Here is a 110,496-nt window from a genome sequence, read left to right as displayed (position 1 = left end):
ACGATGGTTTCGGGCGTGCCGCACCATGTCGACGGCCGCATGCTGGAGATTGCCAGCCGGGCGCGCGGCTCGGTCATCAACTCGGATCGCATGTGGCACTATACCGAGGGGCTCAGGAACTTCGACCCGATCTGGCCGGATCATGGCATCCGCATCCTGCCCGGCCCATCCTCCTTCTGGTGCGACGCCGACGGCAACCGCTTTTCCGCTCCGGCGATGCCGGGTTTCGATACGCTCGGAACCCTGCAGGCGATCCGCGACAGCGGCCACGACTATAGCTGGTTCATCCTGACGCGGGCGATCATCAAGAAGGAGTTCGCGCTTTCCGGTTCGGAGCAGAACCCGGACCTGACCGGCAAGAATATCTCGCTGCTCCTGAAGCGGCTCGGTAAGAACCCACCCGCGCCGGTCCAGGCTTTCATGGACAGGGGCGAGGATTTCATCGTCCGGGATCGGCTCGAAGACCTGGTGCCGGCGATGAACGCGTTGACGGGCGAGAACCGGCTGTCGCTCGACCATCTTCGCCAGCAGATCGAGGCGCGCGATCGCGAAATCAGCAATCCCTTCTCCAAGGATGCCCAGGTCACCGCGATCCGCGGCGCCCGCGCCTATCGCGGCGATCGGCTGCTGCGCACCGCCAAGCCGCACCGCCTGCTCGACCCGAAAGCCGGGCCGCTGATCGCCGTTCGCCTGCATATCCTGACGCGCAAGACGCTTGGCGGTTTGCAGACGGACCTCTCGGGTCAAGTGCTGGAACAGTCGGGCGAGCCGGTGCCAGGCCTTTATGCCGCCGGCGAGGTCGCCGGTTTCGGCGGTGGCGGCATGCATGGCTACAATGCACTGGAAGGCACCTTCCTCGGCGGCTGCATCTTTTCCGGCCGAATGGCGGGGCGGGCTGCTGCGGGCGTGTGAATCGGTATTAGCCCCTCACCCTAAGTCTCTTCCCACCAGCGGGGGAAGGTGGCGGCAGCCGGATGAGGGGCGCGTCTCGCGGGTTCTCTTAATCAATCCATCTGAACATTGGCGTCGCGAACGACCGGTGTCCACTTTGCCAGTTCCGCGCTCACATGGGCGGCGAGTTCCTCAGGGGTCGAGCCGACGATCTTGGCGCTGAACTCCTTCATGCGCTCGATGACGGCGGGATCCTTCATGGCCTTGTTTGCGGCCTCGTTGAGGCGAGCGACCACCGGTTGCGGCGTGTTCGCCGGGGCGAAGAGCGCGTTCCAGGTATAGGTCTCGTAGCCCGGGATACCGGATTCAGCGACTGTCGGGACATCGGGGAAGGAGGGTGCGCGCTCCGCCGTGGTCACGGCAAGCGCCCGCAGCGTTCCGGCCTTGATGTGGCCGGAGGAGGAGGGGAGATTGTCGAACATGATCGGCACCTGGTTGCCGATGACGTCGTTCAGCGCCGGGCCGGCGCCCTTGTAGGGGATGTGCTGCATGCTGACGCCGGCCATCTTCTTGAAGAGCTCGCCGGAGAGATGCAGCGGCGTGCCGTTGCCGGAGGAGGCATAGCTGTATTCGTCGGGCTTGGCCTTGAGCAGCGCCAGCAGTTCCTCGACGTTCTTGGCGGGAAGCTCGGGATTGACGACCAGCACGTTGGGCACGATGACCAGCAGCGAGATCGGCGCGAAGTCCTTTTCCGGATCGTAGGGCTTGGTCTTCAGGATCAGCGGATTGAGCGCGTGGGTGGCGACGGTTCCCATCAGGATCGTGTAGCCGTCCGGATCGGCCCGCGCGACATTGGCGGCGCCGAGATTGCCGCCGGCGCCGGCGACGTTCTGGACGATCACCTGTTCGCCGAGGTCCTCGGACATTTTCTGCGCGACGATGCGGGCGACCACGTCGGTTGAGCCGCCGGCGGCGAAGGGAACGACCATGGTTATCGGCCGGTCCGGGAAGCCCTGGGCGAGGGCCGAGGTGCCGAAGGGCAGCGCCGATAGCGCCATCAGGCCCAGCGTCAGCGTTGCGCGCCGGGTCAGTTGCGAAAATGCCATGCGAATTTCCTCCCGATCATGTCTGCGAACCGCAGAGAACGGCCTCTGGCAGGCCGGCCCCATAACAATAGGGCTCGCTTCTCAGTCGGCAACCGCCGGCTGTGAAATCGGGAGGAGCGAGCCGCCGCAGCGGCTCAGCTTTTCGTGGCGACGAACAGGGCCTCGGCGCCGTGGTCGAACTGCAGCCGCGCGAGCTTGGCATAGAGGCCACCCTGGCGGATGAGGGAGACGTGCGTTCCTTCCTCGACGATCCGGCCATGATCCATGACCAGGATGCGGTCTGCCTTCAGCACAGTCGCAAGCCGGTGGGCGATAATGATCGTCGTGCGCTCGCGCAGCAGGCCATCGAGGGCCTTCTGCACCAGCGTCTCGCTTTCGGCGTCGAGAGCCGAGGTGGCCTCGTCGAGAAGCAGGATCGGTGCGTTCTTGAGGATGGCACGGGCAATCGCGATACGCTGGCGCTGGCCGCCGGAAAGCGTGATGCCGCGTTCTCCGACAAGCGTGTCGTAGCCGTTGTCGAGCCGGCCGATGAATTCGTCCGCCTGCGCGGCGACGGCCGCAGCACGCACCGCCTCGCGGGTCGCACCGGGGACACCGAAGGCGATATTGTCATGAACCGACGAAGCGAAGATCGTGACGTCCTGCGGCACGATCGCCAGCCGGTCGCGCAGTTCCTTCGGATCGACCGTACGGACATCGAGGCCGTCGACCATCACCGCACCCTTGGCGGGGTCGTAGAAGCGTAGGAGCATGGAGAAGACCGTGCTCTTGCCGGCGCCGGAAGGGCCGACGATGGCGACGGTCTCGCCGGGCTCGATCGCGAAGCTGAGACCGTTCAGGCTCTTGTAGTCGGGCCGCGCCGGATAGGCGAAATAGACGTCGTCGAAGGCGATCGCGCCGGAGGCCGGCACGGGCATGGCGACGGGGTTTGCCGGCGCCTGGATCTCGGGGACCTCCGACAAGAGTTCGTTGAGCCGCTCGGCGGCCCCGGCGGCCTGTGAGAGTTCGCCCCAGACTTCCGAGAGCGAACCGAGGCTGCCGGCGGCAAAGACCGAGTAGAGCAGGAACTGGCTGAGCGTGCCGGCGGAAAGGTTGCCCTCAAGCACGTCATGCGCGCCGAACCAGAGCACGGCGACGACGCTGCCGAAGACCATGGTGATGGCGAAGGCGGTGAGCACCGAGCGTGCCTTGATCGCGGCGCGCGCGGCGCCATAGGCATCCTCGACGGCGCTGGCGAAGCGATCGTTGGCGAGCGCCTCGCCGTTGAAGGCCTGCACGGTGCGTGATGCGGCAATCGCCTCGCCGGCATAGGCCGACGCGGTGGCAAGCGTGTCCTGCGCCTCGCGCGAGCGGCGGCGGACGGAGCGGCCGAAGCCGACGAGCGGGAAGACGATGATCGGGATCGCGATCAGCACCAGGCTCGAAAGCTTCGGGCTGGTATAGACCATCATGCCGATGGCGCCGAGACACAGGATCAGGTTGCGCAGCGCGACCGAAGCGGTGGCGCCGACCGCGGACTTGACCTGGGTCGTGTCGGCCGTCAACCGCGAGACGATCTCGCCGGACTGGTTGACGTCGAAGAAGGAGGCGGAAAGCCGGGTGACGCGATCGAAGACATTGCGCCTAAGGTCGGCAACGATGCGCTCGCCCAGCGTGATGACGAAATAGTAGCGCGCGGCGCTGGCCAGGGCGAGCACGATCGCAAGCATCATCAACATCGAGAAATAGGTGTTGATGAAACCGGAATCGGAACTGGAAAAGCCGTTGTCGACCATCCGCCGGACGGCCAGAGGCAGCGCCAGCGTCGTGACCGCGGCCAGGATCAGAGAAATGCCTGCGCCGACGACCAGATGGCGGTAGCGGGCAAGATAAGGCAGAAGCGTGGCGAGCGGGCGGATGGATTTGCGCGCTGGCGCCTGGTTTTCTCGTTCGGACACTTGACCCCCGTTCGCCAACCACGGAGGAAAGGGTTTGCCCATGAGTCTTCCGCGCGGCACTTGTTATCCCGCAGACCTTGATGTATAGGCACGGCATCGAATTGGGAAGCCGTGGCCCTTCAGCCGGTCCGCGGCTTCATTTACGTGTTCGGTCTCGAAGTCGCAATGCCTTGCGACAATTGGACCCTGGAACTCTAGGAAGATCGTTATGAAGGCAGACATCCATCCCGACTACCACATGATCAAGGTGGTCATGACTGACGGCACCGAATACGAAACCCGCTCGACCTGGGGTTCTGAAGGCGCCACTATGAACCTGGAAATCGACCCGAAGTCGCACCCGGCCTGGACGGGCGGCAACCAGCAGCTCATGGACCGCGGCGGCCGCGTCTCCAAGTTCAAGAAGCGCTTCGAAGGCCTCGGCCTCTAATCGAACGCCTCTTCGGCATTCTCAAAGCCCGGCCATCGCGCCGGGCTTTTTGCTGGCCGCTCGAGAGGCGGCTGGGCTTGCGTGTCATTCGGGAAGCCCGGCCTTGCGAAAGCCATCGACGAAATGCGCGAGCGTCGCGTCGTCACGGAATGGCTCGGTCGCGGCCCAGTGGCGGATCGTAAAAACCGGGTTGGCCACGAGAAACAGCTCTGCTTCCGTGCGCGCCTCGTCGAGCCGGCCGAGCTGGGCGAGGCTTGCCGCCAGGAACCGGCGTGAGCTCGTGCGATAGGTCTCGTCGCTCCGCAGCGTCTCGATGGCGGCTGCGTAGTCGCCGGCCGCATATTGCGCCTGGCCGAGCGTCAGATAGTACCAGCTTGCCGGAAACGGGTTCAGCCGGAACGCCTTGCGGATATGCTTAAGGCCTTCCTCGACCCGCCCGGCGAGAACTTCGATGTCGGACAACGCCGCCCAGGTGTCCGCCTCGTTCGGATCGAGCTCGATCGCCTTGGCGAATTCCGCATCCGCTTCGGTGAAGCTGTGCTCATAGGCAAGCAGGTAGGCCAGGATCCAGCGGCTGCCGGCATCGGCTGGATCGATCGTGACCGCTTTGCGCGCCAGCTCCAGGGCAAGGCCGCGGGCGGCCTCCGTCGGTCCGCCGGCGTGCACCCATCCCATCCAGTGGTTCATGGCCAGCCAGCGATAGGCCTCTGCGTAATCAGGGTCGAGCGAAACCGCGCGCGTCAGCATCAGGTGCGCTTCCTGTGCCGCTTGCGGCGTATCGTCCATCAGTCTGCGCGCTCGCACGCAGAGATCGTAGGCGTCGATGTTACCAGGCCGCTTGCGTGGCAGCGGCGGTGGCCGCAATTGTCCGAGCAGCGCTTCCACGATCTTGCCGGTGACCTCATCCTGAACGGCGAAGATGTCTTCCAGCTCGCGATCGAAGCGTTCCGCCCAGAGATGGTCGCCACTCGATGCATCGACCAGTTGGGCATTGATGCGCACGCGTCCCGCCGTGCGCCTGGCGCTGCCTTCCAGCAGGTAGCGCACGCCAAGGTCATCCGCGATCGCGCGCACGTCCACGGCCTTGCCCTTGTAGACAAAGGACGAGTTGCGCGCGATGACGAACAGGCCGGGAACTCTGGACAAGTCGGTGATCAGGTCCTCGGTCAGCCCATCCGTGAAGGGCTCCTGCTCGGGGTCATTGCTGACGTTGACGAAGGGCAAAACGGCGATCGACGGTTTGTCCGGCAGGGACAGCGGCCGCCGCCTTGCCGCACCGAGCTTCCGCGTGCTTCCTATGAAGCGATAGCCGACGCGCGGGACCGTCGAGATCCATTCGCCACCACCGGCGGCCGGGCCAAGCAACTTCCTGAGCTGCGCGATCTGGACGGTGAGATTGCCCTCCTCGACAGCCGTTCCCGGCCACGCCGCGTCCATCAGTTCGGCCTTCCCCAGGACTTCGCCGGGGCGTCCGACGAGCGCCACAAGCAATTTTAGTCCGCGATAGCCGATGGCAACAGGATCATCGTCCCGGAGGAGCGTTCCCGCACCCGGATCAAGCACGAAGGGGCCAAAGGCAAAGCGCGTTTCCTGCATGGGGCGCATCTATAGTTCGTTTGGAAGTTCTTGAGAACTTTTTGGACGCGCTTAATTACGCCCCGGCTCGGCTCCCGCAGAATTCATCCGTCTTTCGGGCTGACGATGGAGGCTGCCATGAACCATGTTCCCATTCCTGTATCCCGGCAGCGGGCGATGCGGCTGGCCGTATCCGCTCGGGAGGAAAGCCGGTTGTGCTGGCACACCAATCTCGCAGCGCTCAGACGCATTGTCGCGACCTGGGACAGGCGGGCTCGCTTTCGCCGGGACCTCGAACAGGTTTCGAGGAACGACCCGCATCTGATCGACGATATCGGCCTGCCAAGATGGCAGGTCGAGATCGAAATCGCCAAACATCTCTGGCAAGCCTGAGGCGCGTAGCGGAATGATATCGGACCAGCAGCCTCCCTGTGTCGCAGTGGAGCGACGGCGCGACACAGCGTTTTCGCAGGAGCAATCAATTCCTTGGGCGGCGATAGCCGGCACGATCGCGACCGTGACGGTGTTCGCTGTCGCCCAGGGGCTGACCTATCCTTTGCTCAGCTTCATTCTGGAGCGGCAGGCAACGACGCCCGGGCTGATCGGCCTGTCGGCGGCGATGACGCCGCTGGGCTTCATCGTTTCCGCTCCCCTCATTCCGGCGCTGGTTCGGCGCCTGGGTGCGGCGTGGCTTGCTATCCTGTGCTCGCTGTGCGCCGCGCTCGCCCTGATCGCAATCGCCTGGACGCAGGACCTCTGGGCCTGGATGCCCCTGCGCTTCCTGCTCGGCTTCTTTGCCAATCCGCTGTCCGTGATCAGCGAAACCTGGCTGATCGCGATCACGCCTCCCTCGCGCCGGGGCCGCATCATGGGCCTCTATTCTTCGGTCGTTTCCGGCGGCTTCGCCATCGGTCCACTGTCGCTCGGCCTCGTCGGCACGGAGGGCTGGTCGCCGTTCTTGATCGGCATCGTGGCCTTCCTTCTCTGCGGCATGATCCTGCTGACAGTCGTGCCGCGCCTGCCCGATATGCCCCATGACGGCGAGGCAACCTCCGTCGGCGGCTTCCTGGCGCTGGCGCCTCTCCTCCTGTTTGCGGTTTTCACCGCTGCCGCTTTCGAGCAAACCCTGCTTTCCCTGTTCACCAGCTATGGTGCCGCGTTCGGAAATGCCGAGGGGCGGATCGCCTCCCTCCTGACCTGCTTCATCGCCGGCAATGCGCTGCTGCAGGTGTTTCTCGGTCGCATGGCCGAGCAGATCGGCTCGATGTTGGCGATGGTGTTCTGTGTCCTGGTCTCGCTGGCCGCATGCCTGTTGCTGCCATGGGCCTTCAATTCCTGGCTCATCTGGCCACTCGTCTTCGTCTGGGGCGGGGTCTCGTTTGGCATCTATACGATGTCGCTGATCCAGCTCGGCGAGCGTTTCACTGGCCAGGCCCTGATCGCCGGCAACGCGGCCTTTGCAGTTGCATGGGGTCTCGGCGGCATCGTGGGTTCGCCCACGACGGGACTGGCCATGCAGTGGCTCGGGCATCGGGGACTGCCGTTGGCCCTTGGCTTCCTGTGCTGTGTACTGGTGATGTTTCTACTGGCGAAGATGCGGCGCGCGCGTTCGTGACGCCAGCGATGCAAAACAAAAACCCGGCCAGGGCCGGGTTCGTCTTCCGCATGCTGAGGAGAGGGGCTGTCAGTTGGTGCCGAAGGCCGTCTGCAGCAGCTTGATCTGCGCCTTGACGCCGTTCTGGTTGTCCGGAACGATGGCGGCAGCTTCGTGCGGGCGATAGATTTCGCGGTCGAGCAGGGCGACGCGGTTTTGCAGGCGCAGCGAGCGTTCGATCAGGTCGCGGAAGGATTCCGGCAGTTCGGCCCAGCCCGGAGCGGATTTGTCGACGTTGAAGCTGTCGAGGCGCACCTTGCTCTTTTCCGACATCACCTGGTCGCGGCTCATCTCACCGTTGTTGACGGCGCGCTGCAGCAGCAGCCACGAAGCCATCTGCATCAGACGGGTGGTAAGCCGCATGGACTCGGCCGCGTAGAGAACCGATGCCATGCGTGGCAGAACCTTCGAGGCGGCGCGGCCGGGGCCGTCGAGATAGGTGGCCGTTTCCTCGACCAGACCCATGCCTTCCGAATAGAGTGTCTTGAATTGTGCCGAGGACGCCGCGTGTCCCGCGAAACTGACCGTATTCAATCCTCTCTCGGACATGACCTGTTTTCCCTGGTTCAAACGCATCACGACAGTCAGGTAGCGGACGGTTATGGGAATTAAATCCTTGCCCGTCTCTATGCTCGAAGAATGATCCGATAGCGCATTTCGCGCAAGGGTATTCTTAAGAAAGGGTTAATCTCCACAGTTCTTTAGCGAAAGCTATGCCAAAATAAAAAAAGAGCCGCGGAAAGCGGCTCTCAAGGTAAAACAGGGAGAAAATCAGACCCATTCGCCAGTCGGAGAAATTGTCTGAAACCGGAAAGCTCCGGATGCCCTGACAATCGCAGATAATGCTTAATGCGCCGTTAAACGCGCTTCGTTTTGCTGCGCCGCGGCCGCTGCGGTAACGGTTCAGCGGAACAGGCTTTCGGCAGCGGAGCGGCTTGCGGATTTGCGCGTCCGCTCGGCTTCGAGCCGGGCGATTTCCTCCGTCAACAGGGTGATGCGCTGGGTGAGTTCATCGACTGAAAGCAATGAAAGGTCGCTGCCGATCTCGTGCACCACCTTCTTCTGGGGTCGGTCATCGTCAAACAGGCTCATCGCTCTGATCCTCCCATCTCTGGTTGTTGTCCGGTTCGCTACGCGCTTCCTCGAACGGGGCAGCGCGCGGCGAAAGCTGCAGGCTCTCCGGGGTCGTCGGCGCGCCGGCATTGACCGGCGAGAAGGCATCGCGGTCGGAGACCGGCACGGGCGCGCGCATCCGGCTGCGAATGATGGCATAGGCTGTGATCAAAATGTGGGCACAGGCGGTAATCATGAACAGGCCGTAGGGGCCGGCCGCCGCCATGACCGGACCGCCGATCGTCGGGCCGATGATGGTACCGATGCCGTAGAGCAGCAGCAGGCCACCGGAGACCTTCACGAAGTCTTCGGCGGTCGCAAAGTCGTTGGCGTGGGAAACCGCGATCGGATAGAGTGCGTTGGCGGCAGCACCATAGATCGCGATCAGCGTCAGCACGATCCAGACCCGGCTCGGCTCGATCAGGAAGATCAGCAGTCCGGCGAAGGCGCCGACGCCCGCAAGCGCTGCCAGGACATAGCGGCGGTCGATGCGGTCCGAGAGGCGGCCGGCCGGGAGCTGCATCACCGCGCCCGCGAAGATCGCCACGCTCATCATTGCCGCAACCGTGCTGTCGGAAAGGCCGGCCTGCCGCCCGAAGACGGCGCCGAGCGTGCCAAAGGCACCGTTGGCGATGCCGACGAGAAGGATGCCGAGGAAGGACACCGGCGAGTTGCGATAAAGCGCGCGCAGGTCGAGGCGGACCTGCTTCAATGGTTGCGGCGAGGCAGCCTTGGACAGAAGCGTCGGCAGCATGGCGAGGCAATAGAGGATGCCGCAGATCATGAAGAAGATGCTGGTCGAGGTGTCGCCGAAGGGGATCATCATCTGGCCGCCGACGACGCCGAAGAGCGTGATGGCGATATAGAGCGAGAAGATGACGCCGCGGCTCTCATTGGTGGCGCGCTCGTTCAGCCAGCTTTCGATGATCATCGAGGTGCCGGCGGTGGAGAAGCCGGTAAGCGCGCGCAGGATCAGCCACCAGGTCGGATTGATCATGATGCCGGTCAGCAGCGCGACGATGGCGATCAGCGAAGCAAAGACGCTGAAGGCGCGCACATGGCCGATGCGCTTGACGACGTTCGGGGCGAAGAAGCAGCCGAGAACGAAGCCGGCGGCCCAGGACGTGCCGATCAGGCCAAGGATGGTGGTCGGATACCCTTCGGCGGTACCACGCACGGGAAGAAGCAAGCCCTGGAGGCCATTGCCCAGAAAGAGAAACAACGTGCCGAGCAGGAGGGCGGCGACCGGGAGCAGGTTCTTTCTCATTATCCATCCGAAATTCGTTCTGCCGTCAGCAAGTTAGGGCGATGCCTGGTGAATTGCCAGCCGGTTTCTCTTTGCAGCGTTTCGAGTTGCCGCAGGTTTTTCCCTTCAATCGGTGACGATTGAACGAGACCGGTCATTGCAAATCGTTCGCGGAAACACTAGCCCTTTTTGCCGTGCACAACGTATCGCTAGTCCTTGGGGGAAGGCGCTGCTCCGTGCGACGAATGGTGCCGGCGTTGCGAAACCTTCGCCGGTTGAGGCAGCCTCCCGGAACACGAGGGCAACATGCAGAAGGCGCTCGCCCTTATCCTGCTGCTGGCAATGGCCATCCAGCTTCTGTGGCCGCTCGGCATCCCGGGTTTGCGCCGCCGCCGGGACTTCTGGAAGATTGCCGTCTTCGCCATCGTCATGATGATGGTGACCGTCTTGATCCGGCCGTAGCCGGCCCATTTCGCCCCTAAGGACCCGTTTCCTTGGAAACTCCGGGGCCGCTCGCCCGATGCTATTGGGTTGTACGTATATTCGTTACAACTACAAAAGGGCGCAGGACAGATGGGGAATAACGCGCTAGATTACCTCTTTCATTCGGGAAGTGAATTTGAGGGTTTCTTGGAACGCCGTCTCGCTGCCATTCTCGCTGCCGATGTCGTGGGCTACAGCCGCCTGATCGGGGCTGACGAGACCGGCACGCTGGCCGCGATGAAACGGCACAAGAACGAACTCGTCGATCCCAAGATCAATCGTCACAAGGGCCGCATCGTCAAGCTGACCGGCGACGGTATTCTCGTCGAGTTCGCGAGCGTCGTGAATGCGGTTGCCTGTGCCGTCGATATTCAGCGCGGCATGCTCATCCGCAATGAAAGCGTTCCGCCGCTGAAACGCATCGAGCTGCGTATCGGCGTGCATCTCGGTGATATCATCGTCGAGGACGGCGATATTTTCGGCGACGGCGTCAATGTCGCCGCCCGGCTCGAAGGCCTGGCGGAACCATCCGGCATCGCTGTCTCCGCATCCGTGCGCGATCATGTCGGTTCACGCCTGGACGTCGGCTTCATCGACAGGGGCGAACACGCACTGAAGAACATTGCCGCCGGCGTGCATGTCTATTCGGTGGCGCTCGGTGCGCCGACGAAGGTTGCGGCGGCACCAAGTGAGGTCGGCCCTATCGTGCTCGATGACGGCTACGGGCTCTCGGTCGGTGTGCTTCCCTTCACCAATATGAGCCATGACCCGGAGCAGGAATATTTCTCCGACGGCATCACCGAGGACATCATCACGGATCTTTCGAAGATTTCGAAACTGCATGTCGTCGCCCGCAACACGGTATTCACCTACAAGGGGCGGTCGGTGAAGGTGAAGCAGGTCGCGCAGGAGCTCGGCGTCCGCTACATCCTCGAAGGCAGCGTGCGTAAGGCCGGCTCGCGGGTTCGGATCACCGGCCAGCTCATCGACGCCTTGACCGGCACGCATCTGTGGGCCGACCGCTACGACCGGGATCTGACCGACATCTTCGCCATCCAGGACGAGATCACCCATTCCATCGTCGACCAGCTCAGGATCAAGCTGTTGCCGGCGGAACGGCGTGCGATCGAAAGCGACCCGACCACGAGCGTGGAGGCCTATACCTACTATCTGCGCGGCCGGCAGTTCTCGCATGCCTGGACCCGGTCCTATCTGCTGCTCGCCCGGCGCATGTTCCTGAAGGCGGTGGAGCTCGATCCCGAATTTGCGCGCGCCTATGCCGGTATTGCCGATTGCGAGTCGGCGCTGCGCGACTGGCATGAGGACGAGTTCCCTCTGGACAGCATTCTTTCCACCACCGCGAGAGCCCTGGAACTCGATCCGAACCTGGCGGAGGCGCATGCCTCCCGCGGCCTGGTCCTGCATCAGGATGGCCAGGATGACGAGGCGGTCGCCGAGTTCGAACGGGCGCTGACCTTGGACCCCAGCCTGTACGAGGCGAACTTCCATTATGCCCGTTTCCTGTTCATGCAGGGTGCCTTCGAAACGGCGATCCAGTTCTTCAAGCGTGCAGCGGACATCAGGCCGGACGACTATCTGTCGCCGATCCACCTGATGAGCGCCTACCGCTCGCTCGGCCGGGACGCCGAACGCACGCAGTGGGCGAAGATCGGCATTTCGCGAGCGGAGCGGGCGCTGGAACTCAACCCGGAAAACTCCGGCCCGGCTCATCGCGGCGCACTGGCACTTGCCCATATGGGCGAGGCGGATCGGGCGCGGGAATGGGCGGCACGCGCCCTGGCGATCGACCCCGACGACGTGGTCGCGCGGTACAATACCGCCTGCGTCTACTCCATTCTCGGCGACATCGATGTGGCGCTCGATCTTCTCGAAACCCTGCTGCCGCAGAGCTCGTGTTACCAGCTGCTTTGGTTCAAGCAGGATTCCGATCTGGACGCGGTACGGCACCACGTGCGCTTCCAGGCGATGCTCGAGGCGATCGCGAAATGTGAGGCACGGTTACGCTGACCGCCGGAGGGGACCGGCGATCGCTTTCAGTTCAGTGGTGGCTTGTCTGGCGGGAACCCGTCGGGGCGCTGCTGCGGCCCCCCGTCAGCCACCAGATGGCCGAGCCGGTGACAAACATCATGGCTGTCGCAACGATCACCACCACGGTGAATGCCTGTTCGAAGGCAAGCTGGGCGCGCGTCACCAGTTCGCCCGCCAGATCCGGCGGCAGCTTTTCGGCGAGGATCAAGGCTTCGTCGAGGCTATCGCGCGCCATCGGCGAGATTGCGGCACCTTCCGGCAGCACGAGGAAGGCGGTGTAGACGATCGACATGACGGTGCCGAGAACGGCAATCCAGATCGCGCCGCCGAGTTCGAAGGAGACCTCCTCGATCGATGCCGCCATGCCCGCCCGCTCGGGCGGGGCGTTGAACATGATGGCGCTGGAGGCGGCCGTCATCGAGGCGCCGATCCCGAGGCCGAGAACGACGAGGCTGGCGATCTGGGCAAGCGTGCCGATGTCGTGAAGCAGCAAGTAAGCGGTGAGACCGGCGGCCGCGAGGAGCAGGCCGGAGCGCAGTACCACTTCCGGTCCAAGACGCGGAAGCAGCATGCCGGTCAGGGGGCCGGCAACGAAGGCGGCGAGCGGGATCGGCAAAATGAAGAAGCCGGCTTCAAGCGGCGAAAAGCCGTCAACAAGCTGCAACTGCTGGCTCAAGACGAGCTCGATGCCGACGATGGAGGCCGACGCCACCAGTGCCGCCGCCACGCCGGAGGAAAACGCGCCGTTGCGGAACAGGCTGAAATCGATCAGCGGACGCGCGCTACGGCGTTGCCGGCGGACAAACAGGACGAGTGCGATAGCACCGATCACGGCCGCAGCGAGGCCCGCTTCCAGCGACGGTTCGCGCTTGCTCGTTTCCTTGACGGCATAGGCAAGACCAACGAGGCCCACCATGATCTGAAACGAACCGAGCGCATCCCACGGATGCCTGGGATTGCCGGGGCTGTTCGGCAGCACGACGATGCCGAGCGTGAGGGCAATGGCGACGACCGGCACGTTGATCAGGAAGACCGAACCCCACCAGAAATATTCGAGCAGGAAACCGCCGAGAACCGGGCCGATCGCAGCCCCTCCGGAGGCGATCGCGGCCCAGACGCCGATTGCCAGCGCCCGTTCGCGTTCGTCAGTGAAGGTGAGGCGGATGATCGACAGCGTTGCCGGCATCATCAGCGCGGCGCCGACCGCAAGCAGAACGCGGGCGCCGATCAGGATCACGGGCGTGGGCGCATAGGCGGCGACCAGCGAAGCGACGCCGAAGACGGCCAGGCCGACGATGAACGGCTTCTTGTGACCGAGCCGGTCGCCGAGCGTGCCGAGACCGGGCAGAAGGCCGGCAACGACGAGCGCATAGGCGTTGACGATCCAGAGCTTCTCGGATGCACTCGCGCCGAGGTCATGGGTCAGACGGGGAAGGGCAGTGTAGAGCACCGTCATGTCGACGACGATCAAAAGGAGTGCGCTCGATACGATGGCCAGAATGAGCCAGCGATTTTGCGGAAGCATGGTACACCTCGGGTGGCCGCCCACAGGGAATTGGCGGCCAGGTCTTGTTAACGTCAGGGTCAATATTTAAATACGTACGTATGGATTTGAAATAGGAAGTCAAGATGGGGCGACGTCGAACAATCGATCGTGACAAGGTTCTGGATGCGGCGGAGGCGATCGTGAACGCCGTCGGCGCCGCCGGCCTGACGATCGATGCGGTCGCCAAGGCGGCCGGTATCACCAAGGGCGGCGTGCAATATTGCTTCGGCAACAAGGACGGTCTGATCGACGCGATGATGGAGCGTTGGTTCAACGAGTTCGACACCGCGGTTGCGACGGAGGGCGGCGAGGACCCCGACCCAGTGAAGGCAATGCGCGCCCATGCCTTGGTGACTGCCCGGATGAACACGGCCGACAGAGCCCGGACATCGGGCATGATGGCGGCGCTTCTGCAGCGGGAAGAGCATATGGCCAAAAACCGCGCCTGGTACCGCGCCCGTCTCGATGGCATCGACCTCACGACGGAGGAGGGGCGCCGGGCACGCCTCGCCTTCCTCGCCACCGAAGGCGTCTTCCTGCTGCGCGGTTTCGGCTTTGTCGAGATGGACGACGCTGAATGGCAGGATATGTTCGCCGATATTCTGACGCTTTTGCCCGACCCCGGCGACACCGCCTAAAGGCTGTTACAGGTCGATCAGCCCGCGCATGGCGCTGACGCAAGTGCCGGAAAGGCTGACCTGACGAACGGCGCCGCCCTGCTTGCGGACGCTCGCCCCGATGAGGCTGCGCCGGCCCATCTCGACGCCCTGTTCGATGGTGATCTCGACATCGATATCCTGATCCGGCAGCAGCGATACGAGATGTGCAGAGAGCGCTGCGGAGGCGCTGCCGGTCGCGGGATCTTCGTTGACGTTGTCGAGTGGGGCGAACATGCGAGCCCGGATCTGCCACGGCGCCTCTGCCGAGCGAACGTAAAGGAACAGGCTGAAACTGTCTTCTTCCGGCTTGTAGCGGGCATTGGCCGCCTGGAACGCCGTGACGTTCGGTCGCGCCGTCGAAAGTGTAGCAATATCAGTAACTTCCGCGACCGCGAAGGGCAGGCCGACGGAAAGGCGGATTGGCGTATGGGTGCTTGTGCCGATGGCTTCTGATGGGAGCGATGCGCAGGAAGCGATCGTTCCGACGTCGATTTCCGGGCCGGCCGTCAGGCTGCGCGGCACGACGATGCTGGCGCCAGTGACCTCGCCCCTCTCCCGCGACAGGGTTGCCTCGACAAGCCCCGCCTTTTCCTCGAAGCGCAGCATGCTACCAGGCACACGGCCGAAGATCTCCTTCTGTCGACCAAGCACGAAGGCGGTGCCGACATTCGGGTGGCCGGCAAAGGGGATCTCCATCGTCGGCGTGAAGATCCGGACCTCGGCCGTATTGGCGGGATCGCGCGGCGGCAACACGAAGGTGACTTCGGAATAGCCGAACTCGGTTGCGATCGCCTGCATCTGCCGGTCGCTCAGGCCCCGGGCATCCGGGATGACCGCGAGCTGGTTGCCCGCGAAGCGTTCGGCGGTAAAGACGTCGACCGTGATGTAAGCGATGGATTGCGGCGAAGCGGCGGAGGTCATGGCACCGGCTTTCTCTGGGGTTGGCTGCGAAGCCAAGACTTAAGCCAGCGTTCACGCCGGTCAAAGGCGCCAAGTTGTTCCGGTGACAATATTCTTGGAGCTCACAGACCGAAATAATCGTTTATATTCAAGTTACTAAGCTCACTGGCCGCTTTTCGTCCAAGCCCCAAGCGGCACAAGCCGACTGCTGTGCTATCCTTGGCGCATAGGCTGGGCACACAGATGAATATCCGACGCGGCCTCTTTCGAGCGTGGCTGATTGCGTCTGCACTTTGGGTGCTGACGCTGGTCGTCTATGTGGATTTTGAAGGCCGGCAGAGAGACGGGACAGATGGTGGCTCCGTCTTCGTCCGAGGCTGGGTCCTGATCACCGACGGTTGGAAGGCCGAGAGAGAGGCAGCCGCCATAAGGGAAAGGGCGGCCGCAGCCGGGGTCCCGAGCGTTGTCGTGCCCGACGAGATTGGGCGGCGACGTCGATCCGGCCGGGAGGTGCAAGAAGCGGCTTTGCTCTTCGGCGGAATGTTGCTGGGGCCGCCGCTTCTCCTGCTTGTGCTGGGCGCTTGGGTTATCCGTGGCTAGGGTTCGCATTGTACCGTCGGGAGACGGCCTGCGAGCCGCAGAAAGTCACAAAAAGAAAAGGGGCCGACTAGCGGCCCCTCGGGTTCTCATCTCTCCACCATGCCTTATGCGGCCTTCTTCGAGATCCTTCTTCCAGGCGCCCTTGGCTGCGAGGCTGCACATCTCGGCGCGGTGCGAGAAGGCGCGCTGGCCTGCACCAATGTTGTCGGCCTTGCCGTGCCAAGCGTCGAGCGCCTCCTGCTGCAGCGCGCGGCCATAGGAGAAGGTGAGTTTCCACGGCAGGCCGCGGGTGGCGTTCATCGCCGAGAGATGGGCTGTTGCCTCTTCGGTCGATTGGCCGCCGGAGAGGAAGGCAATGCCCGGAACGGCCGAAGGCACGGTCCGCCTCAGCACCTTGATCGTGCGTTCGGCCACTTCGGCCACCGAAGCCTTGCGCGCCTTCTTGCCGTCGATCACCATGCTGGGCTTCAGGATCATGCCCTCGAGCTTGACGCGCATCGCGGCCAGTTCTTCGAAGGTGGTGCGCAGCGTCCACTCCGTCACATGCTCTGCGCGGTCGATCGAGTGGTCGCCCGGCGCACCGTCCATCAGCACCTCCGGCTCTACGATCGGCACGATGCCAGCGTCCTGGCAAAGGGCGGCGTAGCGAGCGAGAGCATGGGCGTTGGCGCGAACGGCACCTGCGCTCGGCAATGTATCGGAGATGGAGATCACGCCGCGCCACTTAGCGAAGCGCGCACCCGCCTCGTAATATCTCGTCAGCCGTTGGGCGAGGCCATCGAGACCCTCGGTGATCGTCTCTGCCGGGAAGTTGGTCATCGGCTTGGCGCCGGCATCGACCTTGATGCCGGGAATAGAACCGGCGGCGCGGATGATGTCGACGAGCGGCGTGCCGTCGACCGCATGCTGGAACAGGGTTTCCTCATAGAGGATGACGCCGGAAATGTACTTGCGCATCGCCTCGCTGGCGCGCAGCAGCATCTCGCGATAGTCCCGCCTGGAGGTCTCGGTGGATTCGAGACCGATCGTATCGAAGCGCTTCTTGATCGTTGCCGTGGATTCGTCGGCGGCGAGCAGCCCGCGGCCGTTGGCGACCATGGCGGCAGCGATGTCTTCCAGTCTTTCGCTCATGTTGTTCTCCCTGGACAGCGCCGATCACCAGGATCGGGGCGAGCACTGAAACAGTTTCGGACCGACGGTGCATGGGGGCAACCGCCACGCTCCAAACAAGGGCGCGAGTAACAGGTGAAATTGTCCAGGAAAATGGCAAGAAAATCGACTAAAACGATTTAAAATATTTTAATCGATTGAATAGATAAGGTTTTTTCTTGATTGCCGGCGCGCGAGAATAGCCCCACGCGCCGGTTGCATGGCTTACTTCTGCTTGAGGATGTCGACGCCCGGGAGCGGCTTGCCTTCCATCCATTCCAGGAATGCGCCGCCGGCGGTCGAGACATAGCTGAAATCATCGGCGACTTCGGCATGGTTCAGCGCCGCGACGGTGTCGCCGCCGCCGGCAACCGAGACCAGCGATCCCTGGCGGGTGCGGGCAGCCGCATGCTTGGCAACCGCAACCGTCGCCTTGTCGAAGGGGGCGATTTCGAAGGCGCCGAGCGGGCCGTTCCAGACGAGCGTTTCGGCCTTGGAGATCCAGTCGTTGACGGCGGCGATCGACTTCGGACCGACGTCGAGAACCATGGCGTCGGCCGGGATCGCGTTGATGTCGACCACTTCGTTGTCGGCGCCAGCCTTGAACTCGCGGGCCACGACGCCGTCTTCCGGCAGAACGATGGCGCAGCCGGCCTTGTCGGCGGCGGCAATGATCGCCCTGGCGGTGTCGGCGAGGTCATGCTCGCACAGCGACTTGCCGACATTGACGCCCTTGGCGGCAACGAAGGTGTTGGCCATGCCGCCGCCGATGACGAGCGCGTCGACCTTGGTCACGAGGTTCTGCAGGAGGTCGATCTTGGTCGAGACCTTGGCGCCGCCGACGATTGCGACGACCGGCCGCTTCGGCTGGCCGAGGCCCTTTTCGAGCGCTTCGAGTTCGGCCTGCATCGTGCGGCCGGCATAGGCCGGCAGGTGATGGGCGAGGCCCTCGGTCGAGGCATGGGCGCGGTGCGCGGCGGAGAAGGCGTCGTTGACGTAGATGTCGCCGTTGGCGGCAAGCGCCTCGACGAAGGCCGGCTCGTTCTTTTCCTCGCCCTTGTGGAAGCGGGTGTTTTCGAGCAGCAGCACGTCGCCGTCGCTCATTTCGGCAATCGCGTTCTTCGCCTTGTCGCCGATGCAGTCGGCCGCGAAATGAACGCGCTGGTCGAGCACGTCTTCAACCGCCGGCGCGATCGTGTTCAGCGACATGTCGGCGACGGGTTCACCCTTCGGGCGGCCGAAGTGGGCGAGCAGGATGACCTTGGCGCCCTTCTCGGACAGTTCGCGGATGGTCGGCGCCACGCGTTCGATGCGGGTTGCGTCCGTTACCACGCCGTCCTTGACCGGCACGTTGAGATCGACGCGCACCAGCACGCGCTTGCCGGCGATGTCGGTCAGATCGTCGAGGGTCTTGAAAGTCATGAGATAGTCTCCGGTGATAGTCTCTGGAAAAGGGTGGGATAGTCGATGACGAGGCCATCCTCGTCCACGGGCAGGTCCGCGGCAAAGCTGCGGTCCTCGGCCTCGTAGCGATAGAGCCTGAAATCATCGAGGCAGGTGTAGTGCTGGCCGTCGACGACGGGCTCGAACGTGTCGAACGGCACGTAGAGCATCTTCAGCCTGGCGGTATCGGAACGGCGGTCGAGCCCGAGGCGGCGGATCGGAAGCGTGTTGGTGAAGGGTGTTCCGGCGAGGTCGATATCGATGCAGCCGTCGAACTCGCGCAGGGCTGCGCCTCGCGCCGTCATCCATTGGCCCGGAACGTCCGAGCGCAGATGCAGGCTACGGCCATCGGTCGTGTCGACCATGAATTTCCGAACCAGCCATGTCTCGTCGCAATCGATCCGGTAGCGCACGCCGTAGGGCGTGCCGCCGCGGTTGCCGATGAGAACGCCAACGGCGCGGATGACCGCGCCGTCAGCAGTATCGGTTGATGTCAGCGTCAGGTGTTCGAGCCCTTCCCCTTCAAGCGGACGCCAGCGGACCGTCTTTGAAGAAAGGGCGCGAAACATCTGCGTTAGATGAGCTTGGCGAAGGCGACGGCCGTGTCGGCCATGCGGTTCGAGAAGCCCCACTCGTTGTCGTACCAGGTGAGGATACGCACGAAGTTGCCTTCGATCACCTTGGTCTGGTCGATCGCGAAGATCGAGGAGTGGCTGTCATGGTTGAAGTCGCGCGAAACGAGCGGCTCTTCCGTGTAGCCGAGGACACCCTTCAGCGCGCCGTTCGCGGCAGCCTTGATGGCGTTGGTGATTTCCTCGACCGAGGTGTTGCGCTTGGCGACGAACTTGAAGTCGACGACCGAGACGTTCGGGGTCGGGACGCGGATCGACGTGCCGTCGAGCTTGCCCTTCAGTTCCGGCAGAACCAGGCCGACGGCCTTGGCGGCGCCGGTCGAGGTCGGGATCATCGACAGAGCCGCAGCACGGGCGCGGTAGAGATCCTTGTGCATCTGGTCGAGCGACGGCTGGTCGTTGGTGTAGGAGTGGATCGTGGTCATGAAGCCGTGGTCGATGCCGACGGCGTCGTTCAGAACCTTGACGACCGGAACCAGGCAGTTCGTCGTGCACGAAGCGTTGGAGATGACCAGGTGATCCTTGGTCAACTGGTCGTGGTTGACGCCGTAGACGACCGTCAGGTCAGCGCCATCGGCCGGAGCCGAAACGATGACGCGCTTGGCGCCCGCGGTGAGATGTGCTGCAGCCTTGTCGCGCGCGGTGAAGATGCCGGTGCACTCCATCGCGATGTCGACGCCGAGTTCCTTGTGCGGAAGCGTTGCCGGATCCTTGATCGCCGTGACCTTGATCGGCTTGCCGCCGCCGACGGTGATCGTGTCGCCCTCGACCTTGACCTCGGCCGGGAAGCGGCCGTGGATCGAGTCATAGCGCAGCAGGTGAGCGTTGGTTTCAACGGGGCCGAGATCGTTGATCGCAACGACTTCGATGTCGGTGCGGCCGGATTCGACGATCGCGCGGAGCACGTTGCGACCGATGCGGCCAAAACCGTTGATGGCGACTTTTACTGTCATGTCGGGTCTCTCCCTGTCTGGATGACGTGGTACGAAAAAAGCGGGGCGCGCCCTTGAGCGCGCCCCGCAACTTGATCAGGCGAGTTTCGCTTCCGCAGCGGCGACCACCGCCTCGGGCGTGATGCCGAAGTGCTTGTAAAGGTCCTTGTAGGGACCGGAGGCGCCGAAGGACGACATGCCGATGAAGGCGCCGTCGCTGCCGATGAAGTGATCCCAACCCTGTCGGATGCCGGCCTCGACGGCGATCTTGACCGGCGAGTTGCCGATGATCGCCTGCTGATAGTCTTCGCTCTGCTCGGCGAAGAGCTCGAAGCAGGGAACGGAGACGACGCGGGTGGAAATGCCCTTGGCGGTCAGCGCCTGGCAGGCCTTGACGGCGATCTCGACTTCCGAGCCGGTGGCGAAGATCGTGACCTTGGCATCGGCCGCCGAGATCAGGTCGTAGGCGCCGCGGGCGCAGAGGTTTTCTTCCTCATACTCGGTGCGCACAGCCATCAGGTTCTGGCGGGTGAGCGCGATACCGGACGGACGGTTGTGGCTTTCGAGCGCGAGCTGCCAGCATTCCGCCGTTTCCGTGGCGTCGGCCGGGCGGAACATCAGGAGGTTCGGGATGGCGCGAAGTGCTGCCATATGCTCGACGGGCTGGTGGGTCGGGCCGTCTTCGCCAAGGCCGATCGAGTCATGCGTCAGCACGTGGATGACGCGGATGCCCATCAGCGCGGCGAGGCGGATCGACGGGCGGCAATAGTCCGAGAAGATCAGGAAGCCGCCGGAATAGGGGATGACGCCGCCGTGCAGCGCCATGCCGTTCATGGCAGCGGCCATCCCGTGCTCGCGCACGCCGTAATGGATGTAGCGGCCGGAGAAATCATCAGGCGTGATCGACTTGGTCTGGCTCGTCTTGGTATTGTTCGAGCCGGTCAGGTCGGCCGAGCCGCCGATGGTTTCGGCGAGAACGCCGTTGATGACTTCCAGCGCGTCTTCGGAAGCCTTGCGGGTTGCCGGTGACGGCTTGGTTTCCGCGAGCTTCTTCTTGTAGTCGTCGATGGCGGAGGCGAGACGGCCTTCGAGCTCGCCGGAGAAGCGGCGAATGAACTGGGCCTTCTTCTCGGCCTCGCTCCTTTCGAGGCGCTCTTCCCATTCCTTGCGCGCCTTGGTCGAACGCAGGCCGGCCAGACGCCAGGCGTCAAGCACGTCGGAGGGAACGACGAAGGCTTCGGCTTCCCAGCCGAGCGCCTTGCGGGTGGCGGCGATTTCTTCGGCGCCGAGCGGCGAGCCGTGGACCTTGTGGGTGCCGGCCTTGTTCGGTGCGCCAAAGCCGATCGTCGTCTTAGCCGCGATCATCGTCGGCTTGTCCGACTTCTGGGCCTGCTCGATCGCGGCGGCGATCGCATCCGGGTCATGGCCGTCGACGGAGATGGTGTTCCAGTTGCAGGCGCGGAAGCGGGCGTGCTGGTCGGTCGAGTCGGCGATCGAGATCGGACCGTCGATCGAGATGTTGTTGTCATCCCAGAAGACGATCAGCTTGTTGAGCTTCAGGTGGCCGGCGAGCGAAATCGCTTCCTGGCTGATGCCTTCCATGAGGCAGCCGTCACCGGCGAGCACATAGGTATAGTGCTCCATCAGGTCGGAGCCGAATTCGTCGCGCAGCTTGCGCTCGGCGATCGCCATGCCGACGGCATTTGCAATGCCCTGGCCGAGCGGACCGGTGGTCGTCTCGATGCCGGCGGCGTGGCCATATTCCGGGTGGCCGGCGGTGCGGGCGCCGAGCTGGCGGAAATTCTTGATCTCGTCGATGGTGATGTCTTCGTAGCCCGTCAAATAGAGCAGCGAATAGAGCAGCATCGAGCCATGGCCGGCCGACAGCACGAAGCGGTCGCGGTTCGGCCAGGAGGGGTTCTTGGGGTCAAAGCTCAGATAGCGCGTAAAGAGGACTGTCGCTATGTCGGCTGCGCCCATGGGCAGACCGGGGTGGCCGGAATTTGCCTTCTCGACGGCATCCATGGAAAGGAAACGGATCGCATTTGCCATCCGGTCGTGTTTTTCGCGAGAGATCATGACTGTTCCGTTTGCGTTCGGTGGTCAGGGAACGGTCTCTATCCTCCAAAGACCGCGCAAGAAGCGGCTGACACATAGCAGGTGCGCCGTGCGAGTCAATAAATACGGGCCTTCCGCGGCCATTTGAAGACAGGTCGTTCGGCTCCTTGTCTCGCAATGCAACAGAGCTTTCGCACTGCCGTTGAAGAAAGCCGGCTACGTAATCCATCCACAGCTTCCGTAGTTGTTTGCGGAGCTTGGCATTGTTGAGACTTACGTAATAGGTTTAAAAAAGATCGAGCCGAAGCGGCGGACGGGATTCGGGCGATTCGGCCTCACGGGCGAGGTATTCGGAACACATGCCGGCAAAGACTGTCAAAGCGGCGATCGATGAACTGCGGAACGCAGTGCAATCCCTGGAGAATGCGATCGACGGTCGGTTTGACAGGGAACGGGATTTCGGCGAGTTCGAGAGCGAGGTGCGGCGCGTCAACACCGACCGCTCGCGGCTTGCGCAGGAGCTCGATCAGTCGCAGTTCCGGGCAAATCGGCTCGAGGAGGTCAACCGCGAGGTTTCCCGTCGCCTCGTGACGGCGATGGAAACCATTCGGGCGGTGCTCGACCGCTAGGAATAAGCGACATGGCGCAGGTGACAGTATCGATCGACGGCAAGGCCTACAGGATGGCCTGCGAGGAAGGGCAGGAAGATCATCTGATCGAGCTTGCCACCAGCTTCGATCAGTATGTCGGGCACCTCAAGAGCCAGTTCGGCGAGATCGGCGATCTGCGCCTCACCGTCATGGCGGGCATAATGGTCATGGACGAACTCAGCGAGGTCAATCGCCGGCTGAAGAGTCTCGAGGCCGAGGTCGGCAGTCTGACGCATGGTCGCGATGCCGCACTTTCCGACCAGATGAAGAGCGAGGAGGCGCTGGCCTCGGCGCTCAGCGAAGTCACCGCTCAGATTCACAGCATTGCCGCCAAGCTGAACGGCCGCGCCACGACACCGGCAAGCTAAAGGTTTTCGGTGGCAAGCCTCTGGCGCGAAGCCGCGAGACACTTTATATATCGACCGCGGTCTGCGCTTCCCGACAGGAACCACAATCCCCGGGGCCATACTCGATCTCAAGGGAGCTGTCCCTGTCCGGGCTCGTGGGCCTGGACACATGGCGCCCACCTACTTTGTAGGCACCCGGGATCGTAAACTATCCATCGGTTGTGTGGATCGCACTTTCTTCCCTTTGGGCGACCGTTCAATCTCCGGCAAAGGCCCGGCGAATGGCGTCAGCCATGGCCTCGACGATGCGGTCCTTGCCGTTTCCCGCTTTCGATATCCGCAATACGACGTTCGAGTGGTCGATCACCTCATAGCCGTCATCGGCCGTCAGTTCGCGGCACCCGGCCGGAATGCTGCTGCGGGCGAGCGGGGCAATGGCAAGCCCCGATACCACCGCTGCCATCATGCCGCCACTGGTGCGGCTGACATAGGCCACGCGGCTTTCCAGGCGGCATTTCCTGAGGTTGCGCTGCGCGAGGTCGTCGCACCAACCGCCTTCCAGATAGGTATAGGTGGCGATCGGCAGCGGTCGCCGCTCGTCGGTGCGGTGCTGCTCGGAGGTTACCCAGACGGTCGGGTCCATCATCAGGACTTCGTTCTTCGTGCGCCCGCCGGGCTCGAAGACGACAGCGAGATCGAGCTCGCCGGCTTCCAGTGCTGCAATGTTGGTCATCGAAGCGCCTTGCTGAACGGTCACCTCGACGCCGGGATGGATGGCGGCGAAGGTTCCGAGCGCTTTCGGCAGGGTGGAGTTGATATATTCCTCGGGTATGCCGATCCGGACCGCGCCGTCGAGAGCGGGCTGGCGCATGGCAGCGGCGGTGTCGTCGAGCAGTGTGACGATGCGTCTCGCATTGTCGAGCAATCGCATTCCCTGCGGCGTCAGCACGACGCCACGCGAATGGCGCTCGAACAGCGCGTCGCCGAGCATGTCCTCGAGCTTCTTGATCTGCATGCTGACGGCGGACTGCGTGCGCCCGACGATATCGGCGGCGCGTGTGACATTGCCGGCGTCGACGACCGCAAGAAAGGTCCGGAGCAAATCGCTGTCGAGCGCAAGGGACATGACTGTATCCATCAGAAGTTCTGATGGCAGCCATGCTTGCAATTCGTTTGTCAGATGTCAATGCGAGGGCGAAGATCGCTGATCCGATCACCTTGCGCAGGGTCTTCCCGATGAGCGTGCTTGCCGTCTTTGCCTTTTCCGAAACCTCCATCGCATTCCGCCGCCGAGCGGTGCAATGGTCTTGTGAACTTCTGTTTCCCGCGGCGTCCGTGGCCGTTCCGTCGGGTAGGCCGGCGCTGCTGCGCGATGCGGGGATTTGTCAGGAGGCGGCCGACATGGCGCATATGCAACCGCTGGCGAGGGATGCCGTCTACCGGTCGCACTGGCTGCTCTGAGCGATTTTGCGCGCCGCTCGGGGATTACGAGATGAGATCGAGCCTGGCGGCGCGAAACACCGCTTCGGCGAGATTGCTCGCCTGCAACTTGTGCATGGCATCGGTTAGTGCCCGGTCGATCCGATCGAGCGGAATGTCGGTCTCGCGCATCATGTCCTGGCGCGTGCGGCCGCGTGCGGCGAGCGTCAGGCAACGCAATTCCAACGGGTCGAGTTCGCTCATCTGGTCCTTCATGGACGTCGGCTTTTCCACTGCTGCCTGCAGGAGCGCGTCCATACATCGAACACGGGCATTAGATCCTGCTAATTATTTGAAATCGTGACCTTATTTGCACGCGCGCCATGTTTCGTGAAAGCGGAACCCTTGCCCATGATGAATGGAAAGCTAATGCTGTGCCGAACCGGGAAAGGGGTGACATGATTGTCGCAAACTGCTGCAAATGCGGCGATGCCGGTGGGTGAGCGATAGGCGCGATCGCGTAAACAGGCTGGTAGCCGGCCCGGGAATCGGCGACAGATGATGGACTTGTGCCATTTCGGCAGGTGATTTTCTCCGGCGACGATGGCGGGCGGCGGATTTGCAGGCGAGGATTTGATGTCACCGAGGGATTTGAAGGCAGCACTGCGCAAGGAGAAGCTGGCATTGCGCGATGCAATGTCGCCGGAGATGCGGATCGAAGCGAGCCTGACCATGGCCGATCACGCCGGCGACGTCATCGCGATCGATCCCGGCCACATCGTCGCCGGCTTCTGGCCGATCCGCTCCGAGGTCGACATCCGGCCGCTGATGGCGCGGCTGAAACAACGCGGCGCCCGGCTCTGTCTGCCCGCGATCGTGGACAAGCAGACGATCATTTTCCGCGAATTGCTCGACGGTGCCGATGTCATCGCCACGGGCTTCGGTACCACGGGGCCCGGTCCAGAGGCACCGGAAGTCGATCCGGATATCATGCTCGTACCACTTTCCGCGTTCGATACGACCGGCCATCGTATCGGCTATGGCGCCGGCTATTACGACCGCGCCATCGACCGGTTGCGCAACAAGGGTCACCTGCCGAAGCTGATCGGCATCGCCTTCGACTGCCAGGAAGTGGCGTCCATTCCGGCCGAACCGCACGATGTCGCGTTGGACGCCGTGCTCACGGAGAGTGGATTTCGGCATTTTTGAGTTCATTTCGCCGAGATCGTGAAATGACCTAACGCGTTGAAATCACAAAGGCCGGAGCGATAGGCCGCTTCCCGGTTTTCCTGCATTTCATCTAAGGCGTTTCCTGCGCGGTCGGGATCGTGTAGACGCTCTATCTCTTTGTTTTACGCAGTTCCGGACGCCACAATCGCTGAAGCGCTTGCCCCGGGGCTGCCCTGGTGGGATTTGAGCGAGCATGAGGCTTCTGTTTCTGGGAGATATGGTGGGCAAGACGGGCCGCACGGCGGTCTGGGAGCGGCTTCCGGGACTGATCGGTGACCTCAAGCTCGATTTCGTCATCGTCAACGGCGAGAACGCCGCCGGCGGTTTCGGCATCACCGAAGACATTTTTCTCGAGACGATCAATGCCGGCGCCGACGTGGTGACGACGGGAAATCACGTCTGGGACCAGAAGGAAGCGGTCGTCTTCTGCGAGCGGCACGACCAGTTCCTGCGCCCGGCCAATTATCCGGCCGGCACGCCGGGTCGCGGCTCCAACCTGTTCTTCGCCCGCAACGGCGCCCGCGTGCTGGTGGCCAATATCATGGGCCGCGTCTTCATGCATCCGGAGCTCGACGATCCCTTCAAGTCGGCCGAGGCCATCCTCGATGCCTGCCCGCTTGGGGAGCAGGCGGATGCAATCGTCTTCGACTTCCATGCGGAGGCGACCAGCGAGAAGCAATGTTTCGGCCACTTCGTCGATGGCCGCGCCAGTCTCGTGGTCGGCACGCATACGCACGTGCCGACCGCAGATCACCAGATCCTGAATGGCGGTACGGCCTATATGAGCGATGCCGGCATGTGCGGCGACTACGATTCGTCGCTCGGTATGGACAAGGAAGAGCCGCTCAACCGCTTCATCTCGAAAATGCCGAAGGGGCGCTTTGAGGCCGCTTCCGGCCCCGCGACCATCTGCGGCCTCGGCGTCGAGATCTCCGACCGCACCGGGCTTGCCGAAAAGATCGCGCCGCTGCGCCTCGGCCCGCGGCTGGCCGAGACGATCCCGGATTTCTGGTCCTAGGTCGAAGCCGGCAGCAATTCCGGCTTGTCGAACGCGCTTCTGGTTGAGGCGCGCTCTGCCACTTATCGCCTTCCGGGAATTGATTTTTTTCAAGGTGACAACCCCATCAAATGATGGCAGGTTATCGCGAAATCACGCCGGGCCGGGGCGTGATGTATTCGAGTGTTTTCCAGTAACGAATACCGTCCGCAGTCCTGGACTGCGGACCTCTGCTGCCGTCACCGGACAATCGGGAGCAGGCGCTCTCTGCCCGGCGATCTCGATCCAACAGCGTTCGCCGGCCGAGAGCGGAGACCGCTGTATCATTTAATTGCTTGTATGATTTTGCCTCTTGGATCGCTGCCGATCCGAGGATTTGTGCGGAGCGGGAGAGTAATGCGGCGGTTTTCGGCCCATGTCCCGCTCTGAAGTATTCAAATCGATCGCGGTGGTCGGTCGGGCTGCTCGTCGTGATCCAAAGTGCATTCGGAGGGCATGCATGTTGTCTCAGTGGCATTTGCCGATGATCGTCGGCGCTTCTCTTTCCCTTCTTTCCGCTGTTGGTGCCCAGGCGCAGGACGCGCAATTGCCCGTCGTGACCGTCGCCAAGCCGGTCGTGCGTGACGTGATCGACAGCGACGAATTCATCGGCCGGTTCGAGCCGGTCGACGAGGTGCAGGTTCGCGCCCGCATCGGCGGCTATCTCGATGAGGTCAACTTCACCGATGGCGCCCTGGTGAAGAAGGGTGACAAGCTCTTCGTCATCGACCAGCGCCCCTATCGCACGGCCCTCTCCCAGGCCGAGTCGACGCTCGAATCGGCACGCTCGACGCTGGAATTCGCCGAGGCGCAGTTCAAGCGGACGCAATCGCTGACGGGCACGGGCACGCTGTCGATCTCGACGCTCGACGATCACCGTCGGGAACTGCTTTCGGCGCAGGCGCTGGTACGCGGCTCGGAAGCGGCGGTCGAGCGTGCCAAGCTCGATCTCGACTACACCACGATCACCGCGCCGCTCAGCGGTCGCGTCGATCGGCGTCTGCTGTCGCCGGGTAATCTTGTCCAGGCCGACCAGACCGTGTTGACGACGATCGTCTCGCTCGATCCGATCGACTTCTATTTCGACGTCGACGAGCGGCGACTGCTCTCCTACGCACGGGTCGCACGCGAGCGCGGCAGCGCGCTGCAGGAAGGGGGCGGTGCGCTCGAGGTGCTGGTCACCATTGCCGACTCCAATGAGGCGCCGTTCAAAGGCAAGCTCGACTTTGCCGAAAACCGTGTCGACCCGCAGAGTGGTACGATGCGCGTGCGCGCCCGTCTTGAAAACCCGAAGCTGGTGCTGCAGCCCGGTCTCTTCGGCCGCGTGCAGATCGAAGGCTCGAACAGCTACAAGGCCGTGCTCATTCCGGATGAGGCGATCGGCGCCGACCAGAACGAGCGGATCGTCTACGAGGTGACGGCAGACGGATCGGTGGTGACCAAGCCCGTGCGGCTCGGGCCGAAGCTGCACGGCTATCGCGTCATTCGCAGCGGCATGACCGGTGAGGAGACCATCGTCGTCAACGGCCTGATGCGGGCGCGCCCCGGTACCAAGGTGAAGCCGGAAATGGTTCAGCTTCCCTCTGAGGCGCAAGCGACGGGGACGGAGCAATGAGGTTCGCTCACTTCTTCGTCGACCGACCGATCTTCGCATCGGTGCTGTCGATCGTTCTCCTGATCGTCGGCAGCATCGCCTATTTCCAGCTTCCGGTGGCGCAGTATCCGGAGATCGCCCCGCCGACCATCGTCGTTCGGGCCGCCTATCCCGGCGCGGACGCGGACACGGTCGCCAATACCGTGGCGACGCCGCTCGAGCAGGAGATCAACGGCGTCGAGAACATGCTCTACATGTCCTCCTATTCGACCGCCGACGGCTCGATGGCGCTGACGATCACCTTCAAGCTCGGCACCGACCTGGACCAGGCGCAGGTGCTGGTGCAGAACCGCGTGTCCATCGCCGAACCGCGCCTGCCGGAAGAGGTCCGGCGCATCGGCATCACGACGGCGAAGAGCTCGCCCGACCTGATGATGGTCGTGCACCTGCTCTCGCCGACCGAACGCTACGACCAGCTCTACGTCTCGAACTATGCGCGCACGCGCATCCGCGACCTGCTTGTCCGGCTCGACGGTGTCGGCGACGTCATTCTCTTCGGTGAGCGCGAATATGCGCTGCGTGTCTGGCTCGACCCGGAAAAGCTCTCCGCCTATGGCATGACCGCGGGTGACGTCGTACAGGCGCTGCGCGAACAGAACGTGCAAGTCTCCGGCGGCTCGATCGGTGGTCCGCCGGCGCCGGGCGACAGCGCATTCCAGTACACCGTCACCACAGACGGCCGCTTCAGCGATGCGCGGCAGTTCCGCTACGTCATCGTCAAGGCGACGGAAACCGGCCGTCTCGTGCAATTGCAGGACGTTGCCCGCATCGAGCTCGGCGCACGCGAATATGTCAACAACAGCTATCTGGACGGCAGCCCGGCGGTGGCGCTCGGCATCTTCTCGCGGCCGGGCACCAATGCGCTCGATGCCGCCGAGCAGATCCAGAAGGTGATGACCGACGTCTCGCGGGATTTTCCAGAGGGGCTCGAGTACCGGATCGTCTACAACCCCACCGAGTTCATCTCGGAATCGATCAACGAGGTCTACAAGACGATCGGCGAGGCGGCCTTGCTCGTCGCCATCGTGGTTCTCGTTTTCCTGCAGTCCTGGCGCACGGCGATCATCCCGATCGTTGCGATCCCCGTATCGCTGGTCGGCACCTTCGCGTTCCTCTTCGCCTTCGGCTTCTCGCTGAACATGCTGACGCTGTTCGGCCTGGTGCTGGCGATCGGTATCGTCGTCGACGATGCGATCGTCGTGGTCGAGAACGTCGAGCGAAATCTCGCGCGCGGCATGACCCCGCGCGAGGCGTCGCACGTGACCATGGACGAGGTGGGTGCGGCGGTCATCGCAATCTCGCTGGTTTTGACCGCCGTCTTCGTTCCGACGGCCTTCATCCCGGGCATCGCTGGCCAGTTCTATCTGCAGTTCGCCGTGACGATCTCGGTGGCGACGGTAATCTCTGCCTTCAATTCGCTGACGCTGTCGCCGGCGCTGGCGGCGATCCTGTTGAAGCCGCATGAGAACGGCCACCACGAGAGCGGCAACCCGCTGACGCGTTTCGGCCGATCGATGGCCAATGGCTTCAACAACGGCTTCGACCGCATGGCCGAAGGCTATGCCTGGATCGTGCGCAAGCTGGTGTCGACGAAGACGGCGGTAGCCGCGGCGCTCCTCGTCTTTGTGGGCCTGCTCGGGGCCACCTGGTACATGGCGCAGATCGTGCCGAGCGGCTTCGTGCCGACCATGGACCAGGGTTACGCGATCGTCGTCATTCAGCTCCCGGACGGGGCCTCGCTCGACCGCACCGACGCCGTGGTCAAGCGGGCATCGAAGATCATTCAGGACATTCCTGGGGTGAAGAGCGCAGTCGCCTTTGCCGGCTTCAACGGTGCGACCTTCACCAACGCGTCCAACTCGGGCGTGGTCTTCGCCCCCTTCGATAGTTTCGAAGAGCGGCTGAAGCACGGCCAGAGTGCCAACCAGATCATCGGCCAGCTCTATGGCAGCCTGCAAAGCATCCAGGAGGCCTTCATCATCGCCGTGCCGCCGCCGTCGGTGCGTGGCATCGGCAACTCCGGCGGCTTCAAGATGCAGATCATGGACCGGCAGGGTTCGGACATGCGCCGGGCGCTGGGGCTCGCCTATCAGATGATGGGTGCCGCCAACCAGACGGAGGGGCTGACGGGCGTCTTCACCACCTTCTCGGCCTCGAGCCCGCAATATTTCCTGGCGATCGACCGCGACAAGGCGCGCACGCTCAACGTGCCGATCCCCAATATCTTCGAGGCGCTGTCGATCAACCTCGGCACCTCCTACGTCAACGACTTCAACGCCTTCGGCCGTGTCTACCAGGTGCGGGCGCAGGCCGATCAGCAGTACCGCGTCGAGCGTGACAATATCCTCGCGCTGAAGGTTCGCTCCGCGACCGGTGCGCTCGTGCCGATGGGTACGTTGGTCGAGATCCGCGATACCGCCGGTCCAACGCTGGTGCAGCGCTACAACATGTATGTGTCGGTGCCGATCCAGGGTAACCCCGCGGTCGGCGTTTCGACGGGTACGGCCCTCGACAAGATGGAGGCGCTTGCCGCCCAGATCCTGCCGCAGGGCACGACCTTCGAGTGGACGGAACTCGCCTTCCAGGAACGCCAGACCGGCAATACCGCGGTGTTCATCTTCGCGCTGTCAGTCGTCTTCGTGTTCCTGGCGCTTTCGGCCCAATATGAAAGCTGGGTATTGCCGCTCGCGATCATCCTGATCGTGCCGCTCGGCGTGCTCGCGGCGCTGGTGGGCGTGTTCGTCCGCGGGCTCGACAACAACGTGCTGACCCAGATCGGGCTCATCGTGCTGATCGGCCTTGCGGCCAAGAACGCGATCCTGATCGTCGAGTTCGCGCGACAGGGCGAGGACGAGGGCAAGACGCCGGTCCAGGCGGCGGTGGAGGCAAGCCAATTGCGTCTCCGACCGATCCTGATGACGGCCTTCGCCTTCATCCTCGGCGTGGTGCCGCTCATGATCGCCACTGGCCCCGGCGCGGAAATGCGCCAGTCGCTCGGTACCGCGGTGTTCTCGGGCATGCTCGGCGTGACCTTCCTCGGCCTGTTCCTGACACCGGTCTTCTACGTCGCGCTGCGGTCGTTCCGGCGGCGCAATCCGGCGGTGGTGACCGAACCGGCTCCCCACCCCGCCGAATAGGGGGATACGACACTGTGATGCCCCGGCAACGATGCCGGGGCTTTGCCGTTGAGCGTTTAGAATCCTCGTTCTCTGTCGAGGGCGGTGACGTAAACGTGAGCAGGGCCTGCCGTTTGTAACTGGACGCGGCTAGGCCCTTGAACAATTCTCTCCCTGCCCGTGACGCCATCATCAGGCCGAGCGAAGGCAAAGGCATTCGCTGTTCAACGGCTGCAACTCCCACGCCCTTCAGGCCCGGGGTCAAGCAAGCAAAGTGAGAGAGGTGAAGGCTGATGCTCCGGTACCTTGTCTACACGTTCGCCGCCATATGGCTGATCCATGCATTCTGGCCGTCCGTCGCGCATGCGCAGCAACAGCCCCGACACGCCAGTCAGTGCCAGGCGATTGCCGAGGCCATACCGCAGGCGACCTTCGCCAGCTTCACGCCCGCGGCCGCCGCCAAGGGACAGGCGACTGCCGGTGAGGTGACCATCACTTATCTCGGTCATTCCACCTTCCTGATCGAGACGCCCGGCGGCATCTCGATCGCCACCGACTACAATGGCCGGTTTGCGCCCCCGACGCCGCCGACGGTCGCGACGATGAACAAGGCACATTCGAGCCACTACACGCTGACACCCGAGCCGGCGATCAGGACCGTGCTGCATGGCTGGGGCGATGACGGCGGACCCGCCCGGCACGACCTCGTGGTGGGCGACACCTATATACGCAACGTCACGACCGACATCCGAGCAGTCGGCGGGGCAATGGAGCGTGACGGTAATTCGATCTTCATTTTCGAGGTCGCGGACCTTTGCATCGGCCATCTCGGTCATCTTCATCACGAGCTTGACGACAGCCACTACCGCCAGATCGGCCGGCTCGATGTGCTCATGGCGCCGGTCGACGGCGGTCTGACCATGGGGGCCGAAAGCATGAGCCGTGTCGTCAATCGACTGCGGTCGTCTCTGATCCTGCCGATGCACCGTCGCGGCCCGCCCATCGACGCCTTCCTCGACATGTTCGGCGACGACTACGACAAGCGCTTCGCCGACAGTGCCAGCGTCAAAGTCTCATTGCGTTCCTTGCCAAGCAAACCGCTGATTTATATTCTCCAGGGCGTCTGAACGTTCAGGATCGCCCGATGAAGTTGCTTGTGGTTGGCGTATCGCTTTTCCTGTCACTGTCGACACTAGCCCAAGCGGGTGGCGCGCCGCCGCCACGCATGCCCTCTCCCGAAGGACAACAGCAGCAGAGCCAGCCGGAGCCGACCGTCGAGCCCGCGGGCGTACAGGAGATATTCGTGATGCCGTCGGGCAATATCGGCTGCGTCTATACGCCGGCCGGCGGCACGCCCGTCTATCAGCCTGCCGACGGCGGCCCCGAGCTTGCCTGCGATATCGTCGTGCCGCGCTACGTTCGCGCCACACTCGGCCGCTCGGGTGCGGCCACACTCAATCACGCCGTCGATGATCCGAGCTGCTCTTCGTCCGGCCCGGTGCTCGACTATGGGCAAAACTGGGCACGCGGACCGTTCTCCTGCGCCTCCCAACGCACCGGCCTTTCCTGTCGTCGCGATGACGGACACAGCTTCCTCTTGAGCCGCGCGCAGGTATCGGCCGACTGAAAAGCCGCGCCCCGGCTGGACGGAAAGCGGCAATAAAACTATAAGGCGCCCCATTCCTACATTATCATGCATGCAGAGGGTGCCATGGCTGGCCATTCACAGTTCAAGAACATCATGCACCGCAAGGGCCGTCAGGATGCGGTGCGCTCGAAAATGTTTTCCAAGCTCGCGCGCGAAATCACGGTTGCCGCCAAGACCGGCATGCCGGACCCGGCGATGAATCCGCGCCTGCGCCTGGCGATCCAGAACGCCAAGGCACAGTCGATGCCGAAGGACAACATCGAACGGGCCATCAAGAAGGCTTCCGGCGGCGACGCGGAAAACTACGAAGAAGTCCGCTACGAGGGCTACGGCCCGGGCGGCGTTGCCGTCATCGTCGAGGCGCTGACCGATAACCGCAACCGTACCGCTTCCAGCGTGCGCTCGACCTTCACCAAGGCCGGCGGTGCGCTTGGCGAAACCGGATCGGTTTCCTTCTCCTTCGACCGCGTCGGCGAAATTACCTACAAGCTCTCCGCCGGTGACGCCGACAAGGTCATGGAAGCGGCGATCGAGGCGGGTGCCGACGACGTCACCACCGACGAGGACGGCCACACGATCATCTGCGGTTTCGAGGCGATCGGCGAAGTCTCCAAGGCGCTCGAAGACACGCTCGGCGAAGCCGAGACCGTCAAGGCGATCTGGAAGGCGCAGAACACCGTGCCGGTCGACGAAGAAAAGGCACAGTCGCTGATGAAGCTCATCGACACCCTCGAAGACGATGATGATGTCCAGAACGTCTATTCGAACTTCGAAGTGTCGGACGAGATCCTGGCGAAGCTGTCGGCCTGATTGGACGCTCGGCAGGTTCCGGATTGTTCACCCGTGTCCGAAGGGGCACGGGTTTTTCATTGCATGGTGCCGATGACCTATGAATTTGCGATCTTCGATTTCGACGGCACGCTCGCCGACACCGCGGCGAGCTTCGTGCTTGCCTGCAACAGTGCCGCACGGCGCTACGGCTTCCGTGAGCTTTCCGTCGAGGAGTTCCAGTCGCTGAGGACGATGGGCAATCGCGAGATCATCGCCCATCTCGGCGTGCCCCTGTGGAAGTTGCCGCGGATCGCCGTCTTCATGCGCCGGGCCATGGCGGACGAGGCCGCATCGGTGCGGCTGTTTCCGGGCGTCGCCGAATTGCTCAGCCGGTTGAAGGCCGCCGGTATCGGCATTGCCATCGTCAGCTCGAATGCGGAAGACGGGATTCGCGCCGCGCTCGGAGAAGCGGCTGCGTCCGTGGACATCTTCGAGTGTGGTGCTGCTCTTTTCGGCAAGGACCAGCATTTCAAAAAGGCGGTCCGATATTCCGGACTGGACCCGACCCGGTTCCTGGCGATCGGCGACGAAGCGCGCGACATCGAAGCGGCCCGCAAGGCGGGGATCGCTGCGGGGGCCGTGGCCTGGGGCTATGCCGATCCGGTCTTCCTGCAAAAGCTCGGACCGGATCGGTTTTTCACCCGGATGGAGGAGATCGCGCCGGCTTTCGGCGTAGTCTGATCGCGCCTTCTCACGCTGCTCTCGCGAGATCGCGCTGGGCGTCGGCGAAGAGGCGAAGCGAATGCAGGCGCGCCTCCATGTCGAAGATCGGCATGGAGATGATCAGTTCGTCAGCCTTCGTCTGGTCGAGGAAGGTTGCGATCTTCCGGCGGATCGTCTCCGGTCCGCCGACGACCGCATACATCATCGAATGGTCCACGAAGATCTTTTCGTCATAGCTCCAGAGCCCGTCCATCGATTGAACCGGCGGCGGGAACCGCCCGCGCGCATTGCGCCGTAGTGCCACGAAGGATTGCTGCATCGAGGTGAAGAGATAATTCGCCTCCTCGTCCGTATCGGCGGCGACACCCATGACACCGACCATGACATGCGGCCTGTCCAGCGTCGCGGATGGTGTGAAGCGTTCGCGATAGATCTCCAGCGCCGAGAGCAGCATGTCCGGCGCGAAATGCGAGGCGAAGGCGAAGGGAAGGCCGAGCATGCCGGCAAGGTGGGCGCTGAAATGGCTCGAGCCCAACAGCCAGATCGGCACGTTGGTGTCGGCGCCCGGAACGGCGATGATCTTCTGATCCTCGGCGACGGGGCCGAGCAGGGCCTGCAGTTCCACGACATCGTTCGGGAAATTGTTGCCGCTTGCCTCCATGTTGCGCCGAAGTGCCTGGGCCGTGCGCATGTCGGTCCCCGGCGCGCGGCCGAGGCCGAGGTCGATGCGGCCCGGATAGAGCGCGGCGAGCGTGCCGAACTGTTCGGCGATCACCAGCGGCGAATGGTTCGGCAGCATGATTCCGCCGGAACCGACGCGGATCGTCTTTGTGGCTGCGGCCACGTGCGAGATCACGATGGACGTCGCGGCGCTGGCGATGCCCTTCATGCCGTGATGTTCCGCCAGCCAGAAGCGCTTGTAGCCGGCTTCCTCGGCAGCCCGCGCCAGGCGACGGGAGTTTTCGAGCGATTGGGCGACGCTGCCGCCTTCGGTGATCGGGGAGAGATCGAGGACGGAGAAAGTCGCCATGGCACGGGCCTTCGTTGAGAGAAATTGATGGAAGGCTATGTAAGCTCAAGTTTCCTCAATCCAAGGGCGATGGCGAAGAAATCCTGAAGCCTCTTCTCACCTGTGTGTATGTTTTTGTTTTGTTCACTTTTTGCTGGCAGCGTCCGGGCTGGAGTCATAGGGTGAATTTCATGCAGAATACGATTCGCATCATCGGCATCGATCCGGGCCTCCGCCGTACCGGCTGGGGGATCATCGAGACGCTCGGCAATTCGCTGCGTTTCGTTGCCTCCGGTACGGTCACCTCCGATGGCGAGATGGATCTCGCCTCACGGCTTTGCCAGTTGCATGACGGTCTTGCCGAAGTGGTGCACAGCTACCAGCCGCACGAGGCGGCGGTCGAGCAGACCTTCGTCAACAAGGATGCGACCGCAACGCTGAAGCTCGGCCAGGCGCGCGGCATTGCCATGCTGGTGCCGGCGCGCGCGGGTTTAAGGGTCGCCGAATATGCGCCGAACGCGGTCAAGAAAGCAGTGATCGGCGTCGGCCATGGCGAGAAGCAGCAGATCCATATGATGCTGAAGGTTCTGATGCCGAAGGTCGAGTTCAAGGGCAACGATGCGGCGGACGCATTGGCGATCGCCATCTGTCATGCCCATAACCGGCAATCGGTGACCAGCCGGCTCGCCGCATTGATGGCGTAGTTGCAGCAGATCTGAAGTGTTACAGCGACCTTAGCGCGTCTGATAAGCCGCGCGGCGCCGTAGAGAAGATATTTTTCCGATGGTCTGAGCGACCATCCCCCACCGCGAGAGACGCCACATGATCGGCAAATTGAAGGGCACCATCGACGAGATCGGCGAGGATCACGTCGTGCTCGACGTGCATGGCGTCGGCTATGTCGCCTATTGTTCGGCGCGCACCTTGTCCAAGCTCGGTTCAGCTGGCGAGGCGGCGATGCTCTTCATCGAGACCTATGTGCGCGAGGACCAGTTGAAGCTCTTCGGCTTCCTGACGGCGCTCGAGCGGGAATGGTTTCGCCTGCTGCAAAGCGTGCAGGGCGTTGGTTCCAAAGTTGCGCTTGCGGTGCTCTCGACCCTGACGCCGGGCGAACTCGCCAATGCCATCGCACTGCAGGACAAGACCTCGGTCTCCCGCGCGCCAGGCGTCGGTCCCAAGGTGGCGGTGCGCATCGTCACCGAGCTCAAGAACAAGGCACCGTCCTTTGCCGGCGAGATGGCATCGGCGATCGGCCTCAAGCAGGAGCTTGGCGAAGGCGTCGCCTCCGCGCCGGTGTCGGACGCGGTTTCGGCGCTGACCAATCTCGGCTATTCGCGCGACCAGGCGGCCAATGCGGTTGCCGCCGCGCTGAAGAATGGCGGCGAGGGGGGAGACAGTGCCAAGCTCATTCGCCTCGGCCTCAAGGAACTGGCGCGATGAGCGCTTGCCTTGGCGGGGCGCAGAAGGCAGAACGGAAGGGGCCGGACGCAGGTGGGTACCTGCGCCATGAAGACCGACCAATTGGAACGAATGCATGACTGATGCGGCACGTCTGATAACGCCGGAAAAGCGCGGTGAGGATCTCGACGCGACCATGCGTCCGCAGTCACTGGACGAATTTACCGGCCAGGCGGAAGCGCGCGCCAACCTGAAGATCTTCATCGAAGCGGCCAAGAACCGCGGCGAGGCGCTGGACCACGTACTGTTCGTCGGCCCGCCCGGCCTCGGCAAGACGACGCTTGCGCAGATCATGGCCAAGGAGCTCGGCGTCAATTTCCGCTCGACCTCCGGTCCGGTCATAGCCAAGGCCGGCGATCTCGCCGCACTGCTGACCAATCTCGAAGAGCGTGACGTGCTCTTCATCGACGAAATCCACCGGCTCAATCCGGCGGTCGAAGAAATCCTCTATCCGGCGATGGAAGATTTCCAGCTCGACCTCATCATCGGCGAAGGTCCGGCCGCGCGTTCGGTGAAGATCGATCTGTCGAAGTTCACGCTGGTGGCGGCGACCACACGTCTCGGCCTGCTGACGACGCCGCTGCGTGACCGTTTCGGCATCCCGGTGCGGCTCAATTTCTACACGGTCGAAGAACTGGAATCGATCGTCCGGCGCGGCGCCCGGCTGATGGGGCTCGGCATGACCGACGATGGCGCGCGCGAGATCGCCCGCCGCGCGCGCGGCACGCCGCGCATTGCCGGACGGCTGCTGCGCCGGGTGCGCGATTTCGCCGAAGTGGCGCGCGCCGAGGCCGTGACGAAGGAGATCGCCGACGAAGCGCTGACGCGGCTGCTCGTCGACAATATGGGGCTCGACCAGCTCGACCGCCGCTATCTCTTCATGATCGCGCAGAATTTCGCTGGCGGACCTGTCGGCATAGAAACCATCGCCGCCGGTCTCTCCGAACCGCGCGACGCGATCGAAGACATCATCGAGCCCTACCTGATCCAGCAAGGTTTCATACAGCGGACGCCCCGCGGCCGTATCTTGACCGCAAATGCCTGGAAACATATCGGCCTCAACCCACCGAAAGAGGTCGAGGCGACACAGTTCCGCCTGACACTCGAGGACGAATAGATGATTACCCGCCGCGGATTGTTGAAAATGATCGGCGGCGGGATTGCCAGCATGGCGGCGCTTAGCGGTTACGCTTTCGCCGTCGAGCCATTGGCCCGGCTGAATGTAACTCGCTACTCGCTGACGCCGCCCGGCTGGACACCCGGGCTGAAGCTGCGCGTCGTCGCGCTCGCCGATATCCATGCCTGCGAACCCTGGATGCCGACAAGCCGTATCGCCTCGATCTGCCGCCAGGCCAACAATCTCGGCGGCGACATAACCGTGCTTCTCGGTGATTACGCGGCCGGCATGAATTTCGTTACCCGCTATGTCGATTCCAGCGAATGGGCGAAGTCGCTTGCGACGCTTACGGCGCCGCTCGGCGTCCATGCCGTCATGGGCAATCACGACTGGTGGGAGGACAAGACCGCGCAGAGAAACGGCAGCGGTCCGACCTTCGGACACAAGGCGCTACAGGATGTCGGCATCAACGTCTACAGCAACCGGGCTGTCCGGCTGGAGAAAGAAGGGCAGGGCTTCTGGATCGCCGGTCTCGAAGACCAGCTCGCCCTGGTGCCGGGCAAGAAGTGGCAGCGGCAGCGCATGAAAGGTCTCGACGATCTCGAGGGCACGCTGGCGCAGGTGAGCGATGGCGATCCGGTCATTCTGCTGGCGCATGAGCCGGACATCTTCCCGAGCGTTCCCTCACGCGTCGCGTTGACATTGTCGGGCCATACCCATGGCGGCCAGGTGCGGCTTCTCGGCTACGCGCCGGTGGTGCCCTCGCGTTTCGGCGATCGCTACGCCTATGGCCATATGGTCGAGAACGATTGCAACCTGATCGTTTCCGGAGGCCTCGGCTGCTCGCTTGCGCCGGTTCGTTTCGGCGTTCCGCCGGAAATCGTCGTCATCGACCTCGGTTAGCCGGTCTGAGGTCCGGAGGCCTTACGCGAGCCTGATGTCCTCGAGCAGATCCCTGATCGAGGTCGCCAGCCGCTCCGGTCCGCCAGGCCGCCAGCCGAGCTTGCGCAATTTTTCTGTCGCCATGACCAGATAGCCATCCGCCGAAACGGTCTTAGGTAGTGCGTGCGGGCATCCGGTCAGCGCCTGCACCAGCGAGAGAATTTGCCTGACGTCGAGCAGCAGGTCCGAAACGTTGAAGACCTCACCCCGCACCGCGGCGCTATCCGCTTCGAGCATCAGGCGCACCGCTGCACCCACGTCATCGCCATGGATCTCGGTGCCGATCCGCGACTGGATCGGTTTTCCTTCAAGATAGCTCGCAAACAGGTCGGCCCACTTGTGCCGTCGGCCCGGACCGGCGGCACCGTACACACCGGTAACCCGCAGGCTTGCCGGGATGAAGTCCTCGGTTGCAAGCATCCGCAAGTGGTCTTCGACCGCGACCTTCAACCGGCCATAAAGCGTGTCCGGATCCGGCGGCGATGTCTCGTCGAGGCGGCCGGCGAGCCGGCTGCCGTAGACGGCGCGGCTCGACAGAAACACGCAGCGCTTGACGCCGGCCGCCCGTGCCGTCTCGAACAGGCGGACCGAGCCATCAATATTCGCGCGGCAGAAGCCTTGCGGATCGTCGCCTTCACCGCCGCGATACCTGCCCTCGACATGTTCGAATGCAGCATGGACGAAGCCGGCAACGCCATCGAATAGGGCGGCCTGGTCGAGATCCGGATCGAGAAACAACGGCACGAAGCGAACATTGGTGCTGAAAAAACCGGGGTCGGGCGGCGTGCGGCCACCGACGATCACCTCGTATCCGTTCCGCAACAAATGCTCGACGATGAAACGACCGACGAAGCCGGTGCCGCCGGAGACCAGGACCCGTGTCATCGGCGCACCGGATTGGGGAGAGACGCAATCTCCGGAATGTCGTCCCCGGTCAGGAAGGCGAACCAGAGGTCGATCAGCGGCCGCAAGGCCTCGGCACGGGGATGGTCCCTTTCCCAGGGCTTCTCATACTGGTAGTGCAGGACGCCGATCGAGCGCCAGTCCCAGAGCCCCGGCATGCTGAACCAGACATATTGCAGCATGTTCATCGTCACCGGCAGGCCGTGCCAATCCGGGAAGAAAGTCTGCAGGAAGGTCTGGTCGGTGCGCGGCCAGAAGGCCTCGGGTGCGTCGAGACAAGCGAGCATCCGTCCGAATGTCGCGAACGAAGGCTCGGCGACGAAGACGCCGGAGTTCAGCCGGTGAAAGTCGGCGAGGCTTTCGTAGACGTTCGGCGCGGCGGAGAATTCCGGATAGGAAAACAGCCGGTCGATGTTCCTGAGCACGATCGCGTCGGCGTCGATGAAGACGCAGCGGCGGTACTCGACGAGTTGCCAGAGCCTGAGCTTGCAGAAGTTGTCGAGCGGCGAGTGAAAGGCCGGTTTGCGGCCCTTGGTGAAGGGCGCCTTCTCATGCACGTTCCGGCGCTGATGGCGCTCGGTGAACGCATCGGAAAGCGGCAGGAGGTCGGTCTCGACCAGGCGGCAGCCGAACTCGGCCAGCGGCGCCAGCGCGTCGAGCGAAACGCCACCGGTATGCAGCACCACGATATCCGCCTCGGTGCCGGAGAGGCGCAGCGAGCGGGCCAAAGCGCGAGCCCCGAGCGCATAGTCGGCATTGCTGACCAGCGTCACGAAGGCATGGCCGGCAGAAGGAGGCGAGGAGGGGCGCAACCCCTCCGAAGGATCGGTGGATGTCATGAAACGGATTTCAGCCGCTTGCCCTCTGGGTCGTGGTTGATGAGCGGCGCAATGTCCTTGGTCCAGGCGGAGACGGCAGGCACGCGCGTGCGATCGACACGATAGGCGAATTTCTTCGCGACATCGACGATTTCCGACAGCAGCCCGTCCTGCAGCCGCGTCGGGTTGAGGCCGAGCGCCAGGAACTTCTCATTGTGGACGACGAGTTCGTTCTCGGCCGCTTCCTTGCGCGGGTTCGGCAGCCAGGCGATCTGCGCGCCCGTGATCGCGGCGATCATCTCGGCAAGGTCGCGTACCCGGTGGGTCTCGGTCATCTGGTTGAAGATCTCGACGCGGTTGCCGTGTGCCGGCGGGTTCTTCAGCGCCAGCTCGATGCAGCGGACCGAATCCTGGATGTGGATGAAGGCGCGCGTCTGGCCGCCGGTGCCGTGCACCGTCAGGGGATAGCCGATCGCCGCCTGAATCAGAAAGCGGTTCAAGACCGTGCCATAGTCGCCGTCATAATCGAAGCGGTTGATGAGCTGCGGGTGGCGGCGGGTCTGTTCGGTATGGGTGCCCCAGACGATACCCTGGTGCAGGTCGGTGATCCTGAGGCCGTCATTCTTGGCATAAAATTGGAAGAGCAGCTGATCCAGGCACTTGGTCATGTGATAGATCGAGCCGGGATTGGAGGGATAGAGGATCTCCTGGCTGACGGTCTCGCCGCCCATCGTCTCGATGCCGACCGGCAGGTATCCCTCGGGGATCGCCGCGCCAACGGTCGAATAACCGTAGACGCCCATGGTGCCGAGATGCACCAGATGCGCATCGAGCTCGAGCTCGACCAGCGCATTCAGCAGATTGTGCGTGGCGTTGACGTTGTTGTTGACCGTGTAGTTCTTGTGGCGGTCGCTCTTCATGGAATAGGGCGCGGCGCGCTGTTCGGCGAAATGCACGATCGCATCCGGGCGATGTTCGGCGAGCCAGTTCTTGAGCAGTTCGTAGTCGCGGGCGAGGTCAATCAGATTGAAATGGATGCGACGGCCGGTTTCGGCGTGCCAGATACGGGTGCGTTCCTGGATCGAGTCCATCGGCGTCAGCGATTGCACGCCGAGCTCCGTATCGATCCAGCGGCGGGAGAGATTGTCGAGGATGTGGACATCGTGGCCGGCATCGGACAGGTGAAGGGCCGTGGGCCAGCCGACGAAACCGTCGCCGCCGAGAATCGCAATCTTCATGCACGTTCTCCTGCTCAGGAAGGAAGTCCGTCACGTGATAGGGTAGGATTGTGACAACGTTGCAATGCTTGCAAATGGCTTTTTGTTCCTGCACAGGAAACGGGAATTTCTTTCGGAGAAAAGCATGTCCCTGATTTCGCTTGCAGGCGAACTGACCGAAAACGGCCATCGGCTGGTCCAGCGCGTCTACTACGAAGACACAGATTTTTCCGGTGTCGTCTATCACGCCCGCTACCTGCACTTCATGGAGCGCGCCCGCACCGACTTCCTGCGGCTGCTCGGCGTCGAACAGGCGACGCTCGCGATCGAAGGCGACAGCGAAGGCCTGGTCTTCGTCGTGCATCGCATGGAGATCGACTTCAAGCTGCCTGCCCGCATGGACGACATCCTGACGATTACGACGGTCACGGAGAAGGCCGGTGGCGCCAAGATGGTGCTGCAGCAGGAGATCCGCCGCGGCGAGCAATTGCTGATCGCCGCCAAGGTGATCATCGCCGTTATCAACGGCCAGGGGCGTCCGCGGCGGCTGCCGGAAGCGCTGGCCTACAAGTTCCAGCACGCGAAGGAGAGCGCCGGCTGACCGGTCCGCTTTAACAGAGGCAGCTCAATCCGCCTCGTTCACTCCGAGCTTGTCCAGGATCTTCTTGGTCAGCGATTGCTTTACGCCGGCGACATCCCGCCAGGGATCTGCGCCGCTTTCGATCCGCTCGAGAATATCGGGGATGCGGAAGCCGTTGGCGGCTTCCAGCGCGGAAAGCTCGTCCCAGCCAACCGGAGTGGCGACCGGCCCTCCGGCCCGTGCCCGGGTCGAATAGGGCGCGATCGCGGTGGCGCCACGCTCGTTCCTCAGCCAGTCGATGAAGATGCGTCCCTTGCGCTTCGCCTTCGACATGGTGGCGATGAACCTGTCGGGATCGCGGTCGGCAAAGCCCTGGGCAAAAGTCTTGGCGAACGCCTTGGCTTCAGGCCAGGTGGCGCGGGCTGTCAGCGGAACGATGACGTGCACGCCCTTTCCGCCCGTGACCATCGGCATCGACTTCAGCCCGATCTCGCCGAGCGCGTCACGCAGCGCCATGGCCGCCGCCTTGACGACCCCGAAGTCCAGCCCCTCATCGGGATCCAGGTCGAAAACCAGCCGGTCGGGCGTCTCGAGCTTGTCGAAGCGTGAACCCCAAATGTGGAACTCCAGCGTGCCCATCTGCACGGCGGCGACCAATCCCTTGGCGTCGCGCACGTACATATAGTCCTCGGTCTCGCCGGAGCTCTCCTTGACGGGAACCTCCTTGATCTCGTCGGGAAAGCCGTCGCTGGCATGCTTCTGGTAGAAGCACTGTCCCTTGCCGCCCTGCGGGCAACGCACCAGCGACAGCAAGTGTTCGGCGGCGTAGGGCAGCATCCGCTCTCCGACGACCGCATAATAGCGGGAGAGGTCGAGCTTGCTGATGCCCTGGCCTTCGAACAGGATGCGGTCCGGATGGGTGATGCGCACGCCGAGGACGGTTTCGTGCGCTGCGGTCGATCCCCCTTTTGCGGTCGTTGCCTTCGCGGATGCCGCTTGGGACTTGCCTGAGGACTTCGTTGCGGGTTTCGGCGTTTCGAGTGTCACGGACTTTGCCTCCTTGTCCTCCCGCAGCCCCTCGAAGGCGCCGTGGCGGATATGTCCTTCATCGGTAAATTCGGTGAAATCGATCTCTGCGACCATGTCCGGCCTGATCCAGATCGCGTCCCTTGCGATCTCGCGTGGGACGCTCGCAAAGGGACTGGTCGCGCGACGGCGCTTGGCGAAAGCGGCCGAGAGCGTCTCCATGCGTTCCTCGTCAAAACCGGTTCCGACGCGTCCGCGATAGATGAGTTCGCCCTTGTCGAAGGTGCCGACGAGAAGCGAGGCAAAGGCGCGTCCTTTCTTTGTCGACGGCGAATAGCCGCCAATGACGAATTCCTGGCGCTTTGTGCATTTGATCTTGAGCCAGCTTCGGGTTCGCTGGTTGCTGTAGGGTGCCTCCGCCTGTTTGGCGATGATGCCCTCTTGGCCGGCCTTGCAGATGGTCGAGAAGACTTCCGGTCCGTTGCCGCGCACATGTTCGCTATATTGAATGGTGCTGGATGGCGGCACGGATCTGAGCAGCCGCTTCAGTGTCTCCTTTCGCTCGATCAGCGGCAGGCGGCGCAGGTCGCGCCCGTCGAGGTGAAGCAGGTCGAAGGCATAGAAGCGTGTCTCGCCGCCGCCCTTCAGGGCTTTCTGCAGGGCGGAGAACGATGACCCCTCCTTGGACACGGCAACGGCCTCGCCGTCGATAAGCGCGGACGTACAGTCGAGTTCCGCCAATGCCTTGGCGATGCTTTGGAATTTCTCGGTCCAGTCGAGTCCGGTGCGCGTGTGGCAGATGGCCTTGCCGCCACCGGTGGCAACCAGCAGGCGATAGCCGTCGAACTTGACCTCGTTCAGCCAGGCGTCGCCCTCTGGTGCCTGCGAAACCAGCGTCGCCAGTTGCGGCTTCTGAAAAGCGGGCGGCTTGCCCTTGGTCGATCTCTTCGGCTGCGCGTCGACCGCGCCCGCCTTCAGATTCGCGGCTGTACTTTTGTTGGATGCCCAGACGTGCTTCCTGCGTTCGCCCTTGCCGGCGGCGATCTCGTCCATGGTCCGGCCGGTGGTGACGCTCGTCTGATGGTCCTCCAGGAGAGTTTCACCATCGTCGGAGGCGGCATCGTCCCCCTCCTTGATGAGCAGCCAGTTCTCGCGCTTCTCGCCGTGGCGTGGCCGCATGCGGACCAGTGCCCAGCCGCCATGCATGCGCTCGCCATGAAGATGAAACGTCAGCTTGCCTTCGCGCAATCCTTCCTCGGGATCGTTTTCCGGCTCCCACCAGCCGGTGTCCCACAACATGACGGTGCCGCCGCCATATTGGTTCTCGGGGATCGTTCCCTCGAAATCGCCATAGGCAAGCGGGTGGTCTTCGGTTCGAACGGCAAGACGTTTGTCCTCCGGATTGAGGCTGGGTCCGCGGGTTACGGCCCAGCTTTTCAGAACGCCGTCCCATTCCAATCGGAAATCGTAGTGAAGGCGTGTGGCATCATGCTTCTGTACCAGGAAGCGCCTTTGGCTCGAACGACTGCGAGCGATCTTGCCCTTTGGCTCGCGGGTCTCGCGGAAATTGCGGCGTTTGTTGTATTCGGCAAGGGGATCGCGGTTGGCAGCCATGCTTTACCTCACGCGGATTTGCGTCGGCGAGACGGCGCCGGTTTGGATTTCGCCGACTTCTTCGTGTCACCTGCTTCAAGGCTCTGCTTCAGCGCCGACATCAGATCGACGACATTGTCGCCGCGGCGTTCGGGACGCTCGTCCTCGTCGACCGAAACGCGGTTCGACTTCCCCTTCATCTTGCGCTTGACGAGCTCGGTGAGCGCCGCAGTGTAATTGTCCTTGAATGCGGCGGCGTCGAAGGGTGCGGTCTTGCGATCGATGAGGGCCGTTGCGACGTCCAACAGGTCTTTTTCCGCTTTCTTGCCGGAGAGCTCGGAAAACATCGGCTCCGCCTTTCTCAATTCATCGGCATATCGGAGCGTCTCAAGCAGCAGGCCGTTGCCGCAGGGCCGGACCGCAACCAGGTATTCGCGGCCGCGCAACGTCAGCTGGCCAAGCCCGATCTTCGACGCGGCTCTCAGAGCATCGCGAACCACGCGGTAGGCATCTTCGGCGAGATCGTCGGCAGGCACGACGTAGTAGGGCTTGTCGAAGTAGATCGGCGAGATGTCGCAGGCGCCGACGAACTGCACGAGTTCGAGGGTCTTTTTTGTCTCGAGCTTGATGGAGTCCACTTCCTCCGGCTCGAGCAGCACGTATTTGCCGGACTCGTACTCGTATCCCTTGACGATATCGTCGGTGTCGACCGGGCCGACGCCGTCGACGACCTTTGCGTAGTGCACCGGCTTGCCGGAGGGCTCATGGATTTGGCGGAAAGCCACCTTTGCGCTGGCGCGGGTGGCGCTGAAGAGCTCGACGGGTATCGACACCAGCGAGAGCCGAAGCTGCCCCTTCCATAGGGCGCGCGCCGCCATCACCGGCCTCCACGCAGGCGCCGAATGTTCGGCGTATCTTCGACTACGGTTGCTCGCGCCCTGTCCTGGGCCAAAGCGCGCTCGATATGGGCGATGTCCTCGCCGGTGACGACCGGGATCGGGTCGGAAATGATCGCCTGCAGGACATCGGTCGACAGCACGCCATGAGCAAGGGCGTCCTCCAATGCGGCCCGCGTCTCCCGCTCGGCTTTGAGCTCGGCATAAAGCGCAAGGATCAACCGGTCCCGCGGATCAAAATGCGGCGAGGAAGATCGTTTGTCGCGCTGTCGTGTCGTCTGCTGGCCCATGCCGAAGAAACGTGCCCGGCCAAGGTAAGTTCCGGCCGCGGGGTGATACCGCAAAGACACAGTATGGTAACGGTTGTTTAACCATAATGGTGTCTTAATCACTGCATCAGGATTTGTGCAGTGCACGTCATCCTTTGACCAAAATTGACGGCAAGAAGGCAACCTAAAGCTAATTAAGGTCGCGATGGTGCGATCTACGGCGGTGCCGGGCATTCTTGCAAACAGGACGTTTGGGCTACCCGGTCACGAGCATGAGCCGCTCTTGCCGGGTGTTTGGATTCGGGGACTGAAGACGATGGAACAGGTTGGATTGGCCGCTGCGACGCACGACGTGACCCTCTGGTCGCTGTTCATGCAGGCGGGCTTTGTCGTGAAGCTGGTCATGCTGGGGCTGATTTCCGCCTCGGTGTGGACCTGGGCGATCGTCGTCGACAAGACGCTGAACTACGGCCGCGTGCGCCGTCAGCTCGACAACTTCGAGCAGGTGTTCTGGTCCGGCCAATCGCTGGAAGAGCTCTACCGGACGCTGGCCGACAGGCAGACTGCCGGCATGGGGGCGATCTTCGTTTCCGCCATGCGCGAATGGAAGAAGAGCTTCGAGCGCGGTGCCCGGTCGCCGATCGGCCTGCAGATGCGTATCGACCGCGCCATGGACGTGACGCTCGCCCGTGAATCGGAATCGCTGGAAGCGCGCCTCGGTTCGCTCGCAACCATCGGTTCGGCCGCACCCTTCATTGGTCTCTTCGGTACGGTCGTCGGTATCATGACCTCGTTCCAGGCGATCGCCGGCTCGAAGTCGACCAACCTCGCGGTCGTGGCGCCCGGTATCGCCGAAGCGCTGCTCGCCACCGCGATCGGCCTGCTCGCCGCTATCCCGGCGGTTATCGCCTACAACAAGTTCTCGGCCGACGCCGGCAAGCTGTCGGCACGCATGGAAGGTTTTGCCGACGAGTTCTCGGCCATCCTGTCGCGGCAGATCGACGAGAAGCTGCAGAGCCCGCGCCAGGCCGCGCAATAATCGCCAGAGATACGGAGACCACGCTGATGGGTATGTCGGTTGGCGGAGCCAAGGGTTCGGGCGGCGGACGTCGCCGCCGCGGCGGCAAGAAAGCCGTGATGAGCGAGATCAACGTCACGCCTTTCGTCGACGTCATGCTCGTGCTGTTGATCATCTTCATGGTGGCAGCGCCGATGATGACAGTCGGTGTGCCGATCGACCTGCCGGAAACGCAGGCGAAGGCGCTCAATTCCGATACGCAGCCGATCACCGTTTCGGTCAATCCTTCCGGCGAGATCTACCTGCAGGAAACCCCGATCGCGATCGATGAGGTCGTGCCGAAGCTCGAGGCGATTGCCACCACCGGCTACAACGAGCGCATCTATGTGCGCGGCGACACCAATGCCGACTACGGCACGGTCATGAAGGTCATGGCCCGCATCTCCGCCGCAGGCTTCAAGAATCTCGGCCTCGTCACGCTGCAAGAACAGGAAAAGTGATCGTCCACGATGAAGGGCAGTCTCGCTACATCTGCTGTCCTCCACGCCATGGTCTTGACCTGGGCGCTGGTGTCGCTTGGCAGCCCGGCTGACTTCCAGGTCGCCGACGTCGAGGCTTTGCCTGTCGACATCGTTCCCTATTCGGAAATGACACAGGTTCAGCAGGGCGACAAGAAGGCGCCGAAGAAGGAGACCTCGTCGCCGGTTCCGACCAAGCGTCCGGAGACGAACCAGCCGGCCGAAAACGTCGGCGACAACGACACCGACCTGAAGACGCCGCCGACCCCGAACGCCAAGCCGTCGAAGAGCGAAGCCACGGCCTCGCCGGAAAAGAACGAAAAGCCCGAGCCGACGCCCGATCCGGTCGAGCAGGAGATCAAGAAGGTCGAAGAGACCAAGCCGGCTTCCGAGCCTGCGACCGAAGTTGCGGCGCTGCCGGAACCGAAGCAGGAAGTGAAGCCGGAGACGAAACCGGATCCGGCGCCGGCCGAAGAAAAGCCGGCCGAGAACCCGGAAGCCGAGGCGTTGCCCGAAAAGGTGCCGACCCCGGCCGCAAGGCCCAAGGTCGAAAAGCCGGCCCAGAGTGCCAAGACGCCTGAACGCAAGAACGAGGCAACGCCGAAGGAACAGAAGAAGGCGGCGTCCACCGAAGAAAGCAAGTTCAACGCCGACGAGATTGCCGCGCTGCTCAACCGGCAGGACCCGTCCGCCGGTGGCGCCAAGCGCTCGACGCAAGAGGCGGCTCTCGGCGGCAAGAAGACGATCGGCGTGGGCCTCAGCGCCAACGAGATCGACGGCGTGAAGGGGCAGATCCAGGGCAACTGGTCGCTGACGCCCGGCCTCACCGGCGTTCAGGAAGTCCGGGTGACGATCAAGGTCCAGCTGGATCCAGCAGGCAACATTGTCGGCACGCCGGAAGTGACGGCAACCGGCGGACCTGAAGGAACGCGTCGCGCTGTCGAAAGCAGCACGCTGCGCGCGCTCCGCCGCTCGTCGCCGCTACAGAACCTGCCACCTGAAAAATATGATGGCGAAAAAGGATGGAATACCCTCGTGCTGAACTTCGACCCCTCGGAATTCGCACTCTGAGCTGCCGGGATTGGAACCCATGCCGGATAGCCAACACACCGCACAAACCCTTCGTATTAAGCTGAAAGGCTTGTCTCAATGATCAAGGTCTCTCTTTTCCGTGCCCTGATGGTGGCCGCGGGCATGTTCGTCGCCTTCGTGGCGGCAACGCCGGCGAACGCCGTCGTCGAAATCAACATCAACAAGGGTAACGTCGAGCCCCTGCCGATCGCGATCACCGACTTCCTTCAGGGCGAGCTCGGTCAGAAGATCTCGGACGTGGTCGCCGCCGACCTGAAGCGGTCGGGCCTGTTCGCGCCGATCAACAAGAGCGCCTTCATCGAAAAGATCAGCAATCCGGATGCGACGCCGCGTTTCGAGGACTGGAAGGTCATCAACGCCCAGGCCATCGTCACCGGCCGCGTGACGCAGGAAGGCGATGGCAGGCTGAAGGCCGAGTTCCGGCTGTGGGACACGTTCGGCGGCACGCAGATGACCGGCCAGCAGTTCTTCACCCAGCCGGAAAACTGGCGCCGCGTCGCCCACATCATCGCCGACGCGATCTATGAGCGCATCACCGGCGAAAAGGGCTACTTCGACACGCGCATCGTCTACGTCGCCGAGAGCGGCCCGAAGACGGCGCGCAAGCGTCAGCTCGCCATCATGGACCAGGACGGCTTCAACGCCCGGGCACTGACCAATTCCAACGACATCGTTCTGACGCCGCGCTTCTCGCCGAACCGCCAGGAAGTCACCTACATGTCGTTCGAAAACCAGCAGCCGCGCGTCTACCTGCTGCAGCTGGAAACCGGACAGCGTGAAGTCGTCGGCAACTTCCCCGGCATGACCTTCTCGCCGCGCTTCTCGCCGGATGGCCAGCGCGTCATCATGAGCCTTCAGCAGGACGGTAACGCCAACATCTACACGATGGACCTGCGCTCGCGCACGACGACGCGCCTCACCAACACCGCCGCGATCGACACGGCACCGTCCTATTCGCCTGATGGCAGCCAGATCGCCTTTGAAAGCGATCGCGGCGGCCGCCAGCAGATCTACATCATGGGCGCCGACGGTTCCGGCCAGCGCCGCATCTCCTTCGGCGACGGCTCCTACTCGACGCCGGTCTGGTCTCCGCGTGGCGACCTCATCGCCTTCACCAAGCAGTCGGGTGGCAAGTTCTCGATCGGCGTGATGAAGACAGACGGTTCGGGCGAACGCATCCTGACCACGGGCTTCCACAACGAAGGCCCGACCTGGGCGCCGAACGGCCGCGTGCTGATGTTCTTCCGACAGAACGCCGGTGCCGGCGGTCCGCAGCTCTATTCGATCGATCTGAGCGGCTACAACGAGCAGGCGATCCCGACGCAGGGCTTCGCATCCGACCCGGCCTGGTCGCCGCTGCTCGAGTAGGCTGATCCAATATGCGGCGGGAAAATGTGGCAGCGATGCCGCTTTCTCGCCGCAAAGTGCTGGTCTAGCAGGCGCCGAGCCGAAATTATCGATTTGTTAACCATAACTGTTGAAAAGCGATTAACCGCTTCCGGTTACAGTCTGGCAACCGTGAATTCAGACACTTCCAAGGAGACCGGCGTATGAGCCGAATTGACACCCCGGCCGCAGGCCGCATGCAGACCATCGCTCGCAACCCGGTCATGATCGCTCTGGTCATGACGCTTGCTATTGCTGGCTGTGCATCGAAGAAGAACCTGCCGAACAACGCCAACGAGCTCGGCCTCGGCGGCGCTGGCGCTGCAACGCCGGGTTCGCAGCAGGACTTCACCGTCAATGTCGGCGACCGCATCTTCTTCGACACCGACTCCACCTCGATCCGTGCCGACGCGCAGCAGACGCTGGCCCGCCAGGCCCAGTGGCTCGCCAAGTATCCGAACTACGCGATCACGATCGAAGGCCATGCCGACGAACGCGGCACGCGCGAATACAACCTTGCACTCGGCGCCCGCCGTGCGGCCTCCACCCGCGACTACCTCATCAGCCAGGGTGTTCCGGCAAACCGTATGAAGACGATTTCCTACGGCAAGGAAAAGCCGGTCGCCGTCTGCGACGACATCTCCTGCTGGTCGCAGAACCGTCGTGCCGTCACCGTTCTCGGTGGCGCCGGCATGTAATTCTCACGGCCGAGCCTGGCTCGGTCGGGTAGCATGACGTATTCCAAGGAATACAAGCGTGTTCCCGAAATCACAGACTGCTAAAATATAAGGGCGGCTCTCGGCCGCCCTTTGCTTTTTTACCACACTTTGGCCGAACTCCGTTGCTTTTTCAGGGCAATTGGAAAACTGTGCGGCAATCACCCAGTTGACTCGGCGAGATGTATTGCGGGCCCCGAATCAAGGGTGGGACAACCGGTATTCGAACAGGACAAATGAAATGAAGAAATTTGTCGTGGCGGGACTGATCGGTCTGACGGCCCTTGTGGGTCTGGGCCAGACGGCGAACGCCATGCCGCTTTCAGGGCTGCTGGCCCGAACGACTGAAACGCAAGCCGGCGCGCAGCCGAAGCTGCCCGTAGTGAAGGTGCAGTCGGCCGAGACCGCACGGATTGGCCAGCTCGAGGAACAGATCCGCTCGCTCAACGGGCGTATCGAAGAAATGAGCTTCCAGCTCCTGCAGATGCAGGAGCAGATCCGGAAGTTCCAGGAGGACAACGAATTCCGCTTCCAGGATCTGGAAAGTGGCAAGGCCTCCCCGAAGAAGAGCGGCGCGTTGCAGACGCCGAAGACCAGCGATCAGGCGTCCGTCACCCCCGGGGTGACGGATAGCCAGGCGACGGCACCGGCCGGCGGGAGCAATGATATTGCTTCCTCCGGGCTCCCGTCGAGTGGTGGCCAGGGTTCCGGCGGCGCGGCGCCGACCACGCTCGGTCAGATCGTCTTCGACCAGAACGGCAATCCGGTTGCGGCCACGACCGATGCTCAACCCGGCTCGAACGCCACACCTCCGGGCGTCCAGGCCGGTGCCGGACTGCCCGCCGACGACGGTGGCCTCAACAGCAACCCGGGCAACCAGCAGACGGCTTCGCTCGACAACCCCGGCGATCTCTACCAGTCGGCTTACGGCCATGTTCTTTCCGGCGACTACAGCACGGCGGAGCAGGAATTCGGCGACTATCTGGCGGCGTTTCCGCAGGGCGACAAGGCGGCCGATGCCAGCTTCTGGCTGGGCGAGGCGCAGTATTCGCAAGGCAAGTACAGCGACGCGGCCAAGACCTTCCTGAACGCGCACCAGGCCCACGGCAAGTCGCCGAAGGCGCCGGAGATGCTGCTGAAGCTCGGGATGTCGCTCGGTGCGCTCGATAACAAGGAAACTGCCTGCGCGACGCTGCGCGAGGTCAACAAGCGCTACCCGAAGGCTTCGCCGGCGGTAAAGGCAAAGGTGACGAGCGAGCAGAGCCGCTTTGGCTGCTGAGGCCCACCCGCCAATGGCCGTTGTCGAAACGGCAAAACGATTTCTTGCTTCCTTCGATAGACCAGCGCGCATCCTCGTGGCCGTCTCCGGCGGGAGCGACTCGAAGGGACTGCTTCTCGCTCTCAAGGAAGCGATCGAGGCAACCAAGCCCACAGAATTTTCCCTGGCCGCCTGCACGGTCGATCACGCGTTGAGGCCGGAATCGGCCGAAGAGGCGCGTGGTGTGGCGGTGTTCTGCGAAAGCCTGGGTGTGCCGCATCTCGTCACCCGATGGGACGGGCCGAAGCCCAGAACCGGCATCCAGGCGGCGGCACGCGAGGCGCGCTATGCATTGCTGGCGGAGGCTGCGCAACGCTTCGAAGCATCCTCGATCGTCGCCGGTCACACGCTCGACGACCAGCGAGAGACGATCCTGATGCGCGCACGGCGGCGGGAAGGACCCGGTGCCGCGGGCATGGCGGAGGCCACGCTCTATGATCGTCGCATCTGGGTGCTTAGACCTTTCCTCACGGTCGAACGCAGCGCTATTCGCACCTTTCTCAAGGCTAGGAATGTTGGCTGGTTCGACGATCCGAGCAATACGAACCCTCGCTTCGAGCGGGTGCGCGCGCGGGCCTCGCTGGCGTCGTCGCCGACGACCGGTGGCAGCTTTTGGGATGCCAGATCCCGGGCGCGATCGTCGGCCACCGCCGCCGCCCTGCTCGAGCGGCACGTACGGGTGCATGCGGGGTTGGTCGCGGAAATCCCTCCCGCGATGGCCGACCAAGGCCGGGATATCGATTGGCAGCGGGCGCTGCTGACGCTGGCGACCGTCCTCGGCGGCCGTGCACATCTGCCGGCGGCAGGGACTGTCGAGCGGCTGGTGAATGCCCTGGAGCAGGGGGCGCCGGGCCGGCTGACCGCGGGACGCGTCGTCTTCGACCGGCGCCCGACGGGACTCTATCTCTATCGGGAGGCGCGCGGCATCGACGACCTGACCTTGCAGGCAGGGCAAACTGCTGTCTGGGATGGCCGCTTCCTGATCCGCAATGGTGGCTACGGTCCCCTGGTGGTGACGGTGGAAGGCGGTCGCGGACCACAACAGCAGAGACTTATTGTCGCAGGTCTGCCACCGGGCGTTGCCGGGCGGGCGTCACTGTCGGCGCCACGCATCGTCCACGACGACGTCAAAAGTGTCGCACCTGTCACAGTCGAGCCGCGGATCGGTCTGTACGACACCTTTTTGCCGGGTTTCGACAGGATCATGGCAAACAGGATCGCCGGATTGTTCGGACGCCAGCCTTACCTGCCGCCACCGGTTCACGGTCTATTGACAGAAATGGAATGGTAGACGGCGGTTTGCCTTGGCAATGCGTCGCCAGAACCCTATGTTAGGGAGCAAGACAGCGACCCGGCGAAATGCGTGGGTCGTGACAGGTTCCGGGGAGTTCGATGAACCCTAATTTTCGTAATCTTGCCCTTTGGGCAATCATAGCGCTTCTGCTGATCGCGTTGTTCAGCATGTTCCAGCAGCCGACGGAGCGCACCGGCTCGCGCGAGATTCCGTTCTCGCAATTCCTCAAGGACGTGGATGCGAGCCGCGTCAAGGAAGTCGTGATCACCGGCCCGAAAGTGATCGGCAGCTATTCCGAAAGCGGCGCTACCTTCCAGACCTACGCGCCATCGGTCGATACGGCGCTGACCGAGCGCCTCGAAGCCAAGGACGTGACGGTCACGGTTCGCCCGGAAACCGACGGCTCGTCCGGCTTCCTGAGCTACATCGGTACGCTCCTCCCGATGCTTCTGATCCTCGGCGTCTGGCTGTTCTTCATGCGCCAGATGCAGGGCGGTTCGCGTGGAGCCATGGGCTTCGGCAAGTCAAAGGCCAAGCTTCTGACGGAAGCGCATGGCCGCGTCACCTTTGACGACGTCGCCGGCGTCGACGAAGCCAAGCAGGACCTCGAAGAAATCGTCGAATTCCTGCGCGACCCGCAGAAGTTCCAGCGCCTTGGCGGCCGCATTCCGCGCGGCGTGCTGCTCGTCGGCCCTCCCGGTACCGGTAAAACGCTGCTTGCACGCTCCGTTGCCGGAGAAGCCAACGTGCCGTTCTTCACCATCTCCGGTTCCGACTTCGTCGAAATGTTCGTCGGCGTTGGTGCCAGCCGTGTGCGCGACATGTTCGAGCAGGCGAAGAAGAATGCGCCCTGCATCATCTTCATCGACGAAATCGACGCCGTCGGCCGCCATCGTGGCGCCGGTCTCGGCGGCGGCAACGACGAGCGCGAACAGACGCTCAACCAGTTGCTCGTTGAGATGGACGGCTTCGAAGCCAATGAGGGCATCATCCTGATCGCGGCGACCAACCGTCCCGACGTTCTCGATCCGGCACTGCTGCGTCCGGGCCGCTTCGACCGGCAGGTCGTCGTACCGAACCCGGATATCAACGGCCGCGAACGCATCCTCAAGGTGCACGTACGCAACGTGCCGCTGGCGCCGAACGTCGACCTCAAGGTGCTCGCACGCGGTACGCCCGGTTTCTCCGGCGCCGATCTCATGAACCTTGTCAACGAGGCGGCGCTGATGGCCGCCCGCCGCAACAAGCGTCTTGTCACCATGCTCGAATTCGAGGATGCCAAGGACAAGATCATGATGGGTGCGGAGCGTCGCTCCTCGGCCATGACCGAAGCCGAGAAGAAGCTGACGGCCTATCACGAAGCCGGTCATGCCATCCTGGCGCTCAATGTTCCCTCGGCCGATCCGCTGCACAAGGCGACGATCATTCCGCGCGGACGGGCGCTTGGCATGGTCATGCAGTTGCCCGAAGGCGACCGCTACTCGATGAGCTACAAGTGGATGGTCTCGCGCCTTGCCATCATGATGGGCGGACGCGTTGCCGAAGAGCTGACCTTCGGCAAGGAGAACATCACCTCGGGCGCATCGTCGGATATCGAGCAGGCAACGAAGCTTGCCCGTGCGATGGTGACGCAATGGGGCTTCTCCGACCAGCTCGGCCAGGTTTCCTACGGCGAGAACCAGCAGGAGGTCTTCCTTGGCCACTCTGTCGCGCAGCAGAAGAACGTTTCCGAAGCGACCGCTCAGAAGATCGACAACGAAATCCGTCGCCTGATCGACGAGGCCTATGAGACGGCGCGCAGGATCCTGACAGAGAAGAACCACGAATTCGTGGCGCTTGCCGAAGGCCTGCTCGAATACGAGACCTTGACGGGTGACGAGATCAAGGCGCTGATCCGCGGCGAAAAGCCGGCACGCGACCTTGGCGACGACACGCCGCCGCATCGTGGCTCGGCCGTTCCTTCGGCAGGTTCCAAGAAGGAAGGCCCGGCGAGCAACAAGGGCGAGGAATCCGAAGGTGGATTCGAGCCGCAGCCGCAATAGCTGCCACGGTCGGCAATGGATCCGAGCCGCCGCTCCTTAAGTGGAACGGCGGCTTTTCGTTGCCTCCTGGCCTCTGGCATTTGGTAACGGGATGTAATGATTTCTGATGTTAGGCTCGCTGCCGCTTGCTGCGCTTTTATGTCAAAGAAGACATGACGTGTTTGCGATGGCTGCCCTTGAACGGAATGCCGATCGCCAAGCAGACGGCATCCAAAAGCATGAATGAGGTCCGGTCAATGAAACCCAGTCGCGCAAAACGCAGACAGGCGGAGCTGGCCAAGCCGGCTCTGACCCGGCAGAACGATGGAGTTCTTATGAAGCGAAAGTATTTCGGCACCGACGGTATCCGCGGCCAGTCCAACATGTTTCCGATGACACCGGATCTGGCGATGCGGGTCGGCATTGCGGTCGGTACGATCTTTCGCAACGGTGCCCACCGTCACCGGGTGGTGATTGGCAAGGACACCCGTCTTTCGGGCTATATGCTCGAAAACGCGATGGTGGCGGGCTTTACGGCTGCGGGTCTCGACGTCTTCCTGCTCGGGCCGATCCCGACGCCGGGCGTTGCCATGCTCACCCGCTCGCTGCGCGCCGATATCGGCGTGATGATCTCCGCCTCGCACAACCCCTTCCAGGACAACGGCATCAAGCTTTTCGGTCCTGACGGCTACAAGCTTTCCGACGATATCGAAGAGAAGATCGAGGCGCTGCTCGACCAGGATCTCTCAGGGCAACTGGCAAAGTCTGAAGACATTGGCCGGGCGAAGCGCGTCGATGGCGACATCTATCGCTATCTGGAACACGCAAAGCGCACGCTGCCGCGTGACGTCACGCTTCAGGGCCTGCGCATCGCCGTCGACTGCGCAAATGGTGCGGCCTACAAGGTGGCGCCGACGGCGCTTTGGGAGCTGGGCGCGGAAGTCGTCACCATTGGGACGGAACCGAATGGTCTCAACATCAATCTCGATTGCGGCTCCACCCACCCAGTGACGCTGTCGAAAAAGGTCCACGAAGTGCGCGCCGACATCGGCATTGCGCTTGATGGCGATGCCGATCGTGTGCTGATCGTCGATGAGAACGGCACGGTGATTGACGGCGATCAGCTGATGGCTGTGATCGCCGACAGCTGGGCCGAAGACGACATGCTGCGTGGCGGCGCCGTTGCCGCGACCGTGATGTCCAATCTTGGCCTCGAGCGCTATCTGAAAGGACGCGGCATCGACCTGCGGCGCACGAAGGTTGGTGACCGTTATGTCGTCGAGCAGATGCGCCAGGATGGCCTGAACGTGGGCGGCGAACAGTCGGGCCACATCGTGCTCTCCGATTTCGGCACGACGGGTGATGGTCTCGTCGCCGCTCTGCAGATCCTTGCGGTCGTCAAGCGCCAGGGCAAGGCGGTGAGCGAGGTGTGCCACCGGTTCGAGCCGGTGCCGCAGGTGCTGAAGAATGTTCGTATTTCTGCGGGCAAGCCGCTCGAAGATGCGGCGGTACGCCAGGCGATCGCTGACGCGGAAGCGGAGCTTGCCAAGTCCGGCCGCCTGCTGATCCGGCCCTCCGGCACCGAGCCGCTGATCCGCGTGATGGCGGAAGGCGACGACCGCGGACAGGTCGAGCGTATTGTCGATGAGCTGGTCAATGTCATCGGCAGCGTCCGCAACGCTGCCTGACGCATCCAGCGACGGATTTCCCTCCAGGGCCGGTGCGATGCATCGGCCTCTTTTTTGTCCTGCTGTCGGGCACCGCCGCCGAAAGCGAAGGCATCTCACGAGGCCATTTCCCCACACTGGAATTCCTACTGCATGTTTCCTTTATTCGTAGCCGATTAAAGGACAAAAACCTGCTGCAACTGAAAGTGCTACAGCGACCTTCGCGCGTCTGATAAGACGCGCGGGGCTGCAGTGGAGAGCGTTCCTGTCTTTCAGGGGCGAGCTAGTACGTTGTCTTGCCGGTTTATTTAGCTCTACCTTAAGGGAACTCGACGGCGGACAATAATGCAGCGTAACAACCGTAAGAATAGGCTGGTTTCTTAACAATCTCGGTAAACGTTTGTAGTTAATCGGAACTTAACCTTTCCTCCTCATTATCCATAACCAACATCGGGATTTGGGCACCGGTTTCATGGTGAACCAAGCAACGGAATGTATTGGAGTGGGCCATGAAGAGAATTTTGAGTGGCGTTGTTGCAATTTTGCTCAGCGGCACGGCAGCTTTTGCTGCGGATGTCTACCAACCGCCTATGGAGCCGGTGCCGGAGCAGCCCGTCGAGGTCATCCAGACCAGCGGCTGGTACCTGCGCGGCGACGTCGGTTACGCCTGGAACCACCTGCGCGGCGCAAATTTCTACCAGGGGGGGCCGAGCGGCTCGATCGCGGATTTCGATTCGGCCGATATCGATGATTCCTGGGTGATTGGCGGCGGTGTCGGTTACCAGTTCAACAATTATTTCCGTGCCGACATCACGGCCGACTACTGGGGCAATGGCGACTTCGCCGGCTCGACCAGCGGCGGCTGCGGGACGGTTGCAGGTCCTTGCGTGTCGCGTGACATAAGCTCGGTTTCCGCCTGGAGCCTGATGGCCAACGCCTATGTCGACATCGGCACCTATGGCGCCTTCACGCCCTACGTCGGTGCCGGTATCGGTGCCACGCGCGTAAGCTGGGATGGATTGCGCAACACCAGCTGCAGTGTCAGTGATCCCACAGCCTGCGACCCGACGACCAATCATGGCGGCAAGGATAGCTGGCGCTTCACCTACGCCCTCATGGCCGGTACCGCGATCGACCTGACCTGCAACCTGAAGGCCGATATCGGCTATCGCTTCCGCCAGGTCGACGACGGCGACATGTTCGGTTACGCCAATGGTGGCGGTCCGGGCTTCGATGACGGCTTCTACATCCACGAGGCGCGCGCCGGCCTGCGCTACTCCTTCGGCAATACCTGCGAAGTTCCTTACGAGCCGCCGCCGATCGTCTACAAATAATCCGACAGTATCCGACAAGCACCAAGGCCACCTGCGGGTGGCCTTTTTCGTTGTCGCCAATCTTTGCCCGTTTCCTAACGAGCATGGTTAACCGCGGGTTAACCAGTCGCTGCAATAGTTAACGCTGAACGAAGCGGCGACGGCATGGCTCCATCCCGCACGGATAGCAGTGGTGAAAGGGCATGGGCATGGATTGGCGAAACGGGTTCTGCGGAGCCGCTTTTGGTGCCGGCCTGCTCCTTTCCGGTTCGGCGCTGGCGGCAGACGAGGATCTCCTGAATGCCCCGGAGATCACCATCGAGAAGGACGCGGCCGGTGCCAGTGCGATCTACCTGCGTGGCGATATCGGCTACGCGCCGTGGCGCGGCGAAGGCGACCCCTATTACCGCACCTTCGATGCGGGAACGCTGACCTATGACAGTGTCTCCTTCGACAATGCCCGTTTTGACAAACCGTTCTCCGGTTCGCTCGGCATCGGCTACCAGTTCACCGATACGTTCCGCGCCGACCTGACGGCCGAATATTTCGAGAGCCGGTTCAGCGGTTCGTCGTCGTCGGCAAGTCCTTGCGCGGGGCAGGGGGCTGGCACGTCCTGTGCGTTATCGACTGGGGCCGATTATTCCGGTCTCGGCCTGATGGCCAACGCCTATGTCGATTTCGGCACGCTTGCGGGCTTCACGCCCTATGTCGGCGGCGGCATCGGCGCGACACGCCTCAACTGGGACACCGCAATCGAACGTGCCACTTGTGTGGCCGGCGGCGGCGCTTGCGTTGGTGCGCCCACTTCGACCGCCTACGAGGGGCGCGACAGTTGGCGTTTCACCTATGCGCTGATGGCCGGCGTCTCCTATGATCTCAGCGAACAGCTGAAGCTCGATGTCGGTTATCGCTATTCGCATATCGCCGATGGTGAGATGTTCGGCTTCGGCGCCGAGGCCCTTGTTGGTGCCAGCGGCGACAAGGGCTTCGACGACGGGCTGTCGCGCCACGAGATCCGGGCAGGCTTGCGCTTCTCCTTCTGATCTCTCGAAACCGGTGCGGATGGCGGCGCAGGAAGGGCGTCGCCTGTTAACGATCGATCGGCTGGCCTTGCTCAGGCTTTTCAGATGTTGCCCGCGACGCCATAAATTTTCTCGATTGCGACAAAGCGCTTGACTTCCGGTCCCGGCCACAATATCGACGACGGCGGGACACCCTTCCCCAACGAAGGGCTATCTATCTGGAAGGATAGCACATGGCAAAGCCTGCACAGCCGGACATCCGTCCGAACAATACCCATTTCTCCTCTGGTCCTTGCTCGAAGCGCCCCGGTTGGACGCTCGACGCTCTCTCCGACGCTCCGCTCGGTCGTTCGCACCGAGCCAAGATCGGCAAGACGAAGCTGAAGCAGGCCATCGATCTTACCCGTGACATTCTCGAAGTGCCGGCCGACTACCGCATCGGTATCGTGCCCGCTTCCGATACCGGCGCCGTCGAAATGGCGCTCTGGTCGCTGCTGGGTCAGCGCGGCGTCGATATGGTTGCCTGGGAAAGCTTCGGCGCCGGCTGGGTGACCGATGTGGTCAAGCAGCTGAAGCTTGCCGACGTTCGCAAATTCGAAGCCGGCTACGGCGAGCTGCCCGATCTTTCCAAGGTCGATTTCGACCGCGACGTGGTCTTCACCTGGAACGGCACGACCTCCGGCGTGCGCGTGCCGAATGCCGAATTCATCCCGGCCGACCGCAAGGGCCTGACGATCTGCGACGCGACCTCTGCCGCCTTCGCGCAGAACCTCGACTTCGCCAAGCTCGACGTCGTCACCTTCTCCTGGCAGAAGGTCCTCGGCGGCGAGGGCGCTCACGGCGTCATCATCCTGTCGCCGCGCGCCGTCGAGCGCCTGCTCACCTACGTTCCGGCCTGGCCGCTGCCGAAGATCTTCCGCATGACCTCGGGCGGCAAGCTGATCGAGGGCATCTTCACCGGCGAGACGATCAACACGCCGTCGATGCTCTGCGTCGAGGACTATATCGATGCGCTGCTCTGGGCTGAGCAGGTCGGCGGGCTCAAGGGCCTGATGGCCCGCGCCGATGCCAATGCGCAGGTGATCTTCGACTTCATCGCCGCCAATGACTGGATCGCCAACCTGGCGGTCAAGGACGAGACCCGCTCCAACACCTCGGTCTGCCTGAAGATCGTCGACAAGGACGTTTTGGCGCTCGACGCCGACGGCCAGGCCGCCTTCGCCAAGGGCGTGGTCGCCCTCCTCGAAAAGGAAGGCGTTGCCTTCGACATCGGCCATTACCGCGATGCCCCGTCCGGCCTTCGCATATGGGCCGGCGCCACCATCGAGGCCGCCGACATGGCAGCGCTGATGCCGTGGCTTACCTGGGCCTTCGAGACCCAGAAGGCGACACTGGCGCAGGCTGCGGCCTGATCCGGAGCGGGGTGAGGAAAATGTACTCTGCCCGCGTCCCGCACAGATGAAAGTGATCCGCTTCGCTCCCGGGGAGGGGCGAGGCTGGCTATCCGCATTCCTATTCAGACCTGATCTCTAAGTAAGGAGGCCTTTCATGGCACCTCGCGTTCTCGTATCCGACGAACTCTCGGAAACCGCCGTCCAGATCTTCCGCGACCGCGGCGTCGAAGTCGATTTCCAGCCGAAGCTCGGCAAGGACAAGGACAAGCTCGCCGAAATCATCGGCAACTATGACGGCCTTGCGATCCGTTCGGCCACCAAGGCGACGGAAAAGCTGATCGCGGCTGCGACCAACCTCAAGGTCATCGGCCGCGCCGGCATCGGTGTCGACAACGTCGATATCCCGGCCGCCTCGCGCCGCGGTATCATCGTGATGAACACGCCTTTCGGGAACTCGATCACGACCGCCGAACATGCGATCGCGCTGCTCTTTGCCGTTGCCCGCCAGCTTCCGGCTGCCGATACCTCGACGCAGGCCGGCAAGTGGGAGAAGTCGCGCTTCATGGGTGTCGAGATCACCGGCAAGACGCTCGGCGTCATCGGCGCCGGCAATATCGGCTCGATCGTCTGCTCGCGCGCCATCGGCCTGAAGATGCATGTTCTCGCCTACGACCCGTTCCTCTCCAAGGAGCGTGCCGAGGAAATGGGCGTCACCAAGGTCGAGCTCGATGAGCTGCTCGCCCAGGCCGATTTCATCACGCTGCACGTGCCGCTGACGGACAAGACGCGCAACATCCTGAACGCCGAAGCGCTCGCCAAGACGAAGCCGGGCGTGCGCATCGTCAACTGCGCCCGTGGCGGCCTGGTCGATGAGAAGGCGCTCGCCGAGGCGATCAAGTCGGGTCATGTCGCCGGCGCCGGCTTCGACGTCTTCGAGGTCGAACCTGCGACGGAAAGCCCACTCTTCGGCCTGCCGAACGTCGTCTGCACGCCGCATCTCGGTGCTTCGACCACGGAAGCGCAGGAGAATGTCGCGCTGCAGGTGGCCGAACAGATGTCGGACTACCTGGTCAAGGGTGCCGTCTCCAACGCCATCAACATGCCGTCGATCACGGCCGAGGAAGCGCCGATCCTGAAGCCGTTCATCCGGCTTGCCGACGTTCTCGGCGCCTTCGTCGGCCAGGTCACCGAAAGCGCGATCAAGGAAATCGAGATCCTCTATGACGGCTCGACCGCCGGCATGAACACCAAGGCGCTGACGAGCGCGGTGCTCGCCGGCCTGATCCGGCCGCAGGTCGCCGACGTCAACATGGTTTCGGCGCCGGTCATGATCAAGGAAAAGGGCATCATCCTTTCCGAGGTCAAGCGCGACAAGACCGGCGTCTTCGACGGCTACATCAAGCTGACGGTGACGACGGCGAACCAGACGCGCTCGGTTGCCGGCACCGTCTTCTCGGACGGCAAGCCGCGCTTCATCCAGATCAAGGGCATCAATCTCGACGCGGATGTCGGCAACCACATGGTCTACATCACCAACACCGACGTTCCCGGCATGATCGGCTTCATCGGCATGACGCTCGGCGATGCCGGCGTCAATATCGCCAACTTCCAGCTCGGCCGTGAGAAGGAAGGCGGCGACGCGATCGCTCTGCTCTATGTCGACGCTGCCGTTTCCGAGGCCGTGCTTGACAAGCTGCGTGCCAACAAGGCAATTCGCCAGGCAAAGCCGCTGGTCTTCAACATCGATTGAAGCCGGCACAGGAAGCGGCAGCACGTTCTGCCGCTTCGCCGACCCGATCACGGGATACATCGAGGACGCACCGGTGACCGTCGGTGCGTTTTCCTGTTTCGAAGGCATGTGACGAGCAATGACCGACATGACGTTCTGCTGGCGCGAGGCAAGCCTGCCCGACCTCGCCTCCGTATCGGAGATCCAGCTCGTGGTTCACCAGGCGTTCCCCGAGGATGACGCCGTGCTTGCCGATCGCATCGCCCTGAGCCCCGCCGGTTGCTTCATGCTGGATGCGCACGGGCAGTCGCGGGGTTACGTGTTGAGCCATCCGTGGCTCAGAGGCGCGCCGCCGTCGCTGAACACCATGCTTGGCGAAATTCCTGACACAGCCGACACCTGGTACATCCACGATCTAGCCCTTCTGCCCGAGATGCGTGGCTCCGGAGCCGGAGGCGGAGTCCTTCCGATGCTGGAGGATGTCGCCAGGACAGAAGGGTTCAGGTCGATGTCGCTCGTCTCCGTCAACGGATCCCGCGGCTTTTGGGAAAGACAGGGGTTTGAGGTGCGCATGGACGAGCGGCTGGCGCTGAAGCTCTCAAGCTACGGCGAGGAAGCGCTCTATATGGAGCGGCTTCTCGCCTGATAAATGAAGATGCCTTGGTCCCAATATGCTGGCGGCGACAGAAACATCCATCTGCTGACCAAGACTTAAGCCGCTTGCCAGGTTCCAGCGATTGCATCGCGCGACTGTTGTCTGACACGCGCGAGGGCTCGTCAGTGCGGGCGACCCCTCTCGGCAATGGCGATGCCGCCAAGCACCAGGAGAAGCGCGACAAGATGGAAAAGGCGGAAGGTCTCGCCGATCAGCAACACGGAAAGAAGCGTTCCGAAAACGGGAATCGCATTGATGAAGAGGCCTGCCCGATTGGCGCCGATCATCTCGACGCCGCGTACATAGAGCACCTGTGACATCAGCGACGGGAAGATCGCGGCATAGAGAACGATGATCCAGCCGGTGGTATCCGGCACGATCGCCGTGCCGCTGCCAATTTCCCAGAAGAGCAGCGGCAGGGCGCTGACGAGTGCGCCGAACGCGGGCGCGGCAATGAAGCTCTGCCAGTGCATGATCGGCTTGTAGCGCAGTGCCACGGTGTAGCCTGCATAGACCACGCAGGCGGCGATCATCAGCGCGTCGCCGAAATTGAATTCGAGTGTTAGCAGGCTCGAAATGTCGCCATGGGCTGCCGTCACCAATACGCCGATCAGGGTAACGCTGAAGCCGATCACCTGGGCGATCGAAGCCTTCGTGCGGAACAGCATGAAATTGAACAGGAAGATCAGCATCGGAATGCCGGCCTGAAGGATGACGGCGTTGATGGCGCTCGTATATTTCAGCGCCGAGTAGAGCAGCGCGTTGAAGGTGGTGAAGCCGATCGCGCCATATGCGAGCAGTTGCAGCCAATGCTTACGGATCTTTTCCCAGTCGCGACGGATCTGTGGCGTCATCAGCACCAGGATGACGACCAGGGCAAAGACCCAGCGCAGGGTGGTCAGCATCATCGGGCTCACGTGCCCGACCGCCATCTTGCCGGCGACCGAATTGCCGCCCCAGAAGAGTGCGGTGACGCAGAGATAGAGATAGGCTCTGGAATTCACGATGCTCGGACCTGTGCGGGGATGGGCGACCTGTTGCCGGGATGGCGGGAGAGACGGAGATATAGGCGCTAAATCCCGCCCTTGTCATGCAAAAAGGGCGGAACGCCCGATATAACGGGGTCGCTTTCCGGATGACAACACAGTATAGATGCGCGGGTTTGAGAACAGCGCAGCCTCGTTTGCGCGCCTGCACAGGAAGAGAATTATGACGAATGTCGTAGTGGTCGGCTCCCAATGGGGTGACGAAGGCAAAGGCAAGATTGTGGATTGGCTCTCCGAACGCGCGGATATCGTCGTGCGCTTTCAGGGCGGTCACAATGCCGGCCATACCCTGGTGATCGACGGCGTCAGCTACAAGCTGTCGCTCCTGCCTTCCGGCGTTGTCCGCCCCGGCAAGCTTGCCGTCATCGGCAACGGCGTCGTCATCGACCCGCATGCGCTGATTGCCGAAATCGAAAAGCTCAGCAAGCAGGGCATTGCAATCACGCCGGACAATCTGCGCATCGCCGACAACGCCACGCTGATCCTGTCGCTGCACCGCGAGCTTGACGGCATCCGCGAAGATGCGGCCTCCAACAGCGGCACCAAGATCGGCACGACGCGCCGCGGCATCGGCCCGGCCTATGAAGACAAGGTCGGCCGCCGCGCGATCCGCGTGATGGACCTCGCCGACCTCGATACGCTGCCGGCAAAGGTCGACCGCCTGTTGACGCACCACAACGCGCTGCGCCGCGGTCTCGGTGAAGCGGAAATCAGCCACGCGGCGATCATGCAGGAGCTTTCCTCTGTCGCCGCCAAGGTGCTGCCGTTCATGGACACCGTCTGGGTCCTGCTCGACAAAGCCCGCCGCAAGGGCGCGCGCATCCTGTTCGAAGGCGCGCAGGGAACGCTGCTCGACATCGACCACGGCACCTATCCGTTCGTCACCTCGTCGAACACCGTTGCCGGCCAGGCCGCGGCAGGCTCGGGCATGGGTCCGGGTTCGCTCGGCTACATCCTCGGCATCACCAAGGCCTACACGACGCGTGTCGGCGAGGGCCCGTTCCCGACCGAACTCACCGATGAAATCGGCCAGTTCCTCGGCGAAAAGGGACATGAATTCGGCACGGTGACGGGGCGCAAGCGTCGCTGCGGCTGGTTCGACGCGGCACTGGTGCGCCAGTCGGTTGCCGCCAATGGCATCACCGGAATCGCGCTCACCAAGCTCGACGTGCTCGATGGTCTCGATGAGCTGAAGATCTGCGTCGGTTATACTCTGGATGGGCAGCAGATCGACCACCTGCCGGCAAGCCAGGCGCAGCAAGCTTCGGCAAAGCCAGTCTATATTACCCTCGAAGGCTGGAAGGAATCGACGGTCGGCGCACGCAGCTGGGCGGATCTTCCGGCGCAAGCGATCAAATACGTTCGTCAGGTGGAAGAACTGATCGGTGCGCCGGTCGCTCTTCTTTCGACCAGCCCCGAACGGGACGACACAATACTTGTGACGGACCCCTTTGAGGACTAGTGTCGGCGAAATGACATTGCGTCGCGATCGCAAAGACATACCTGGGCGTATGAGAAAGTACTAATGGCGGATTTTGTTGCAGTTATTCGCAGGACCGTTGACGGCCTGTCGGAAAACACACCCGAAATGCGGGACAGGGTATACGAGAAGGCGCGCGCGGCCGTGCGCCGCCAGCTCGAAAACATGAACCCGCGTCCGTCGGACGACATGATCAATCGCCAGTTGGCGAAACTCGAAAACGCGATCGCCGAAGTTGACAGCGAATATGCCGAAGCCTTGCCTTCTCTCGAAGAGACGGAGGTGCTGGAGGGTGCGTCCGAGGCCGTAGCCGTCGGGCAGCCGGTTGAGGACGTCGTTCCCGAGCCTGAAGCGCAGCCCGAGCCGGCTCAGAGCGAGCCGGCCGCGGTCGCTGAGGAAGCAGCACCGGAAACGGAAAACGCTGCCGACTATGGTGCTGCGGTTCACGGGGAACCGGCGCAGTATGCCGACCATTCCGCCGAAGCGGCGGAGGTAGCCGCGGCAGAGCCGGCTGCGGAAGAGCCGGTCGTCGAAACGGCTGATACTCCGATCGACGAGCCAAGCGCTCCCGTCGTCGAAGAGCCGCAGGCAGATGCCCCGGTTTACGAGGCCGCGGAGTATGCGGCACCGGCTGCGAGCGAAACGCACGATGTGACTGCCCCCCCGCCGCCGGTGGACGAGCAACCTCGCTCGGTCGAAGAGCCGGTGTGGGATGCTCCGGCGGTGGCCGCCGAGGAAAAGCCGGTCGCCTCGGAGTGGGATCTGCCGGAATGGGAAACCGCCGCTCCAAACGCGACGCCCGCTCCCGCGGACGAGCAGGTCGAGGAGGACGAGCAGGCCCACGGGCCCGAGCTTCTCGGCATGCATCCGGTGGAAGAACTGCAGCAGGATGTGCCGGCGGAGACGCCGAGGGCAGAAGCCGAGCCCCCCAAGGCCGATACCGCGCGTAACTGGTCGTTCGACGATAACGATCCCTTCGCGGCATTCGAGGAACGGCGCACCGAAAAGAGCGCGGAACCGGAAATTGCCGATTGGTCCTGGCCGATCGAGAAGACCGGACAGGCGGCCACGACCGATACCCCCCAGAACCAGCAAGATCGCGCCGGCACGGCCTGGGACCACATCGACGACCTGCTCGGCTTCGAAGGAGCCGCGACCGCAGCGACGGCGGGTGCAGCCGCATCGACCGCTGCGCGCGAGCCGGAACGTGGCGCCGAGGGACCGGCGCCCGCGGCATCGCGACCGGCATCGTACCGGGTTACACCGAAGCCGTCGCGCTTCAGCATCAAACGCCTTGCCATCGCCGCAATCATCTTGCTGGCGCTAGGCGGTGGCGGCTTTGCCTACTGGCAGAACCGGCAAGCGGGCAACGCCTGGCTTTCGAGGATCGTGGCGTCGGTCACTTCGGCCGTTTCAAACATCGGGGGATCGCCGGCAGAAGAGAGCGCTCCGCCGGCAGATGGCCAGGGAGAAACGACGCAGCAGCAACCGGCACAACACGACGATACGGCGGTCCCGGACAACACCTCGACGAAATTCACCCAGCGTCTGCTTAATGACGGCTCCGAAGTCGACAATGGACCCGCCACCGCAAGCGCCGAGGGCACTGGCCAGGAAGGCAAGTCCGTGGCGCAGCAGACCGAGGCGAGCAAGCCTTTGGAAACGGTCAATGCCCAGGGTGGAACGGCCGGTCAAGCGGGCACACCGCCTGCCGGACAGCAGACTGGTGGACAGCCGACGACACCGGAGATTGCCATCGCCAATGGCGAGAAGATGTTCCTCTACGAAGAGCGCCTCGGCCAGTCTTCGCCGACGGCCATTCCGGGAACCGTTGCGTGGTCGGTGAAGGAAGAATCGCCCGGCGGTGACGCCAAGCCCGAACCGGCCGTCCAGGCACAGATCACCATTCCGGACCGGGGCCTCACCGCGTTGATGACGATCAAGCGCAATGCCGACGAGTCGTTGCCGGCAAGTCATGTCATCGAATTCGTCTTCTCGCTGCCGCAGAACTTCGAGGGCGGCGCGATCGACAGCGTGCAGCGCGTTTCGATGAAGCGTACGGAGCAGGATCGGGGGGACGCGTTGATCGCTGTCCCGGCCAAGATCACCGACGACTTCCATATGATCGCGCTCAACGATTCCAAGGACGCGATCGGCAACAACACCGAACTGCTGCGCAGCCGTAGCTGGATCGACATTCCGCTGACCTACAGGAACGGGCGGCGCGCACTGTTGACGCTGGAGAAGGGACCGAGCGGAACGGATGCCTTCAACCAGGCGCTGCGCGCCTGGGCGGCCGCGCCGGCTACGGATGCGGCGACCAACAGCCAGTAGGCCTGAATCCGACAGGACAAAGAAAAACCCGGCAGGAGCGATCCGCCGGGTTTTTCATTTAGCTCACGCTGCTGCCGTGCCACCGTAAGGCACGGCGAGGGGTGTTATGCGGCGCCTTCGACGACCCGCAAGGCGTTGGCGCGCTCGAGAGCGGCCTTGCGCACGGCGTCCTGGACCTTTTCGAAGGCACGCACCTCGATCTGCCGCACGCGCTCGCGGCTGATGTCGAACTCGGCCGAAAGATCCTCGAGCGTTAGCGGCTCCTCGGTCAGGCGGCGCGCCTCGAAAATGCGGCGTTCGCGGTCGTTCAGCACCTTCATCGCATTGGCGAGCAGCGCCCTGCGGCTTTCAAGCTCGTCCTGCTCGATCAGGATTTCTTCCTGGTTGTCGTGGTCGTCGACAAGCCAATCCTGCCACTGGCCGGAATCGCCCTCACTCGCCTTGATCGGCGCGTTGAGCGACGCGTCACCGGAAAGCCGGCGGTTCATCGAAACCACTTCGTCCTCGCTCACCTTGAGCGTGGTGGCGATTTCCTTGACCTGTTCGGGCTTCAGGTCGCCTTCATCCAGGGCCTGGATCTTACCCTTGAGGCGACGCAGGTTGAAGAACAGCCGCTTCTGGTTGGCGGTCGTACCCATTTTCACAAGCGACCACGAGCGCAGGATATATTCCTGGATCGCCGCCTTGATCCACCACATCGCATAGGTTGCGAGGCGGAAGCCGCGATCGGGCTCGAACTTCTTGACGGCCTGCATCAGGCCGACATTGCCCTCGGATACGACTTCGCCGATCGGCAGGCCGTAGCCGCGATAGCCCATCGCGATCTTGGCGACGAGGCGAAGGTGACTGGTCACCAGCTTGTGCGCCGCATTGCGGTCGTCATGTTCCTGGTACCGCTTGGCGAGCATGTACTCTTCCTGCGGTTCCAGCATCGGAAATTTGCGGATTTCGTCGAGATAACGATTGAGGCCACCTTCACCAGCGGCAATGGTCGGCAAATTGTTTCGGGCCATATGAAGCACCCCCCTTTAATCGTCTCCGGCTTCCGGTCGGCAAGCCGGGCATGTGGGTCTTCGTCAAGACCCCACGAGCCTAGAAAATAAGTACGGCGAAAGCATGATTCAAGGACTCCGGTTTCACCAATCTGTGAGACCGGGTGACAGGAATGTCACGAACAGAGACTAACGCTTAGATTGGAATCCTGACAGCGGAATTCAAGAGGGCGATCACACTTCGCCGCGCAAGGCCTCGATCAGTTGCTCCATGTCGGCCGGGACAGGCGCTTCGAAATGCATGGTTTCGCCGGTAGTCGGGTGCTCGAACTGCAGCATGAAGGCGTGCAGGGCCTGGCGGTGGAATTGATTGACGACGGCTTTGGCCGCATCCGGCAGCAAATTCGCCTTGGTGCGGAAGGCGGCGCCATATTCCGGGTCACCGATCAGCGGATGGCCGATATGGGCCATGTGCACGCGGATCTGGTGCGTGCGCCCCGTTTCGAGGTGGCATTCCACGGTTGACGCCAGGCAGGTGCCATCCGGCTTTTCGAGATAGCGCTCGACGACCTCATAGTGGGTGATCGCTTCGCGGGCGTCGTCGCTGTCTTCGCGCTTGACCGCGCGTTTGGTGCGGTCACCGGCGCGCCCGAGCGGCGCGTCGATCGTACCCTTCAACTGCCGCGGACGCCCCCAGACGACGGCGCGATAGGCGCGTTCGAGCGGACCGGTGCGACCGTGGTCGGCAAACTGCTCCGAGAGATGGCGGTGCGCGGCATCGTTCTTGGCGACGACCATGACGCCGCTCGTCTCCTTGTCGAGGCGATGGACGATGCCCGGGCGCTTGACGCCACCGATCCCCGACAGGCTGCTGCCGCAATGGTGGATGAGCGCGTTGACCAGAGTGCCGGTCCAGTTGCCGGCGCCCGGATGCACGACGAGGCCGGCCGGCTTGCAAAGCACGATCAGGTCGTCGTCCTCGTAGAGCACGTCGAGCGGGATGTCTTCGCCCTTCGGCTCCGGATCTTCCGGCTCGGGCAGATCGATCTCGAAGACGTCGCCAGGATGAACCTTCTTCTTCGCTTCCGTCACCGGCTTGCCGTTGATCGACACCGCGCCCTGCTCGATCAGGCTCTTGATCCGGTTGCGGGAGAATTCACCCGAAAGTGCGTCCGTGAGGAAGGAATCAAGGCGCCCCGTGGCATCCTCGCCTGCGGTCAGGACTTTCCTATTGGCCGTCGCTTGTTTAAAGGGGTCGTTCATTCCGTTCCAAATCCGAAAAAAGGCCAGCCATGACCGCAATCGAGCCCGATGACCAGGAAGACAAGCCGCTAGATCCGGCCATGGAAAATGTCCGCCGCAAGATGGTGAAACTTCAGCTTGTCTCGGTCGGTGTCATGTTGGTCATGCTTATGGCCGTCCTTGGGACGATTGTCTACAAGCTGACACGCACGGACGCGAAGGCACCCGTTCAGGCCGCCGCTGCCGTCGTTCCGAGCGAAGCGCCGGTCAATGCGGTCGCAGCGCTTCCCGCCGGTTTCACGGTGACGAACGTGGCGCTCTCCGGCTCCCAGGTGCTCTTCTACGGCAACCTGCCGGGGGCGGAGCCGCGCGCCATCGTGTTCGACATCGGCGCCGGCCGCATCGTTGCCGACGTCACCGTCAGGACGAACTGACGACATGTCGAGTGCCCTTCCGCCCCTCCAGCGCATCGATGACCCCGCCGATCCCCGAATTGCCGGCTTCGTCTCGATCAAGGAGCGCGATCTGACCGGGCGGCAGGGTCGCTTCATCGCCGAAGGCACGGTGGTGCTGCGCATGCTGGCGGCGGCGCACGAAGCCGGGCGTGGCTTTGTCGCCGAGGCGATCCTGCTGCTCGAAAACCGGCTTTCCGGCGTCCAGGATATTCTCGCGCGGTTCCCGCCGTTGGTACCGGTCTATGTGGCGGATGCACAGGTGTTCGATGCAATCGCCGGCTTCAACATGCACCGGGGCGTGCTTGCGCTCGGCCGCCGCGACGGTGAGCCCGGCCGCGATGCATTGATCGCGTCGCTGCCCGCGTCGAGCCTCGTTCTGGCGGCGTGCGGCATCTCCAACCACGACAACATGGGCGCGCTCTTCCGCAACGCCGCGGCCTTCGGGGTCGATGCCGTGCTGATGGATGAGACGTGCTGCGACCCGATGTACCGCAAGGCGATCCGGGTCTCGGTCGGCTCGGTGCTGACGGTGCCTTTTGCGCGCGAAGGTTCGGTCGCCACCATGCTGGAGCGGCTGCAGCAGGCGGGCTTTGCGATCTGGGGGCTCTCGCCCGCCGGTGACACCGAGCTTGGTGCAATCCCGCCGGCGGCGCGCACGGCGCTTCTCATGGGAACCGAAGGGGAGGGGCTGCCGCAATCGGTGCTGGCCTCTGTCCATACGGCGCGTATCCGTCAGCGCCCGGGCCTCGATAGCCTCAATGTCTCCACCGCCGCCGGCATTGCCCTGCATCAGGTGGCACTGGTCAACGGCCGGATCTGACCGCCCGATCTCAGACTTACCAACGATAAAACCTGGTCCGATCCGTGACCGTGGTGGAGCCGAAGCCGGTGTGCCCGCGATCCGCCCGCCCGACAGGCTCTACTCGCGCGGCAGTATGTCTTTCGCCCGCTTCGCCAAACTCTCGCGCTTGGCCGCACCTTGCTCCTGCTCGTCGCCTGCCAACAGGTTGAGGATGGGCGAGGAGGGGCCTTCGTTCGTCGCCGTCAGCGCGACCATGCCGGCGGCAATTGCCGCAACCTCGTCGCGCAGGGCGTCGTCATGGGCGGCGGATTTCGAATTGGTCAGGCGTTCCGAAAGCGCGGTGGCACGGTTGCGCAGATCATCGGCGGCGGCAGAGCCCAGCATCTCGCCGGCGGGCTGATCGGACTGGGAGACGGAACCGTTGGCGGCCCGTTCGGCGGCCGGACGGCGTTCCTTTCTGAGCGGGAAGGCGATGCCGGCGGCACGCAGAGCCTTGGCCGCATCGCGCATTTCCTGGTTGGTATCCTTTACCTTGGCCTTCAGCCGTTCGATTTCCCCTGCGCGCCGTTCGAGCGCACTCTCGCGGTCGGCGCTGGTTGCCATCTCGCGCGCAAGCTTGTCTTCCAGACGGTGTAGCCGCGTTTCGTCGCGCGAGAGACGCAGTTCCATTTCCTTGGCATGGGTCGTTTCGGCCTTGAGATCGCCGCGTAGCGCCTCGCGCTCATCGCGCAGCGTGGCAATCCGGCTTTTCAGATGCTCGACCTCGGTTTCGCGCGCGGCCAGGCTGATCTTGAGATTGTCGATCTCGGCGGCATGCTGAGCGAGCTGGATGCCGAGCTTCTGGATCTCGTCGGACTTTCCGGCGTTGTCGCGCTCGACGCTGTCGAGCGTTGCCTTCATCCGTTCTAGGCGCTGTTCGAACTGTCGGATGGCGGAGCGCATGTCGGCCGCTTCGACGTTCATGTCGGCAAGCTGCGCATGCAGGTCGGCATTCTCGCCGCTGAGGCGCCGTGCCTCCTGCAAACTCTTCTCGTTGGCCAGCATCAGCGACACGCCTTTGTCGCGCTCGCGCTTCAGGGCCTGCTGCGTGCGCGCGTTTTCAGCGGCGTAGGCCGCGCGGGCGGCGTCCTTCTGTGCGCGCACCTCCTGCGGGCTGAGCGGCATGGTGGCCTTCAGTCGGTCTTCGGCAAAGCGCACGATGCGGCGGTGGATCGCCGGAGCGACCAGCAGGCCGATGATGATCGCCGTCAGAAAGCCCAGGGCAAAGAGAAGCGCGAATTGGATCACGAGCTGGCCGTTTCAAATCTGTATCGGAACCGCAGCGCCTGCCGGGCCTCGCGGTCCGGCAGGCGCTGCGTATTTCGCTTCCTTGCACTAAACATGACGTTTCGTGCGCTGCAAGTGTCTGGCGCGGGATTTTGCCCGCGTTAACCCGGCTACAGCGCCGCGCGTCTATTGAGACGCGCAAAGGTCGCTGTCGCACTTTAGATCTGCTGCATAAATTTGTCCTTAAATCGATGCCGATTTAAGGAATTATGCAGTAGGCCTCAGAAGGGGTTCCAGGTGGGGGTTTGGGTCATCTTGAGGTAGCCGACATTGATGCCGAGCCGCGCGCCGATGCCGGTGCGGATCGGAACGACGACGATCTGCTCGTCGGTCAGAACCGTCATGCCGACGCCGGCGACGACATAGGCCGAACCGGAGACGCCGCCGAAGCGCTTGTAGAGCGCTGGCACGCTCGGCAGATTGTAGACGAGCATCATGGCGCGGCTGCCCTGACCGCCCCAGTCGATACCGAGCGAGGGGCCTTGCCAGAAGACGCTGTGCTGGCCGGCGTTCTTGGTATTGAGTTCGCCTTCGCCATAGGTGAGGCCGGCGATGAATGCGCCCGAGCCTTCCTGCCCGAGAATGTAACCGTTCGGCAGGCCGTAGCGCTCAAAGGCGCGCTCGACGACTTTCGCCAAGCCGCCTGACGTTTCGCCGAAGAAGCCGTGACCGGCATCGACGATTTCCTGCATCGTATATTGGCTGTTGTTCGCAGATTGCGCATGCGCCGTCGTCTGGGCAGCAGCGACCAGGAACACCGTGGCCAGGAATACACGGCAGGCCTGCTTGGCTGCCTTCATGATCTGATGCATCGTTTCCTCCGTCAGGCGCGAAAGTTGCTCGCTTGCGGGTTTGCAGTGGCCGCCAGTCAGATCACTGCGCGGCCAGTGAAGGGTCTGGACCATTTCCATGCAATTTGAACCGATGGTCTTAACAATCGGTTTACCAAATGTGGTGTCATTATGTTCCACTGATGAACGGCCGCGCCGGGCAGTCCATGACTTGCGTCTTTTCGCATGAGGCTTTACCGGCGTCACGATGGCGCGTGGCCCGAAGGTGGGCCGGCGGAACCAACAAGGATACACGATGGCAACGAATCCGAACCTGACATTGACGGGACCCGATCTCGCCGCGCTTCTGTGCAGCCGGGTTTGCCATGACATCATTTCGCCGGTCGGCGCCATCAACAACGGCCTGGAACTCCTGGACGAGGGCGGCGCCGACGCCGACGCGATGGACCTGATCCGGACCAGCGCGCTCAACGCGTCGGTTCGCCTGAAGTTCGCCCGTCTCGCTTTCGGTGCGTCCGGTTCGGTCGGCGCCTCGATCGACACTGGCGAAGCGGAAAAGGCCGCCAAGGATTTTGCCGCCGCCGAGAAGAAGACCGAGGTCAACTGGCACGGCCCGCGCGCGATCATCGCCAAGAACAGGGTCAAGCTGCTTCTGAACCTCTTCCTCATCGCCTACGGCGCAATCCCGCGCGGCGGTTCGATCGACGTGACGCTGGAGAACCCGGAATTCGACGCCGTCTTCACCCTGGTCGCGAAAGGCCGCATGATGCGCGTGCCGCCGAAGCTGACGGAACTGCTGTCCGGCACGCCGGAAGAAGCCGTCGACGCGCATTCGATCCAGCCCTACTACACCGTGCTCCTGGGCGAGGAAGCGGGCATGACGATCGAGGTTGCATCGACCGGCGAGGAGATCATCTTCACCACGCGCGTTGCAGCCTGAGGTTTCATTTTCCGGCGACAATCGTTCACTATTCCGACGTACAAATACGGGCGATCCCGTGCTGCGGCGCGGGGTCGCCGCTCTGCGTTCCGTTTGTCGCACTTTACGCCCGTCTCTGGAAAATTTAATCTTTTCAGATGGTTGATGTAGCGAAGAAAGGCAGCGTTAAGCAAACTCCGTAACGAATTCTTTCCCAAATTTGTATAGAGTTGTTTCAAGCCTGCGAGTACGCGTATAGGTAAGTTGCGAAGGGAGTTGGACATGCGGCGCTTGATGATTGCCGACGGCTCGGATGTCGTTCGGAAGGTTGGGAAACGTATCCTGTCCGGCATGGGCTTCATGGTCTACGAAGCGTCGAACAGCCTCGAGGCGCTCGTCCGCTGCGAGGCGGAGCTCCCAAACATCCTGATCATCGATGCCGGCTTGGAAGGCGCGCTCGAACTCATTGGCAACATCCGGCGGCTTCCGAATGGCCCGTCGGTCCGGATCTATTATTGCGTCGTCGAGGCGGATCTGAAGAAGATGATGGCCGGCAAGCGGGCCGGCGCCGACGACTTCCTGCTGAAGCCTTTCGACCGCAAGATCCTGACCAGCGTCTTCGCCAGCCAGTCGATGGCGGCCTGAACCGTCCCGCTCACAACTATCTATCAGATTGAAGCCGTGGTCCGCGCCGCGGCTTTTCGTGGTTGCCGTCGGCCGTCATTCCCATATGACCGATCCGGGCTTCGATGCCGCTGACGGCGACGGCATACAAAGCATCGCGATCTCCGAGATTCGCTGCTTGCGCTTCAAGCTTGTGATTTTTCGTGTGTCGTTATCGCAAGACCGCTGGGCAGCGTGGGCCTACTCTAGAAACAACAAAACCCGCGCGCGGCGGGTTTTGTGAACTTCCGGGCCCGCATCATGCGGGTCGTGCAGGCCCTTTACGGGTATCAGGCAGTTTCGGCGTATTCAGCACCATCCGGCTCGCGCAGCACGTAGCCGCGGCCCCAGACGGTTTCGATGTAGTTGGCGCCGCCGGCGGCGTTTGCGAGCTTCTTGCGCAGCTTGCAGATGAAGACGTCGATGATCTTCAGTTCCGGCTCGTCCATGCCACCATAAAGGTGGTTCAGGAACATTTCCTTGGTCAGCGTCGTGCCCTTGCGCAGCGAAAGCAGCTCGAGCATCTGGTATTCCTTGCCGGTCAGGTGGACGCGCTGTCCGCCGACTTCGACCGTCTTGGCATCCAGGTTGACGATCAGCTCGCCCGTGGAAATGACCGACTGGGCATGACCCTTGGAGCGGCGGACGATGGCGTGAATACGGGCGACCAGCTCATCCTTGTGGAAGGGCTTGGTCATGTAGTCATCAGCGCCGAAGCCCAGGCCGCGGACCTTGTCCTCGATGCCGGCCATGCCCGAGAGAATCAGGATCGGGGTCTTCACCTTGGAAAGACGCAGCGTTCTCAAGACTTCATAGCCGGACATATCCGGCAGGTTGAGGTCGAGAAGGATGATGTCATAGTCATAAAGTTTGCCGAGATCGACGCCTTCTTCACCGAGGTCGGTGGTGTAGACGTTGAAACTCTCGGACTTGAGCATCAGCTCAATGCTCTGAGCCGTTGCGCTATCGTCTTCGATTAGTAGAACCCGCATATTCTTCCCCTTTTCCGCCGCCCAAGGTCGTCGTGGCACCCTTACGCGATACGGATCCAGTCGTTGCCTGATTTGGAGGCTGCCACCAAATGGTTAACAAATTCTGATTCCCTCTGGCAAGGTGTATCGAGATTGTTAAATATTTTTAGCAGTCTCCTGATTTCAAACGTGAATCCAGAACGGCCAATCTCATGTGAAACATGAAGAAATGCCGCTATCTGACTCTTCCGACTCGTTAATGCCAGGGCGGTCACATTTCGTGCCTCAGCATTTACGGAGCCTTAAATCATCACGCCTATGATTAACGATGCCCGTAAACGAAAGGTTACCAGCGGTAGGCTTTTGTTAATATCGCTGAAGATTTTTCGTTACCGGCCCCGTTCGGGCCGGTTTGCGGGCAAATCAGTAACCGGGGTCTCGTTATCCACGGGAGTATTGCGTATGAAAGCACGTGAGAGCCTTGTCCGCCTGAAGGAGTTTCAGGTCCGCGAGAAGCAGCGTCAGCTGAACCAGCTTCAGATGATGATGGCTGAGTTCGAGCGGATGACCAAGGATCTGGAAAATCAGATTATTTTCGAGGAAAAGAAGTCGGGTATCTCCGATCCCCAGCACTTCGCCTATCCCACCTTCGCCAAGGCCGCACGTCAGAGAGCCGACAATCTTCAGGTTTCCATTCGCGAACTGAAGGCGCAGCAGGATGCTGCCGAGCTCGCGCTCGAAGAAGTGCAGGCTGAATACGCGAAGGCGGCGGCCCTCGAAGAGCGGGACACATCGACCCGCCTGCGGGCATAAGCTGCGGCTCTTGCGCCTCGATCGGGCGCAGCCAAGCCGCAAGGCCTTGATCTAACGGACGATTTGATCCCAGGTCGGTTCCGGTCCGGGGGATTCCGTGCGCCGCTCAGGCCGGTAACCCGTTTCGGGTCAGATTCTTCCAGCCTTACTCGGATCATGCCTTTGCATGACCCGATCCGGCACGATCGTGACAAGACGAAGAGGCCCGCCCGGCGCTTTGGCATTCGGGCGGGTCTTCTCATTTTGAGATCGGGATGGGCTGCCGGCCCTTAGATCACGATGATTTTGGGTCGGTCGACCCAAAATCATCGTGATCGATTCTCATAAGTTAGAGCGAGATGCTGGCGGAAAACCGCACACACTTTTCCTCATCCCGCTCTAGCGGCGTCTCATGCCTGGATGACATCCTGCCATTCGGGGTGCCGCATGGCCTGCGCCTTCATGAAGGGGCAGAGCGGGATGATCTTCCAGCCACCCTTGCGCGCTTCGTCGATCGCGTATTTGGCCAGCGCCTGGCCGACACCTTTGCCGCGCAGCGCATCCGGAACGAGGGTGTGATCGACGATGATCAATTGCGGCGAGGTGCGCGAATAGGTCATTTCCCCGGTATGCCCCTCGACAACGGTCGAATAGCGGCCGTGCGATCCAGTTTCCTCGTGTACGATTTCCATGACAGACTTCCTTGATGAAGTTTCCTTGTGCGGAAGCTAACGCAGAAATCCGGAAATCGGAATCCGTCAAACCACTATCGCCGATACACACACTGTTCGCGAAACGGCACCAGTCCGCCTTTTGCCTACCTTAAATTGACCTCGACTTAAGGACGGAGACATGCAGAAAATCGAAGTTCTACAGCGGTCTTTGCGTATCTGATAAGACGCGCGGCGCTGTAGAGGCCGAAACGACGGCGGCGGCTCCGGGGAACCCGAAGCCGCCGCTCGACCTATGGCCCTGCAATGGGCGAACTAGTGGCGATACTGCTGGATGCGAGTGGTGCGCAGGCCGGCAAGACCATGATCGTTGATCGAGGACTGCCAGGACAGGAATTCTTCGACCGTGAGGGTATAGCGTTCGCACGCCTCCTCAAGGCTCAACAGGCCACCGCGCACGGCGGCAACGACCTCTGCCTTGCGGCGGATCACCCAGCGCCGGGTATTGGCCGGCGGCAGATCCGCAATCGTCAGAGGGCTGCCATCGGGGCCGATGACATATTTTACGCGTGGTCGCATCATTTCGGTCATGGGACTCTCTACACAAACTCAAGACCATATGACCGAAACCTTAGCCTGCCACATTTAACATTTACCTAAGCAGCAAGTAACAATTTGCTCATAATTTGAGACACTTCGGCGGGGCATCCCATCGCCGATATACCCCATTCCATTCATGGGGCCTTGCGCGCTGTCCTTGTGAATTGCTTTGAGAAGAGCCTGGATTATCCCGGAATTGTCATGGGAGCCATGCAATTACCACATTTCACTTTAACTAAAATTTTTGGTAACGAGGCGCCGAAATAAGGATGAGCGACCTATGTGCGCTCCCGCAAACATTCTTGGTGCATCGTCATAATTTTCACAACCGGACGCGTTGCTTGCGCGGTCAGGCCGGTGGCGGCGGCTGTATTTTGTTCGTCGGGTGAAGTTCATGCTTCAGGTGATCTGAGGCGTTTTTGTATTCTCTCGACCGGGCGCGGTGGCGCCTGGGGATGTGGTGATCGCAGATGAAGGAATTGAATGAACCGGCCTTGCTGCGCGAGGCGGAAGCGGCGGACATTTTTTCGGACGTCGATACGGCTGCCGTCCGCACCGAATACGAACTTCTGCATCTCATGCGACGGCTGATCGCCCGCTATGGTTTTGGCCATTTCATGATCGCGCGCATGCCGCTGGCCGAGCAGCAGCGCTTTTCCGAGCGGCTGGTGCTGAGCAACTGGCCGTCGGAGCTCGTTCGCCAGTACGACGCCTGCGAAACCTTCCAGTCGAGCGCGCTGGTCGAGCGGCTGCGCTTTACGAAGCTGCCGGTGACCGGCGGGCCGGAGCTCCTCGATATCGCCGCAAAGCCGGTGGACGAGGCCATAGTGCACCGGCTGCTCGCCCATCCGGAGATGGCCCGCCACTTCGCCGTGCTCCTGCATACGAGCAACGGCGATCCCTTCATTGCAATGCTCTCCGGGCGCCGCGAGGCACCGGTCGGCGTCGAGTGCGCCACGCTCTATCTGACGCTGGTCCAGCTTTTCGAATGCCTGGAGCGCACCTTCGACACCGGCAATTCGGCGCGCGAGAAGCTGTCGAGCCGCGAGGTGGAATGCCTGCGTTGGGCGGCCGCCGGCAAGAGCAGCGACGAGATTGCCATTATCCTGGGCATATCGACCTATACGGTCAGCAGCTACTTCAAGAGCGCGACCCGTAAGCTCGACGCCGTCAACCGCATGCAGGCGATCGCCCGCGCCATGCGGCTGAAGCTGATTTGACGCCGAAGCGACGCGTCTTAAGGACGCGCGGCATCGCCGGTCTGGCGGTCGGCCTTGCCGCCGGACGGACAAGTTTCTATATGTCGCGGAATTGAAAGTGCTGCGGCGACCTTTGCGCGTCTCTTCGGACGCGCGGCGCCGACTGCATGTTTCCTTTGATCGTAGCCGGTTAAAGGACAAAAACATGCAGTAACTCAAAGTGCTACAGCGACCTTAGCGCGTCTGATCAGACGCGCGGCGCTGTAGAAGCCGAGCGTGCCGCAAGCCGAGAGTTCCTCGGCCAAGCATCGCATGAAGCGTGAAACAGGGCAGGCGAAGGATTGCCGCCCGAAGGCCGGATTGGATCCCGTGAACAGTCTCGATTTTGACCGCAAGCCCGAAGATACGCGTGTTGTCGTCGCCATGTCCGGCGGCGTCGACAGTTCCGTGGTCGCCGGCCTGCTCAAACGTGAGGGCTACGACGTCTTGGGCATCACGCTGCAGCTCTATGATCATGGCGCTGCCGTGCATCGTGCCGGCTCCTGCTGCGCCGGCCAGGATATCGACGACGCGCGCCGCGTCTGCGAAACGCTCGGCATCCCGCACTACGTACTCGATTACGAGGCGCGCTTCCGCGAAACGGTGATCAATCCCTTCGCCGAGAGCTACATTGCCGGCGAGACGCCGATCCCTTGCGTTGCCTGCAACCAGACGGTCAAGTTTGCCGATCTGCTTGCCACCGCCAAGGAGCTCGGTGCCGACGCGCTCGCGACCGGCCACTATATCCGCTCGCGCCCGAGCCCGAACCCGCGCTACGCCGGCCAGCGGGCGCTCTATCGGCCGACGGACGCCGACCGCGACCAGAGCTATTTCCTCTTCGCGACGACGCAGGAGCAGATCGACTATCTGCGCTTCCCCTTGGGGCATCTCTCCAAGGCCGAGACGCGCAAGCTCGCCGAGGAGATGGGCCTTGTCGTCGCCCAGAAGGCCGACAGCCAGGACATCTGTTTCGTGCCGCAGGGCAAGTACAGCGACATCGTCTCGAAGCTGAAGCCGAACGCGGCGCTTTCCGGCGAGATCGTGCATCTCGACGGCCGCGTGCTCGGCACCCATGAGGGCATCCTGCACTATACGATCGGCCAGCGCCGCGGCATCGGCATTGCGACCGGCGAGCCGCTCTATGTCGTCTATCTCGACGCCCGCTCGCGCCGCGTCATCGTCGGCCCCAAGGAAGCGCTGGAGACGCGCCGCGTCTACCTGCGCGACGTCAACTGGCTGGGCGACGAGGAGCTCGCAGCGGCTGCTGCCCGCGGCTTCGACTGTTTCGCCAAGGTGCGCTCCACCCGCCAGCCGGCACCGGCTGTCCTGGCGATGGATGACGAGGGCATCTATGTCGAGCTCGCCGAAGGCGAAGCCGGCATCGCGCCCGGCCAGGCCTGTGCGCTCTATTCCGGCGTCGGCGAGGATGCGCGTGTCTATGGCGGCGGATTCATTCGCAAATCAGAGCGCGAAGCAGGCGCGGAGGCGGCCTTGAAGGCGCTGCTTTCGGCGCCGGCGGCCGCCTGAAGCCCTTGATTTCCGGCTATTGTGAAAACTTCACATTTTCCCGGAGACTTGGCTTGACACTGGCCGGAACGGCGCCTTATAAGCCGCCCGTCCAGTCAAGACGGCTTCCCCTTCGAAGCCCTGACGCGGTACCCGGCGGAGTAGCTCAGTAGGTTAGAGCAGAGGAATCATAATCCTTGTGTCGGGGGTTCGAATCCCTCCTCCGCTACCATTTATTCCTTTTCAGTCCGAAAACATCGATCAAGAAAAATCCGCTGTAGCTCGCCGCGATTTTCCGGAATTTTGACAGCCAAAACCGGAAAAACTGCAATTCCGGTTCGCGTGTCAAAAAGACCCTTTGAGGCATCTTTGAAGGCCGTTTGAGGGGCCGAGGGTTTAAGGATCGTCAGTCTGCTTATTCCAAGCCGCATCCGACGATCATCGCTGGCACTTTCTCAATTCTACCCTGCACCTCGAACGTCCGTTCCAGACCAACTCCTCGGGGCAGGTCGAGGTTCACCGTGATCCGGTCCTTGGCGTGTTGAATGGCTGTGAGCAATTTCACGTCGCTGTCGCCTGACGCCGTCAGAGAATTGTTAGCCAGAACCACTTTCACGGTAACGTCGACAGTCGGCCCGTCATCTGTCTTGATACGCAGCTTCGGTTCTAAGGCTTCGAGAGCTTTATCGTCCCAGAAACTGTAGTACTTGAGTTTGCTGATGTTCACGAAAATCAGGCCGACCTTTTTCCCCTCGCACCACAAGGAGAGGCTAGAATCGTGTCCTTTAAATCCAGCGACGTGCATCTGGCCAGCTCCTGCGCCGCTCGGCGCTACTGCGAGTAAGGCCACCAAGAGGGTGCATATCCTTCGCATCAGCACTTGTCTCCGCTGACCATCATCATCTTATCGCTCACCCATCCTCGGCCGAGATCCGTTTTTACCTCCCATCTCCCATGGGATTTGCGGACGACGATCGCGCTGGTGTGGTCTGAGACATTGCGGCATTGGGTCTGGTCTCGATCGCAAATCGCGGCACCCGCCTTGATCCAGCAGTCGGCCTGGCGCGTCGACACGCAGAGCTTTCTCACGCAGGCATCATAGGAAGCATCGGCCGTCGCCGGCATGGGGGCCAGCAGCGCTGCGGCAACAGCAGCGAAAGCAATCGACCTGCAGCCTGTTCGAATCGGAAAGTTCCCCATCTGCCACTCCTCTCGGTTGTCTTCGAGGTTGGTAGCGCGCCACATCGGTGTTGGAAACCCCAATTCTAAGGAGCGAAATAGACCCGCCGCGAGGGCGCGCGGCGGGGCATTCCTTTGACTTATCCGGTGATGATCAGTTCACGTGCCTTCGTGGCCTTTCCGGCGCTCACCGTGTAAGTCAGCTCGGCCTCGTCGAAGCTGAAACCTGCGAACGTTTCTCTGATCGCCGGCACGTCATTTATGGACAGTATGAAGCGGCCTCGAAGCCGTCTCAAACGCTCTGCAAGGGCGGCGAACTGGTCGCGGCCGAAGAGCGCTTTGCCATAGTCGTCCTCGCCGCCGAAATATGGCGGATCGAGGTAGAACAGCGTGCCTGGTCGGTCGTAGCGATCGAGGAACTCCGACCAGTCGAGGTTCTCCAGGATCACGCCGGCCAAGCGCTCGTGTGCGTCTTCAAGCATCGGTGCCAGGCGTGTCAGGTTAAAGCGAGCCGATCGGTCGAGACTGATACCGAAATGCTGGCCGTTGACCTTCCCGCCGAAGGCAAGCTTCTGCAGATAGAGGAAACGGGCCGCCCGTTCCAAGTCGGTCAGCGTTGCCGGATCGCACGCCTTCAGGCGCTCGAACTCGCGACGGCTGGTGATCTGGAATTTGAGCGTATCCATGAACTGCGGATAGTGCCGTTGCAGGATGCGGAAGAGGTTCACGACCTCGCCGTTTCGATCGTTGATGACCTCGCTCTTCGGCGCGGCCGTGCGCCGGAAAAAGACACCGCCCATGCCGACGAATGGCTCGGCATAGGTGGTGTGCTTTACGGTCGAGATTATCCCGACCAGGCGGCTCGCCAGTTGCCTCTTGCCGCCGATCCAGGCAGCCGGAGGAAGCGTAGGCGAAACCGCCCTCATTTCTTCATTAAATACCATTTCAAAAAGCTCACGACTCAGTCACAGAGAGCCCGCCCTGCAGGGTACGGGTGTGACAGTTGTCGAACGCGGCTGTCGGACGGGTTTCTAACGCCAATCAGTGGCCCGTCGCTTGGTGCGTACTGCCGTTCGCACCAGCCGCCCGTTTTTAGTTTGCGGGCGTCATTGCTGACGTATCCGGTTCAGCGGCCGGCTGCGCGTCCGGCACCAGAAACTTCTTCACGAATTCCGGCTCGTGCTCGGCGAGCTTGTTGAGCGCTGTAACGAGGCTCTGCTTCAGGTTATCGACCTGCGTGGCCATCTCCTCGACCTGTACGGAGAGGAGCTGGTTTTGCTGCTTCAGGATGTTGACGACTGCGGACATGTCTGGGTTCCTTTGAGGGTAAGTAAGATGAGAGGCTGAGGACATCAGCCGGTTGCGAATGGTCATGCCGGCGCGCCGTTCGACGGCCAGGTGTAGGCGTCGATCGCGGCCGTGTCGGTGATCGTCTGCGCGGCGATCGCGGCCAGCACTGCCGCCTCGGCCGCAAAGCACGCCTGGACGTGAGCGCCGACCGCGTTGGCCATCGTGACCACGTTGCCGGCCGAGAGTGTCACGAAGCCATCACCCGATTTGAAGGAGATGGTTTCGGTCGGGTTGTGTTGAACGTAGACGTAGGCGCCAGCGATCATCGCCTGGCTAGCGCGATCGGTGAGGATCCGCACGCCGTCGACCACTATGCCACCGACCTCCACGGCGTAGCGCTTCGAGGCCGTGTAGGCAGCAAGGTCGACGGGGATCGGTGCCGGCGACCAGCTGGCAAGCAGCGCGGTAATCTGGCTCGGAACCTCGGGCCAATCGCCTGCAGTGTCGACGAGCTGGTCTTCCTGCTTGCTCAACTGGGCGACGATCGCCGCCTGTTCCTCGGCCGGCAGGAGGGTGGTGATTTTCGCGGCCAGCGCCAGCCAGTAATCGCCCGATGCGTAGACTTGCTGCCGGCCGAGCCAGAAGGCGGCGGATGCCATCCAGCGTTCGGCGCGGCCAGCGTTGACGCCCTGCATCAATGCGTCGGTCATGGCTTCGTACATCGTGTCTATGCGGTACATGCGTGCTCCTATCGATAAAGGGTCATGATGCGGATGGTGCGGTTGTTGGAGAAGACGTTCGTGCCCGAGACGACGCGAACGTCGAAGCGGAACTGAGTGGCCGTGCGCCCGGCCGGTGGCGAGAAGTTGAACTCGTGCGCGAACTGCGTCTCGGACCTGAAGGTCAGGGGGATCGCGGCGGTGTAGGCGTTATTGAGGTCATCCCAGATCGACACCACGACGGCGATGTAGCCGGTGGTCGCGTCGTTGACGCCATAGATGTTGAACGAGCTGTGGACGATGACCGCTTGCGTGCCGGTGCCGTGGTTGGCGGTCAGGCCAGTGACAGCGGTGTTTGACGTTGCGATGCCTGCCACGCCGGTTGGAGCTGCATAGTCGACGCGCGAGATCGCGCCACCAATGATGTTGCTTCGACCAACTTGCAGCGTACCGATCGTGGCCGAGCTGATATTGACCGACCCCAGCGTGGCGGAGATGGCGGACAGGTCGCTGACGCTGATCTTGGCGGCAGTAACAGCATTGGCCGCGAGGTGGGTCGTCTGGACCGAATTCGCTGCCAGATGGTCAGCCGTGATGCCGCCGTCGACAATCAGTTCGGCCGCCTTTGCACGACGCAGGATCAGGCGATCGAACAGCAGGTTTGCGGTCGTCGTCTGGGTCGAGTGGTTGTAGAGCTGGATGCGGGCATAGCGGGCGCCAGCGGGAACCGTAATCTTGCGGGAATACCGGGTCCAGCTGTTCGGGATCGCCACGTTGGAAATGATATCCAGATAGCTAAGGTAGGACTTCGAGCCGTCATAGAAGAGAACGCGATAGTACGCCCCGGCGCTGGTTGCCGTGCCGTTGGTGCTGATCGAGGTTTCCCCGTAGAGGACCTCGCCGGCCGTGACCGCGATATCGTACTCGGGCAGCATGGTGACGTTGATGCTGCCGCTAAATGCTCCCGCATCTTTCTGCAGGTTTGCAGAGTAGGCACCCGTCTGGACGATAGCAGCGGTGGCGTAGAAGTTGCCGCTACCGGAAACGCTGCCCCAAGCCGAAACCGCGCCTTCGTTGAAGTAGCCGTTCGGAACGAGGTTCTCGAAGTCGGTCAGGACGAGCTGCTTGGCCGTGATCGAATTTGCCGCGATGTGGTTGGCGCCGATCGCATCGGCCGCGACCTTGGCGGCCGTGACCGAATTGGCCGCAAGCTTGTCCGTGGTCACCGCACCAGTCGCGATCGTGGTGGCCGTCACGGCGCCGGCATCAATCTTTCCAGCCGTGACCGCGTTGGTCGCGAGTTTGTCGGAGATGACAGCGCCGGTGACGATCTGGCCGGCATCGACCAGCGTTGTGCCTGAGGGCGACCAGGGCGAAGGTTCGTTCTGGTTCGGGCCGGCCTCGCCAAAGTAGGCGTTGCGGAACCAGACGTAGCTGTCGGTCGTGCCCGACGAGGTGCCGCGGTGGCGAACAAAGACATGGGCTTTGACCGTACCGGCCGGAGCCGTCGCGAAGAGCGTGCTGCGGGTATAGTTTGAAAGCTGGGACTGAGGGTCGCCACCTTCAAACGCGATCGCTGCGGTCGCCGCGTAAGTCACGGTACCGGCAGCATCCACCCAGCCAATGTAGAGCTGCCGCTCAGCGCGGTGGGCGAAGCCATAGACCGAGAACTCGTAACGCTTGCCTGCCTCGACCGGATAATTCTTGCCAGTGCCGGTTCCGAGGTCGAGCGGCCAGAGGTCATAGACCTCGCCGGCAACAGCGCGCAGGTGGCGGATCTGGATAGCAGCCCCGCCGGCAGCGTAGTTGTCGGTTCGCATGGAAACGGCAAACTGCGCCAGGGCGTTGCTGTAGCGCACGCCCCAGGTGGACAGCCCGGCATAGAGGTCGGAGTTTTCGATGTAGTTGGCGCCTCGGCCCACGGCGAGCTTGTCGGCCGAGATCGCTGCCGCAGCGATCTTGACAGCCGTGACAGCGCCGGCAGCGAGTTGGTCGGTTGATACCGCGCCGACTGCGATCTTGCCTGCAACAACGGAGTTTGCCGCGAGCTTGTCGGTAGTCACCGAATCGGAAGCGAGATGATTGGCGAGGATCGAGCCGTCGACGACCAGCTCGGCGGCATCCTTGCGCTGGCAGGACACAAAGCCCACCCGATAGGAGCCGGCGGTGATGTTCACGGCCGGGACGAAATCGAGCCAGGCGTAAACGGCGCCCGCCGGTGCGGTGACCTGGCCTGTCTTCCCGACATAGGCAGCGTCGGTGGCAACGAAGGTGAGCGCAGAGGTCGCCGATACCAACGTGTTCTTGTCGGCCTGCATGAAGCGAAGGCGGACATTGAGGTAGGTGTTTGGCGTGCCGACAGCGCGGCCTACGGCGTAGACCCGATAGACCTCACCCGGAACGACCGGGAAGATGTTGGCGTTTCGGGTAACGCCCGACGCCATGCCGGTCGGGAAGTCCAGATAGTAGCTGCCGGTGTAGGCATTGGCCGCGTTGTTGACGATCGCAGCACCTGGGCTCTTCACCCAACCCACGTCACCTTCGCCGAAGTTCGGGTTCTCAACGCGGTTGTTGAAGTCCGCCATGATCAGTTTGGTGACTGAGATGACGTTGGCGGCGATGTGATCGCCGACGACGGCGTTGGCGACGATCTTGGGTGTGGTGATCGCGCCATCGGCGATCTTGGTTTCGGTGACGGCGTTCGCGGCAAGCTTCGTGGCGTCGACGGCGAGCGCCGCCAGCTTTGCATTGGTGACCGAGCCGTTTCCAAGCTGGCTGGCGACGATCTGCCCGACGAGGTCTCCGGCCGCGACCTCGGCCGTCCAGGCGCCGCTCTTGTAGCGGTAAACCTTGCCATCGGTCGTGTTGTAGACCTGCCGGCCTTCGACGTTGCCCGTCGTCGGCAGCGAGGATTTCACCTCAACGGGTTTGATGTCCGAGGCGAACTTCGTCGCGGTCACGGCCTCATTGGCGAGCTTCTGAGCCGTCACGGCCGCGTCGGCGAGCTTGTCTGATACTACCGCGCCGATGGCGATCGCCGCCGCCGTCACGGCTGCGACCGCAAGCTTGGCAGAGGTGACGGCGCCGGCTGCCAGCTTCAGACTGTTGACCGCCTCGTCCATGAGCTTGTCGGCCGTGACGGCCGCATCGGCGATCTTCTGGGCAGTGATCGAACCGTCGAGAATGTCGCCGCTGGCAATCAGCACATTCGGCGTCGTGACCGAGAGCCACGCCGACCAGGTCGTCTCGCGGTTCGTGTAAGGGACATACTTGCCACGGACTTCATACTCGGTCGCGGGCAAGCACCAGGCGCCGGAAATCAACCACGAAAACGGCTCGGCATAAGCCGTGCTGTCGCTGTCGAAGACGACCACGCCGGTCGCCTTCACCCGCACCTGAACCCAAACGTTCTTCACGTCGTCGAGGTCGGCAGCGCAAGACACCTTGATGGCCGGCCGGCGATCGACGCCGCCAGCGTCCTTGACGGTCGCCGGTTCCACCGCCCAGCCCGTCATCGGCTGCGGCGGAGCGGCGATCGGGCCGATCCAGCCGGTGCTCGGCGGCAGGATCACTGCCGGCGGATCGTAGTCGTCCGGATCAACTTCCTTGAGCACGACGCGCTGGAAGCTGCCGCGCAAGCGGGTGATGCGAACGATCAGAAAGAGCTTGTTGCTGTAGTTATTGTGCAAGCTCGACCAGGCCACGCAGTCGAGCGGCTCAAGCAGGCGCGCGGACGGTGGCATGGTCAGTTCATGGACGATGAACCGCCGGCCGTCTTCCTCCATCGTCTTCTGCAGGTGCTGCACCTGCACGTAGACAGAGACACCGTTGCCGAGGGGCGCGGCCTGTGCCGCGACCAGTTCGAATAGGTCGTTGCTTGGGTCGGTCGACCATCCGGCGAGGGCGCCTTCGATCGAGCCTTTCAGGGTGTCGAAGTCTGCGACACGTTTGCCGCCTTTCGCGTCGTCGTGCCGGCGGATGACGAAGGCCACGAGGATTTGCACCAGGACGCGCTGGCGGAAGATGGCGCTTGAGTGTTCGTTCGGCTCGGCCTGCTCGCGGTAGGGGATGACAAAGGCCGTGCCGTGTTTAGGCGCGGTCCCCTTGGAAAGCGCGTCTAGCTCCTCCGCCGGCAGAACGTCGGCGAGTTCGACCGCATTCGATTTCAGCCGCGCAATGACCTCGTTGATCAAAGCCAGCCCTCCAAGTTCTCGCGGCTGAACACTGGGTCGGGGCCGTCGACGCCGATCGCAATGTCGTTGCCGGTTTCGGGCTTTACGCCGTTGTCGGCCGCGAGCTTGATCACGCCGCGCGCCACATCCTTCAGGGCGGCAATCGCGAAGTTGTAATCGCGGACAACGTAGTCCGGAGGCCGAACTGGGCGGTCCAGCCGAAGGTTGGGGTCGCAGCCAGGCTGTCAGCCAGAGGCGCCTTGTGGAACAGCGTGCAATGGTTGCCCCAAGCGCGCTGGCGCTGGACAGCCTGGCCGGGTTTCGCAGTGTTGATCCAGCCTTCGCCGACGAGGATGTCGTCCAGTTCCAGAAGATCGGCGACAGCGCGTTTGTTGGCATAGCCGTCTGCAGCACCGGACGGGGTGAGCGCACGCAGGACACTCGGGTTGGTGCGCAGTGCCGTCCAAACGCCGCGCCCCATGACCGCGTGGTTCGGACGCATAATCATGCTGTCGGCCGCCTCGGCGATCTGTTTGATCGGGGTGCTGTCGACGTGGCTCCACTGCGAGGTGCCGGCGAGCACTTCCTTGTTGTCCGCGCCATAGGTGTTGGCGTTGAACACCTTGCCGGCAACACGAACCTCTCGGTCAAGCAGGACCAGGTCGATCAACTTCTGCGCTGCGAAGGCGCGAGGATCATAGCCGGTCGGCGCGTTCGCCATATCGGCATTGGGCACGACGTCGTCGAGACCGTAGTCATTGGTCTTGTCTTCGACCTCCTCGGCGTTGAACTCGACCGTGTTCGGCTCGGACTTGCGACCGACCTTCGTGTCGGCAATCGTGATGAACTGGCTGAAGTCGAACTTCCACCACGTGAACTTCTCGGCCGGCAGAAGCGGGTTCAGGCGCGGAAGCACGAGGTCTGCGATAAGCGCAGTGTTGGAGTAGGCTGCGACGATCGCGACCAACACCGGATCGACGGGAAAAGGCGTACCACTCATAAGGGGCTCCTAAAGGGGGTTGGCGGGGCGCGTTATGCGCCCTGCATCATTCCGGGATTGATGAAGGCGCGGGCGAAATCGCCGTTGGCGCCGCCGACCAGCAGCCGGCCGGCGAGGACTGCGTTGGCGCCGGCAGCAGGCGCTGCCGCCACGGCCTTGCCTGCCGCACCAGCGGTGATAAAGCCGCCAGCCGAGATGGCACCGCCGCACATGACCTCAGCTGGACCGAAGAGCACCGCGTCGAAACGCTCTCCGTCTGCAGCGCCGCCAGGGCAATCAGCGACACCGGCAATCAGGTCTGCCGGCGATGTTGCGACGGCGAGAACGCCATCGGTCGCGGTGAACTTGAGCAGCGCCCGGTGCGCGATGGCGCCGGAAGCTACGAAACTTTTGATAAGCGAGTTCATGGCTCTTCCTTGTGAAGCGGCTTGTTGCTGCGGTTAGCGTCGGGCCTGGAGCCGCATGGCAGCGGCTGCTGGCGAGAGGGTCTCGCCCTTGGCCTTGGCCTCGCGGATCTCGGTTTCGATAGCGACCCGGACGTGAGCCGGGTCGGAGAAGTCGGGGCCGTCGCCAGTTGCGTGCTCGCCGGTCGATACCGGGACCGGGAGCTTCTGCAGCAGGTCGCGGAACGCCTCGCGCGGCGTGGTGTTGGTCGTCTGGTCGCCTTCCGAGAAGGTCAGCGTCTCGCCGTCCAGTTCGGAGAAGAGCGCCGTTGCGGTCGCCTGCAGGCCGATCGGCAGGCGACCTTCCTTGACGATCGACGAAACGAACGTCGCGTCTTCGTCCTGGCGGGTCTTGCGAGCGCTTTCCGCGAATTCGATCTCGCGCTTCTTCATGTCGTCTTCACGGGTCTGCAGCTCGGCGAGGCGGCGATCGATATCGGCCTGCGAGGCTGCGGCCTGGGCGGCAGTCGTCATGTCAGTTTCCTTCGGTGCTGTTTCGGAAAAGAACGGGCGCGCCTCTTCGCTGCGCAGCTCGGCGCGCATGTCGGCCGCGCTCTGGGTGAGCTGGTCGACCTCCCACTGCGGCACGATGCGATCGGCCGTTTCGAGGTCGGCGCTTTCGATGAAGTAGTCACGGATGCCTCGGAAGAGCTTGGCAACGCTCTCGATCGTCCAAACCGTCCGCCACTCGGCGAATTCGATCTCGGCAAAGGTGAGGTATTCGCCTTCGGCAGCGAACTCGATCGGCTTCAGACCTTTGACGGCCGGCGGCTCAGCGCCGAGAAACCCGACGTGACGCAGGTGGTACTTGCCGGGCGTCGGATTGCCGACCTGATCCGGAGCGTAAAGGGCGGCTGAAACCTTCTTGAAGCGGCCTTTGGTGACCAGTTCGGAAAAGGCGCCATCGATCTGTTCGGGCTCGGCGACCAGGCGTCCGTCACGAACGGCGAGCGACTTGACCCAGCCGTAAGCCGGGGCATCCTGTTTCGGATGTCCGACGACGATCGGCGCCTGGTGGTTGGCCGCGTCGTAGGATTGAGCGATGTCGGCAAGGTCAGCATCCGAGAACGAGAGCGTCGTGCCCTTGTTCGAAGTGTGCGTGCCTGTCTTGAAAATCTCGAACGGTTTCATGTTCCGGACCATGCCGGACCACCCACTGCACAAACAGTCGCAACGGTTTGTGGGTGTCTGCCGTTATTTCAGGTGATTTTTAGGAGGGGGGTCCGCGCCTTGCTTCGTTTTCGAGGCCATTTTGAAGGCCGTGGGCGCGTTTTCTAGGTCGGAAGCTAACACCGGAGCCCCCAAAGCGCCAGAGCGCGTTTCTGGGGCCTTCCTATCGGTTAGTCGTTTTGCTCGATCACGTCGAGGAAATGATCCTCCACGATCTCCAAAATGCGGGTCTCGGAGGTGGCGTTGAAACGAAGAAACTCACGTTTCGGTATCGTGACTTTCTGGACCTTGAAGGTCTGACCGCCCATCGAGAAAACGAGTGCTGCCGCATTCTTGGGACGGATGACGCCGCCCTCATTGTGGATCCGCGCTTGCACTTCGTTCGAGCCGATCACGACGCCGCCGTCCGCCAGCTGCCAAATGATCTGGCTGAGTGTACGGGTCTCGCCGCGAAGAATGCCTGGTCCCTTCTTCGTCTTGGCATAGAGCGGATTGAGCGCGACCCATGGCTTGCCATCGGGATCCACGGCATCGATAAACCGGCGGCGGGTCACGCCAGCCTCAAACTCACCGATGTTCTTCAGAGCGGGCGTCACGTCGCCGGCAGCGGCCACGATGCGGGCTAACGCTTCGTTGACGTCCTGGTTGTCGAGTGTAATCGCTGCGCCCGCCATTTAGCGTGCTCCTTGAAACGTCGCCCGATGCGACGTATCTTCCTGGCATGCCAAGCGTGGTGAGCGGCCGATCCGCATCCTGAAGCCACGCGGGTAAGCGTCGCGGATCGGAGCGGCGCTTTCGTTATTTCCGGGCATAGAGCAAAGCCCCTTTCCGGTAGTTCGAGACATACTTGTGCGAGGTGTCGAAGCCCGTCACCGCGATCCAGCCGTGGCGCGTCCACTCGAAGCGCAGGAAAATCGCCTTCTTGTTCGGAAGGATGAAGGTCTTGAGATAGGCGCGACGCAGGACAAGGCCGCTGGTGACCTGTGCCCAATCCACCCAGATCTCGTCCGGGTTGATGATCGTATCGGCCATCAGGCCGACGTAGCGACCGCGATCGAATTTGTCGCTTTTCAGGCCGATCAATTTGCCCGCCGCGTCGCGCTCCTGGAACATGCGCTCCGAAAGCGAGACGATGCCACCGGACGCGTCGCGGAAATACCCGCTCTCGCCTGACTTCAGACCGAACGCCTGCATGAAATGGTCGACGTAGTCTTGGGCCGGGAGGTTCGCCCCCAGCAGTTGGTTGGCACTTGCCGTGGTTGGCGCCGGCATTGCGGGCAGGTTCGCGGGTACGCTCGCGGCCGGGTCGAACGCTGGCAGCGGTTGGCGGAGCTGCTGGGGCACGAGACCATGGAGCCAATCGTCGCCGACGTTGTATTCCCAGCCGCGATCAATGCCGGGATATCGGATCTCGGTCTCACCGGTGCGCGGGTCCGTGCCTTCGTAGGTGTCGAAGACGGGCGCCTGGTCGGGACCTGATTTGCCGAGGCGGGCAAGGTCTCGCTTCGACAGCGCCTCAACATCACAGCCGCAGCCCCAGCCGTTCGGCGGATACATCACCTTCCATGCCGGGTCCGTCGCCTCCAGGACGAGGCCGTGCCAAGAGAGGTGTAGCTTGCGCGGATGCTCGGCGCCGGAATGGATGTACCGCCAATAGGGCCGATACTTGAGGACGTCGGGCTCGGTCAGCTGCGCGTAGCGGCCGGCCATGTAGCTGGTGCGCATGTTCGTTGTGTAGATGATGCGGGCGCGCCAGGCGCGGCGCTCCTCCTCGGTCGAGCCACGCGCATTGAACTTCCAGCCGGTGCGGTCGACGATCGCATCGAACTCCTTGCGGAACTCATTGAAACCGGTGCCCTCCGAGCGAGCCTTTTCGACTGCGCGGCGGAAGTCGGCAAGCATATCCTCGCGGGTGACGCCCGCGACCGAGAAGGCGCGGACATGGGCGGCGTGGCGCAAGTCATCCCATCGCTGGGTCGGCAGGTTGACCTTTCCCTGCAGGAAGTCGATCGCTTCCTGAAATGGCAGTTCACCGGCCATTCTCGGCGTTCTCCCCTTCGAGGCGAGCGAGGGTGATCGCCTGTTCCATCACCGATGCCAGATCGTCGACACCCATCTCGCCAGCAAGTCGAGCAAGACGCAGCGACAGATCTTCATAGTCGCGCGCCTCCGTGAACTCCTGCCGGATGGCGTCAATCATGGCGTCGATCGACGGGGCCGCGATGGTCGCCAGTTGGTCGGCAAGTTCTTCGATGATGGCATTGCCATCGGTCACGTCGGGATCGGCGAACTCTAAACCGGCGATCGGACTGGCCGGCGTTGGCTGATCCGTGGAGGTTTCGTCGGGCTGAGCTTTCGTGTCGACCCATTCGCCGCCATAGGTATCGTCGATGTATTGCGGGTCCTTCGGGCGATAGCCCATCTCGGTCAGCGTCTTGTCACGCTTGACCTTCGCATCGAGATCCTCGGCTTCCGAGAAGTCGCGCCAGACGTCGGGGATGCCTGCGCCGGGGAAATTAAGCTCCACGATCCAGCGCACGAGCTGGTCACGGACTGAAGTGCAGATGAGATCGGCATCGGCCTTGGCGATCGCGATCCGGACCTGGTTGTGGACCTCGCCAAGCGATCGAGCGCCGCGCTCGCCGGAGTTGGTCGAGAGTGTTTCGCCAAGTACGGCCTCGCTTATCAGTTCGTCGAGATAGCGGTTGATCGCCCCATGGTCGACGCTGCCGCCCCCGCGCTGCGCCTCCAACAAGCTGAGTTCGACGGTGGCAGGCACGGCGACGCCGGTATCGTTCGCCATCCTGCGAATGGCCCCGAGGAGCTGGCCCTCGGTCTTTTTGTCGTAGTCCCCTTCGTACTGGGCAACCGTCGTGGGGGTGGCGTGCTTTTCGTTGCTGCGCAGCCAATGAGAGAGAGCCTGGCGCTTGAACCAAGCCGGCCAGAACAGGACATTGCCGAGGCCGACGCCATAGGGATCGTCGTCATCGTCCTCAATTGAATGACGATGGACGATGAACTTGCGCGGCGGTACCGGCTCGCCGTCGAGCGAGTTGCGTCGCGTCAGCATTCTGAGTTCGCCGTCCATAGTGAACCGGAAACGGCGCTGTTTCTTCACCTTCACGGCCGTCGCGGTCCAGGTGCCGTCGACGTTCGCCCAGATGATCTCGGCGACTGCGTAGCCCTTGAGCACCGCGCCCAACAGGCCGCGCGTTAACTGGTCGAAGTTAATGGCCTTGAGCTGACGCTTGACCTCCTCGGCCGCTTTCTTGTCGAGACGGCGATCCGATGCCTCGAACACGTTCCACTCGCGCGAGACGACTTCGAGCTTGCGCTTCTGCAGGACGGCGAAGGCATGGGGGTCGCGGCGGATCTCGTCATAGAGCGCAAGGCCCTTGGCGCCGCCGCGCTTTGCCAGGACGTCGTCGGTCGGCTGCATGACGGTTTGGAACTGTGGGACGAAGGGGTCCGAATGGACTGTTGCGATTTCGGGCAGGATCGGGTCCGCCATGTTCACATCCTCATGTAGTCGGAGAGGTCCACGCGGTCCTCAATCGCACCGAAGCCGGCGCCGTAATCTTCCATCGCCGAGGCGACCGGTCGTTCTTCGCCTGCCGTGCCGGCGCCGGCCTCGCCGCTCTTCTGCTCGCTGGCGAACTTGGCGAGTGCACCGGCGATCGCCGTGTCGCCGTGGCGTGGATATCCATCGGCGCCGTCGCTCCTGGCATTGTCCGGAACCTTGGCGACGCCCTTGGTCATCTGGACCGCGCGGTAGTCGTTCATGATGTCGTCATCGAGCGGAAGCTCGAATGAACGGTCCTCAAAGCCCGCTTTAAGCTTCGGCATGTTGACCAGATACCAGTCCGTCGAGAGCTTGATTTCGCTGACCTTGGCAGTGCCGAATTCTTGCCTGCAAGCTTCGGCCAGGAATGCGCCGTTGCCGGTGGCATCGAGCGCGGCATGAAAGAACCGCGGAAGTCGGCGGATGATGTAGTAGGCGATCTGCTTTTGCGATTCGAACGGGACGTCGCGCAGCTCCAGTACGAAGGGCGTTGCCGTGGTCAGGTTTGCCCGCACCTGTAGTGGATGAAACACGGACAGGTCGCCCGTTCGGCCGAAGTCGACACCGAGGCAAGAACGCAGGTGCGGGTCGAGCTTGTCCAGGAGCGGCTTGAGGTTCTCTTTACACCAGCGCGCGACTTCGACCTTGCGCAACAGCTTGGGCCAATCGACGAAGCCGGGCGGCGACTTCCAACGGACGACCGGAATGCTTTCGTGCATGCGGAACGCCAGCGTGCTCGTGGCTGGCCGGTAGAGCTTTCGCCACTGGGCCCAGGCAATCTTGTAGCCGTCCGCTCGGTCGTAATTTGCGAGCGCGTCGACATTCGACCAGACGACGCCGCCTTCGCGGGCCATCCAGCCCTTTAGCGCCTCGATCGCTTTTGCCGCATCGTCGGGAAATCTTACGAAGCGGACGTGATCAATATCGGTCTGACGCTTGACGAAGGCGATCAGTGCCGCGTCGTCGCGGTTCTCGACAATGCCGAGATTGTAACAGGCGATCCAAAGCGCCTGCAGTTTACCGGCAAAGCGTCCGGTGAGCTTGGCGCGACCATTTGGCCGAGGTGCGCTCGGCGCCGGCTGGAAGCCCTCGTTTCGGAACACAGTGAGCACTTGTTGGCGCTCAACTTCGGTCATGTCCTTCGTGGATGTCTTGCCGGTGATGCGCTTCAGCTTTGCCTGGTAGGTATCATCGTCCAGGCCGAACTGCTTCTTTGCTACGTGGATGGCTGCGGTGGAGTTCATGGCTGCGCTCCTTCAATAATCGCCGGTACGGCTGAGTTGACCAAGGAACTCGACGCCCTGGCGGATTGCGTCGATGTGCCTTTCCGCGTCCTCTTCGGAGTAGGCCTCGATTTTGAACGAGAACATTCGATCATCGACTTTGTACGCGACACCGAAGATGCCCATGGGACGGCCCCACTGGTCTCTGAGAAGGCAATCGGCGTCAGGCCCTTCTCGCTGGTCCTTGACCTGTTGGAGATCAATGATCGTCATTTGAGGCTCCTTCCTCGTCGTAGTAGGGGAGTTGCAGAAGCGGACTTGGAAGAGCGAGCGGCCGGGCAGCCTTGGCAGCGGCCGGCTTGCGCTGCGACCTTTCTTTCGCCTTTTGCTCTGCTTCGATCTCTGCCAGTTCGCGCAAGAGGAAGCCGAGATCGCGATGATCGGCGACATCGATCTCGATCTTGACGATCGATTTCGCGCCCCTAGTTGCGGCCGAGTAGGATTTCAGGCGGCATGTGTCGGTGAAGTAGATCACGCTCATGACAGCTTCCTCCGGATAGCCTCGGCAAGTCGCGTGAGATTGATTTCGGTCATAATGTCTTCGCCGTGCTCGGTCGTGTGGACGATCCGGATGAAGGACATGCCGTCGTGCTGGTGGATTTGGTAGCCGTCGCGGCGGAACTCGTCCGCCAGCGACTGCTCAAGTTGAAAGAGGGTTGGGGCTTCCTTCATGGCCGAACTCCGGCCATGTCGGGGTCGCAAACTACTGCCGGCGAGCGGTCGTGCTCGATTGCCAGATTGGGATCGGTGTTCCTCCAGTCGGGCCAGCGACGTGTCCGGTTCTCGGCGTCCTTTCCGCGAATAGCTCCGATGATTTCGGTCGGAGACCGTCCCTGACGGACCAGGCCGTTGAGGCCGAGCAGCACGATGTCTACCCACTCCTTCGCGTCGTCGGGGTCCGCCTCGATCTCGCGCAGCTCCTTCTTGATATGGTCGATCGTTCCAGCTGTGCGCTTGCCTGGACCGAAGGTGGCGAGGTTCCATGCCGCAAAACTGGCCAACCAGTTCTCGTCCAGGACGAGTGCGGGATGTTTGCGAGGGGCGATATCGCGGCGTGCCTCGCGGTCCAGAGCGGCTGCAGCGACTTGAGAAGAGCCGGGGCACGGGACGTCCGCGACGATCGGCAGGCCGCCATCGCAGGCGAAGATGGCGCCGCAGTCGAAATATACGGTCAGCCGTTCTTCGAGTGAGGCCGAACCGTTCCGCTTGCTACCGCAGGCAGGGCACCGCATCTCGGCATTGAGCCGAGCGAGGCGGGCATGTTGGACGGCGAACGCGCTCATTGACCACCTGCCTTGGCCTTCGCCAGATCGATGGTCACCGGCTGCCACGCATCTGTGATCTTGGCTCGCTGGTAGAAGCGGACGTATTCCTTCGAGCCGGTCACGCGCATGGCGTCGCGGATTGCCTTCATCGCATCCTTCCACCGCTCGTCCTCGATATCGAGCCGCAGCAGCGTGTAAATCTCCGAACGGTTGATCTGGCCTTCTTTGTCGGTGTTGAAGGCGCGGGTGATGATGGCGCGGATCTCTGGCCGGCTGTCGGCGGACCATTCGTTCAAGACCTCGTCAAGCTTAGCTTTGGCGATCTGCAGCTCGGGGCCGAAATCGGTGAAATCCGATACCTGCACCTTCACCATCATCAGCCCGTCAAATGTCTGATAGGTCCGATTGCCCTTCGCGCCGCCGATCTTGGCATTGTATTCCTGGGCGAGGAGCGCGTCGAATTCGCCAAGATCGGTCATGGTGTGACCGAGGAAGCGTGCGACCTGGTCGCTCAGTTCCATGGCGAAGCCCATGATCTTGCGGACCACTTCGTCCTGCAGCTTGTCGGCGGCCTTGATCAGTTCGACGGGGACGAGGTTGCCCTTGGCGTCGGGCATGTAGTCGCGGCCGCTGACCTTGACGATGCCGTTCGGGGTTTCTTCGAGAATGACTGCTTGCATTGGGAAAGTTCCTGTTTTCGGGGATGGTTACGCGGCGCCGCCGCCCGGCTTGAAACCGGGCGGGGGCTGCTTCAGCGGAACGACGTTGCTGTTGGGGTCGAGGAGGATGACGGTGGCGGGGCCGTTAAGGCGGCTTTCCATGTTCCGCCATTCGGTTGCGAGATAGGCGAGCATCAACAGCAAGACACGGACGTGTTCAGGCTGCAGAAAAACACCGCTTCCCTCGTACGGCTGATAGGCTTTCCGCATGTCGTCGATGATCTCGGGAACCATCAGTTCCTCCCGCCGAAATCGAGGTGGAGGACGTTGCCGTCCTTCTCCCGCACCGGCTCGGCGAGGATCTCGCCGGCCTCGGTCTCGATTACGCTGACAGCAGCGCGGCTCTGTTCGCCCAGGCGATGGACGGCGAGTTCCTGCTCCATCAGGTAAACGAGTGAGCCGATTGTGCGCAGCCGATTGGCGACCAGGCGCATTTGGGCGACGGAGAGGTCGACGCCTGTCATGGCCTGGTGTTGCACCTCGTCGAGGAGCGATTGGATCTCGGAGCTGGCCGTTGTGTCGAGGATGCTGGTCACTGCATGTCCTCCACGTCACGGTTCTCCCAGGCAGCCTTGATGTGCTTGAGCGACAGCTCCTCTTCGGAACCAATCGCGAGCATGTGGGCGAGCTTGAGGGTCTTATCGACCTGGCCGAGGGCGCCGCCTTTCTTGCCGACGCCCGTTAGGAACTGGACGCAGTCCTCGGCGGATACGCCCCAAGCGGCGATAAATGCATGGATGTCCTCGACGTAGGGGGTCGCGCGCTTCAGCCGCTTGCCGATCCGGCGCTTGAGCTGCGCATAGCTAGGCCCGCCATTGGACTTGTTGAAGCGGGTGTAAACCTCTTCGTTGCCCACCAGAGCGATGCCGCACTGGTAGATGTCCATGAAATGGCGGAGCTGGTTGATGGCATCATCAACGAGGTTCTGCGCCTCGTCGATGATGAGCAGTGTGCCGCCGCCGGTTCGGGCGAGCCTGGCGCCGATCGCGCGGGTCAGCTTAGCCGGGTTCACCTCGCGCACGCCGAGTTCTTCGGCCAGCTCGACGAGCATGCCATGCACAGTCTTGGTGTGCGGGCTGATCGTGGCATGGAAGACGTGCGGCCTGGTCGAGGCATAGCGGCGGCAAGTCGCCGTCTTGCCCATGCCGGCGCCGATGGTGACAAACACCATGTCCGCCGTCATCTGCGCCCACTGCAGGGTTTCGAAGATCTCTCGGCTGATCCGGGTCGGGATATATTCCGGAGAGTTCGGAATGGTGGCGACCAGGCTGACGCTTTCCTCGAAAGCTTCGAGCCAGTTGGCGGCCTGACGGGTGAAGGGTTCGAGACGCCCGAGGTAGCTACCGCCGATCCATTGGGCGAAGGTGCCGTCCTTCATCCCGATGCGCCGCTGGGTCTCGGCCTTGGTGAAGCCGTTTGCCCCCGCGACCTCGCGGATGCGATCGGTTACCCGCTCCCATTCCGCAACATCCTCAGCCGAATGCTTGGCCAAAAACTCCCGCGTTGGCGTCGGCCGGTCCCAGAGGGCAGCGGCTGCGGGGCTTGTGGTCACATGTTTGTTCATCTAAAAGGTTCCTTGTTCAGATGCCCTGAGGGGCCGTTTGTTGGGCGGGACTTGCACTCCCGCCCTGTTTTTTTCGGAACCGCACTCAATACATTTCGGTTCATGCTGACGGCCGAGACGCCTTACTTTTCGGCCGTATTCCCTTTCGAGAATGGGAGGATCGAAGCCCCGCCCGACATTCGGGACATGGCCTTCGAGAAACTGTCGGAAAACTCGTCCTCGCTGATCGCCTCGATAGGCGCCGTCGCGAGGTTGCCGGTGACGATGCGGGTGACAGCCGGCCGGATAGGCTCGGGTCGCTCCTCGGCCTTGCGGCCCTTTTCCAAGATTTGGCCGAGTTCCATCGGCGAAAGCTTGCGGTGCGCCTTCGCCAAGGCATCATTTGCCTTCTTGAACTCTGCCCGGCCACGGGCATGGGTGCGGGCATCGTCCTGGCTCTCGTAGCCGGTATTGGCGATGCATTCGGCATCGCAGATGAACCGGTTTTCGAGGTCGTAGACTTTGACGGGCTTTGCGAGGTGATCCGGATCGAAGCGGATCGTCACCTGCTTGCCCATGTACTGGTTCAGCGCGCGGTCCCAGTAGCGGTTGCCCATGAAGTGGATTTCGCCGCTGCCTTTGTGGGTGCGGATCGCCTCCGATGCCAGAAGCCAAAGGAAGCGCTGCGCATCGGTTGCGCGTCGAACAATCGTCGTCGGCAGGCGCATGCTTTCGGCGAAGGTTTCGTCAAAGCTACGACCCTTCGCGGTCTCGGCGCGTCGACCCTTGCGAGCGTTATGCTCGGTCACCAGTTCCGCCACGAGGCGAGAGAGCGCGTCGAGTTCGATCGCGCGGGTGCCGTAGTCTTCGGGCTTCTCATTGGGGTTCTTGCCTGTGTAAGCACCGGCGCAGATCGGATGCTTCGAGACGTTCTCGGCGAAGTCGCCCCAGGCGCGTTCGATCGGCTTCGACTGGCCCGAATACGGCAGCACGAAATGCGTCTCGATCTGCAGCGCCGTCAACAGGCCCTGCGGATCCTCCGGGCGGACCTTGAAGCGGTAGCGAGTGCGCGTGCCACCGGAGATCTTCTTCGAAGCAAAGGCGCGTCCGTTGTCGAGGTAGATGCGATCGGGGATGCCATGCTCTTCGACCATGTCGCCGATGACCAGGCGCACGACCTCCCACGTCTCGGCTTCTGACAGGCGCCAGGCGAGGATCTTGCCGGAATAGAGATCCTGAATACCGACCAGATACAAGCGGGTCGGCTTGTCGCGGCCGGGAAGCCGAACGAAGATGTCCAGCTTGTGACCGTCCATGTTGACGGCTTCCATGGCATGCAGGTGCGAGCGCGTTCGGCGCTGGGCTGGGTAGAGCGTCTTCGCGCGCTCCGAGCCTTGGCGTGTCGCCACCTGGATCGCCTTCGGCACTTCTGCATCCATCCGGCGCCGCAGCGACCGTTCGGCAGGGATAGGCGACCAGCCGTGAGACGTGGCCGCAGTCATCATCCGCCGATAGCAGGCGGAAAACTTGGGTTCACCTGGGCGCAGGAAGTCGGATTTCAGGAAGTCCCATGCGTCCGGATGGCACTCGGCAACTTGCGAAACGACGCCGTCAGCCGATGGGCTGCTCGGCGCGAGCGCGGCCAGCCAATCTTCGGGGTCGAGGCCCTCGGTAGCCTTGCGCCACTCGTAATAGGCGGACTTTTGAATTCCGGCATCGAGCGTCGCGACCGCGATCGCGGCGGTTCGGTTCAGGCCACCATCACGCACGAGCTGCTCGACGCGATTGAGGACCTTCAAGCGCTCCTCACATACCCTTTTCTTCGCTTTCGAAAGGGAGTTGAAGCGAGACCAAAGCAGGTTCCTTCTGGCCCGGGCTTCGTCCCATCCGGCCGCGTCCGGAGCATGCCGAAGCCGAACCTGGGCGGCTGCCGGCAAAAGGGAGATGTGATACTCGAAGCCGCCGCCGCGACCCACACGAGGCCGCGCCTGCTCTGTCGAGCGCCAGCCGGATTGGGCGATCATCAACTCGATGCCCTGGCGGGTCTGCGGCAGGTCGGGCAGCCGTGCTGCCGCGATTTCGGTGGACGTCAGCCACTCCTTCATGTGCGTGTCCTCCGGATCGTGACGGGGCGGGATTTGTGCATCCGCAACTGCTGGCGGATGGTCTCCTGTTCCTGCTGTAGGCGGGCGATTTCGGCGAGGCGGGCTTCGTCGCCGACGAGAAGGGTCGCGCCTTGTTCGGAAACGGCCTCGTCCCAAAGCCACATGGCGCCGGTCGCATGCACGAAGGCGGCAAAGCGTGGGAGGGTGATGTCGTGCCCGTCCTTGCTCTCGGCCGTGTAGGCGTCGAGCATGGCTTTGCTGATCGACGGCAGCCCGAGATATTGGGCCATGCGAGCGGCGACGGTCGGGCGATCATACGGGCACTCGCGAATGGCGCGAGCCATGGCGCGTTTCATCTTCGAGCGGTAGCGGTCGATATCGATCCGCGCGACGGGCACGCGAACCGGGAAAAGCGGCTCTAGAAAGAGGTCGAATTGGGCGGGGTCGCGCTTCATTCCGCTTCCCTCGCAGCAAGCGCCTTCATCACGTCATCGACGAGGGCCTTCGGCACTCCGAGATCGAGGAGGAAAAAGCGATGCGAGTGCTCGTCCGCCTTCTTCCAGATCGTGAGCAATTCCGCCTGCAGAGCGCGCTGGCGATCTATCTCCGACAGCTCCTCTTTAGGCTTGGTTTCGCCCATGCGGTCGGCGACATGTTGCGAGAAGCCGCCGGCCTCGGCCTCTGTCTCAAACAATTGCGACAGGTTGGCGCTATTTCCCGGCCGACCGGGTTCAATCTTCCCGTGCTTTTGCTCCCAAACGTCGCGGTAGGTCTGCACGAAGACAGCCCGATCAATGACGGACAGCTCATTACGAAAGAGGTTTTCGGTGATCTCGACCAGCTGGGCCTCGGCCTTGTCGCCCTCGACGATCATCGCATCAATGTCGATGTCGTCATTGAGGACACAGGCCCGAAGGCGATGGGCTCCCGCGACGAGGGTGAATTTTCCGCCCTTCGCAGCGGGCGTCGATCGAACCGTGATCGGGTTGATCTGACCGTGCTCCACCATGCTCTGCGCGATTGCGATCGCGTGTTCTTCTTCGACAGCGCGCAGTCGTTCGGGAACGACGATCTCGGAGATTTTGATACGCTTGAACTCGGCCATTACGCTGCCGCCTTTCTCAACTGTTGCATGAAGAGGTCCTTCGCCCTGGCGGCCATACGGCTGTAGGCCTTGGCAAAAACCGGGCAGCCGAGCCGCTCGTCGATCTTGCTGATGGCGAAGGAAATGGACGTGCGCTGCCGCGCCTGCATCTTGACGATGCGTCGGCGCGGCACGTCGAACTCGATGTGAAGAATGTAGATCGCCATCTGGCGCGCGAGCGCAGCGTCGAAAAGGTCGTGCGGCGGCGAGATGATGTCGCGCACGGCGATGTGTGAGAAGTGAGACTGCACGGCTTTGAAGCAGCATGCGAGCATCAATTCCAGGCGCTGGTGTTCGTCGTAAGGGTTCACCATAGCTGCCTGCCGACGACGATTGCTGCGGCGATGAGGCCGCACAGCGCTACGCTAAACAAAAGCGCTGTTTGGGCCGCATTGCAGAAGCGGGAACGAGACGGGATGAAGGGGTTTTCCATGTCTAAGCGCCCGCCTTTTTTTGGCGTTGCCGCATGGTCGGCGGGCGCTCATAGTTCTCACGCGGCTGAGGGGATCGCCGCTGACCGGAGGGCTGGTAACGGCTCGGCCACAACAAGTGCGCCTTTGTACCGAGAGCAGCGGCGATTGCCTGTTCCCCTGCCATGTTGGGTTCGCGGAGCGTCGTTCCGGCGGTCCCGCGTGGCAGGTAATAGCTACGATCGATGTCGTAGGTTGTGAAGCCAGCAAGAAGGAGCTTGGTCTTAACAGAAGCAAGTTCCTCCAGCTTGTTGGCGGAGGGGTCGCGTGGCTTGTCCGTCCTTTGGGGGCGGTGCATAGTCAATCCTCGTTGTGAAAAGGGAGGCCCTGGCCGGTCTCCCTTTTCATGGGTGATTTGTTCCGTGTTCATGGAAAGGATTATCGCAAAATATTGCGATCATCAACTGGTCGTCGCAGAAAATTGCGATACTAAGCGTAAGTGATTGAATTCTCTTATGACGCGATCATAGAGCGTATTCTCAGCAAGAACCGCTGGGGAAACGAAGGCGCATTGGCGACGGAGTTGGGGATCGCTCCCAACACCTGGACCGCATACAAGAAGGGTGTGCGGTCATTTGGACTGCATGAGGTCGCAAAAATTTGCGATATCCTCGGCGTTAGTCCCCATTGGTTGCTATTCGGAACCGAGGGCGCTCAGACCGACCTTCGTGAACGAGTGGAAATGATTGTCACCGAGCTGCATGCCAATGCGGGGCTTTTGCTGCCGCTAAAGTCGGTGGAGCTTACAGTCGACCGCTACTATGCAGGGCTCCTCACGCAGCTCGTCGACACGGACGATCAGGAGGAGATCGATCTGCGCTTGCGTCTACTGCGCAAGCAGATTGCCAAGGATATCGCGGAGGCCCGAGCTGCCCCTGGATTAGGCAAACGCTCGGCCTGATGATCATCAAGCCAAGCTTGGATCAGCAGAAATCACAGACAAGAAATCTCGCGCCCGGTTTTGCCAGGATGTTCGAACGGTTCGGCTATGTGTTTGAACCAGTCGACGCGCCTGGAGGCGGCGCGGACGGAAGAGTGACCTGACGGACACCCGGAACACTCAAATACGCATAATTTCCTCAGCACCCTAAAATTGCAGGGCTAAGCTAGGTCGCGCCCAATTTGCGCGCAAGGGGAGAATCTGCGACTTATGAGAGCGGTTTAGCTGAAGGTCAGCCATGTTCGAACGCCCCCCATTCAAGGATTGTGATAGCTGCGGTGGACAAGCCACGACTGGCATCCTCTGGATATCGCCGTCGTCCTTCACACGGCGGTGCAGACATTGCAAAGTCAGCACGCAGTACCCGCTGCCATCTGTAGAAAAAAAGGTCCTGTACCTGGACCAATTTGCAATTAGTGAGATCTACAAAACGAAAGGTGGCATTCGGGCACCCAAGGCCCACCACGCTGCATTTTGGTCTGAGGCGACCAGGTTGCTAGATCGCGCCTTATTGCGTCAGCAAGTGATATGTCCCGCGTCTGACATTCACCGGGACGAAACGATGGTTTATCGGGACGCAAACGGTCTCGGTCTCGCTCACGAGATGTTAGGCGGAGATACGTCATTCGAAAGCACCACGGAGATCCAGCAACAGCAGTTGTTCAGTTACCTCGACGACTACTTTGAGGGCCGAGATCCAGCCCCACCGAGCCTCGATGTCGACGACATTCTGCACGGTCATCGAAACGCTTGGCTCCAAGACCTTCATATAACAGTTGAGACAGATTGGTCCTCATTCGTAGACGACACGAAGCGAGCACGAGACAAGGCTGCGAATGACCTTGTGCCACTGTATGAGCGCTGGTCGAGCGAACGACCTACATTTGATGAGGCACTGAAGAAGGAACTTGGTGCGCTCGCACCTGGGTACATAGGGGCATATTTCGACAGTATGTCGAAGGTGGCGGCGTCGTTGCAGTCTGAGGACCCTAGAGACCTAATGAACGGGGCCCTCTCGCCCGTCGTTCTGCTGATTCACGAGATAAACCGTTTGTTTGTGAAGCGAGGCGTGCCAGCCGATGCGGCTCTTAGGGAGACTGCAAAGTTCCTGAGTTGGCAGAAGCTCCAGTCGTTACCTTCGCACTGGGTCGCCTCGCACCTTTATGCAGCCATTGCCGATCGTCTCGCCCGTGGTCAAAAGCGCCTTCCTGGGCGCGGGATGATGAACGATGTCAGAGCAATTTCGGTTTACGGCCCCTATGTGGACGCCATGTTTCTGGACAACGAGTGTGTAGACCTACTCGAACAGAAGTCGGTCAGCGAAGGCGTGAAACTGAAGGCGCGAGTGTTCTGCCTCAAACGCTCGGATCAATTCCTTGAATATTTGCACGACCTTGGTGACGCGGCGAGCGAGGAAGTGATCGCGGCCGCCCGCGAACTGTACGGTGATGCCGGTTGATGTGGCGAAATCCGGCTGTATCTGCAACATGCAAACAGTCTCGTTTTGGAGACGCCAGCTTGCATGTTGGAGAGCGGTCTCGATCGGCCGGAAACCGCTGATTTTGTTGGAGTTGGCCCGCTTTGTGGCTCAACCTGCAAGTCTCTTGCATGTTCAATTTGCCACGGCTTGGCGTTTTGCGCTTAAACATAGGCCGATCTCGGCAAACGGGCGGCAGTCCTCATTCCATGTTTTCTGGGGGTTTGAGGACGGTTTGAGGAGTTCTCACACGGATTTTGAGAGCAGCTCGAAGGATCGGCGCTTGCCAGTTGATAGTGCCTCTGCAGGGCTGTTTTCGGGCGGCGCGGCTGTCAAAAACGAAGAGCTCGGTTTTTCTGGCCCGTCGCTCGCAAGGCCTTGATTTCTAGGTGGTTGCCGCCAATTCCCGGATATTCCCGGTTGATCCCACTATTTCCGGGTACCTCTGTCAGACAACATCCGCAACAGCGGATGATGCGATCTCCCTGTCTTCCCAATCTCGGACCGCGAGGCGACGGCAACGGGCCTATCGCCTTCACGCCGGCAGGTTTCGTGCGCAGGCAGTTCCGGTCTCGCTCTCCCTCAGTGCTTGGTCGCCTTCAGCGGCAAGGTCAGCGCCGGCCCGCTCTTGACCCCAAACTGCCTTCTGAACTGCCGTGACGCGCTACCGTCAAAGAGCGATTGCGGCAGTGGCGCGCCGATGGCCCATTTGTATTTTGCGGCCGGATCATTGCTCAGGTCCTGGTGTGTCACCGCGCTCAAGGGCAGAACATATTCCGGCTTGCGCAGGCCTCTCTCGGAATTGCCCAGCCACGTCAGGACGACCAGGATTTCGCCGCCGAGTTCGAGGGCATCCAGTGCCAGCTGTTTGCCGCCGACCGAAGCGCGGACCGCCTGTTCGTGGAGCTTGAACGCACTGAGCTTCAGTTCGTTTTGCGGATCCGTCATTTCCGGGACCTTTCTAAAAAGCATTGTCTGGTTCGAGCGGAGAGGCTCGGCAGGCGTTCCCTATCACAATGCAAGCGGCCACCGAAATGGAAGGATTTCTGTCAGTGTCGGCGCAACTCGGCACGCGGAAGCGGGCAAGGGCTGTCGATCAGATCAAGGTTAACGTCGCCAGCGCTGCCAAGGCCATCAAGACACTCGAGGCTCGCGTGTTGCGTAAGGCGATCGATGCCGGAAACGGCGCGTCTGCCTTCCTGCGTGATTGCGCTGAGCAGTTCGGGCCGAAGTCCTTCGCCGCGTGCGGCGGCGATTGCGTGGAGGCTGAGGAGAGGCATCATGGCTGGACTCCATCGTTTGATGGAGCATTCTCATCCTGGGGCGTTCGACGAACCACCCGATTTCCGCCGATCCCGTTGCAGCCAGCCCGATCCCGGGCGTGGCTTCAAACGAGGGGAATACGCCTCAGCGGTGGATCGACGAGGTGATCGTCGAGTAGTCGGGGAGGGTGATATCGGCGATTTCGGCTGTGCGATATTGCGACAGGGCGAAGTGCATGATGGCGATCACGGTGATCGAGAAGACCAGTACGGTGACGTTGACGCCGAAAGCGGTTTTGATCATGTCCGTTGTCCTCCGAGCCCTGCGTTTGTTGATGTGTGTCGGTAGAAACCGTGCCATGGAGACTATCGTGTGGCGGCAACTTGGCTGTTCCCCGGGGAACATGGGATATGGTTACCGAAACCTTAACCGGCGTTGCATGAAAGGCGCACTTGGCCAAACGGCTTGCGATCGGCGCGCCCTCGAGTAGGGTGTGCGCCTCGTGCCGGACCGGATTCGCGCCCGGACATCTTCGCCACTTGGCGCCTCGCGTACTGCTTCGGCTCGAGCCGGAAGCTATGCAAGCCCATCGGCGCCTCGTTTTTTAAAGTGATTGTTTCATGACCATTTCCATTCGACCGTCCCGTCCTGACGATTTTCCACGCACCTTCGAGATCTGGCGTAGCGCCGTGGTCGCCACGCATGATTTCCTGACGCAGGAAGACTTTGCCGCTATCGAAACGATGGTCCGAGACCAGTATCTGCCGGTTGCCGAGTTCTGGATTGCGGCTGATGAAAACGATGAGGCGCTCGGCTTCATGGGCATGAGCGGGGCACAGATCGACTCGCTCTTCGTCCACGCCGATGCGCGCGGCCGCGGCGTCGGCCGGCGGCTCATCGAACACGCTATGGCGCTGCATCCGGTGCTGACGGTCGACGTCAATGAGCAGAATGCATCGGGTGCCGGGTTCTATCAGCGCCTGGGTTTCGAGACGGTCGGACGCTCCCCCGTCGATGATGCGGGGCGGCCCTATCCTTTGCTGCATCTCAGCCGAGGCTGATCCAGCCGGGGCCTGATCACGCCGCCGGTTTGTCGATGGTGACCACGAACACGACGGCAGAGGCCACAGGCTCGATCGTGATAGCGGCGGATCCTTCAAGGATCGCCGTGTCTCCCGCTGCGAGATCGGCTTGTTCCTCTGCCGCGGCCAGGCGCACCGCGCCGCCGTGGCAAAGGACGAGGGTTGTTTCCGCCGTGCCATCCACGGTCCGCGGATGCTCGATCGCCAAGCGCCGAACCGTATGGGCGAGCCTGCCGCGCCGGGTCATGACGTTGAGATCGACGATCGGACCGTTCACCAGCGTCGCCGAGGTCGCGACATCGGCCGGGAAGGGGAGCGGTGCCGTCTCCGCGGTCATCACGATAGGCTCACGCCCGTCAATCGTGAGCCGCATGCCCTTGCCCTGAAGGATGGAGAGCGTGCGGTCGATCCCGGGGAAGCTCGAAGAAAGGACCGTCGCTGGCGACGGTCGCCATGCTCACGCGCCAGTCGAAATCCGAAAGCGAGGCCTTTTCCGGGAAAACGGCGATCTCCACCGTCTCGCCGCCGCCGTTCTTCCACGGCATGCGCTTGTAGGTGCTGGCGCGCAGGATCTTCATGGCATGGTCTCTTCGATGAGTGCGCGCATGCGCGCGAAGTCGCCGTTCAGCGGCCGGTCGTCGGCATAGGTCGGGATCTTCGCGCGGATGCGCCGGTAGAGGCCGTCGGTGCGTGCGGCGCGGCCGCGCGGCTGCAGGTCATAGGCTTGGGCTGCCGAGAGCAGTTCGATCGCCAGGATGGTTTCGAGATTGTCGGCGATCGACAGCGCCTTAGAGGCGGCCGGCGTCGCATGGGTGAGGATGTCCTCCTGTAGTGCCGAAGTGATGCCGCCGTCGAGGCTTGCGGGGGCGGCCAGCCGCCGGTTTTCGGCGGCAAGCGACGCTGCCGTATATTGCGCGATCATGAAGCCGGAGGAGACGCCGCTGTCGCCGGCGAGAAAGGCCGGCAGGCCGCTCACCAGCGGGTTGACGAGCCGGTCGATGCGGCGCTCGGAAATGGCTGCGACTTCTGCGACGGCGACCGCCAGGCTGTCCATGGCAAGGCCAAGGGCGGCACCCACTGCATGCGCCTGCGAATGCACTTCAGGCGCCTCGGGAGTGCCTGATACGGCCGGGTTGTCGGTGAGGCTCGCGAGCTCCCGGTCGACGACTTCGGCGACCTGGACCAGCGCATCGCGGGCCGCGCCGTGGATATGCGGCACGGCGCGCAGGCTTAGGGGATCCTGTGTTCGTGTGCCGGCGGTCTCGGCCAGCATCGGGCTATCGGCGAGATAGGCGCGGAGCGATGCCCCGACCTCTTCGAGCCCCTTGGAGCGGCGAAGCGCCAGGGGGACGGCGGCAAAGGCGTTGGCCTGGCTGCCGAGGTTTTCATAGGTCATGGCGGCGGCGGCATCCGCCCAGTCGAACAGACGAGAGGCGCGAGAAAGCGCCAGTGCCGCGAGACCGGTGGCACAGGGCGTACCGTTGACGAGGCTGAGACCTTCCTTGGCTTCGAGCCGCAGCGGCTCCAGACCAAGCCGAGACAGCGCCTCGGCGCCGCCGATCTTGGCCTTGCCGTCATCGACGGTTCCGTGGCCGATCAGCACGAGGCCGATCGCGGCCGCATGGGTCAGATAGCCGACCGAGCCGCGTGACGGGATGTCCGGAACGAGATCCGCATTGAGGAGCGCAAGCAACGCCTCGACCGTTTCGATGCGCACACCGGAATAGCCGTGGGCGAAGTTGGCGATTTGCGCCGCCATGACGGCGCGGGCCTCGGCGCGGGCAAGCGGCTCGCCGACGCCGCAGGCGTGGCTGAGGATGATGTTGCGCGACAGTGCCTGCTGGTTTTCGCGGTCGATGACGACGTCGCAGAGC

Annotated in this window: 109 protein-coding genes, 1 tRNA gene, 1 other RNA gene and 2 pseudogenes (2 of these 113 cut by a window edge); 51 read left to right on the top strand and 62 right to left on the bottom strand. The window is 62.4% G+C overall.

The annotated features are described in order from the left end of the window. Window positions 1–912, top strand: partial view of an FAD-binding dehydrogenase gene (locus AC1Z3V_RS14460; RefSeq protein WP_483499939.1) — the 3' portion only. Its footprint begins 735 nt before the window's first position; only the last 912 of its 1,647 coding nucleotides appear in the window; its start codon lies beyond the left edge, outside the window; it ends in the stop codon at window positions 910–912. A gap of 92 nt (window positions 913–1,004) precedes the next feature. Here AC1Z3V_RS14460 and AC1Z3V_RS14455 read toward each other — a convergent pair whose 3' ends face one another. Both AC1Z3V_RS14455 and AC1Z3V_RS14450 read right to left on the bottom strand, forming a co-directional pair. After that, window positions 1,005–1,997, bottom strand: a complete 993-nt coding sequence (locus AC1Z3V_RS14455; RefSeq protein ID WP_483499937.1) for a Bug family tripartite tricarboxylate transporter substrate binding protein — start codon at window positions 1,995–1,997, stop codon at window positions 1,005–1,007. Window positions 1,998–2,131: 134 nt separating this feature from the next. Continuing rightward, a complete protein-coding gene (locus tag AC1Z3V_RS14450; protein ID WP_483499935.1) occupies window positions 2,132–3,976 on the bottom strand; it encodes an ABC transporter ATP-binding protein/permease in 1,845 nt (614 codons plus the stop codon). Window positions 3,977–4,142: 166 nt separating this feature from the next. Between AC1Z3V_RS14450 and rpmE the strand changes: the two genes are divergently transcribed. Then, window positions 4,143–4,364: a 50S ribosomal protein L31 gene (gene rpmE, locus AC1Z3V_RS14445; protein ID WP_173520415.1), complete on the top strand. Its 222-nt coding sequence runs from the start codon at window positions 4,143–4,145 to the stop codon at window positions 4,362–4,364. Between the two features lie 84 nt (window positions 4,365–4,448). Here the strand turns inward: rpmE and AC1Z3V_RS14440 are convergent, their stop codons facing one another. Next, window positions 4,449–5,960, bottom strand: coding sequence for a winged helix-turn-helix domain-containing tetratricopeptide repeat protein (locus AC1Z3V_RS14440; protein WP_483504085.1), 1,512 nt, complete (start codon window positions 5,958–5,960; stop codon window positions 4,449–4,451). Window positions 5,961–6,077: 117 nt separating this feature from the next. On the opposite strand from AC1Z3V_RS14440, the gene AC1Z3V_RS14435 reads away from it, so the two are divergent. Together AC1Z3V_RS14435 and AC1Z3V_RS14430 are read left to right on the top strand one after the other, a co-directional pair. Beyond that, complete coding sequence (locus AC1Z3V_RS14435; protein WP_483499933.1) at window positions 6,078–6,332, top strand: DUF1127 domain-containing protein; 255 nt, start codon at window positions 6,078–6,080, stop codon at window positions 6,330–6,332. Between the two features lie 13 nt (window positions 6,333–6,345). Continuing rightward, the gene (locus tag AC1Z3V_RS14430) at window positions 6,346–7,554 is read left to right on the top strand and encodes an MFS transporter (RefSeq protein ID WP_483499932.1); all 1,209 of its coding nucleotides are present in this window, start codon (window positions 6,346–6,348) and stop codon (window positions 7,552–7,554) included. Window positions 7,555–7,623: 69 nt separating this feature from the next. Here the strand turns inward: AC1Z3V_RS14430 and rcdA are convergent, their stop codons facing one another. The 3 genes from rcdA to AC1Z3V_RS14415 all read right to left on the bottom strand — a co-directional run bounded on the left by rcdA (window position 7,624) and on the right by AC1Z3V_RS14415 (window position 9,973). Next, window positions 7,624–8,142 carry a protease adaptor protein RcdA gene (gene rcdA, locus AC1Z3V_RS14425; RefSeq protein WP_043610604.1) on the bottom strand — a complete coding sequence of 173 codons (519 nt, stop codon included), beginning with the start codon at window positions 8,140–8,142 and terminating at the stop codon, window positions 7,624–7,626. A gap of 354 nt (window positions 8,143–8,496) precedes the next feature. Then, window positions 8,497–8,685, bottom strand: coding sequence for a DUF1192 domain-containing protein (locus tag AC1Z3V_RS14420; protein WP_173520418.1), 189 nt, complete (start codon window positions 8,683–8,685; stop codon window positions 8,497–8,499). Continuing rightward, window positions 8,672–9,973 (bottom strand): MFS transporter, encoded by a 1,302-nt coding sequence (locus AC1Z3V_RS14415; protein ID WP_483499930.1) that lies wholly within the window; start codon window positions 9,971–9,973, stop codon window positions 8,672–8,674. The genes AC1Z3V_RS14420 and AC1Z3V_RS14415 overlap by 14 nt, the downstream gene beginning before the upstream one ends. 285 nt (window positions 9,974–10,258) lie before the next feature. Between AC1Z3V_RS14415 and AC1Z3V_RS14410 the strand changes: the two genes are divergently transcribed. Then, complete coding sequence (locus AC1Z3V_RS14410) at window positions 10,259–10,414, top strand: hypothetical protein (RefSeq protein ID WP_173520420.1); 156 nt, start codon at window positions 10,259–10,261, stop codon at window positions 10,412–10,414. A 111-nt stretch (window positions 10,415–10,525) separates the two neighbouring features. Beyond that, entirely contained in the window at window positions 10,526–12,463 is a 1,938-nt protein-coding gene (locus tag AC1Z3V_RS14405) for a TPR end-of-group domain-containing protein (RefSeq protein WP_483499928.1), read from the top strand. A gap of 31 nt (window positions 12,464–12,494) precedes the next feature. Here the strand turns inward: AC1Z3V_RS14405 and AC1Z3V_RS14400 are convergent, their stop codons facing one another. Further along, window positions 12,495–14,009, bottom strand: a complete 1,515-nt coding sequence (locus AC1Z3V_RS14400; RefSeq protein ID WP_483499926.1) for an MFS transporter — start codon at window positions 14,007–14,009, stop codon at window positions 12,495–12,497. A 104-nt stretch (window positions 14,010–14,113) separates the two neighbouring features. Between AC1Z3V_RS14400 and AC1Z3V_RS14395 the strand changes: the two genes are divergently transcribed. Next, window positions 14,114–14,668 (top strand): TetR/AcrR family transcriptional regulator, encoded by a 555-nt coding sequence (locus AC1Z3V_RS14395; RefSeq protein WP_483499924.1) that lies wholly within the window; start codon window positions 14,114–14,116, stop codon window positions 14,666–14,668. A 6-nt stretch (window positions 14,669–14,674) separates the two neighbouring features. On the opposite strand, the gene AC1Z3V_RS14390 is transcribed toward AC1Z3V_RS14395, so the two are convergent. The 6 genes and pseudogenes from AC1Z3V_RS14390 to tkt form a co-directional block, all read right to left on the bottom strand. Further along, complete coding sequence (locus AC1Z3V_RS14390) at window positions 14,675–15,610, bottom strand: PhzF family phenazine biosynthesis protein (RefSeq protein WP_483499922.1); 936 nt, start codon at window positions 15,608–15,610, stop codon at window positions 14,675–14,677. A 693-nt stretch (window positions 15,611–16,303) separates the two neighbouring features. Next, window positions 16,304–17,320, bottom strand: a pseudogene (locus AC1Z3V_RS14385) (class I fructose-bisphosphate aldolase); the annotation flags it as partial. A 243-nt stretch (window positions 17,321–17,563) separates the two neighbouring features. After that, complete coding sequence (locus tag AC1Z3V_RS14380; protein WP_483499920.1) at window positions 17,564–18,760, bottom strand: phosphoglycerate kinase; 1,197 nt, start codon at window positions 18,758–18,760, stop codon at window positions 17,564–17,566. Continuing rightward, the gene (locus AC1Z3V_RS14375; RefSeq protein WP_483499918.1) at window positions 18,757–19,350 is read right to left on the bottom strand and encodes a putative glycolipid-binding domain-containing protein; all 594 of its coding nucleotides are present in this window, start codon (window positions 19,348–19,350) and stop codon (window positions 18,757–18,759) included. Before AC1Z3V_RS14375 ends, AC1Z3V_RS14380 begins: the two co-directional genes overlap by 4 nt. A gap of 5 nt (window positions 19,351–19,355) precedes the next feature. Further along, window positions 19,356–20,366, bottom strand: a complete 1,011-nt coding sequence (gene gap, locus AC1Z3V_RS14370) for a type I glyceraldehyde-3-phosphate dehydrogenase (protein WP_173520428.1) — start codon at window positions 20,364–20,366, stop codon at window positions 19,356–19,358. A 75-nt stretch (window positions 20,367–20,441) separates the two neighbouring features. Continuing rightward, on the bottom strand, window positions 20,442–22,424 hold the full coding sequence (gene tkt / locus AC1Z3V_RS14365) for a transketolase (protein ID WP_483499916.1): 1,983 nt from the start codon (window positions 22,422–22,424) through the stop codon (window positions 20,442–20,444). Between the two features lie 338 nt (window positions 22,425–22,762). On the opposite strand from tkt, the gene AC1Z3V_RS14360 reads away from it, so the two are divergent. From AC1Z3V_RS14360 to ssrS, 3 genes are all read left to right on the top strand, one after another. Next, on the top strand, window positions 22,763–23,032 hold the full coding sequence (locus tag AC1Z3V_RS14360; RefSeq protein ID WP_065375262.1) for a DUF4164 domain-containing protein: 270 nt from the start codon (window positions 22,763–22,765) through the stop codon (window positions 23,030–23,032). An 11-nt stretch (window positions 23,033–23,043) separates the two neighbouring features. After that, on the top strand, window positions 23,044–23,421 hold the full coding sequence (locus tag AC1Z3V_RS14355; protein ID WP_483499914.1) for a cell division protein ZapA: 378 nt from the start codon (window positions 23,044–23,046) through the stop codon (window positions 23,419–23,421). A 55-nt stretch (window positions 23,422–23,476) separates the two neighbouring features. Then, window positions 23,477–23,634, top strand: a non-coding RNA gene (gene ssrS, locus AC1Z3V_RS14350) — 6S RNA. Between the two features lie 22 nt (window positions 23,635–23,656). Here ssrS and AC1Z3V_RS14345 read toward each other — a convergent pair. Further along, window positions 23,657–24,526 carry a LysR family transcriptional regulator gene (locus AC1Z3V_RS14345; protein WP_483499913.1) on the bottom strand — a complete coding sequence of 290 codons (870 nt, stop codon included), beginning with the start codon at window positions 24,524–24,526 and terminating at the stop codon, window positions 23,657–23,659. A gap of 110 nt (window positions 24,527–24,636) precedes the next feature. Here AC1Z3V_RS14345 and AC1Z3V_RS14340 point away from each other — a divergent pair, with 110 nt between their 5' ends. Continuing rightward, window positions 24,637–24,861, top strand: a complete 225-nt coding sequence (locus tag AC1Z3V_RS14340) for a hypothetical protein (RefSeq protein WP_483499911.1) — start codon at window positions 24,637–24,639, stop codon at window positions 24,859–24,861. A gap of 24 nt (window positions 24,862–24,885) precedes the next feature. On the opposite strand, the gene AC1Z3V_RS14335 is transcribed toward AC1Z3V_RS14340, so the two are convergent. Then, window positions 24,886–25,095 carry a helix-turn-helix domain-containing protein gene (locus AC1Z3V_RS14335; RefSeq protein WP_483499910.1) on the bottom strand — a complete coding sequence of 70 codons (210 nt, stop codon included), beginning with the start codon at window positions 25,093–25,095 and terminating at the stop codon, window positions 24,886–24,888. 68 nt (window positions 25,096–25,163) lie between these two features. Further along, entirely contained in the window at window positions 25,164–25,553 is a 390-nt protein-coding gene (locus AC1Z3V_RS14330) for a hypothetical protein (RefSeq protein ID WP_483504195.1), read from the bottom strand. Here AC1Z3V_RS14330 and AC1Z3V_RS14325 point away from each other — a divergent pair. The 8 genes from AC1Z3V_RS14325 to AC1Z3V_RS14290 all read left to right on the top strand — a co-directional run bounded on the left by AC1Z3V_RS14325 (window position 25,456) and on the right by AC1Z3V_RS14290 (window position 35,015). Next, complete coding sequence (locus tag AC1Z3V_RS14325; RefSeq protein WP_429813386.1) at window positions 25,456–26,028, top strand: 5-formyltetrahydrofolate cyclo-ligase; 573 nt, start codon at window positions 25,456–25,458, stop codon at window positions 26,026–26,028. The genes AC1Z3V_RS14330 and AC1Z3V_RS14325 overlap by 98 nt on opposite strands. A 214-nt stretch (window positions 26,029–26,242) precedes the next feature. Beyond that, window positions 26,243–27,067 (top strand): TIGR00282 family metallophosphoesterase, encoded by an 825-nt coding sequence (locus AC1Z3V_RS14320; protein WP_429813389.1) that lies wholly within the window; start codon window positions 26,243–26,245, stop codon window positions 27,065–27,067. A gap of 478 nt (window positions 27,068–27,545) precedes the next feature. Then, window positions 27,546–28,700, top strand: coding sequence for an efflux RND transporter periplasmic adaptor subunit (locus tag AC1Z3V_RS14315; RefSeq protein ID WP_483499909.1), 1,155 nt, complete (start codon window positions 27,546–27,548; stop codon window positions 28,698–28,700). After that, window positions 28,697–31,876 (top strand): efflux RND transporter permease subunit, encoded by a 3,180-nt coding sequence (locus AC1Z3V_RS14310; RefSeq protein ID WP_483499907.1) that lies wholly within the window; start codon window positions 28,697–28,699, stop codon window positions 31,874–31,876. The genes AC1Z3V_RS14315 and AC1Z3V_RS14310 overlap by 4 nt, the downstream gene beginning before the upstream one ends. Before the next feature lie 269 nt (window positions 31,877–32,145). Continuing rightward, window positions 32,146–32,982 (top strand): MBL fold metallo-hydrolase, encoded by an 837-nt coding sequence (locus AC1Z3V_RS14305; RefSeq protein ID WP_483504084.1) that lies wholly within the window; start codon window positions 32,146–32,148, stop codon window positions 32,980–32,982. Between the two features lie 17 nt (window positions 32,983–32,999). Then, complete coding sequence (locus tag AC1Z3V_RS14300; protein ID WP_483499905.1) at window positions 33,000–33,482, top strand: hypothetical protein; 483 nt, start codon at window positions 33,000–33,002, stop codon at window positions 33,480–33,482. Window positions 33,483–33,566: 84 nt separating this feature from the next. Continuing rightward, window positions 33,567–34,313 carry a YebC/PmpR family DNA-binding transcriptional regulator gene (locus tag AC1Z3V_RS14295; protein WP_429813400.1) on the top strand — a complete coding sequence of 249 codons (747 nt, stop codon included), beginning with the start codon at window positions 33,567–33,569 and terminating at the stop codon, window positions 34,311–34,313. Between the two features lie 72 nt (window positions 34,314–34,385). Next, window positions 34,386–35,015, top strand: coding sequence for an HAD hydrolase-like protein (locus AC1Z3V_RS14290; RefSeq protein WP_483499903.1), 630 nt, complete (start codon window positions 34,386–34,388; stop codon window positions 35,013–35,015). Window positions 35,016–35,025: 10 nt separating this feature from the next. On the opposite strand, the gene AC1Z3V_RS14285 is transcribed toward AC1Z3V_RS14290, so the two are convergent. Next, the gene (locus AC1Z3V_RS14285) at window positions 35,026–36,027 is read right to left on the bottom strand and encodes an LLM class flavin-dependent oxidoreductase (protein ID WP_483499901.1); all 1,002 of its coding nucleotides are present in this window, start codon (window positions 36,025–36,027) and stop codon (window positions 35,026–35,028) included. Between the two features lie 170 nt (window positions 36,028–36,197). Here AC1Z3V_RS14285 and ruvC point away from each other — a divergent pair, with 170 nt between their 5' ends. The 4 genes from ruvC (at window position 36,198) to AC1Z3V_RS14265 (ending at window position 39,484) form a co-directional block, all read left to right on the top strand. Continuing rightward, window positions 36,198–36,710, top strand: a complete 513-nt coding sequence (ruvC, locus tag AC1Z3V_RS14280; RefSeq protein WP_065778622.1) for a crossover junction endodeoxyribonuclease RuvC — start codon at window positions 36,198–36,200, stop codon at window positions 36,708–36,710. Window positions 36,711–36,828: 118 nt separating this feature from the next. Continuing rightward, the gene (ruvA, locus tag AC1Z3V_RS14275; RefSeq protein WP_483499899.1) at window positions 36,829–37,446 is read left to right on the top strand and encodes a Holliday junction branch migration protein RuvA; all 618 of its coding nucleotides are present in this window, start codon (window positions 36,829–36,831) and stop codon (window positions 37,444–37,446) included. Between the two features lie 94 nt (window positions 37,447–37,540). Next, window positions 37,541–38,581 (top strand): Holliday junction branch migration DNA helicase RuvB, encoded by a 1,041-nt coding sequence (ruvB, locus tag AC1Z3V_RS14270; protein WP_173520443.1) that lies wholly within the window; start codon window positions 37,541–37,543, stop codon window positions 38,579–38,581. After that, window positions 38,582–39,484 carry a metallophosphoesterase gene (locus tag AC1Z3V_RS14265; protein WP_483499897.1) on the top strand — a complete coding sequence of 301 codons (903 nt, stop codon included), beginning with the start codon at window positions 38,582–38,584 and terminating at the stop codon, window positions 39,482–39,484. Window positions 39,485–39,505: 21 nt separating this feature from the next. Here the strand turns inward: AC1Z3V_RS14265 and AC1Z3V_RS14260 are convergent, their stop codons facing one another. From AC1Z3V_RS14260 to AC1Z3V_RS14250, 3 genes are read right to left on the bottom strand one after another with little or no spacing between them, the layout of a single operon-like run. After that, complete coding sequence (locus AC1Z3V_RS14260) at window positions 39,506–40,408, bottom strand: NAD-dependent epimerase/dehydratase family protein (RefSeq protein ID WP_483499895.1); 903 nt, start codon at window positions 40,406–40,408, stop codon at window positions 39,506–39,508. Continuing rightward, window positions 40,405–41,265 carry a glycosyltransferase gene (locus tag AC1Z3V_RS14255; RefSeq protein ID WP_483499893.1) on the bottom strand — a complete coding sequence of 287 codons (861 nt, stop codon included), beginning with the start codon at window positions 41,263–41,265 and terminating at the stop codon, window positions 40,405–40,407. The genes AC1Z3V_RS14260 and AC1Z3V_RS14255 overlap by 4 nt, the downstream gene beginning before the upstream one ends. Beyond that, complete coding sequence (locus AC1Z3V_RS14250; RefSeq protein WP_483499891.1) at window positions 41,262–42,482, bottom strand: NAD-dependent epimerase/dehydratase family protein; 1,221 nt, start codon at window positions 42,480–42,482, stop codon at window positions 41,262–41,264. Before AC1Z3V_RS14250 ends, AC1Z3V_RS14255 begins: the two co-directional genes overlap by 4 nt. Window positions 42,483–42,606: 124 nt before the next feature. On the opposite strand from AC1Z3V_RS14250, the gene ybgC reads away from it, so the two are divergent. Further along, window positions 42,607–43,062 carry a tol-pal system-associated acyl-CoA thioesterase gene (ybgC, locus tag AC1Z3V_RS14245; protein ID WP_429813421.1) on the top strand — a complete coding sequence of 152 codons (456 nt, stop codon included), beginning with the start codon at window positions 42,607–42,609 and terminating at the stop codon, window positions 43,060–43,062. Between the two features lie 24 nt (window positions 43,063–43,086). On the opposite strand, the gene ligD is transcribed toward ybgC, so the two are convergent. Genes ligD through AC1Z3V_RS14230 form a run of 3 tightly spaced genes read right to left on the bottom strand, consistent with a single transcriptional unit; the run spans window position 43,087 to window position 47,059 of the window. Then, window positions 43,087–45,681 (bottom strand): DNA ligase D, encoded by a 2,595-nt coding sequence (gene ligD, locus AC1Z3V_RS14240; protein WP_483499889.1) that lies wholly within the window; start codon window positions 45,679–45,681, stop codon window positions 43,087–43,089. An 8-nt stretch (window positions 45,682–45,689) separates the two neighbouring features. Next, on the bottom strand, window positions 45,690–46,538 hold the full coding sequence (gene ku / locus AC1Z3V_RS14235; RefSeq protein ID WP_483499887.1) for a non-homologous end joining protein Ku: 849 nt from the start codon (window positions 46,536–46,538) through the stop codon (window positions 45,690–45,692). After that, window positions 46,538–47,059, bottom strand: coding sequence for a hypothetical protein (locus AC1Z3V_RS14230; RefSeq protein ID WP_429813428.1), 522 nt, complete (start codon window positions 47,057–47,059; stop codon window positions 46,538–46,540). Before AC1Z3V_RS14230 ends, ku begins: the two co-directional genes overlap by 1 nt. 82 nt (window positions 47,060–47,141) lie before the next feature. Here AC1Z3V_RS14230 and tolQ point away from each other — a divergent pair, with 82 nt between their 5' ends. From tolQ to AC1Z3V_RS14160, 14 genes are all read left to right on the top strand, one after another. Further along, entirely contained in the window at window positions 47,142–47,864 is a 723-nt protein-coding gene (gene tolQ / locus AC1Z3V_RS14225) for a protein TolQ (protein WP_173520451.1), read from the top strand. Between the two features lie 26 nt (window positions 47,865–47,890). Continuing rightward, the gene (gene tolR / locus AC1Z3V_RS14220; protein ID WP_173520452.1) at window positions 47,891–48,343 is read left to right on the top strand and encodes a protein TolR; all 453 of its coding nucleotides are present in this window, start codon (window positions 47,891–47,893) and stop codon (window positions 48,341–48,343) included. 9 nt (window positions 48,344–48,352) lie between these two features. After that, window positions 48,353–49,432, top strand: a complete 1,080-nt coding sequence (locus AC1Z3V_RS14215) for a hypothetical protein (RefSeq protein ID WP_483499885.1) — start codon at window positions 48,353–48,355, stop codon at window positions 49,430–49,432. A 78-nt stretch (window positions 49,433–49,510) separates the two neighbouring features. Next, window positions 49,511–50,821 carry a Tol-Pal system beta propeller repeat protein TolB gene (gene tolB, locus AC1Z3V_RS14210; protein WP_429813433.1) on the top strand — a complete coding sequence of 437 codons (1,311 nt, stop codon included), beginning with the start codon at window positions 49,511–49,513 and terminating at the stop codon, window positions 50,819–50,821. 182 nt (window positions 50,822–51,003) lie between these two features. Further along, entirely contained in the window at window positions 51,004–51,537 is a 534-nt protein-coding gene (gene pal, locus AC1Z3V_RS14205; protein ID WP_429813436.1) for a peptidoglycan-associated lipoprotein Pal, read from the top strand. Between the two features lie 259 nt (window positions 51,538–51,796). After that, the gene (ybgF, locus tag AC1Z3V_RS14200; protein WP_483499884.1) at window positions 51,797–52,834 is read left to right on the top strand and encodes a tol-pal system protein YbgF; all 1,038 of its coding nucleotides are present in this window, start codon (window positions 51,797–51,799) and stop codon (window positions 52,832–52,834) included. A gap of 13 nt (window positions 52,835–52,847) precedes the next feature. Continuing rightward, the gene (gene tilS, locus AC1Z3V_RS14195) at window positions 52,848–54,164 is read left to right on the top strand and encodes a tRNA lysidine(34) synthetase TilS (RefSeq protein ID WP_483499882.1); all 1,317 of its coding nucleotides are present in this window, start codon (window positions 52,848–52,850) and stop codon (window positions 54,162–54,164) included. A 101-nt stretch (window positions 54,165–54,265) separates the two neighbouring features. Next, a complete protein-coding gene (ftsH, locus tag AC1Z3V_RS14190; RefSeq protein ID WP_173520458.1) occupies window positions 54,266–56,209 on the top strand; it encodes an ATP-dependent zinc metalloprotease FtsH in 1,944 nt (647 codons plus the stop codon). 314 nt (window positions 56,210–56,523) lie between these two features. Continuing rightward, window positions 56,524–57,876, top strand: coding sequence for a phosphoglucosamine mutase (gene glmM / locus AC1Z3V_RS14185; protein WP_429813683.1), 1,353 nt, complete (start codon window positions 56,524–56,526; stop codon window positions 57,874–57,876). A 488-nt stretch (window positions 57,877–58,364) separates the two neighbouring features. Beyond that, window positions 58,365–59,189, top strand: a complete 825-nt coding sequence (locus AC1Z3V_RS14180; RefSeq protein ID WP_483499880.1) for an outer membrane protein — start codon at window positions 58,365–58,367, stop codon at window positions 59,187–59,189. A gap of 188 nt (window positions 59,190–59,377) precedes the next feature. Then, window positions 59,378–60,211, top strand: a complete 834-nt coding sequence (locus AC1Z3V_RS14175; RefSeq protein WP_483499878.1) for an outer membrane protein — start codon at window positions 59,378–59,380, stop codon at window positions 60,209–60,211. A gap of 212 nt (window positions 60,212–60,423) precedes the next feature. After that, window positions 60,424–61,602, top strand: a complete 1,179-nt coding sequence (locus tag AC1Z3V_RS14170) for a phosphoserine transaminase (RefSeq protein WP_483499876.1) — start codon at window positions 60,424–60,426, stop codon at window positions 61,600–61,602. A 136-nt stretch (window positions 61,603–61,738) separates the two neighbouring features. Next, window positions 61,739–63,334 carry a phosphoglycerate dehydrogenase gene (gene serA / locus AC1Z3V_RS14165; RefSeq protein WP_429813455.1) on the top strand — a complete coding sequence of 532 codons (1,596 nt, stop codon included), beginning with the start codon at window positions 61,739–61,741 and terminating at the stop codon, window positions 63,332–63,334. A 118-nt stretch (window positions 63,335–63,452) separates the two neighbouring features. Next, window positions 63,453–63,959 carry a GNAT family N-acetyltransferase gene (locus tag AC1Z3V_RS14160; protein WP_483499875.1) on the top strand — a complete coding sequence of 169 codons (507 nt, stop codon included), beginning with the start codon at window positions 63,453–63,455 and terminating at the stop codon, window positions 63,957–63,959. Window positions 63,960–64,090: 131 nt separating this feature from the next. Here AC1Z3V_RS14160 and AC1Z3V_RS14155 read toward each other — a convergent pair whose 3' ends face one another. Continuing rightward, complete coding sequence (locus AC1Z3V_RS14155) at window positions 64,091–64,972, bottom strand: DMT family transporter (protein ID WP_483499873.1); 882 nt, start codon at window positions 64,970–64,972, stop codon at window positions 64,091–64,093. A 205-nt stretch (window positions 64,973–65,177) separates the two neighbouring features. Between AC1Z3V_RS14155 and AC1Z3V_RS14150 the strand changes: the two genes are divergently transcribed. Together AC1Z3V_RS14150 and AC1Z3V_RS14145 are read left to right on the top strand one after the other, a co-directional pair. Beyond that, window positions 65,178–66,476: an adenylosuccinate synthase gene (locus AC1Z3V_RS14150; protein WP_429813464.1), complete on the top strand. Its 1,299-nt coding sequence runs from the start codon at window positions 65,178–65,180 to the stop codon at window positions 66,474–66,476. 63 nt (window positions 66,477–66,539) lie between these two features. Next, the gene (locus AC1Z3V_RS14145; RefSeq protein ID WP_483499871.1) at window positions 66,540–68,828 is read left to right on the top strand and encodes a hypothetical protein; all 2,289 of its coding nucleotides are present in this window, start codon (window positions 66,540–66,542) and stop codon (window positions 68,826–68,828) included. Window positions 68,829–68,932: 104 nt separating this feature from the next. On the opposite strand, the gene rpoH is transcribed toward AC1Z3V_RS14145, so the two are convergent. Both rpoH and AC1Z3V_RS14135 read right to left on the bottom strand, forming a co-directional pair. Beyond that, window positions 68,933–69,841: an RNA polymerase sigma factor RpoH gene (rpoH, locus tag AC1Z3V_RS14140; protein ID WP_429813470.1), complete on the bottom strand. Its 909-nt coding sequence runs from the start codon at window positions 69,839–69,841 to the stop codon at window positions 68,933–68,935. 213 nt (window positions 69,842–70,054) lie between these two features. Further along, entirely contained in the window at window positions 70,055–71,083 is a 1,029-nt protein-coding gene (locus tag AC1Z3V_RS14135) for an RluA family pseudouridine synthase (RefSeq protein WP_173520469.1), read from the bottom strand. A gap of 29 nt (window positions 71,084–71,112) precedes the next feature. On the opposite strand from AC1Z3V_RS14135, the gene AC1Z3V_RS14130 reads away from it, so the two are divergent. Together AC1Z3V_RS14130 and AC1Z3V_RS14125 are read left to right on the top strand one after the other, a co-directional pair. Further along, entirely contained in the window at window positions 71,113–71,496 is a 384-nt protein-coding gene (locus AC1Z3V_RS14130) for a hypothetical protein (protein ID WP_483499868.1), read from the top strand. 4 nt (window positions 71,497–71,500) lie between these two features. Next, window positions 71,501–72,337: a TrmH family RNA methyltransferase gene (locus tag AC1Z3V_RS14125; RefSeq protein ID WP_483499866.1), complete on the top strand. Its 837-nt coding sequence runs from the start codon at window positions 71,501–71,503 to the stop codon at window positions 72,335–72,337. 99 nt (window positions 72,338–72,436) lie between these two features. On the opposite strand, the gene AC1Z3V_RS14120 is transcribed toward AC1Z3V_RS14125, so the two are convergent. Both AC1Z3V_RS14120 and AC1Z3V_RS14115 read right to left on the bottom strand, forming a co-directional pair. Then, a complete protein-coding gene (locus AC1Z3V_RS14120) occupies window positions 72,437–73,606 on the bottom strand; it encodes a hypothetical protein (RefSeq protein ID WP_483499864.1) in 1,170 nt (389 codons plus the stop codon). Window positions 73,607–73,866: 260 nt separating this feature from the next. Next, window positions 73,867–74,457, bottom strand: a complete 591-nt coding sequence (locus AC1Z3V_RS14115; protein ID WP_429813485.1) for a DUF1134 domain-containing protein — start codon at window positions 74,455–74,457, stop codon at window positions 73,867–73,869. A gap of 274 nt (window positions 74,458–74,731) precedes the next feature. On the opposite strand from AC1Z3V_RS14115, the gene chpT reads away from it, so the two are divergent. Together chpT and AC1Z3V_RS14105 are read left to right on the top strand one after the other, a co-directional pair. Further along, window positions 74,732–75,376: a histidine phosphotransferase ChpT gene (gene chpT, locus AC1Z3V_RS14110; protein ID WP_173520474.1), complete on the top strand. Its 645-nt coding sequence runs from the start codon at window positions 74,732–74,734 to the stop codon at window positions 75,374–75,376. Between the two features lie 261 nt (window positions 75,377–75,637). Then, window positions 75,638–76,000: a response regulator gene (locus AC1Z3V_RS14105; protein ID WP_034806707.1), complete on the top strand. Its 363-nt coding sequence runs from the start codon at window positions 75,638–75,640 to the stop codon at window positions 75,998–76,000. Between the two features lie 308 nt (window positions 76,001–76,308). Here AC1Z3V_RS14105 and ctrA read toward each other — a convergent pair whose 3' ends face one another. Then, complete coding sequence (gene ctrA, locus AC1Z3V_RS14100) at window positions 76,309–77,010, bottom strand: response regulator transcription factor CtrA (protein ID WP_025424706.1); 702 nt, start codon at window positions 77,008–77,010, stop codon at window positions 76,309–76,311. A 441-nt stretch (window positions 77,011–77,451) separates the two neighbouring features. Between ctrA and AC1Z3V_RS14095 the strand changes: the two genes are divergently transcribed. Then, window positions 77,452–77,802 carry a flagellar export protein FliJ gene (locus tag AC1Z3V_RS14095; RefSeq protein ID WP_057254717.1) on the top strand — a complete coding sequence of 117 codons (351 nt, stop codon included), beginning with the start codon at window positions 77,452–77,454 and terminating at the stop codon, window positions 77,800–77,802. 389 nt (window positions 77,803–78,191) lie between these two features. On the opposite strand, the gene AC1Z3V_RS14090 is transcribed toward AC1Z3V_RS14095, so the two are convergent. After that, entirely contained in the window at window positions 78,192–78,473 is a 282-nt protein-coding gene (locus AC1Z3V_RS14090) for a GNAT family N-acetyltransferase (protein ID WP_483499860.1), read from the bottom strand. Between the two features lie 294 nt (window positions 78,474–78,767). Further along, window positions 78,768–79,043 (bottom strand): CtrA inhibitor SciP, encoded by a 276-nt coding sequence (sciP, locus tag AC1Z3V_RS14085; RefSeq protein WP_003527546.1) that lies wholly within the window; start codon window positions 79,041–79,043, stop codon window positions 78,768–78,770. Between the two features lie 479 nt (window positions 79,044–79,522). Between sciP and AC1Z3V_RS14080 the strand changes: the two genes are divergently transcribed. The 3 genes from AC1Z3V_RS14080 (at window position 79,523) to AC1Z3V_RS14070 (ending at window position 82,028) form a co-directional block, all read left to right on the top strand. Further along, entirely contained in the window at window positions 79,523–80,272 is a 750-nt protein-coding gene (locus AC1Z3V_RS14080; protein ID WP_483499854.1) for a helix-turn-helix transcriptional regulator, read from the top strand. A 291-nt stretch (window positions 80,273–80,563) separates the two neighbouring features. Continuing rightward, window positions 80,564–81,817 carry a tRNA 2-thiouridine(34) synthase MnmA gene (gene mnmA / locus AC1Z3V_RS14075; protein ID WP_483499853.1) on the top strand — a complete coding sequence of 418 codons (1,254 nt, stop codon included), beginning with the start codon at window positions 80,564–80,566 and terminating at the stop codon, window positions 81,815–81,817. A gap of 134 nt (window positions 81,818–81,951) precedes the next feature. Continuing rightward, window positions 81,952–82,028, top strand: a tRNA-Met gene (locus AC1Z3V_RS14070). Between the two features lie 183 nt (window positions 82,029–82,211). On the opposite strand, the gene AC1Z3V_RS14065 is transcribed toward AC1Z3V_RS14070, so the two are convergent. From AC1Z3V_RS14065 to AC1Z3V_RS13940, 26 genes are all read right to left on the bottom strand, one after another. Further along, window positions 82,212–82,649, bottom strand: coding sequence for a hypothetical protein (locus tag AC1Z3V_RS14065; RefSeq protein WP_483499851.1), 438 nt, complete (start codon window positions 82,647–82,649; stop codon window positions 82,212–82,214). A gap of 20 nt (window positions 82,650–82,669) precedes the next feature. Next, window positions 82,670–82,996, bottom strand: coding sequence for a hypothetical protein (locus tag AC1Z3V_RS14060; RefSeq protein WP_483499850.1), 327 nt, complete (start codon window positions 82,994–82,996; stop codon window positions 82,670–82,672). A 119-nt stretch (window positions 82,997–83,115) separates the two neighbouring features. Further along, the gene (locus tag AC1Z3V_RS14055; protein WP_483499849.1) at window positions 83,116–83,919 is read right to left on the bottom strand and encodes a DNA adenine methylase; all 804 of its coding nucleotides are present in this window, start codon (window positions 83,917–83,919) and stop codon (window positions 83,116–83,118) included. Window positions 83,920–84,067: 148 nt separating this feature from the next. Then, entirely contained in the window at window positions 84,068–84,283 is a 216-nt protein-coding gene (locus tag AC1Z3V_RS14050; protein ID WP_483499847.1) for a hypothetical protein, read from the bottom strand. A 62-nt stretch (window positions 84,284–84,345) separates the two neighbouring features. After that, a complete protein-coding gene (locus AC1Z3V_RS14045; RefSeq protein WP_483499845.1) occupies window positions 84,346–85,005 on the bottom strand; it encodes a DUF4376 domain-containing protein in 660 nt (219 codons plus the stop codon). 8 nt (window positions 85,006–85,013) lie between these two features. Then, window positions 85,014–89,177: a phage tail terminator protein gene (locus AC1Z3V_RS14040; RefSeq protein WP_483499843.1), complete on the bottom strand. Its 4,164-nt coding sequence runs from the start codon at window positions 89,175–89,177 to the stop codon at window positions 85,014–85,016. Between the two features lie 130 nt (window positions 89,178–89,307). Next, entirely contained in the window at window positions 89,308–90,156 is an 849-nt protein-coding gene (locus tag AC1Z3V_RS14035; RefSeq protein WP_483499841.1) for a major capsid protein, read from the bottom strand. 32 nt (window positions 90,157–90,188) lie between these two features. Further along, window positions 90,189–90,563, bottom strand: coding sequence for a hypothetical protein (locus AC1Z3V_RS14030; protein ID WP_483499840.1), 375 nt, complete (start codon window positions 90,561–90,563; stop codon window positions 90,189–90,191). A 33-nt stretch (window positions 90,564–90,596) separates the two neighbouring features. Continuing rightward, on the bottom strand, window positions 90,597–91,742 hold the full coding sequence (locus tag AC1Z3V_RS14025) for a peptidase (RefSeq protein ID WP_483499838.1): 1,146 nt from the start codon (window positions 91,740–91,742) through the stop codon (window positions 90,597–90,599). A gap of 197 nt (window positions 91,743–91,939) precedes the next feature. Beyond that, entirely contained in the window at window positions 91,940–92,443 is a 504-nt protein-coding gene (locus tag AC1Z3V_RS14020) for a phage virion morphogenesis protein (RefSeq protein WP_483499837.1), read from the bottom strand. 124 nt (window positions 92,444–92,567) lie between these two features. Next, the gene (locus AC1Z3V_RS14015) at window positions 92,568–93,809 is read right to left on the bottom strand and encodes a PBECR2 nuclease fold domain-containing protein (RefSeq protein ID WP_483499835.1); all 1,242 of its coding nucleotides are present in this window, start codon (window positions 93,807–93,809) and stop codon (window positions 92,568–92,570) included. After that, entirely contained in the window at window positions 93,799–95,280 is a 1,482-nt protein-coding gene (locus AC1Z3V_RS14010; protein ID WP_483499834.1) for a DUF935 domain-containing protein, read from the bottom strand. Before AC1Z3V_RS14010 ends, AC1Z3V_RS14015 begins: the two co-directional genes overlap by 11 nt. 2 nt (window positions 95,281–95,282) lie before the next feature. Further along, window positions 95,283–96,575 (bottom strand): phage protein GemA/Gp16 family protein, encoded by a 1,293-nt coding sequence (locus tag AC1Z3V_RS14005; protein WP_483499832.1) that lies wholly within the window; start codon window positions 96,573–96,575, stop codon window positions 95,283–95,285. A gap of 12 nt (window positions 96,576–96,587) precedes the next feature. Further along, window positions 96,588–96,827: a hypothetical protein gene (locus AC1Z3V_RS14000; RefSeq protein WP_483499831.1), complete on the bottom strand. Its 240-nt coding sequence runs from the start codon at window positions 96,825–96,827 to the stop codon at window positions 96,588–96,590. Next, window positions 96,814–97,095, bottom strand: a complete 282-nt coding sequence (locus AC1Z3V_RS13995; protein ID WP_483499829.1) for a hypothetical protein — start codon at window positions 97,093–97,095, stop codon at window positions 96,814–96,816. Before AC1Z3V_RS13995 ends, AC1Z3V_RS14000 begins: the two co-directional genes overlap by 14 nt. Continuing rightward, window positions 97,092–97,286 carry a hypothetical protein gene (locus tag AC1Z3V_RS13990; RefSeq protein WP_483499828.1) on the bottom strand — a complete coding sequence of 65 codons (195 nt, stop codon included), beginning with the start codon at window positions 97,284–97,286 and terminating at the stop codon, window positions 97,092–97,094. The genes AC1Z3V_RS13995 and AC1Z3V_RS13990 overlap by 4 nt, the downstream gene beginning before the upstream one ends. Next, window positions 97,283–97,897 carry a dATP/dGTP pyrophosphohydrolase domain-containing protein gene (locus AC1Z3V_RS13985; RefSeq protein ID WP_483499826.1) on the bottom strand — a complete coding sequence of 205 codons (615 nt, stop codon included), beginning with the start codon at window positions 97,895–97,897 and terminating at the stop codon, window positions 97,283–97,285. Before AC1Z3V_RS13985 ends, AC1Z3V_RS13990 begins: the two co-directional genes overlap by 4 nt. After that, window positions 97,894–98,559 (bottom strand): DUF3164 family protein, encoded by a 666-nt coding sequence (locus AC1Z3V_RS13980; RefSeq protein WP_483499824.1) that lies wholly within the window; start codon window positions 98,557–98,559, stop codon window positions 97,894–97,896. Before AC1Z3V_RS13980 ends, AC1Z3V_RS13985 begins: the two co-directional genes overlap by 4 nt. A gap of 27 nt (window positions 98,560–98,586) precedes the next feature. Beyond that, window positions 98,587–98,832, bottom strand: a complete 246-nt coding sequence (locus AC1Z3V_RS13975) for a hypothetical protein (protein ID WP_483499822.1) — start codon at window positions 98,830–98,832, stop codon at window positions 98,587–98,589. Further along, the gene (locus tag AC1Z3V_RS13970) at window positions 98,832–99,134 is read right to left on the bottom strand and encodes a hypothetical protein (RefSeq protein ID WP_483499820.1); all 303 of its coding nucleotides are present in this window, start codon (window positions 99,132–99,134) and stop codon (window positions 98,832–98,834) included. The genes AC1Z3V_RS13975 and AC1Z3V_RS13970 overlap by 1 nt, the downstream gene beginning before the upstream one ends. Next, a complete protein-coding gene (locus tag AC1Z3V_RS13965; protein WP_483499819.1) occupies window positions 99,131–100,162 on the bottom strand; it encodes an AAA family ATPase in 1,032 nt (343 codons plus the stop codon). The genes AC1Z3V_RS13970 and AC1Z3V_RS13965 overlap by 4 nt, the downstream gene beginning before the upstream one ends. Before the next feature lie 122 nt (window positions 100,163–100,284). Further along, window positions 100,285–102,246 (bottom strand): transposase domain-containing protein, encoded by a 1,962-nt coding sequence (locus AC1Z3V_RS13960; protein ID WP_483499817.1) that lies wholly within the window; start codon window positions 102,244–102,246, stop codon window positions 100,285–100,287. Further along, on the bottom strand, window positions 102,243–102,701 hold the full coding sequence (locus AC1Z3V_RS13955; RefSeq protein ID WP_483499815.1) for a hypothetical protein: 459 nt from the start codon (window positions 102,699–102,701) through the stop codon (window positions 102,243–102,245). Before AC1Z3V_RS13955 ends, AC1Z3V_RS13960 begins: the two co-directional genes overlap by 4 nt. Then, on the bottom strand, window positions 102,698–103,351 hold the full coding sequence (locus AC1Z3V_RS13950; RefSeq protein WP_483499813.1) for a ParB N-terminal domain-containing protein: 654 nt from the start codon (window positions 103,349–103,351) through the stop codon (window positions 102,698–102,700). The genes AC1Z3V_RS13955 and AC1Z3V_RS13950 overlap by 4 nt, the downstream gene beginning before the upstream one ends. Further along, complete coding sequence (locus AC1Z3V_RS13945; protein ID WP_483499811.1) at window positions 103,351–103,704, bottom strand: hypothetical protein; 354 nt, start codon at window positions 103,702–103,704, stop codon at window positions 103,351–103,353. The genes AC1Z3V_RS13950 and AC1Z3V_RS13945 overlap by 1 nt, the downstream gene beginning before the upstream one ends. 121 nt (window positions 103,705–103,825) lie before the next feature. Beyond that, a complete protein-coding gene (locus AC1Z3V_RS13940; protein ID WP_483504083.1) occupies window positions 103,826–104,158 on the bottom strand; it encodes a helix-turn-helix domain-containing protein in 333 nt (110 codons plus the stop codon). A gap of 141 nt (window positions 104,159–104,299) precedes the next feature. Here AC1Z3V_RS13940 and AC1Z3V_RS13935 point away from each other — a divergent pair, with 141 nt between their 5' ends. Beyond that, window positions 104,300–104,761, top strand: coding sequence for a helix-turn-helix domain-containing protein (locus tag AC1Z3V_RS13935; protein ID WP_483499809.1), 462 nt, complete (start codon window positions 104,300–104,302; stop codon window positions 104,759–104,761). Window positions 104,762–105,362: 601 nt separating this feature from the next. Then, a complete protein-coding gene (locus AC1Z3V_RS13930) occupies window positions 105,363–106,259 on the top strand; it encodes a hypothetical protein (protein ID WP_483499807.1) in 897 nt (298 codons plus the stop codon). 600 nt (window positions 106,260–106,859) lie between these two features. Here the strand turns inward: AC1Z3V_RS13930 and AC1Z3V_RS13925 are convergent. The 3 genes from AC1Z3V_RS13925 to AC1Z3V_RS13915 form a co-directional block, all read right to left on the bottom strand. Continuing rightward, entirely contained in the window at window positions 106,860–107,225 is a 366-nt protein-coding gene (locus tag AC1Z3V_RS13925) for a hypothetical protein (RefSeq protein WP_483499805.1), read from the bottom strand. Between the two features lie 101 nt (window positions 107,226–107,326). Beyond that, a complete protein-coding gene (locus AC1Z3V_RS13920; protein WP_483499803.1) occupies window positions 107,327–107,560 on the bottom strand; it encodes a hypothetical protein in 234 nt (77 codons plus the stop codon). Between the two features lie 124 nt (window positions 107,561–107,684). Next, window positions 107,685–107,843 (bottom strand): hypothetical protein, encoded by a 159-nt coding sequence (locus AC1Z3V_RS13915; RefSeq protein ID WP_483499802.1) that lies wholly within the window; start codon window positions 107,841–107,843, stop codon window positions 107,685–107,687. A gap of 317 nt (window positions 107,844–108,160) precedes the next feature. Between AC1Z3V_RS13915 and AC1Z3V_RS13910 the strand changes: the two genes are divergently transcribed. Then, complete coding sequence (locus AC1Z3V_RS13910; RefSeq protein ID WP_483499801.1) at window positions 108,161–108,601, top strand: acetyltransferase; 441 nt, start codon at window positions 108,161–108,163, stop codon at window positions 108,599–108,601. A gap of 16 nt (window positions 108,602–108,617) precedes the next feature. Here the strand turns inward: AC1Z3V_RS13910 and AC1Z3V_RS13905 are convergent. Then, window positions 108,618–109,200: pseudogene (locus tag AC1Z3V_RS13905) on the bottom strand (HutD/Ves family protein). Further along, window positions 109,197–110,496: the 3' portion of an HAL/PAL/TAL family ammonia-lyase gene (locus AC1Z3V_RS13900; RefSeq protein WP_483499799.1), read on the bottom strand. The gene runs 182 nt beyond the window's last position; 1,300 of the gene's 1,482 nt are visible here — the last part of the coding sequence; its start codon lies off the right edge, out of view — the gene reads right to left on this strand; the stop codon is at window positions 109,197–109,199. The pseudogene AC1Z3V_RS13905 and the gene AC1Z3V_RS13900 overlap by 4 nt, the downstream one beginning before the upstream one ends.

The organism is Ensifer sp. 38_S197, assembly GCF_056924495.1.
The sequence above is the reverse complement of the archived record's forward strand: the minus strand, read 5'-3'. Positions and strand labels throughout refer to the sequence as shown.

Excerpts from the sequence above, each read along its gene's own strand:
- AC1Z3V_RS14455 (WP_483499937.1), bottom strand. The coding sequence starts at position 1,997 with ATGGCATTTTCGCAACTGACCCGGCGCGCAACGCTGACGCTGGGCCTG.
- AC1Z3V_RS14450 (WP_483499935.1), bottom strand. The coding sequence starts at position 3,976 with ATGGGCAAACCCTTTCCTCCGTGGTTGGCGAACGGGGGTCAAGTGTCC.
- rpmE (WP_173520415.1), top strand. The coding sequence starts at position 4,143 with ATGAAGGCAGACATCCATCCCGACTACCACATGATCAAGGTGGTCATG.
- AC1Z3V_RS14440 (WP_483504085.1), bottom strand. The coding sequence starts at position 5,960 with ATGCAGGAAACGCGCTTTGCCTTTGGCCCCTTCGTGCTTGATCCGGGT.
- AC1Z3V_RS14435 (WP_483499933.1), top strand. The coding sequence starts at position 6,078 with ATGAACCATGTTCCCATTCCTGTATCCCGGCAGCGGGCGATGCGGCTG.
- AC1Z3V_RS14430 (WP_483499932.1), top strand. The coding sequence starts at position 6,346 with ATGATATCGGACCAGCAGCCTCCCTGTGTCGCAGTGGAGCGACGGCGC.
- rcdA (WP_043610604.1), bottom strand. The coding sequence starts at position 8,142 with ATGTCCGAGAGAGGATTGAATACGGTCAGTTTCGCGGGACACGCGGCG.
- AC1Z3V_RS14420 (WP_173520418.1), bottom strand. The coding sequence starts at position 8,685 with ATGAGCCTGTTTGACGATGACCGACCCCAGAAGAAGGTGGTGCACGAG.
- AC1Z3V_RS14415 (WP_483499930.1), bottom strand. The coding sequence starts at position 9,973 with ATGAGAAAGAACCTGCTCCCGGTCGCCGCCCTCCTGCTCGGCACGTTG.
- AC1Z3V_RS14410 (WP_173520420.1), top strand. The coding sequence starts at position 10,259 with ATGCAGAAGGCGCTCGCCCTTATCCTGCTGCTGGCAATGGCCATCCAG.
- AC1Z3V_RS14405 (WP_483499928.1), top strand. The coding sequence starts at position 10,526 with ATGGGGAATAACGCGCTAGATTACCTCTTTCATTCGGGAAGTGAATTT.
- AC1Z3V_RS14400 (WP_483499926.1), bottom strand. The coding sequence starts at position 14,009 with ATGCTTCCGCAAAATCGCTGGCTCATTCTGGCCATCGTATCGAGCGCA.
- AC1Z3V_RS14395 (WP_483499924.1), top strand. The coding sequence starts at position 14,114 with ATGGGGCGACGTCGAACAATCGATCGTGACAAGGTTCTGGATGCGGCG.
- AC1Z3V_RS14390 (WP_483499922.1), bottom strand. The coding sequence starts at position 15,610 with ATGACCTCCGCCGCTTCGCCGCAATCCATCGCTTACATCACGGTCGAC.
- AC1Z3V_RS14380 (WP_483499920.1), bottom strand. The coding sequence starts at position 18,760 with ATGACTTTCAAGACCCTCGACGATCTGACCGACATCGCCGGCAAGCGC.
- AC1Z3V_RS14375 (WP_483499918.1), bottom strand. The coding sequence starts at position 19,350 with ATGTTTCGCGCCCTTTCTTCAAAGACGGTCCGCTGGCGTCCGCTTGAA.
- gap (WP_173520428.1), bottom strand. The coding sequence starts at position 20,366 with ATGACAGTAAAAGTCGCCATCAACGGTTTTGGCCGCATCGGTCGCAAC.
- tkt (WP_483499916.1), bottom strand. The coding sequence starts at position 22,424 with ATGATCTCTCGCGAAAAACACGACCGGATGGCAAATGCGATCCGTTTC.
- AC1Z3V_RS14360 (WP_065375262.1), top strand. The coding sequence starts at position 22,763 with ATGCCGGCAAAGACTGTCAAAGCGGCGATCGATGAACTGCGGAACGCA.
- AC1Z3V_RS14355 (WP_483499914.1), top strand. The coding sequence starts at position 23,044 with ATGGCGCAGGTGACAGTATCGATCGACGGCAAGGCCTACAGGATGGCC.
- AC1Z3V_RS14345 (WP_483499913.1), bottom strand. The coding sequence starts at position 24,526 with ATGTCCCTTGCGCTCGACAGCGATTTGCTCCGGACCTTTCTTGCGGTC.
- AC1Z3V_RS14340 (WP_483499911.1), top strand. The coding sequence starts at position 24,637 with ATGAGCGTGCTTGCCGTCTTTGCCTTTTCCGAAACCTCCATCGCATTC.
- AC1Z3V_RS14335 (WP_483499910.1), bottom strand. The coding sequence starts at position 25,095 with ATGAAGGACCAGATGAGCGAACTCGACCCGTTGGAATTGCGTTGCCTG.
- AC1Z3V_RS14325 (WP_429813386.1), top strand. The coding sequence starts at position 25,456 with ATGTCACCGAGGGATTTGAAGGCAGCACTGCGCAAGGAGAAGCTGGCA.
- AC1Z3V_RS14330 (WP_483504195.1), bottom strand. The coding sequence starts at position 25,553 with ATGGTCAGGCTCGCTTCGATCCGCATCTCCGGCGACATTGCATCGCGC.
- AC1Z3V_RS14320 (WP_429813389.1), top strand. The coding sequence starts at position 26,243 with ATGAGGCTTCTGTTTCTGGGAGATATGGTGGGCAAGACGGGCCGCACG.
- AC1Z3V_RS14315 (WP_483499909.1), top strand. The coding sequence starts at position 27,546 with ATGTTGTCTCAGTGGCATTTGCCGATGATCGTCGGCGCTTCTCTTTCC.
- AC1Z3V_RS14310 (WP_483499907.1), top strand. The coding sequence starts at position 28,697 with ATGAGGTTCGCTCACTTCTTCGTCGACCGACCGATCTTCGCATCGGTG.
- AC1Z3V_RS14300 (WP_483499905.1), top strand. The coding sequence starts at position 33,000 with ATGAAGTTGCTTGTGGTTGGCGTATCGCTTTTCCTGTCACTGTCGACA.
- AC1Z3V_RS14295 (WP_429813400.1), top strand. The coding sequence starts at position 33,567 with ATGGCTGGCCATTCACAGTTCAAGAACATCATGCACCGCAAGGGCCGT.
- AC1Z3V_RS14290 (WP_483499903.1), top strand. The coding sequence starts at position 34,386 with ATGACCTATGAATTTGCGATCTTCGATTTCGACGGCACGCTCGCCGAC.
- AC1Z3V_RS14285 (WP_483499901.1), bottom strand. The coding sequence starts at position 36,027 with ATGGCGACTTTCTCCGTCCTCGATCTCTCCCCGATCACCGAAGGCGGC.
- ruvC (WP_065778622.1), top strand. The coding sequence starts at position 36,198 with ATGCAGAATACGATTCGCATCATCGGCATCGATCCGGGCCTCCGCCGT.
- ruvA (WP_483499899.1), top strand. The coding sequence starts at position 36,829 with ATGATCGGCAAATTGAAGGGCACCATCGACGAGATCGGCGAGGATCAC.
- ruvB (WP_173520443.1), top strand. The coding sequence starts at position 37,541 with ATGACTGATGCGGCACGTCTGATAACGCCGGAAAAGCGCGGTGAGGAT.
- AC1Z3V_RS14265 (WP_483499897.1), top strand. The coding sequence starts at position 38,582 with ATGATTACCCGCCGCGGATTGTTGAAAATGATCGGCGGCGGGATTGCC.
- AC1Z3V_RS14260 (WP_483499895.1), bottom strand. The coding sequence starts at position 40,408 with ATGACACGGGTCCTGGTCTCCGGCGGCACCGGCTTCGTCGGTCGTTTC.
- AC1Z3V_RS14255 (WP_483499893.1), bottom strand. The coding sequence starts at position 41,265 with ATGACATCCACCGATCCTTCGGAGGGGTTGCGCCCCTCCTCGCCTCCT.
- AC1Z3V_RS14250 (WP_483499891.1), bottom strand. The coding sequence starts at position 42,482 with ATGAAGATTGCGATTCTCGGCGGCGACGGTTTCGTCGGCTGGCCCACG.
- ybgC (WP_429813421.1), top strand. The coding sequence starts at position 42,607 with ATGTCCCTGATTTCGCTTGCAGGCGAACTGACCGAAAACGGCCATCGG.
- ligD (WP_483499889.1), bottom strand. The coding sequence starts at position 45,681 with ATGGCTGCCAACCGCGATCCCCTTGCCGAATACAACAAACGCCGCAAT.
- ku (WP_483499887.1), bottom strand. The coding sequence starts at position 46,538 with ATGGCGGCGCGCGCCCTATGGAAGGGGCAGCTTCGGCTCTCGCTGGTG.
- AC1Z3V_RS14230 (WP_429813428.1), bottom strand. The coding sequence starts at position 47,059 with ATGCCCGGCACCGCCGTAGATCGCACCATCGCGACCTTAATTAGCTTT.
- tolQ (WP_173520451.1), top strand. The coding sequence starts at position 47,142 with ATGGAACAGGTTGGATTGGCCGCTGCGACGCACGACGTGACCCTCTGG.
- tolR (WP_173520452.1), top strand. The coding sequence starts at position 47,891 with ATGGGTATGTCGGTTGGCGGAGCCAAGGGTTCGGGCGGCGGACGTCGC.
- AC1Z3V_RS14215 (WP_483499885.1), top strand. The coding sequence starts at position 48,353 with ATGAAGGGCAGTCTCGCTACATCTGCTGTCCTCCACGCCATGGTCTTG.
- tolB (WP_429813433.1), top strand. The coding sequence starts at position 49,511 with ATGATCAAGGTCTCTCTTTTCCGTGCCCTGATGGTGGCCGCGGGCATG.
- pal (WP_429813436.1), top strand. The coding sequence starts at position 51,004 with ATGAGCCGAATTGACACCCCGGCCGCAGGCCGCATGCAGACCATCGCT.
- ybgF (WP_483499884.1), top strand. The coding sequence starts at position 51,797 with ATGAAGAAATTTGTCGTGGCGGGACTGATCGGTCTGACGGCCCTTGTG.
- tilS (WP_483499882.1), top strand. The coding sequence starts at position 52,848 with ATGGCCGTTGTCGAAACGGCAAAACGATTTCTTGCTTCCTTCGATAGA.
- ftsH (WP_173520458.1), top strand. The coding sequence starts at position 54,266 with ATGAACCCTAATTTTCGTAATCTTGCCCTTTGGGCAATCATAGCGCTT.
- glmM (WP_429813683.1), top strand. The coding sequence starts at position 56,524 with ATGAAGCGAAAGTATTTCGGCACCGACGGTATCCGCGGCCAGTCCAAC.
- AC1Z3V_RS14180 (WP_483499880.1), top strand. The coding sequence starts at position 58,365 with ATGAAGAGAATTTTGAGTGGCGTTGTTGCAATTTTGCTCAGCGGCACG.
- AC1Z3V_RS14175 (WP_483499878.1), top strand. The coding sequence starts at position 59,378 with ATGGATTGGCGAAACGGGTTCTGCGGAGCCGCTTTTGGTGCCGGCCTG.
- AC1Z3V_RS14170 (WP_483499876.1), top strand. The coding sequence starts at position 60,424 with ATGGCAAAGCCTGCACAGCCGGACATCCGTCCGAACAATACCCATTTC.
- serA (WP_429813455.1), top strand. The coding sequence starts at position 61,739 with ATGGCACCTCGCGTTCTCGTATCCGACGAACTCTCGGAAACCGCCGTC.
- AC1Z3V_RS14160 (WP_483499875.1), top strand. The coding sequence starts at position 63,453 with ATGACCGACATGACGTTCTGCTGGCGCGAGGCAAGCCTGCCCGACCTC.
- AC1Z3V_RS14150 (WP_429813464.1), top strand. The coding sequence starts at position 65,178 with ATGACGAATGTCGTAGTGGTCGGCTCCCAATGGGGTGACGAAGGCAAA.
- AC1Z3V_RS14145 (WP_483499871.1), top strand. The coding sequence starts at position 66,540 with ATGGCGGATTTTGTTGCAGTTATTCGCAGGACCGTTGACGGCCTGTCG.
- rpoH (WP_429813470.1), bottom strand. The coding sequence starts at position 69,841 with ATGGCCCGAAACAATTTGCCGACCATTGCCGCTGGTGAAGGTGGCCTC.
- AC1Z3V_RS14135 (WP_173520469.1), bottom strand. The coding sequence starts at position 71,083 with ATGAACGACCCCTTTAAACAAGCGACGGCCAATAGGAAAGTCCTGACC.
- AC1Z3V_RS14130 (WP_483499868.1), top strand. The coding sequence starts at position 71,113 with ATGACCGCAATCGAGCCCGATGACCAGGAAGACAAGCCGCTAGATCCG.
- AC1Z3V_RS14125 (WP_483499866.1), top strand. The coding sequence starts at position 71,501 with ATGTCGAGTGCCCTTCCGCCCCTCCAGCGCATCGATGACCCCGCCGAT.
- AC1Z3V_RS14115 (WP_429813485.1), bottom strand. The coding sequence starts at position 74,457 with ATGCATCAGATCATGAAGGCAGCCAAGCAGGCCTGCCGTGTATTCCTG.
- chpT (WP_173520474.1), top strand. The coding sequence starts at position 74,732 with ATGGCAACGAATCCGAACCTGACATTGACGGGACCCGATCTCGCCGCG.
- AC1Z3V_RS14105 (WP_034806707.1), top strand. The coding sequence starts at position 75,638 with ATGCGGCGCTTGATGATTGCCGACGGCTCGGATGTCGTTCGGAAGGTT.
- ctrA (WP_025424706.1), bottom strand. The coding sequence starts at position 77,010 with ATGCGGGTTCTACTAATCGAAGACGATAGCGCAACGGCTCAGAGCATT.
- AC1Z3V_RS14095 (WP_057254717.1), top strand. The coding sequence starts at position 77,452 with ATGAAAGCACGTGAGAGCCTTGTCCGCCTGAAGGAGTTTCAGGTCCGC.
- AC1Z3V_RS14090 (WP_483499860.1), bottom strand. The coding sequence starts at position 78,473 with ATGGAAATCGTACACGAGGAAACTGGATCGCACGGCCGCTATTCGACC.
- sciP (WP_003527546.1), bottom strand. The coding sequence starts at position 79,043 with ATGACCGAAATGATGCGACCACGCGTAAAATATGTCATCGGCCCCGAT.
- AC1Z3V_RS14080 (WP_483499854.1), top strand. The coding sequence starts at position 79,523 with ATGAAGGAATTGAATGAACCGGCCTTGCTGCGCGAGGCGGAAGCGGCG.
- mnmA (WP_483499853.1), top strand. The coding sequence starts at position 80,564 with ATGAAGCGTGAAACAGGGCAGGCGAAGGATTGCCGCCCGAAGGCCGGA.
- AC1Z3V_RS14060 (WP_483499850.1), bottom strand. The coding sequence starts at position 82,996 with ATGGGGAACTTTCCGATTCGAACAGGCTGCAGGTCGATTGCTTTCGCT.
- AC1Z3V_RS14055 (WP_483499849.1), bottom strand. The coding sequence starts at position 83,919 with ATGGTATTTAATGAAGAAATGAGGGCGGTTTCGCCTACGCTTCCTCCG.
- AC1Z3V_RS14050 (WP_483499847.1), bottom strand. The coding sequence starts at position 84,283 with ATGTCCGCAGTCGTCAACATCCTGAAGCAGCAAAACCAGCTCCTCTCC.
- AC1Z3V_RS14045 (WP_483499845.1), bottom strand. The coding sequence starts at position 85,005 with ATGTACCGCATAGACACGATGTACGAAGCCATGACCGACGCATTGATG.
- AC1Z3V_RS14035 (WP_483499841.1), bottom strand. The coding sequence starts at position 90,156 with ATGAGTGGTACGCCTTTTCCCGTCGATCCGGTGTTGGTCGCGATCGTC.
- AC1Z3V_RS14030 (WP_483499840.1), bottom strand. The coding sequence starts at position 90,563 with ATGAACTCGCTTATCAAAAGTTTCGTAGCTTCCGGCGCCATCGCGCAC.
- AC1Z3V_RS14025 (WP_483499838.1), bottom strand. The coding sequence starts at position 91,742 with ATGGTCCGGAACATGAAACCGTTCGAGATTTTCAAGACAGGCACGCAC.
- AC1Z3V_RS14020 (WP_483499837.1), bottom strand. The coding sequence starts at position 92,443 with ATGGCGGGCGCAGCGATTACACTCGACAACCAGGACGTCAACGAAGCG.
- AC1Z3V_RS14015 (WP_483499835.1), bottom strand. The coding sequence starts at position 93,809 with ATGGCCGGTGAACTGCCATTTCAGGAAGCGATCGACTTCCTGCAGGGA.
- AC1Z3V_RS14010 (WP_483499834.1), bottom strand. The coding sequence starts at position 95,280 with ATGGCGGACCCGATCCTGCCCGAAATCGCAACAGTCCATTCGGACCCC.
- AC1Z3V_RS14005 (WP_483499832.1), bottom strand. The coding sequence starts at position 96,575 with ATGAACTCCACCGCAGCCATCCACGTAGCAAAGAAGCAGTTCGGCCTG.
- AC1Z3V_RS14000 (WP_483499831.1), bottom strand. The coding sequence starts at position 96,827 with ATGACGATCATTGATCTCCAACAGGTCAAGGACCAGCGAGAAGGGCCT.
- AC1Z3V_RS13995 (WP_483499829.1), bottom strand. The coding sequence starts at position 97,095 with ATGAGCGTGATCTACTTCACCGACACATGCCGCCTGAAATCCTACTCG.
- AC1Z3V_RS13990 (WP_483499828.1), bottom strand. The coding sequence starts at position 97,286 with ATGAAGGAAGCCCCAACCCTCTTTCAACTTGAGCAGTCGCTGGCGGAC.
- AC1Z3V_RS13985 (WP_483499826.1), bottom strand. The coding sequence starts at position 97,897 with ATGAGCGCGTTCGCCGTCCAACATGCCCGCCTCGCTCGGCTCAATGCC.
- AC1Z3V_RS13980 (WP_483499824.1), bottom strand. The coding sequence starts at position 98,559 with ATGCAAGCAGTCATTCTCGAAGAAACCCCGAACGGCATCGTCAAGGTC.
- AC1Z3V_RS13975 (WP_483499822.1), bottom strand. The coding sequence starts at position 98,832 with ATGGTTCCCGAGATCATCGACGACATGCGGAAAGCCTATCAGCCGTAC.
- AC1Z3V_RS13965 (WP_483499819.1), bottom strand. The coding sequence starts at position 100,162 with ATGAACAAACATGTGACCACAAGCCCCGCAGCCGCTGCCCTCTGGGAC.
- AC1Z3V_RS13960 (WP_483499817.1), bottom strand. The coding sequence starts at position 102,246 with ATGAAGGAGTGGCTGACGTCCACCGAAATCGCGGCAGCACGGCTGCCC.
- AC1Z3V_RS13955 (WP_483499815.1), bottom strand. The coding sequence starts at position 102,701 with ATGAAGCGCGACCCCGCCCAATTCGACCTCTTTCTAGAGCCGCTTTTC.
- AC1Z3V_RS13950 (WP_483499813.1), bottom strand. The coding sequence starts at position 103,351 with ATGGCCGAGTTCAAGCGTATCAAAATCTCCGAGATCGTCGTTCCCGAA.
- AC1Z3V_RS13945 (WP_483499811.1), bottom strand. The coding sequence starts at position 103,704 with ATGGTGAACCCTTACGACGAACACCAGCGCCTGGAATTGATGCTCGCA.
- AC1Z3V_RS13940 (WP_483504083.1), bottom strand. The coding sequence starts at position 104,158 with ATGCACCGCCCCCAAAGGACGGACAAGCCACGCGACCCCTCCGCCAAC.
- AC1Z3V_RS13930 (WP_483499807.1), top strand. The coding sequence starts at position 105,363 with ATGGTTTATCGGGACGCAAACGGTCTCGGTCTCGCTCACGAGATGTTA.
- AC1Z3V_RS13925 (WP_483499805.1), bottom strand. The coding sequence starts at position 107,225 with ATGACGGATCCGCAAAACGAACTGAAGCTCAGTGCGTTCAAGCTCCAC.
- AC1Z3V_RS13920 (WP_483499803.1), bottom strand. The coding sequence starts at position 107,560 with ATGATGCCTCTCCTCAGCCTCCACGCAATCGCCGCCGCACGCGGCGAA.
- AC1Z3V_RS13915 (WP_483499802.1), bottom strand. The coding sequence starts at position 107,843 with ATGATCAAAACCGCTTTCGGCGTCAACGTCACCGTACTGGTCTTCTCG.
- AC1Z3V_RS13910 (WP_483499801.1), top strand. The coding sequence starts at position 108,161 with ATGACCATTTCCATTCGACCGTCCCGTCCTGACGATTTTCCACGCACC.